The organism is Klebsiella sp. D-Nf1 (genome assembly GCF_002810515.1).
Taxonomy (GTDB): domain Bacteria; phylum Pseudomonadota; class Gammaproteobacteria; order Enterobacterales; family Enterobacteriaceae; genus Klebsiella; species Klebsiella variicola.
The window spans coordinates 226,175-340,768 of sequence record NZ_PIOK01000003.1; the positions used below are offsets into that span (position 1 = coordinate 226,175).

Annotated in this window: 112 protein-coding genes, 1 tRNA gene, 6 pseudogenes and 1 other annotated feature (2 of these 120 only partly in view); of the genes and pseudogenes, 77 read left to right on the top strand and 42 right to left on the bottom strand. The window is 54.3% G+C overall.

What is annotated here, in order from left to right:
* Nucleotides 1-1,361 carry the 3' portion of a PLP-dependent aminotransferase family protein gene (locus CWM54_RS14810; RefSeq protein WP_100697590.1) on the top strand. 97 nt of this gene lie to the left of the window's left edge, so the window shows 1,361 of its 1,458 coding nt (coding positions 98-1,458); its start codon lies off the left edge, out of view; it ends in the stop codon at nt 1,359-1,361.
* Here CWM54_RS14810 and CWM54_RS14815 read toward each other — a convergent pair.
* A complete protein-coding gene (locus tag CWM54_RS14815) occupies nt 1,330-1,800 on the bottom strand; it encodes a YlaC family protein (protein ID WP_061155526.1) in 471 nt (156 codons plus the stop codon). The genes CWM54_RS14810 and CWM54_RS14815 overlap by 32 nt on opposite strands.
* A gap of 33 nt (nt 1,801-1,833) precedes the next feature.
* On the opposite strand from CWM54_RS14815, the pseudogene CWM54_RS28665 reads away from it, so the two are divergent.
* Nucleotides 1,834-1,965 (top strand): annotated as a pseudogene (locus CWM54_RS28665) (hypothetical protein).
* Here CWM54_RS28665 and maa read toward each other — a convergent pair.
* The 5 genes from maa to acrA all read right to left on the bottom strand — a co-directional run bounded on the left by maa (nt 1,937) and on the right by acrA (nt 8,126).
* Nucleotides 1,937-2,503, bottom strand: a complete 567-nt coding sequence (gene maa, locus CWM54_RS14820; protein ID WP_061155525.1) for a maltose O-acetyltransferase — start codon at nt 2,501-2,503, stop codon at nt 1,937-1,939. The pseudogene CWM54_RS28665 and the gene maa sit on opposite strands and share 29 nt — an antisense overlap.
* 158 nt (nt 2,504-2,661) lie before the next feature.
* A complete protein-coding gene (locus CWM54_RS14825; protein WP_002892050.1) occupies nt 2,662-2,880 on the bottom strand; it encodes an HHA domain-containing protein in 219 nt (72 codons plus the stop codon).
* Nucleotides 2,881-2,906: 26 nt separating this feature from the next.
* Nucleotides 2,907-3,281 carry an Hha toxicity modulator TomB gene (gene tomB / locus CWM54_RS14830; protein WP_061155524.1) on the bottom strand — a complete coding sequence of 125 codons (375 nt, stop codon included), beginning with the start codon at nt 3,279-3,281 and terminating at the stop codon, nt 2,907-2,909.
* A gap of 482 nt (nt 3,282-3,763) precedes the next feature.
* Nucleotides 3,764-6,910 (bottom strand): multidrug efflux RND transporter permease subunit AcrB, encoded by a 3,147-nt coding sequence (acrB, locus tag CWM54_RS14835; RefSeq protein ID WP_100697592.1) that lies wholly within the window; start codon nt 6,908-6,910, stop codon nt 3,764-3,766.
* A 22-nt stretch (nt 6,911-6,932) separates the two neighbouring features.
* Nucleotides 6,933-8,126 (bottom strand): multidrug efflux RND transporter periplasmic adaptor subunit AcrA, encoded by a 1,194-nt coding sequence (gene acrA / locus CWM54_RS14840; RefSeq protein WP_100697594.1) that lies wholly within the window; start codon nt 8,124-8,126, stop codon nt 6,933-6,935.
* Nucleotides 8,127-8,268: 142 nt separating this feature from the next.
* Between acrA and acrR the strand changes: the two genes are divergently transcribed.
* Nucleotides 8,269-8,919, top strand: coding sequence for a multidrug efflux transporter transcriptional repressor AcrR (gene acrR / locus CWM54_RS14845; protein WP_100697596.1), 651 nt, complete (start codon nt 8,269-8,271; stop codon nt 8,917-8,919).
* A gap of 127 nt (nt 8,920-9,046) precedes the next feature.
* The gene (gene mscK / locus CWM54_RS14850; protein ID WP_100697598.1) at nt 9,047-12,394 is read left to right on the top strand and encodes a mechanosensitive channel MscK; all 3,348 of its coding nucleotides are present in this window, start codon (nt 9,047-9,049) and stop codon (nt 12,392-12,394) included.
* A 35-nt stretch (nt 12,395-12,429) separates the two neighbouring features.
* Here the strand turns inward: mscK and CWM54_RS14855 are convergent, their stop codons facing one another.
* The 3 genes from CWM54_RS14855 to priC form a co-directional block, all read right to left on the bottom strand.
* Nucleotides 12,430-13,329 (bottom strand): Rpn family recombination-promoting nuclease/putative transposase, encoded by a 900-nt coding sequence (locus CWM54_RS14855; RefSeq protein ID WP_061155519.1) that lies wholly within the window; start codon nt 13,327-13,329, stop codon nt 12,430-12,432.
* A 67-nt stretch (nt 13,330-13,396) separates the two neighbouring features.
* Complete coding sequence (gene rsmS, locus CWM54_RS14860; protein WP_008805442.1) at nt 13,397-13,570, bottom strand: pleiotropic regulatory protein RsmS; 174 nt, start codon at nt 13,568-13,570, stop codon at nt 13,397-13,399.
* A 12-nt stretch (nt 13,571-13,582) separates the two neighbouring features.
* Nucleotides 13,583-14,110, bottom strand: a complete 528-nt coding sequence (gene priC, locus CWM54_RS14865) for a primosomal replication protein N'' (RefSeq protein WP_061155518.1) — start codon at nt 14,108-14,110, stop codon at nt 13,583-13,585.
* A 69-nt stretch (nt 14,111-14,179) separates the two neighbouring features.
* On the opposite strand from priC, the gene CWM54_RS14870 reads away from it, so the two are divergent.
* The 9 genes from CWM54_RS14870 to CWM54_RS14910 all read left to right on the top strand — a co-directional run bounded on the left by CWM54_RS14870 (nt 14,180) and on the right by CWM54_RS14910 (nt 23,567).
* Complete coding sequence (locus tag CWM54_RS14870; RefSeq protein ID WP_008805444.1) at nt 14,180-14,557, top strand: DUF454 family protein; 378 nt, start codon at nt 14,180-14,182, stop codon at nt 14,555-14,557.
* Nucleotides 14,558-14,707: 150 nt separating this feature from the next.
* Nucleotides 14,708-15,259, top strand: a complete 552-nt coding sequence (apt, locus tag CWM54_RS14875; RefSeq protein WP_012542663.1) for an adenine phosphoribosyltransferase — start codon at nt 14,708-14,710, stop codon at nt 15,257-15,259.
* A 92-nt stretch (nt 15,260-15,351) separates the two neighbouring features.
* Nucleotides 15,352-17,259: a DNA polymerase III subunit gamma/tau gene (gene dnaX / locus CWM54_RS14880; protein WP_100697600.1), complete on the top strand. Its 1,908-nt coding sequence runs from the start codon at nt 15,352-15,354 to the stop codon at nt 17,257-17,259.
* Nucleotides 16,592-16,656, top strand: a sequence feature (DnaX frameshifting element). It overlaps the preceding gene by 65 nt.
* A 57-nt stretch (nt 17,260-17,316) precedes the next feature.
* On the top strand, nt 17,317-17,649 hold the full coding sequence (locus CWM54_RS14885) for a YbaB/EbfC family nucleoid-associated protein (protein WP_061155516.1): 333 nt from the start codon (nt 17,317-17,319) through the stop codon (nt 17,647-17,649).
* Entirely contained in the window at nt 17,649-18,254 is a 606-nt protein-coding gene (gene recR, locus CWM54_RS14890; protein WP_008805449.1) for a recombination mediator RecR, read from the top strand. Before CWM54_RS14885 ends, recR begins: the two co-directional genes overlap by 1 nt.
* Nucleotides 18,255-18,366: 112 nt before the next feature.
* The gene (gene htpG / locus CWM54_RS14895; RefSeq protein WP_012542661.1) at nt 18,367-20,241 is read left to right on the top strand and encodes a molecular chaperone HtpG; all 1,875 of its coding nucleotides are present in this window, start codon (nt 18,367-18,369) and stop codon (nt 20,239-20,241) included.
* Nucleotides 20,242-20,463: 222 nt separating this feature from the next.
* A complete protein-coding gene (adk, locus tag CWM54_RS14900) occupies nt 20,464-21,108 on the top strand; it encodes an adenylate kinase (RefSeq protein WP_100697602.1) in 645 nt (214 codons plus the stop codon).
* Between the two features lie 128 nt (nt 21,109-21,236).
* Nucleotides 21,237-22,199, top strand: coding sequence for a ferrochelatase (hemH, locus tag CWM54_RS14905; RefSeq protein WP_100631440.1), 963 nt, complete (start codon nt 21,237-21,239; stop codon nt 22,197-22,199).
* Between the two features lie 63 nt (nt 22,200-22,262).
* Nucleotides 22,263-23,567 (top strand): inosine/guanosine kinase, encoded by a 1,305-nt coding sequence (locus CWM54_RS14910; RefSeq protein ID WP_100697604.1) that lies wholly within the window; start codon nt 22,263-22,265, stop codon nt 23,565-23,567.
* 34 nt (nt 23,568-23,601) lie between these two features.
* On the opposite strand, the gene ybaL is transcribed toward CWM54_RS14910, so the two are convergent.
* The gene (ybaL, locus tag CWM54_RS14915) at nt 23,602-25,278 is read right to left on the bottom strand and encodes a YbaL family putative K(+) efflux transporter (protein ID WP_008805453.1); all 1,677 of its coding nucleotides are present in this window, start codon (nt 25,276-25,278) and stop codon (nt 23,602-23,604) included.
* Between the two features lie 225 nt (nt 25,279-25,503).
* Nucleotides 25,504-26,724, bottom strand: a complete 1,221-nt coding sequence (locus CWM54_RS14920; protein ID WP_061155512.1) for an MFS transporter — start codon at nt 26,722-26,724, stop codon at nt 25,504-25,506.
* 295 nt (nt 26,725-27,019) lie between these two features.
* Here CWM54_RS14920 and ushA point away from each other — a divergent pair, with 295 nt between their 5' ends.
* Nucleotides 27,020-28,672 (top strand): bifunctional UDP-sugar hydrolase/5'-nucleotidase UshA, encoded by a 1,653-nt coding sequence (ushA, locus tag CWM54_RS14925; RefSeq protein ID WP_100697606.1) that lies wholly within the window; start codon nt 27,020-27,022, stop codon nt 28,670-28,672.
* Nucleotides 28,673-28,777: 105 nt separating this feature from the next.
* Here ushA and ybaK read toward each other — a convergent pair whose 3' ends face one another.
* The 3 genes from ybaK to copA form a co-directional block, all read right to left on the bottom strand.
* Nucleotides 28,778-29,257, bottom strand: coding sequence for a Cys-tRNA(Pro)/Cys-tRNA(Cys) deacylase YbaK (gene ybaK, locus CWM54_RS14930; protein WP_061155510.1), 480 nt, complete (start codon nt 29,255-29,257; stop codon nt 28,778-28,780).
* A 201-nt stretch (nt 29,258-29,458) separates the two neighbouring features.
* On the bottom strand, nt 29,459-30,253 hold the full coding sequence (locus CWM54_RS14935) for a TraB/GumN family protein (RefSeq protein ID WP_100697608.1): 795 nt from the start codon (nt 30,251-30,253) through the stop codon (nt 29,459-29,461).
* Nucleotides 30,254-30,374: 121 nt separating this feature from the next.
* The gene (copA, locus tag CWM54_RS14940; RefSeq protein WP_100697610.1) at nt 30,375-32,876 is read right to left on the bottom strand and encodes a copper-exporting P-type ATPase CopA; all 2,502 of its coding nucleotides are present in this window, start codon (nt 32,874-32,876) and stop codon (nt 30,375-30,377) included.
* 107 nt (nt 32,877-32,983) lie between these two features.
* Between copA and cueR the strand changes: the two genes are divergently transcribed.
* Nucleotides 32,984-33,394 carry a Cu(I)-responsive transcriptional regulator gene (cueR, locus tag CWM54_RS14945; RefSeq protein ID WP_002892208.1) on the top strand — a complete coding sequence of 137 codons (411 nt, stop codon included), beginning with the start codon at nt 32,984-32,986 and terminating at the stop codon, nt 33,392-33,394.
* On the opposite strand, the gene CWM54_RS14950 is transcribed toward cueR, so the two are convergent.
* Together CWM54_RS14950 and CWM54_RS14955 are read right to left on the bottom strand one after the other, a co-directional pair.
* A complete protein-coding gene (locus tag CWM54_RS14950) occupies nt 33,391-33,849 on the bottom strand; it encodes an NfeD family protein (RefSeq protein ID WP_061155507.1) in 459 nt (152 codons plus the stop codon). The genes cueR and CWM54_RS14950 overlap by 4 nt on opposite strands.
* Nucleotides 33,846-34,763, bottom strand: coding sequence for an SPFH domain-containing protein (locus tag CWM54_RS14955; RefSeq protein WP_061155506.1), 918 nt, complete (start codon nt 34,761-34,763; stop codon nt 33,846-33,848). The genes CWM54_RS14950 and CWM54_RS14955 overlap by 4 nt, the downstream gene beginning before the upstream one ends.
* 140 nt (nt 34,764-34,903) lie before the next feature.
* Between CWM54_RS14955 and fetA the strand changes: the two genes are divergently transcribed.
* A complete protein-coding gene (gene fetA, locus CWM54_RS14960) occupies nt 34,904-35,581 on the top strand; it encodes an iron efflux ABC transporter ATP-binding subunit FetA (RefSeq protein ID WP_061155505.1) in 678 nt (225 codons plus the stop codon).
* Nucleotides 35,568-36,350, top strand: a complete 783-nt coding sequence (gene fetB, locus CWM54_RS14965) for an iron efflux ABC transporter permease subunit FetB (RefSeq protein ID WP_012968803.1) — start codon at nt 35,568-35,570, stop codon at nt 36,348-36,350. Before fetA ends, fetB begins: the two co-directional genes overlap by 14 nt.
* Nucleotides 36,351-36,446: 96 nt before the next feature.
* Here fetB and CWM54_RS14970 read toward each other — a convergent pair whose 3' ends face one another.
* From CWM54_RS14970 to tesA, 3 genes are read right to left on the bottom strand one after another with little or no spacing between them, the layout of a single operon-like run.
* Complete coding sequence (locus CWM54_RS14970) at nt 36,447-37,301, bottom strand: co-chaperone YbbN (RefSeq protein WP_074386703.1); 855 nt, start codon at nt 37,299-37,301, stop codon at nt 36,447-36,449.
* A 58-nt stretch (nt 37,302-37,359) separates the two neighbouring features.
* A complete protein-coding gene (locus CWM54_RS14975; RefSeq protein ID WP_165785932.1) occupies nt 37,360-38,169 on the bottom strand; it encodes an SDR family oxidoreductase in 810 nt (269 codons plus the stop codon).
* Nucleotides 38,159-38,782 carry a multifunctional acyl-CoA thioesterase I/protease I/lysophospholipase L1 gene (gene tesA, locus CWM54_RS14980; protein WP_032739210.1) on the bottom strand — a complete coding sequence of 208 codons (624 nt, stop codon included), beginning with the start codon at nt 38,780-38,782 and terminating at the stop codon, nt 38,159-38,161. Before tesA ends, CWM54_RS14975 begins: the two co-directional genes overlap by 11 nt.
* Between tesA and ybbA the strand changes: the two genes are divergently transcribed.
* The gene (ybbA, locus tag CWM54_RS14985; RefSeq protein ID WP_100697612.1) at nt 38,753-39,439 is read left to right on the top strand and encodes a putative ABC transporter ATP-binding protein YbbA; all 687 of its coding nucleotides are present in this window, start codon (nt 38,753-38,755) and stop codon (nt 39,437-39,439) included. The genes tesA and ybbA overlap by 30 nt on opposite strands.
* A complete protein-coding gene (gene ybbP / locus CWM54_RS14990; RefSeq protein ID WP_100697614.1) occupies nt 39,436-41,850 on the top strand; it encodes a putative ABC transporter permease subunit YbbP in 2,415 nt (804 codons plus the stop codon). The genes ybbA and ybbP overlap by 4 nt, the downstream gene beginning before the upstream one ends.
* Here the strand turns inward: ybbP and CWM54_RS28675 are convergent.
* Nucleotides 41,812-41,913, bottom strand: coding sequence for a hypothetical protein (locus CWM54_RS28675; RefSeq protein WP_227520718.1), 102 nt, complete (start codon nt 41,911-41,913; stop codon nt 41,812-41,814). The genes ybbP and CWM54_RS28675 overlap by 39 nt on opposite strands.
* Nucleotides 41,914-42,031: 118 nt before the next feature.
* Here CWM54_RS28675 and CWM54_RS14995 point away from each other — a divergent pair, with 118 nt between their 5' ends.
* Nucleotides 42,032-43,177: a porin gene (locus CWM54_RS14995; RefSeq protein ID WP_100697616.1), complete on the top strand. Its 1,146-nt coding sequence runs from the start codon at nt 42,032-42,034 to the stop codon at nt 43,175-43,177.
* A 107-nt stretch (nt 43,178-43,284) separates the two neighbouring features.
* Here the strand turns inward: CWM54_RS14995 and mnmH are convergent, their stop codons facing one another.
* From mnmH to ppiB, 6 genes and pseudogenes are all read right to left on the bottom strand, one after another.
* Complete coding sequence (gene mnmH / locus CWM54_RS15000; protein WP_100697618.1) at nt 43,285-44,361, bottom strand: tRNA 2-selenouridine(34) synthase MnmH; 1,077 nt, start codon at nt 44,359-44,361, stop codon at nt 43,285-43,287.
* Between the two features lie 111 nt (nt 44,362-44,472).
* Nucleotides 44,473-45,540, bottom strand: a complete 1,068-nt coding sequence (purK, locus tag CWM54_RS15005; RefSeq protein WP_008805468.1) for a 5-(carboxyamino)imidazole ribonucleotide synthase — start codon at nt 45,538-45,540, stop codon at nt 44,473-44,475.
* On the bottom strand, nt 45,537-46,046 hold the full coding sequence (gene purE, locus CWM54_RS15010; protein WP_004151322.1) for a 5-(carboxyamino)imidazole ribonucleotide mutase: 510 nt from the start codon (nt 46,044-46,046) through the stop codon (nt 45,537-45,539). The genes purK and purE overlap by 4 nt, the downstream gene beginning before the upstream one ends.
* 96 nt (nt 46,047-46,142) lie before the next feature.
* A pseudogene (locus CWM54_RS15020) lies at nt 46,143-46,482 on the bottom strand (hypothetical protein).
* Between the two features lie 107 nt (nt 46,483-46,589).
* A complete protein-coding gene (gene lpxH, locus CWM54_RS15025; protein WP_061155485.1) occupies nt 46,590-47,312 on the bottom strand; it encodes a UDP-2,3-diacylglucosamine diphosphatase in 723 nt (240 codons plus the stop codon).
* A gap of 3 nt (nt 47,313-47,315) precedes the next feature.
* The gene (ppiB, locus tag CWM54_RS15030; RefSeq protein ID WP_008805471.1) at nt 47,316-47,810 is read right to left on the bottom strand and encodes a peptidylprolyl isomerase B; all 495 of its coding nucleotides are present in this window, start codon (nt 47,808-47,810) and stop codon (nt 47,316-47,318) included.
* Nucleotides 47,811-47,985: 175 nt separating this feature from the next.
* On the opposite strand from ppiB, the gene cysS reads away from it, so the two are divergent.
* Entirely contained in the window at nt 47,986-49,371 is a 1,386-nt protein-coding gene (gene cysS / locus CWM54_RS15035) for a cysteine--tRNA ligase (RefSeq protein WP_100697620.1), read from the top strand.
* Nucleotides 49,372-49,416: 45 nt separating this feature from the next.
* Here the strand turns inward: cysS and ybcJ are convergent, their stop codons facing one another.
* Nucleotides 49,417-49,629, bottom strand: coding sequence for a ribosome-associated protein YbcJ (gene ybcJ / locus CWM54_RS15040; protein WP_048267531.1), 213 nt, complete (start codon nt 49,627-49,629; stop codon nt 49,417-49,419).
* A 1-nt stretch (nt 49,630) separates the two neighbouring features.
* Nucleotides 49,631-50,497, bottom strand: a complete 867-nt coding sequence (folD, locus tag CWM54_RS15045; RefSeq protein WP_004143017.1) for a bifunctional methylenetetrahydrofolate dehydrogenase/methenyltetrahydrofolate cyclohydrolase FolD — start codon at nt 50,495-50,497, stop codon at nt 49,631-49,633.
* 339 nt (nt 50,498-50,836) lie between these two features.
* Between folD and CWM54_RS15055 the strand changes: the two genes are divergently transcribed.
* The 14 genes and pseudogenes from CWM54_RS15055 to CWM54_RS29290 all read left to right on the top strand — a co-directional run bounded on the left by CWM54_RS15055 (nt 50,837) and on the right by CWM54_RS29290 (nt 60,856).
* Nucleotides 50,837-50,913, top strand: a tRNA-Arg gene (locus CWM54_RS15055).
* Between the two features lie 165 nt (nt 50,914-51,078).
* Nucleotides 51,079-52,293, top strand: coding sequence for a tyrosine-type recombinase/integrase (locus CWM54_RS15060; protein ID WP_100697624.1), 1,215 nt, complete (start codon nt 51,079-51,081; stop codon nt 52,291-52,293).
* Between the two features lie 141 nt (nt 52,294-52,434).
* Nucleotides 52,435-53,427, top strand: coding sequence for a hypothetical protein (locus CWM54_RS15065; RefSeq protein ID WP_100697626.1), 993 nt, complete (start codon nt 52,435-52,437; stop codon nt 53,425-53,427).
* Between the two features lie 103 nt (nt 53,428-53,530).
* Nucleotides 53,531-53,728, top strand: a complete 198-nt coding sequence (locus CWM54_RS15070; RefSeq protein ID WP_100697628.1) for a helix-turn-helix transcriptional regulator — start codon at nt 53,531-53,533, stop codon at nt 53,726-53,728.
* Complete coding sequence (locus CWM54_RS15075; protein WP_100697630.1) at nt 53,728-54,162, top strand: hypothetical protein; 435 nt, start codon at nt 53,728-53,730, stop codon at nt 54,160-54,162. The genes CWM54_RS15070 and CWM54_RS15075 overlap by 1 nt, the downstream gene beginning before the upstream one ends.
* Before the next feature lie 13 nt (nt 54,163-54,175).
* Nucleotides 54,176-55,018, top strand: a complete 843-nt coding sequence (locus CWM54_RS15080) for an antA/AntB antirepressor family protein (RefSeq protein WP_100697632.1) — start codon at nt 54,176-54,178, stop codon at nt 55,016-55,018.
* The gene (locus tag CWM54_RS15085; RefSeq protein ID WP_100697854.1) at nt 55,011-55,190 is read left to right on the top strand and encodes a DUF4222 domain-containing protein; all 180 of its coding nucleotides are present in this window, start codon (nt 55,011-55,013) and stop codon (nt 55,188-55,190) included. The genes CWM54_RS15080 and CWM54_RS15085 overlap by 8 nt, the downstream gene beginning before the upstream one ends.
* A complete protein-coding gene (locus CWM54_RS15090; protein ID WP_227521628.1) occupies nt 55,187-56,026 on the top strand; it encodes a host cell division inhibitor Icd-like protein in 840 nt (279 codons plus the stop codon). The genes CWM54_RS15085 and CWM54_RS15090 overlap by 4 nt, the downstream gene beginning before the upstream one ends.
* Nucleotides 56,023-56,334, top strand: coding sequence for a ubiquinol-cytochrome C reductase (locus tag CWM54_RS15095; protein ID WP_100697634.1), 312 nt, complete (start codon nt 56,023-56,025; stop codon nt 56,332-56,334). Before CWM54_RS15090 ends, CWM54_RS15095 begins: the two co-directional genes overlap by 4 nt.
* Nucleotides 56,331-56,555, top strand: coding sequence for a hypothetical protein (locus CWM54_RS15100; protein WP_226323919.1), 225 nt, complete (start codon nt 56,331-56,333; stop codon nt 56,553-56,555). The genes CWM54_RS15095 and CWM54_RS15100 overlap by 4 nt, the downstream gene beginning before the upstream one ends.
* Complete coding sequence (locus CWM54_RS15105) at nt 56,548-57,192, top strand: hypothetical protein (RefSeq protein ID WP_100697636.1); 645 nt, start codon at nt 56,548-56,550, stop codon at nt 57,190-57,192. Before CWM54_RS15100 ends, CWM54_RS15105 begins: the two co-directional genes overlap by 8 nt.
* 10 nt (nt 57,193-57,202) lie before the next feature.
* Nucleotides 57,203-57,553, top strand: a complete 351-nt coding sequence (locus tag CWM54_RS15110; protein ID WP_100697638.1) for a hypothetical protein — start codon at nt 57,203-57,205, stop codon at nt 57,551-57,553.
* The gene (locus CWM54_RS15115) at nt 57,546-60,302 is read left to right on the top strand and encodes a TOPRIM and DUF927 domain-containing protein (protein WP_100697640.1); all 2,757 of its coding nucleotides are present in this window, start codon (nt 57,546-57,548) and stop codon (nt 60,300-60,302) included. Before CWM54_RS15110 ends, CWM54_RS15115 begins: the two co-directional genes overlap by 8 nt.
* 181 nt (nt 60,303-60,483) lie before the next feature.
* Nucleotides 60,484-60,856 (top strand): annotated as a pseudogene (locus tag CWM54_RS29290) (single-stranded DNA-binding protein).
* Between the two features lie 496 nt (nt 60,857-61,352).
* On the opposite strand, the gene CWM54_RS29295 reads toward CWM54_RS29290, so the two are convergent.
* Both CWM54_RS29295 and CWM54_RS29300 read right to left on the bottom strand, forming a co-directional pair.
* On the bottom strand, nt 61,353-62,357 hold the full coding sequence (locus CWM54_RS29295; RefSeq protein ID WP_227521629.1) for a hypothetical protein: 1,005 nt from the start codon (nt 62,355-62,357) through the stop codon (nt 61,353-61,355).
* Between the two features lie 556 nt (nt 62,358-62,913).
* Nucleotides 62,914-63,114: pseudogene (locus tag CWM54_RS29300) on the bottom strand (hypothetical protein); the annotation flags it as partial.
* Between the two features lie 189 nt (nt 63,115-63,303).
* On the opposite strand from CWM54_RS29300, the pseudogene CWM54_RS29440 reads away from it, so the two are divergent.
* The 11 genes and pseudogenes from CWM54_RS29440 to CWM54_RS15195 form a co-directional block, all read left to right on the top strand.
* Nucleotides 63,304-63,534 (top strand): annotated as a pseudogene (locus tag CWM54_RS29440) (IS5/IS1182 family transposase); the annotation flags it as partial.
* A gap of 187 nt (nt 63,535-63,721) precedes the next feature.
* On the top strand, nt 63,722-63,997 hold the full coding sequence (locus tag CWM54_RS15155) for an excisionase (protein WP_100697646.1): 276 nt from the start codon (nt 63,722-63,724) through the stop codon (nt 63,995-63,997).
* 485 nt (nt 63,998-64,482) lie between these two features.
* Nucleotides 64,483-64,728 carry a hypothetical protein gene (locus tag CWM54_RS28080; RefSeq protein ID WP_100751546.1) on the top strand — a complete coding sequence of 82 codons (246 nt, stop codon included), beginning with the start codon at nt 64,483-64,485 and terminating at the stop codon, nt 64,726-64,728.
* Nucleotides 64,729-64,872: 144 nt separating this feature from the next.
* Nucleotides 64,873-65,508: a hypothetical protein gene (locus tag CWM54_RS15160; protein WP_133123748.1), complete on the top strand. Its 636-nt coding sequence runs from the start codon at nt 64,873-64,875 to the stop codon at nt 65,506-65,508.
* 145 nt (nt 65,509-65,653) lie between these two features.
* Nucleotides 65,654-67,918, top strand: coding sequence for a hypothetical protein (locus CWM54_RS15165; protein WP_100697650.1), 2,265 nt, complete (start codon nt 65,654-65,656; stop codon nt 67,916-67,918).
* Nucleotides 67,919-68,356 carry a hypothetical protein gene (locus CWM54_RS15170; protein WP_100697652.1) on the top strand — a complete coding sequence of 146 codons (438 nt, stop codon included), beginning with the start codon at nt 67,919-67,921 and terminating at the stop codon, nt 68,354-68,356.
* Nucleotides 68,357-68,361: 5 nt separating this feature from the next.
* A complete protein-coding gene (locus CWM54_RS15175; protein ID WP_100697654.1) occupies nt 68,362-68,541 on the top strand; it encodes a hypothetical protein in 180 nt (59 codons plus the stop codon).
* A 213-nt stretch (nt 68,542-68,754) separates the two neighbouring features.
* Nucleotides 68,755-69,126: a hypothetical protein gene (locus tag CWM54_RS15180; RefSeq protein WP_100697656.1), complete on the top strand. Its 372-nt coding sequence runs from the start codon at nt 68,755-68,757 to the stop codon at nt 69,124-69,126.
* Between the two features lie 697 nt (nt 69,127-69,823).
* Nucleotides 69,824-70,426: a hypothetical protein gene (locus tag CWM54_RS15185; RefSeq protein ID WP_100697658.1), complete on the top strand. Its 603-nt coding sequence runs from the start codon at nt 69,824-69,826 to the stop codon at nt 70,424-70,426.
* Nucleotides 70,427-70,790: 364 nt separating this feature from the next.
* A complete protein-coding gene (locus CWM54_RS15190) occupies nt 70,791-71,174 on the top strand; it encodes an HGGxSTG domain-containing protein (RefSeq protein WP_133123749.1) in 384 nt (127 codons plus the stop codon).
* Between the two features lie 216 nt (nt 71,175-71,390).
* Nucleotides 71,391-71,582: a hypothetical protein gene (locus CWM54_RS15195; protein ID WP_100697862.1), complete on the top strand. Its 192-nt coding sequence runs from the start codon at nt 71,391-71,393 to the stop codon at nt 71,580-71,582.
* Nucleotides 71,583-71,595: 13 nt separating this feature from the next.
* Here CWM54_RS15195 and CWM54_RS15200 read toward each other — a convergent pair whose 3' ends face one another.
* The 6 genes and pseudogenes from CWM54_RS15200 to CWM54_RS15225 all read right to left on the bottom strand — a co-directional run bounded on the left by CWM54_RS15200 (nt 71,596) and on the right by CWM54_RS15225 (nt 74,497).
* Entirely contained in the window at nt 71,596-72,021 is a 426-nt protein-coding gene (locus CWM54_RS15200; RefSeq protein ID WP_100697662.1) for a hypothetical protein, read from the bottom strand.
* A gap of 811 nt (nt 72,022-72,832) precedes the next feature.
* Nucleotides 72,833-72,985, bottom strand: a complete 153-nt coding sequence (locus tag CWM54_RS29445) for a hypothetical protein (protein WP_004221292.1) — start codon at nt 72,983-72,985, stop codon at nt 72,833-72,835.
* Between the two features lie 89 nt (nt 72,986-73,074).
* Nucleotides 73,075-73,473, bottom strand: a complete 399-nt coding sequence (locus CWM54_RS15210) for a hypothetical protein (RefSeq protein ID WP_100697664.1) — start codon at nt 73,471-73,473, stop codon at nt 73,075-73,077.
* A 4-nt stretch (nt 73,474-73,477) separates the two neighbouring features.
* Complete coding sequence (locus tag CWM54_RS15215; protein WP_227520779.1) at nt 73,478-73,690, bottom strand: hypothetical protein; 213 nt, start codon at nt 73,688-73,690, stop codon at nt 73,478-73,480.
* Nucleotides 73,691-73,851: 161 nt separating this feature from the next.
* A pseudogene (locus CWM54_RS15220) lies at nt 73,852-74,223 on the bottom strand (anti-repressor protein); the annotation flags it as partial.
* 25 nt (nt 74,224-74,248) lie between these two features.
* On the bottom strand, nt 74,249-74,497 hold the full coding sequence (locus tag CWM54_RS15225; protein ID WP_074187330.1) for a helix-turn-helix transcriptional regulator: 249 nt from the start codon (nt 74,495-74,497) through the stop codon (nt 74,249-74,251).
* Between the two features lie 275 nt (nt 74,498-74,772).
* On the opposite strand from CWM54_RS15225, the gene CWM54_RS15230 reads away from it, so the two are divergent.
* The 12 genes from CWM54_RS15230 (at nt 74,773) to uraH (ending at nt 85,823) form a co-directional block, all read left to right on the top strand.
* Nucleotides 74,773-75,993, top strand: a complete 1,221-nt coding sequence (locus tag CWM54_RS15230; protein ID WP_413773795.1) for a glycoside hydrolase family 28 protein — start codon at nt 74,773-74,775, stop codon at nt 75,991-75,993.
* A 308-nt stretch (nt 75,994-76,301) separates the two neighbouring features.
* The gene (locus tag CWM54_RS15235; RefSeq protein WP_100697666.1) at nt 76,302-76,730 is read left to right on the top strand and encodes a TOBE domain-containing protein; all 429 of its coding nucleotides are present in this window, start codon (nt 76,302-76,304) and stop codon (nt 76,728-76,730) included.
* Nucleotides 76,731-76,964: 234 nt separating this feature from the next.
* Nucleotides 76,965-77,330, top strand: coding sequence for a hypothetical protein (locus CWM54_RS28085; RefSeq protein ID WP_133123750.1), 366 nt, complete (start codon nt 76,965-76,967; stop codon nt 77,328-77,330).
* A gap of 495 nt (nt 77,331-77,825) precedes the next feature.
* Nucleotides 77,826-78,119, top strand: a complete 294-nt coding sequence (locus CWM54_RS15245) for a hypothetical protein (protein ID WP_032739929.1) — start codon at nt 77,826-77,828, stop codon at nt 78,117-78,119.
* Between the two features lie 888 nt (nt 78,120-79,007).
* Complete coding sequence (locus tag CWM54_RS15255; RefSeq protein WP_100697672.1) at nt 79,008-80,120, top strand: ShlB/FhaC/HecB family hemolysin secretion/activation protein; 1,113 nt, start codon at nt 79,008-79,010, stop codon at nt 80,118-80,120.
* Nucleotides 80,110-80,355: a hypothetical protein gene (locus tag CWM54_RS15260; protein WP_063266827.1), complete on the top strand. Its 246-nt coding sequence runs from the start codon at nt 80,110-80,112 to the stop codon at nt 80,353-80,355. Before CWM54_RS15255 ends, CWM54_RS15260 begins: the two co-directional genes overlap by 11 nt.
* A 26-nt stretch (nt 80,356-80,381) precedes the next feature.
* A complete protein-coding gene (locus CWM54_RS15265) occupies nt 80,382-81,053 on the top strand; it encodes a hypothetical protein (protein ID WP_227521631.1) in 672 nt (223 codons plus the stop codon).
* Nucleotides 81,050-81,373 carry a hypothetical protein gene (locus CWM54_RS15270; RefSeq protein WP_100697674.1) on the top strand — a complete coding sequence of 108 codons (324 nt, stop codon included), beginning with the start codon at nt 81,050-81,052 and terminating at the stop codon, nt 81,371-81,373. The genes CWM54_RS15265 and CWM54_RS15270 overlap by 4 nt, the downstream gene beginning before the upstream one ends.
* A gap of 141 nt (nt 81,374-81,514) precedes the next feature.
* Nucleotides 81,515-83,275, top strand: coding sequence for a VENN motif pre-toxin domain-containing protein (locus tag CWM54_RS15275; protein WP_276308476.1), 1,761 nt, complete (start codon nt 81,515-81,517; stop codon nt 83,273-83,275).
* Between the two features lie 889 nt (nt 83,276-84,164).
* On the top strand, nt 84,165-84,629 hold the full coding sequence (locus tag CWM54_RS15285) for a glycine zipper 2TM domain-containing protein (RefSeq protein ID WP_071839111.1): 465 nt from the start codon (nt 84,165-84,167) through the stop codon (nt 84,627-84,629).
* A 90-nt stretch (nt 84,630-84,719) separates the two neighbouring features.
* Nucleotides 84,720-85,094, top strand: coding sequence for a hypothetical protein (locus CWM54_RS15290; protein ID WP_133123751.1), 375 nt, complete (start codon nt 84,720-84,722; stop codon nt 85,092-85,094).
* A 327-nt stretch (nt 85,095-85,421) separates the two neighbouring features.
* The gene (gene uraH / locus CWM54_RS15295) at nt 85,422-85,823 is read left to right on the top strand and encodes a hydroxyisourate hydrolase (RefSeq protein WP_100697680.1); all 402 of its coding nucleotides are present in this window, start codon (nt 85,422-85,424) and stop codon (nt 85,821-85,823) included.
* A gap of 78 nt (nt 85,824-85,901) precedes the next feature.
* On the opposite strand, the gene CWM54_RS15300 is transcribed toward uraH, so the two are convergent.
* Nucleotides 85,902-86,072 (bottom strand): ATP-NAD kinase, encoded by a 171-nt coding sequence (locus CWM54_RS15300; protein WP_100697682.1) that lies wholly within the window; start codon nt 86,070-86,072, stop codon nt 85,902-85,904.
* Between the two features lie 325 nt (nt 86,073-86,397).
* Between CWM54_RS15300 and CWM54_RS28685 the strand changes: the two genes are divergently transcribed.
* Together CWM54_RS28685 and CWM54_RS15305 are read left to right on the top strand one after the other, a co-directional pair.
* Nucleotides 86,398-86,538, top strand: coding sequence for a hypothetical protein (locus CWM54_RS28685; RefSeq protein WP_162677911.1), 141 nt, complete (start codon nt 86,398-86,400; stop codon nt 86,536-86,538).
* Between the two features lie 45 nt (nt 86,539-86,583).
* Nucleotides 86,584-87,888: a citrate synthase gene (locus CWM54_RS15305; RefSeq protein ID WP_100697684.1), complete on the top strand. Its 1,305-nt coding sequence runs from the start codon at nt 86,584-86,586 to the stop codon at nt 87,886-87,888.
* A 51-nt stretch (nt 87,889-87,939) separates the two neighbouring features.
* On the opposite strand, the gene CWM54_RS15310 is transcribed toward CWM54_RS15305, so the two are convergent.
* Nucleotides 87,940-88,245: a hypothetical protein gene (locus CWM54_RS15310; protein ID WP_070611853.1), complete on the bottom strand. Its 306-nt coding sequence runs from the start codon at nt 88,243-88,245 to the stop codon at nt 87,940-87,942.
* Nucleotides 88,223-88,885, bottom strand: coding sequence for a LuxR C-terminal-related transcriptional regulator (locus CWM54_RS15315; RefSeq protein ID WP_074386675.1), 663 nt, complete (start codon nt 88,883-88,885; stop codon nt 88,223-88,225). Before CWM54_RS15315 ends, CWM54_RS15310 begins: the two co-directional genes overlap by 23 nt.
* A 470-nt stretch (nt 88,886-89,355) precedes the next feature.
* Here CWM54_RS15315 and CWM54_RS15320 point away from each other — a divergent pair, with 470 nt between their 5' ends.
* Genes CWM54_RS15320 through CWM54_RS15335 form a run of 4 tightly spaced genes read left to right on the top strand, consistent with a single transcriptional unit; the run spans nt 89,356 to nt 94,143 of the window.
* Nucleotides 89,356-89,916 carry a fimbrial protein gene (locus tag CWM54_RS15320; RefSeq protein ID WP_012542568.1) on the top strand — a complete coding sequence of 187 codons (561 nt, stop codon included), beginning with the start codon at nt 89,356-89,358 and terminating at the stop codon, nt 89,914-89,916.
* Between the two features lie 58 nt (nt 89,917-89,974).
* Complete coding sequence (locus tag CWM54_RS15325; RefSeq protein ID WP_008805478.1) at nt 89,975-90,670, top strand: molecular chaperone; 696 nt, start codon at nt 89,975-89,977, stop codon at nt 90,668-90,670.
* Nucleotides 90,671-90,680: 10 nt separating this feature from the next.
* Complete coding sequence (locus CWM54_RS15330) at nt 90,681-93,116, top strand: fimbria/pilus outer membrane usher protein (RefSeq protein WP_100697686.1); 2,436 nt, start codon at nt 90,681-90,683, stop codon at nt 93,114-93,116.
* 1 nt (nt 93,117) lies between these two features.
* Nucleotides 93,118-94,143 carry a fimbrial protein gene (locus tag CWM54_RS15335; RefSeq protein WP_100681954.1) on the top strand — a complete coding sequence of 342 codons (1,026 nt, stop codon included), beginning with the start codon at nt 93,118-93,120 and terminating at the stop codon, nt 94,141-94,143.
* A 22-nt stretch (nt 94,144-94,165) separates the two neighbouring features.
* Here the strand turns inward: CWM54_RS15335 and CWM54_RS15340 are convergent, their stop codons facing one another.
* Entirely contained in the window at nt 94,166-95,032 is an 867-nt protein-coding gene (locus CWM54_RS15340; RefSeq protein WP_100681955.1) for a GNAT family N-acetyltransferase, read from the bottom strand.
* A gap of 510 nt (nt 95,033-95,542) precedes the next feature.
* On the opposite strand from CWM54_RS15340, the gene CWM54_RS15350 reads away from it, so the two are divergent.
* From CWM54_RS15350 to lysS, 7 genes are all read left to right on the top strand, one after another.
* Nucleotides 95,543-96,463: a Kdo(2)-lipid IV(A) acyltransferase gene (locus tag CWM54_RS15350; RefSeq protein ID WP_100681957.1), complete on the top strand. Its 921-nt coding sequence runs from the start codon at nt 95,543-95,545 to the stop codon at nt 96,461-96,463.
* A 100-nt stretch (nt 96,464-96,563) separates the two neighbouring features.
* On the top strand, nt 96,564-96,836 hold the full coding sequence (locus CWM54_RS15355) for a DUF1471 domain-containing protein (protein ID WP_002892402.1): 273 nt from the start codon (nt 96,564-96,566) through the stop codon (nt 96,834-96,836).
* A 292-nt stretch (nt 96,837-97,128) separates the two neighbouring features.
* Nucleotides 97,129-98,691, top strand: a complete 1,563-nt coding sequence (gene cadC / locus CWM54_RS15360) for a lysine decarboxylation/transport transcriptional activator CadC (RefSeq protein ID WP_100697688.1) — start codon at nt 97,129-97,131, stop codon at nt 98,689-98,691.
* Nucleotides 98,692-99,056: 365 nt separating this feature from the next.
* The gene (gene cadB, locus CWM54_RS15370) at nt 99,057-100,394 is read left to right on the top strand and encodes a cadaverine/lysine antiporter (protein WP_061155472.1); all 1,338 of its coding nucleotides are present in this window, start codon (nt 99,057-99,059) and stop codon (nt 100,392-100,394) included.
* An 82-nt stretch (nt 100,395-100,476) separates the two neighbouring features.
* The gene (gene cadA, locus CWM54_RS15375; protein ID WP_061155471.1) at nt 100,477-102,624 is read left to right on the top strand and encodes a lysine decarboxylase CadA; all 2,148 of its coding nucleotides are present in this window, start codon (nt 100,477-100,479) and stop codon (nt 102,622-102,624) included.
* A gap of 61 nt (nt 102,625-102,685) precedes the next feature.
* Complete coding sequence (gene dtpD / locus CWM54_RS15380; protein ID WP_012542563.1) at nt 102,686-104,161, top strand: dipeptide permease DtpD; 1,476 nt, start codon at nt 102,686-102,688, stop codon at nt 104,159-104,161.
* 331 nt (nt 104,162-104,492) lie between these two features.
* A complete protein-coding gene (gene lysS / locus CWM54_RS15385; RefSeq protein WP_004202393.1) occupies nt 104,493-106,010 on the top strand; it encodes a lysine--tRNA ligase in 1,518 nt (505 codons plus the stop codon).
* 93 nt (nt 106,011-106,103) lie between these two features.
* On the opposite strand, the gene CWM54_RS15390 is transcribed toward lysS, so the two are convergent.
* A complete protein-coding gene (locus CWM54_RS15390; RefSeq protein ID WP_061155469.1) occupies nt 106,104-106,529 on the bottom strand; it encodes a hypothetical protein in 426 nt (141 codons plus the stop codon).
* A 572-nt stretch (nt 106,530-107,101) separates the two neighbouring features.
* On the opposite strand from CWM54_RS15390, the gene iolE reads away from it, so the two are divergent.
* From iolE to CWM54_RS15405, 3 genes are read left to right on the top strand one after another with little or no spacing between them, the layout of a single operon-like run.
* A complete protein-coding gene (iolE, locus tag CWM54_RS15395; RefSeq protein ID WP_100697690.1) occupies nt 107,102-108,022 on the top strand; it encodes a myo-inosose-2 dehydratase in 921 nt (306 codons plus the stop codon).
* Complete coding sequence (locus CWM54_RS15400; protein ID WP_086519398.1) at nt 108,019-109,191, top strand: Gfo/Idh/MocA family protein; 1,173 nt, start codon at nt 108,019-108,021, stop codon at nt 109,189-109,191. The genes iolE and CWM54_RS15400 overlap by 4 nt, the downstream gene beginning before the upstream one ends.
* Before the next feature lie 9 nt (nt 109,192-109,200).
* Nucleotides 109,201-110,232 (top strand): Gfo/Idh/MocA family protein, encoded by a 1,032-nt coding sequence (locus CWM54_RS15405; RefSeq protein WP_100697692.1) that lies wholly within the window; start codon nt 109,201-109,203, stop codon nt 110,230-110,232.
* Nucleotides 110,233-110,615: 383 nt separating this feature from the next.
* Here CWM54_RS15405 and CWM54_RS15415 read toward each other — a convergent pair whose 3' ends face one another.
* Nucleotides 110,616-111,623 (bottom strand): Gfo/Idh/MocA family oxidoreductase, encoded by a 1,008-nt coding sequence (locus CWM54_RS15415; RefSeq protein ID WP_100697696.1) that lies wholly within the window; start codon nt 111,621-111,623, stop codon nt 110,616-110,618.
* Between the two features lie 101 nt (nt 111,624-111,724).
* Between CWM54_RS15415 and CWM54_RS15420 the strand changes: the two genes are divergently transcribed.
* The 3 genes from CWM54_RS15420 to CWM54_RS15430 all read left to right on the top strand — a co-directional run.
* Nucleotides 111,725-112,744: a LacI family DNA-binding transcriptional regulator gene (locus CWM54_RS15420; protein WP_100697698.1), complete on the top strand. Its 1,020-nt coding sequence runs from the start codon at nt 111,725-111,727 to the stop codon at nt 112,742-112,744.
* 430 nt (nt 112,745-113,174) lie between these two features.
* Entirely contained in the window at nt 113,175-114,098 is a 924-nt protein-coding gene (locus CWM54_RS15425; RefSeq protein WP_002892597.1) for a sugar ABC transporter substrate-binding protein, read from the top strand.
* A gap of 32 nt (nt 114,099-114,130) precedes the next feature.
* On the top strand, nt 114,131-114,594 hold the beginning of the coding sequence (locus CWM54_RS15430) for a sugar ABC transporter ATP-binding protein (protein WP_004202401.1). 1,021 nt of this gene lie beyond the right edge of the window; only the first 464 of its 1,485 coding nucleotides appear in the window; its start codon is at nt 114,131-114,133; the stop codon falls past the right edge of the window.

Here is a 114,594-nt window from a genome sequence, read left to right on the forward strand (position 1 = left end):
GCCATGCCATCCTGCAGGGAACCCTGGCGGCCAGCTGCCGTTTGCCCGGATCGCGAGTGATTGCCGGACGGCTGCAGCTGTCGCGGAATACGGTCAATGCTGCACTGGAGCAGCTGGCGCTGGAGGGGTACCTGACGCGGAGCCGTCAGGGGACGCAGGTGGTACCGCTCGCCGCCTGCCGCGAAGAGGCTGTGAAGGTGCCGCCCGTTGTGCTGCCTGAGCGGCTGCAAGGGCTGCCAGCCGCGATGCGTCGCGACTCTCCGGCGCTGCTGTTTACCCCTGGCATGCCGGCGGTGAACTATTTTCCGTTGCCGCTGTGGCGGCGGCTGATGGATAACGTCTTACGTGACGAGGGCAGCGCGCTGCTGGGCTATGGTGAGGCGGCAGGCGACTCTCTGCTGCGTGAGGCTATCGCTCGCCATCTGGCGCTGTCCCGGGGGATCCGTTGCGATATTCGGCAGATTGTCATTACCGAGGGGGCGCTGGAAGGGGTGAACTTATGCGCTTCGCTACTGACGGATCCTGGCGACAGCGTGTGGGTGGAAGAGCCGGGTTACCTGGGGGCCAGGAGCAGCTTCCAGCGGGCAGGGCTGCGGGTCAGCGGGATGGCGGTCGATGATGAAGGGATGGGTATCGCCAACGGCGTCGCGGAGCCGCCCCGGCTTATCTTCACCTCTCCCTCTCATCAGTATCCCCTCGGGAGCGTCATGAGCGCTGCGCGACGTCTGGCGCTGGTGGAGTATGCCCGCCTGCACGGGGCGTGGATTGTGGAGGATGACTACGACAGCGAGTTTCGCCATAGCGGAGAGCCGATCCCGGCGATGCTGGGAATGGTGCCTGATGCCCCGGTGGTGTATCTCGGTACCTTCAGCAAAACGCTCTTTCCGGCGCTGCGTATTGGCTTCATGGTGATGCCGCCTGCGCTGGCGGATGCCGCGCAGGGTGCGATTGGCACGTTGCTGCGTGGGGGACACCGCACTGAACAGCGGGCGCTGGCCAGGTTTATTGAGAAGGGGCACTATGCTCGCCATCTGGCGGCCATGCGTCGCCTGTACCGCAAGCGTCAACAACAGCTGCGTGAGGCACTGGCGCAAGAGATAACCGTGCCATGCGACGTCCTTGGCGGGGAAGGGGGGCTCCATCTGACGGTGGCAATGGAAGGGATTGATGACCAGGCGATTGCACAGCAGGCGCGTCAGTTTCAACTGGCGCCTGCCGCGTTAAGTCATTTCTATCTCGACCCGCAGCGAGCGCGGAGCGGGCTGGTGCTGGGATATGGTAATACTTCTGCTTCCCGCTATCCGTTGGCGCTGCGGACGCTAAATCGTCTTATTGTGCAGCACCGGCGCGGGTCAGTGTAAAGACGTCGTAGAAGGAGAGCTCGCCTTTGGTGGCGACCATCTTTTTGAGCTGCGCCTTCTGCTCGCCATCGACATCCGGCGACTGAAGAATACGCTCGATCAGCTGCCGGGGAACAAAGCGGGTGTTGTACCATTCCCCGTTGTAGCACACCCGAAAGTCGAGGACATCGATATCTTCATAACGATAGCGTGGATAGACGTCAAAGAAGAAAAAAGCGTTGAACAGGATGAACAGCACCACCAGTAACCAGACCGAGTCTACCAGCGTTTCAGAGCGCAACATGACCACCAGCGTCGCCAGAAACGCGGCATACATGGCAACAAACAGCCCCGGATGGTTGCGAATAAAACTGATGCTAAAACGCGGGCGATTATCGCGTTTTTCCTGAACGTTGAGTTCGTCAATAGTGTGAGTTAGCAGGCGTTGTATTTCTGTCATCTTGGTCCCCGAATTCTGCAATGAGCCAACCGCGTGCGCCCGGCGGACCAGGCGTAGCAGGCTCAGCCTGAAGGCTATTTTATGTTGCAATATTCCGAGGCGAAAGTAACAGATCAGTTACAGAAAAGCATAACAGTTACGGATTTGGTACCGGAAGGCGCTTGATGATCTGCGCCGGGTTGCCGCCGACGACAGCCCAGGCCGGGACATCTTTGGTCACTACCGCTCCAGATGCAATGACCGCATTATCGCCAATGGTCACCCCGGGATTGATCACCGCCCGGCCGCCAATCCACACATTGTGGCCAATGGTCACCGGTTTGCCATATTCCTGGCCGCTGTTACGCGCCTCAGCATCCAGCGGATGGGTGGCGGTATAAATATGGACACCCGGCGCCAGCATGCAATTATCGCCAATATGAATAGGGCAGACGTCCAGCATCACGCAGTCAAAATTGGCGTAAAAAGCGTTGCCGAGAAAGATATTGTAGCCGTAGTCGCAGCGAAAGCTTGGCTCGATATACGCATCGCCGGCGCGACCGAACAGCTCGGCCAGAATATGCTGACGCTCTTCCTGCGCATCCGGGGAGGAATGATTATAACGATGCAACAACTGTCTGGCGCGCAGGCGATCGGCGCGAAGCGTTGGGTCGCCAGATAAATAGAGCTCACCGGCGATCATTTTACGTTTTTCTTCACTCATGGGTCTTCCTTATACCTGACTTTAGATGGCCGTAGCAGTATAAAAAAGAAACCGGTTACAGGGTTGCTGTTAGCTGAATGATGTGATGACTATCACAAAGATACCCTGCGGCGGCTGACGCGTATCGTCCGGTCAGCAGACCACGTTGTGCGCGTCGATTAGCGGATAAACTTCCAGACTGATGTGGGGATCTTATCGTACAGCTTATTCATGGTCAGTTCAGCCAGACGATGGTCAGCGGCTGAGTAAAATACCGCCAGCTCATTATCAGACAGTTCATATTTATTTTTTTCAATGACGCGCTCCAGCGTGTCAATTGTCTGGCAACGACGTAAGCGCATCAAATAGTCTGTTTTAGTTAATGGCTTATCAGACATAATTCCACCTTTTGATTGTAATAATTCTAACACGAGAGACTGGCCGGGTTTTCCCGACTGGCGTTGACAAAGCAACGAAATAGCCGATTACCGGATTTTTTCCACTTTTGCAAATCCGATGAGTTAATGCCGTAGTTACTGAACAAAGTAAAAGTATCGTCCAGATATTCGTCAACCTGGGCGACCAGCTTATTATCCTCAGTGTACTTAATTTTATAATTAAGCGCGAACGTGGCAATGTGCTCGATCAATTCATTTAACTGAAGATTGACAGCCGAAGTCGGGTCGTTGACCCAGCCATGGTTGCTCTCTTCCAGGTTTGCAAGGCAGTCATGATACAGCGTTTCGCAGAGAAAGCGTAGCTGTGCAATATCATGTCTTTTTGGCGAGTATTCGTCCATAACGCATCCCCTTTTGAGTGGTTTAAACGACGACTAACAAACACCGTTGTGGGATGAACACGACTAACCGACCTGACACTAACTGAGTAATCCTGCTGATTTAACTATAATCCACTCTCCAACAGATTTCATCGTGCTATTACGAAAAATTACAATTATCAGAGAGAAATTATCTTAAAAATAGACAAATTAATTTCTTTGGCCCTGGCGCACAGCCTGAGAAATAGAGAAGTCTTATCAATCATTGGCTTAAGGCAGGCAGCAGTCGCGTTCAGAAACCGCCGGCCGAGGGCACTGGTATTAGGATTATTCCTGGTCAATGAGTGTGTAAAGATCATGAGCGCAAGGCAATGTGAAAAAATAGCCAGGGCCATATCAATATATATTAAATGCAGCACGAAAAATAAACAATGGCAATATGTGCCCTGCGGCGAGGGACAAAAAAAGGGCCGCGAATGCGGCCCTTTGTTCAGGTGTAACGATTAATGATGCTCAACCTGATGGCTGTGCTCAATATCTTCCGTTTTCTTGCTAAAGCGGCGGCGAACCACCACGAAGAACACCGGCACGAAGAAGATCGCCAGAATCGTCGCCGTCACCATCCCGCCCATTACGCCAGTACCTACGGCGTTCTGTGCGCCGGAGCCGGCACCCGAGCTGATAACCAGCGGCATAACGCCGAGGATAAACGCCAGGGAGGTCATCAGGATCGGACGCAGACGCATACGTACTGCTTCAAGCGTCGCCTCAATCAGCCCTTTGCCCTCTTTCTCCATCAGATCTTTGGCGAATTCAACGATCAATATGGCGTTCTTCGCCGACAGGCCGATGGTGGTCAACAGACCCACCTGGAAGTAAACGTCGTTGGTTAAACCGCGGAAGGTGGCGGCTAACAGCGCACCGACCACACCCAACGGGACGACCAGCATGACCGAGAACGGTATCGACCAGCTCTCATACAGCGCCGCCAGACACAGGAAGACGACAATCAGGGAGATGGCGTACAGGGCAGGGGCTTGGTTGCCGGACAGTCGTTCCTGATAAGACATCCCGGTCCAGTCGTAGCCGATACCAGAAGGCAGTTTACCCGCCAGCTCTTCCATCAGGCTCATCGCCTCACCCGTACTCTTGCCTGGCGCTGCCTGGCCGAGAATTTCCAGCGACGGCAGACCGTTGTAGCGTTCCAGACGCGGTGAACCGTATTCCCAGCGCGAGGTAGAGAAGGCGGAGAATGGCACCATCTGACCATCGCTGCCGCGAACATACCACTTGCCAATGTCTTCCGGCAGCATACGGTATTTCGCTTCAGACATGATGTACACTTTCTTCACGCGGCCACGGTCAATAAAGTCGTTGACATAGCTCCCGCCCCAGGCTGCGCCCAGCGTGGTGTTAATGTCGCTGATGGAGACGCCCAGCGCCTGGGCTTTTTCCTGATCGATATCGACTTTGAACTGCGGTGTATCTTCCAGACCGTTAGGACGCACGCCGGTTAACACGTCAGGATGCTGCGCCACCATGCCAAACAGCTGATTTCGCGCTTGCGTCAGTTTTTCGTGTCCCAGACCGCCCTGGTCAATGAGCTGGAAGTCAAAGCCGGTCGCGGTACCCAGTTCAACGATAGCTGGCAGGTTAAAGGCGAACACCATCGCATCTTTAATCTGCGAGAAGTAGCCCATCGCCCGGCCGGTGATCGCTTCAACTTTGTTTTCCTCACCCGGACGCTGGCTCCAGTCTTTCAGCGAGACGAACGCGATGCCGGTGTTCTGGCCACGACCGGCGAAACCGAAGCCGTTAACCGCAAACACGGATTCCACGTTGTTCTTCTCTTTGGTGAGATAGTAGTCCGTCATCTCATCCAGCACTTTCTGCGTACGCTCCTGGGTGGCGCCGGCAGGCAGCTGCGCCATGCTCAGGAATACCCCCTGGTCCTCGTCCGGCAGGAAGGAGCTCGGCAGACGGACGAACAGCCACGCCATGCCCACCACGATGATCAGATACAGCACCAGATAACGACCGGTGCTGCGCAGAATGTTGCCTACGCTGTCGGTGTAGTGGTGAGTGCTCTTATCGAACATGCGGTTAAACCAGCCGAAGAAACCGGTGGTCGCGCCATGGCTGCCTTTCTGAATAGGCTTCAGCATCGTGGCGCACAGCGCTGGCGTCAGGATCAACGCCACCAGTACCGACAGCGCCATCGCAGAAACGATAGTGATGGAGAACTGGCGATAGATGGCCCCGGTTGAACCGCCGAAGAACGCCATCGGGATAAATACCGCCGACAGCACCATGGCGATACCGACCAGCGCGCCCTGGATCTGTCCCATCGATTTACGCGTCGCTTCTTTCGGCGGCAGACCCTCTTCCGCCATTACGCGCTCGACGTTCTCGACCACCACGATGGCGTCATCCACCAACAGGCCGATGGCGAGCACCATCCCGAACATCGTCAGGGTGTTTATCGAGAAGCCAAACGCTGCCAGTACCGCGAAGGTGCCTAACAGGACCACCGGTACGGCGATGGTCGGGATCAGCGTGGCGCGGAAGTTCTGTAGGAACAGATACATGACCAGGAACACCAGGATGATCGCTTCAACCAGCGTTTTAACCACTTCGTGAATAGAGATTTTCACGAACGGGGTGGTGTCATACGGGTAAACGATCTTCATCCCCGACGGGAAAAACGGCTCCATCTTCGCCAGTTCAGCGCGAATAGCGTTGGCGGTATCCAGCGCGTTCGCGCCGGTAGCCAGTTTAATACCCAGACCGGATGCCGGCTGGCCGTTAAACTTCGCCACCACGTCATAGCTTTCGCCACCCAGTTCAATTTTGGCGACATCGCGCAGACGAACCTGGGAACCGTCCTGGTTCACCTTCAGCAGAATGTTGCCAAACTCTTCGGTATTGGTCAGACGGGTTTGCGCGATGATAGAGGCGTTAAGCTGCTGGCCTTTCACCGGCGGCGTACCGCCTAACTGACCTGCGGCCACCTGGGCGTTCTGTGCTTTCAGGGCGCTGATCACATCCACCGGAGTAAGCTGGAAGTTGTTCAGTTTGTTCGGATCCATCCAGATACGCATCGCGTACTGGGAACCGAACAGCTGAACGTCACCGACGCCGCTGGTACGGCTGATCGGGTCCTTCATGTTGGCCGCCACGTAGTCCGAAATATCGTCCTGGTTCATGGTGCCGTTAGTGTTAATGACGCCGACAACCATCAGGAAGCTGCTGGACGCTTTCTCAACGCTAATCCCTTGCTGCTGTACTTCTTGTGGCAGCAGGGGCGTCGCCAGCGCCAGCTTGTTCTGTACCTGGACCTGGGCGATATCCGGATCGGTGCCGGATTCGAAGGTCAGGGTGATGGTCGCCGTACCGGTGGAGTCGCCATTGGAGGACATGTACATCAGGTGGTCGATACCGTTCATATTCTGTTCGATAACCTGAGTCACGGTGTTCTGCACGGTTTCGGCGTCAGCACCGGGGTACATGGCGGTAATGGAAATTGCTGGCGGCGCAATCGTCGGATATTGCGCTACCGGCAATTTGAGGATCGATAATCCCCCAGCCAGCATGATGATGATGGCGATCACCCATGCAAATATGGGGCGATCGATAAAGAAATTAGGCATGTCTTAACGGCTCCTGTTTAAGTTAAGACTTGGTTTGTTCTGATGGCGCGTTGCCTGCGGCTTGCTGTTTATCATCAGAAGCTACTTCCTGCGCTTTTACCTGTACGCCTGGTTTGATTTTTTGCAGGCCAGTGACGATAACGCGATCGCCCGTTTTCAGACCGTCAGTGACCAGCCATTTATCGCCAATCGCCTGAGAAGCAGTGACCTGGCGGACTTCGACTTTATCGCCTTCACCGACCACCATGACGCTGGCGTCGCCGCGCGGCGTACGGGTAACGCCTTGTTGCGGTACCAGCAGGGCGTCAGGGTTGACCCCTTCTTCCAGACGCGCACGGACGAACATCCCTGGTAACAGGCTGTGATCCGGGTTCGGGAAAATCGCGCGCAGCGTGATAGAGCCGGTGGTCTGATCGACTGTCACATCCGAGAATTCCAGCGTACCGGACTGCGGATACTTAAGACCGTCATTGGTGACCAGCTCTACTTTCGCTTTGCCATTTTCCTGTTTCAGGCGGCCATCGGCCAGCTCCTGTTTCAGGCGCAGGAAATCATTGCTCGACTGGGTGACGTCAACATAGATCGGATCCAGCTGCTGAACAGTTGCCAGCGCGGTCGTTTGACCATTCTGCACCAGCGCCCCTTCGGTCACGGCGGATTTGCCAATCCGGCCGCTGATCGGCGAGGTGACTTTGGTGTAGGCCAGATTGATGCGCGCGGTTTCAACGGCCGCTTTCGCTGCGACCACGGCCGCATTGCTCTGCTGTGCCGTCGCGACGGCGGTATCGTAGTCTTGTTGACTGATATATTTAGTGCCTAACAGTTTCTGATAACGCTTGACCGTCAGTTGATCCATGTTCGCCGCCGCCTGGGCTTTTGCCAGGTCGCCTTTGGCGCTGTCATAGCTGGCCTGATAGGTGGCGGGATCGATCTGATACAGGGAGACGCCGGCCTGGATGTCGCTACCTTCCACGAAGTTACGTTTTAAAATAATGCCACTGACCTGAGGACGGACTTCCGCAATGCGATAGGCGCTGGTGCGGCCTGGCAGTTCGGTGGTTATTTGTAGAGGTGCGGATTTGAGCGTCACAATACCGACTTCCGGCATGTGCTGGGCTCCTTGTTGAGCCGGTTTATCGTCACATCCTGTTAGCGCTAAGCTGCCTGAGAGCATCAGAACGACCGCCAGAGGCGTTAACCCTCTGTTTTTGTTCATATGTAAACCTCGAGTGTCCAATTTCAAAATGTTCAGTGGCTCAAACAACCACAAACCCACTACAGTCTTTCTATTATGGTCATGCTATGGTACATACATTCACAAATGTATGTAAACGTAACCTCTGTAAAGTCATTAACCTATGGCACGAAAAACCAAACAACAGGCACGTGAAACCCGGCAACTGATTCTGGATGTTGCTCTGCGTCTGTTTTCGCAGCAAGGCGTATCATCTACCTCGTTGGCAACAATTGCAAAAGCTGCGGGTGTAACGAGGGGGGCTATCTACTGGCATTTCAAGAATAAATCAGATTTATTCAACGAAATTTGGGAGCTGTCAGACGCCAGTATTAGCGATCTCGAAATTGAGTATCGGGCAAAATTCCCCAACGATCCACTCTCAGTTATCAGGGAGATATTAGTCTATGTTCTTGAAGCGACAGTGACAGAGGAACGTCGACGATTAATGATGGAGATTATCTACCACAAGTGTGAGTTTGTCGGTGAGATGACCGTGGTGCAGCAGGCTCAGCGTCAGCTCTCCCTGGCGAGCTACGAGCGTATCGAGCAGACCTTAAAAGAGTGCATCGCCGCGAAGCTATTGCCCGCCGATTTACTCACCCGGCGGGCGGCCGTGTTAATGCGCAGCTACCTTTCCGGACTGATGGAAAACTGGCTGTTTGCCCCTGATTCATTCGACCTGCATGCGGAAGCGCGAGACTACGTCGCCATCCTGCTGGAGATGTATCAGTTCTGTCCCACGCTACGCGGCCCGGAGAGCCTGACAGCTTAACGTAGCGCGCGGATGAACGTGAATTTTTAGCGCCGTCCGCCGCTATTCGCCAGCGAAGAGAAGTGCTATTCTGCGCGCTTGCGACGACCCCCGGTATTCTCCGGCATTTGCAATCATTCATATTACTATGCTGCACACGATCTCCAGGCAACGCGCCACGTTTATCTTTTTTATTACGCTGCTCTGCTTTATTGGCCTTTTCAGCCCAGTCCAGGGCCGCGCCGCGGATCTCCCTGACCGGGCAGAGGTGCAGAGCCAGCTCAACACGTTAAACAAGCAAAAAGAACTGACTCCGCAGGACAAACTGGTCCAGCAGGATTTGACCCAGACGCTGGAAACGCTGGATAAAATCGAGCGTATCAAAAGCGAGACGACGCAGCTCCGCCAGCAGGTCGAGCAAGCCCCGGCGAAGCTGCGCCAGGCGGTGGATAGTCTCAACAACCTGAGCGACGTCCCCGACGACGCCGCCACCCGCAAAACGCTCAGTACACTCTCTCTGCGTCAACTGGAGTCACGCGTCACCCAGACGCTGGACGACCTGCAGAATGCGCAAAACGATCTGGCAACTTACAACAGCCAGCTGGTTTCCCTGCAAACGCAGCCGGAACGTGTGCAGAACGCCATGTATAACGCCTCCCAGCAGCTGCAGCAGATCCGCAATCGGCTGAATGGCACTTCGGTGGGCGACGAGACCCTGCGACCGACCCAGCAGGTGCTGTTGCAAGCGCAACAGGCATTGCTCAACGCGCAGATCGAGCAGCAGCGCAAGAGCCTCGAAGGCAACACCGTCCTGCAGGATACCCTGCAGAAGCAGCGTGACTACGTCACCGCCTGGAGCAACCGCCTGGAGCATCAGCTGCAGCTGCTGCAGGAGGCGGTGAACAGCAAGCGGCTGACGCTGACGGAGAAAACCGCCCAGGAGGCGGTCACCCCGGATGAAACCACGCGAATTCAGGCCAATCCGCTGGTCAAACAAGAGCTGGATATCAACCACCAGCTGAGCGAGAAGCTGATCCAGGCGACGGAGAACGGCAACCAGCTGGTACAGCGCAATATCCAGGTGAAGAACTGGCTCGACCGCGCTCTGCAGTCTGAGCGGGATATAAAAGAGCAAATTTCCGTGCTCAGAGGCAGCCTGCTGCTGTCGCGCATTCTTTATCAGCAACAGCAGACGCTGCCGTCGGCGGACGAACTGCAGGATATGACCAACCGCATCGCCGACCTGCGGCTCGAACAGTTTGAGGTGAACCAGCAGCGCGACGCGCTGTTCCAGAGCGACGCTTTTGTCGCCAAACTGGAAGAGGGACACAGCAGCGAAGTGAACGATGAAGTGCACGCCGCGCTGCTGGAAGTGATCGACATGCGCCGCGAGCTGCTTGACCAGTTTAATAAACAGCTGGGGAACCAGCTGATGATGGCCATCAACCTGCAGATCAACCAGCAGCAGTTGATGAGCGTCTCGAGCAGTCTGAAGGAAATTCTGACCCAGCAAATTTTCTGGGTGAACAGCAATAAACCGATGGACTGGGAGTGGATTAAGGCCTTCCCGGAAGCGCTGAAAGGGCAGTTTAAGGCGATGAAAATCACCGTGAACTGGGAAAAAGCGTGGCCCGCGGTGTTTATCGCTTTCCTGGCCGGTTTACCATTGCTGCTGATTGCCGGCCTGATCCGCTGGCGTCTGCAGTGGCTGAAGGATTATCAGGCTAAGCTTGCTTCCCAGGTGGGGCAGCTGCGCAACGATACCCAGCTGCATACGCCAAAGGCGATCCTGATCGACCTGATTCGTGCCTTGCCGGTGGTGCTGGTAATTTTGGCGATTGGCCTGATCTTACTCACCATGCAGCTTAATATCAGCGGACTGCTGTGGGCGTACAGTAAAAAGCTGGCCATGTTCTGGCTGGTCTTTGGCCTGTGCTGGAAAGTGCTGGAAAAGAATGGCGTGGCGGTCAGCCACTTCAATATGCCCGCACAGTTGACCAGCCACTGGCGGCGACAAATTGTTCGCGTCAGCCTCGCGCTGCTGCCGCTGAATTTCTGGTCGGTGATTTCCGAGCTGTCGCCACTGAACCTGATGGACGACGTGCTGGGGCAGTTTGTGATTTTCTTCAATCTGCTGCTGATTGCCGTGCTGGTCTGGCCGATGTGCCGGGAAAGCTGGCGCGATAAAGAGTCGCACAGCCTGCGCCTGCTGACGATCACCGTGCTGTCTATTGTCCCGGTAGCCCTGATGGTGCTGACGGCGACCGGTTACTTCTACACCACGCTGCGCCTGGCGGGACGCTGGATCGAGACCGTGTATCTGGTGATGATCTGGAACCTGCTGTACCAGACCGTGCTGCGCGGTCTGAGTGTGGCGGCGCGGCGTATCGCCTGGCGTCGCGCACTGGCGCGCCGTCAGCATCTGGTGAAGGAGGGCGCGGAAGGCGCCGAGCCACAGGAAGAGCCGGCCATTGCTCTTGAGCAGGTCAACCAGCAGACGCTGCGTATCACCATGTTAGTGATGATCGCGCTTTTTGCCGTCATGTTCTGGGCGATTTGGTCTGATCTGATCACCGTTTTCGCCTATCTCGACAGCATTACCCTCTGGCACTACAACGGTACCGAAGCGGGGGCCAGCGTGGTGCGCAGCGTTACGATGGGCAGTCTGCTGTTTGCCATTGTGGCGTCGATGGTCGCCTGGGCGCTAATACGCAACCTGCCGGGTCTGCTGGAGGTGCTGGTTCTCTCGCGTCTCAATATGCGTCAGGGAACCTCCTACGCCATCACCACCATTCTTAACTATGCGATTATCGCCATCGGTGCGATGACGGTGTTCGGGTCGCTGGGCGTCTCATGGGATAAACTACAATGGCTGGCGGCCGCGCTGTCGGTTGGTTTAGGTTTTGGCCTGCAGGAGATCTTCGGTAACTTCGTCTCCGGCCTGATCATTCTGTTCGAGCGTCCGGTGCGCATTGGGGATACGGTAACCATCGGCACTTTCTCCGGTACGGTAAGCAAAATCCGTATCCGCGCCACCACCATCACCGACTTCGATCGCAAAGAGGTGATTATCCCGAACAAGGCGTTCGTTACCGAGCGCTTGATCAACTGGTCGCTCTCCGACACCGTGACTCGCGTGGTGATCCGCCTCGGCGTTGCCTATGGTTCAGACCTGGATAAAGTGAAAGAGGTGCTGCTGAAGGCCGCGCACGATCATCCGAAAGTAATGCAGGAGCCGGCGCCGTCGGTCTTCTTCACCACCTTCGGGGCCAGTACGCTGGATCATGAACTGCGTCTGTATGTTCGTGAACTGCGCGATCGCAGCTACACGGTGGATGAGCTCAACCGCGCCATCGACCGCCTGTGCCGGGAGAATGACATCAACATTGCCTTTAACCAGCTGGAAGTTCATCTGCGCAATGAAAAAGGCGATGAAGTCACCGAAGTGAAGCGGGACGGGAAGGGGGACGATCTGGCGCCCACCACCGCGTCCTGATCAAAGAGGGGCGGCGCAAAGCCGCCCCTGCTGCATCAAGGCACCAGCGCGGCGAGTTCTTCATCGCTGAGCCCGGTGAGTTCCTGCACGGTTTGACGTTCGAGGCCGCGCGCCAGCATTCTGGCGGCGATGCTGCGAGTGGCTTCCTGCTCACCCTCTTGCTGTCCCTGTTTACGGCCTTTTTCTTCCAGCCATTCGGCAATGGTCATCATCAGCTCCTTATGCCTGGGCGACTGCGCCGCCAGCGTGCGGATCAGCGCCCCCGGATGTTCCGTAGTTCCCGCCTGCAACATATAGCGCAGCAGCGTATTCAGCTGCGCTTCGGTCAGATAGCCTTGCGTCATCAGCGCAATCAGCGGCACCTGCAGCTCGGCCAGATCGCGATGGCGGATATGCTTTTGCAGCAGCTCCAGCATGGCCATCCGCCGATGACGGGCGATCTGATTATCTGGCATAACGGTGAGGTCCACCAGCGGAAAATCATTGCTATAGAGCGTCTTCGCCAGCGCCGGATCGGCGAATAGCTGTTGCCAGTTACGGGCCCAGGGCCAGGGGCTAACTTTGCCGTGATAAAAGAGAATGGGCACCACCAGCGGCAGCGTGTCGTGGCCGGCGTCCAGATGACGCTGCATGGCGGCCAGCGCATAGCGCAGCAGGCGAAACGCCATCAGCTTGTCCGGGGTACTCTGGTGCTCAATCAGCGCGTAAACATAGCCGGGTCCGTGACGCGTGCGCAGTGAGTAAAGGATATCGGAATAGCTGGCGCGCAGGTCCTCTTCAACAAAGCTACCGGAGACCAGCTGCAGCGAATCCAGTTCGCAGATCGCCAGAAACGGCGCGGGGAGGTACAACTGCAAAAAATCCTTCGCGACCGCCTGATGCATGAGCATCTGACGAAACACCGCGTCGTGTGGGGTTTGACTGACTTTCTCCATGAATATTGTCTCCAGTGGCATCATGCGCAGAGGACCAGACTGCCAGCATACTGCCGGAGACAACATCCTACTTCTCTGGGTTTTGCGACCCGCTTTCCGCGTTTTTTAACTTGTTTGCATAATCCCGCCGGACAATTTCCAGCGCGCCCAGCACGGTTTGCGCCGGGATCTGATGCGATTCCAGCAACATGATTAAATCGACGGCCAGTTTGACCTCATCGGATGCATTTTCCAGTGACAATGGGCTCTCCTGTTAGCGCGTCAGCCGCGCCAGTACGTTTTCAATTTTGTCCAGTGCCTGCCTGCAGCGGGCCAGCCGGCCGCTGTAGGCCTCAACTTCTCTGGCCAGTCGCTGCTGTTCGTCAAGGCTGGTCGCCTGCGTCAGCTGGCGCTGGCGTTGGTCGCGCATCGCCAGCAGGCGGCGCTCATACTCCTGATGCTGCAGGCGACGGCGCTGCCAGCGGCTCAGCGCCGGAGAGGCGTGGTCCCAACTGCGCAACGACCAGGTCGCGGTTTCACGACGTAGCGCGGCGATTTGCGCCGCCAGACGCTCGGCAATCCAGACCACCTGCGGCAGCTGCTGGCGCTCGACGGCCTGGCTCAGTTGGGTAAAATTTTGCTGGGCTTCCGCCAGATAGGCCTGCATCAGCGTGCTGCGGGTGTGAAAGAGCTGACGGTCAAAGCGCGGGCTCAGGGTCGCGTGTTCCGCCAGCGGCGCCACCAGCGCGGCCAGCTCGCTGAGCTGATCGTTCAGCGTTTGTAAAAGTTGAGCTGTTTTCACCAAACCCCTCCATTCCCTTTCAGCCAACTGTGCTACAGTAGCCTCATCTGTTTGATAACGATTCGCATTATGCCACCTGTTATTCTAACCATTATCGGCTGGCTGGCGGTAGCGCTGGGTACGCTGGGCATCTTCTTACCGTTGCTGCCGACGACGCCGTTTATTCTGCTCGCCGCCTGGTGCTTTGCTCGCTCATCGCCGCGCTTTCACCAATGGCTGCTGTATCGCTCCTGGTTTGGCGGCTATCTTCGCCACTGGCAGCAGTACCGTGCGATGCCTCGCGGCGCCAAACCGCGCGCCATTGCGATGATCGTGGTGACTTTTGCTATTTCGCTGTGGCTGGTTAAGCTTACGTGGGTGCGCATCATGCTGTTGGTCATTCTGGCCTGTCTGCTGATCTTTATGTGGCGCATTCCGGTGGTTGACGCAAAGCAACAAAAGCACTGATGCGCAATAATGCCTGTTGCAATTGTTGCTGACAGCCAGTAAATTCTGGCGTTTTCGAGCGCGGGTAAGCCTGGTCAAAGGTTAAACAAATGTTTCTTTGGCCCCTTTTGCACGCCCGTGGGTAACACCGTTTCAATCAGGCATACACTTATGACCGCAACTGCACAGCAGCTTGAATATCTGAAGAACAGCATCCAGAGTATCGAGGATTATCCAAAACCTGGCATTCTTTTCCGCGATGTCACCAGCTTACTGGAAGACCCGAAGGCCTACGCGCTTAGCATTGAACTGCTGACCGAGCGCTACAAAGACGCGGGTATTACCAAAGTGGTAGGGACCGAAGCGCGTGGCTTCCTGTTCGGCGCCCCGGTCGCGCTGGCGCTGGGCGTGGGCTTTGTTCCGGTTCGCAAGCCGCGTAAGTTGCCGCGTGAAACCATTGCCGAGAGCTATGAGCTGGAGTATGGCACCGATCAGCTGGAGATCCACGTTGACGCAATCAAACCGGGTGACAAAGTGCTGGTGGTTGACGATCTGCTGGCGACCGGCGGCACCATCGACGCGACGGTCAAACTGATCCGCCGTCTCGGTGGCGAAGTGCACGATGCCGCTTTCATTATCAACCTGTTCGATCTGGGCGGCGAACAGCGCCTGGAGAAGCTGGGGATCCACTGCTACAGCCTGGTGCCGTTCCCGGGCCACTAAGCAAATCCCGCCACATAGCCTCGCCGATCGGGCGGGGCTGTGATAGCATGACCCCTTCGTGATTTCACCTTCCAGCGTTTCAGAGCCAGCCCATGAGTTATCAGGTCTTAGCCCGTAAATGGCGCCCACAAACCTTTGCTGACGTCGTCGGCCAGGAACATGTGCTGACCGCACTGGCGAACGGCTTGTCGTTAGGGCGCATTCATCACGCTTATCTCTTTTCCGGTACCCGCGGGGTCGGTAAGACCTCTATCGCCCGCCTGCTGGCGAAAGGGTTAAACTGTGAAACCGGCATCACCGCCACCCCCTGCGGCGTGTGCGATAACTGCCGGGAAATTGAACAGGGGCGTTTTGTCGATCTGATTGAGATTGACGCCGCCTCGCGAACCAAAGTCGAAGATACCCGCGACCTGCTGGATAACGTCCAGTATGCGCCGGCCCGCGGCCGCTTTAAGGTCTATCTCATCGACGAAGTCCATATGTTGTCGCGCCACAGCTTCAACGCGTTATTAAAAACGCTGGAGGAGCCGCCGGCGCACGTCAAATTCCTGCTGGCGACGACGGATCCGCAGAAGCTGCCGGTGACGATCTTATCCCGCTGCCTGCAGTTCCATCTCAAAGCCCTGGATGTTGAACAGATCCGCCATCAGCTGGAGCATATTCTTGGCGAAGAGCAGATTGCCTTTGAGCCCCGCGCGCTGCAGCTGCTGTCGCGGGCAGCCGACGGCAGCCTGCGCGATGCTTTAAGCCTGACCGATCAGGCGATTGCCAGTGGAGAAGGGCAACTGACGGCCGCATCGGTGAGCACTATGCTCGGCACCCTTGATGACGATCAGGCGCTGTCGCTGATTGAAGCGCTGGTCGCTGCCGACGGCGAGCGGGTCATGGAGGGTGTCAATGATGCCGCCGCACGCGGTGTCGAGTGGGAGGCACTGCTGGTCGAGATGCAGAGCCTGCTGCACCGCATCGCCATGGTTCAGTTGTCGCCTTCGGCGCTGGGCGCCGATATGGCCACGGTCGAAGTGCGGATGCGCGAACTGGCGCGAACCGTACCGCCGGGCGACGTTCAGCTTTACTACCAAACGTTGCTGATGGGCCGCAAAGAGCTGCCTTATGCGCCGGACCGGCGGATGGGCGTCGAAATGACGCTGCTGCGCGCGCTGGCGTTTCATCCGCGTAAGCCGCTGCCAGAGCCGGAAGTGCAGCCGGCACAGACCGCCGCACCCGCGCCGCGTCAGCCCGTTGCTCCCGCTGCGCCACCGCAACAGCCGCCGCAGAGTTTGCCGCCGACCACCAGCCAGGTGCTGGCGGCCCGCAGCCATCTGCAGCGCAGCCAGGGAGCAACTACCCCAAAAAAGAGTGAACCGGCAGCCGCTTCCCGCGCGCGGCCGGTGAATAACGCTGCGCTGGAACGACTGAGTTCAATTAGCGAGCGTGTACAGGCTCGTCCGGCGGCGGCTGTGCTTGAGCAGGCCCCGGCGAAGAAAGAGGCCTATCGCTGGAAGGCGACGACAGTGGTTGAAGAGACCAAAGTCGAAGTCGCCACGCCAAAAGCGCTGAAAAAGGCACTGGAGCATGAGAAGACGCCGGAGCTGGCGGCCAAGCTCGCCGAAGAAGCGGTCGAGCGCGACAGCTGGGCGGCGGAAGTGAGCCAGCTGGCGGTGCCTAAGCTGGTTGAGCAGGTGGCGCTCAACGCGTGGAAAGAGCAGGAGGGCAGTCGCATCTGTCTGCATCTGCGCCCCAGCCAGCGTCACCTCAATTCCGCCGGCGCGCAGCAAAAGCTGGCTGAAGCGCTGGGGGTGTTGTACGGTACGCCGGTTGAATTGACCATCGTGGAAGACGATAATCCCGCGATGCGTACGCCGCTGGAGTGGCGGCAGGCAATTTATGAAGAGAAGCTCGCGCAGGCGCGCGAAGCTATTATTGCGGATAATAACATTCAGACCCTGCGTCGTTTCTTCGACGCCGATCTGGATGAAGAGAGTATCCGCCCCATTTGAACGCCAGTCTGACTGGCATTCAGTACCTTTAACGATGACTGACTGAGAGAGAAGCCTATGTTTGGTGGAAAAGGCGGCCTGGGTAACCTGATGAAACAGGCCCAGCAGATGCAAGACAAAATGCAGAAGATGCAGGAAGAGATCGCTCAGCTGGAAGTGACCGGCGAATCCGGCGCGGGTCTGGTGAAAGTGACCATTAACGGCGCGCACAACTGCCGCCGTGTGGAAATCGACCCAAGCCTGCTGGAAGACGACAAAGACATGCTGGAAGATCTGGTGGCTGCCGCGTTTAACGACGCCGCGCGCCGCATTGAAGAGACCCAGAAAGAGAAGATGGCTTCCGTTTCTGCCGGTATGCAGCTGCCGCCAGGCTTCAAGATGCCGTTCTGATGCAAACCAGCCCGCTGTTAACTCAGCTTATGGAAGCGCTGCGCTGTCTGCCGGGCGTTGGCCCGAAGTCGGCGCAGCGCATGGCGTTTACCCTGCTGCAGCGCGATCGCAGCGGTGGTATGCGCCTGGCGCAGGCGCTGACGCGCGCGATGTCGGAAATCGGCCACTGCGCCGATTGCCGCACCTTCACCGAGCAGGAGGTGTGCAATATCTGCAGCAACCCGCGTCGCCAGGAAAACGGCCAGATCTGCGTGGTGGAGAGTCCGGCGGACATCCATGCCATTGAGCAGACCGGGCAGTATTCCGGCCGCTACTTCGTGCTGATGGGGCACCTGTCGCCGCTCGACGGCATCGGGCCAGATGACATCGGGCTCGATCGCCTTGAACAACGGCTGGAAGCGGAGTCGATCACCGAGGTGATCCTTGCCACCAACCCGACCGTTGAGGGCGAGGCGACGGCCAACTACATCGCGGAGCTGTGCGCGCAGTATGGCGTTGATGCCAGCCGAATCGCCCACGGCGTGCCGGTGGGTGGTGAGCTGGAGATGGTTGACGGCACCACGCTGTCCCACTCGCTGGCCGGTCGTCACAAGATTACTTTCTGAACAAATGGAGGCGGCCAGCGCCGTCTCCGCTTGAAAAATTTCCCCACAGTCCCCATCTCCCACTCAACGGTTTTTTACCCCATTTAAAATGGCATTGTTGAGGTTGAATCAGATGAAAGGACAAGAAACTCGTGGTTTTCAGTCAGAGGTAAAGCAACTTCTGCACCTGATGATCCATTCCCTCTATTCCAACAAAGAAATCTTTCTGCGTGAGCTGATTTCCAACGCCTCTGATGCGGCCGATAAGCTGCGTTTCCGCGCGCTGTCGCAGCCGGATTTGTATGAGGGCGATGGCGAGCTGCGTGTACGGGTTTCGTTTGATAAAGACAACCGCACCCTGACCATTGCCGATAACGGTATCGGCATGAACCGGGAAGAGGTTATCGACCATCTCGGCACCATCGCTAAATCCGGTACCAAAGCGTTTCTGGAATCGATGGGTTCCGACCAGGCGAAAGACAGCCAGCTGATCGGCCAGTTCGGCGTCGGCTTCTACTCTGCTTTCATCGTGGCGGATAAAGTGACCGTGCGTACCCGTGCGGCGGGCGATAAACCTGAGAACGGCGTGTTCTGGGAATCCGCCGGCGAAGGGGAATATACCGTTGCTGATATCACCAAAGCCGATCGCGGCACCGAAATCACCCTGCATCTGCGTGAAGGCGAAGACGATTTCCTCAACGACTGGCGCGTGCGCTCCATCATCAGCAAGTATTCCGACCATATCGCGCTGCCGGTTGAGATTGAAAAGCAGGAAGAAAAAGACGGCGAAACCGTGATTTCGTGGGAAAAAATCAACAAGGCGCAGGCCCTGTGGACCCGCAGCAAGTCCGAAGTTAACGACGACGAATACAAAGAGTTTTACAAGCATATCGCTCACGACTACAGCGACCCGCTGACCTGGAGCCACAACCGCGTGGAAGGTAAGCAGGAGTACACCAGCCTGCTGTATATCCCGTCGCAGGCGCCGTGGGATATGTGGAACCGCGATCATAAACACGGCCTGAAGCTGTACGTGCAGCGTGTGTTCATTATGGACGACGCCGAGCAGTTTATGCCGAACTACCTGCGCTTCGTGCGCGGCCTGATAGATTCCAACGATCTGCCGCTGAACGTCTCACGTGAAATCTTGCAGGACAGCAGCGTGACCCGCAACCTGCGCACCGCGCTGACCAAACGCGCGCTGCAGATGCTGGATAAGCTGGCGAAAGATGACGCTGAAAAATATCAAACCTTCTGGAAACAGTTCGGCCTGGTGCTGAAAGAGGGCCCGGCGGAAGATCCGAGCAACCAGGAAGCGATCGCCAAACTGCTGCGCTTCGCGACGACGCATACCGACTCCTCCGCACAGACCGTGTCGCTGGAAGAGTATGTCTCGCGCATGAAAGAAGGCCAGGAGAAGATCTACTATATCACTGCCGACAGCTATGCGGCGGCGAAGAGCAGTCCGCACCTCGAACTGCTGCGTAAGAAAGGGATTGAAGTTCTGCTGCTCTCCGATCGCATCGACGAGTGGATGATGAGCTACCTGACCGAGTTTGACGGCAAAGCGTTCCAGTCGGTGGCGAAAGCCGACGAGTCGCTGGATAAGCTGGCGGATGAAGTGGACGAGTCCACCAAAGAAGCTGAAAAAGCGCTGGAGCCGTTCGTTGAGCGTGTGAAAAACCTGCTTGGCGACCGGGTGAAAGAGGTGCGTCTGACCCATCGTCTGACCGACACCCCGGCGATTGTCACTACCGATGCCGACGAGATGAGCACGCAGATGGCGAAGCTGTTCGCGGCAGCGGGCCAGGCGGCACCGGAAGTGAAATACATCTTCGAACTGAACCCGGCGCATCAGCTGGTGAAACGTGCCGCCGATACCCAGGATGACGCGCAGTTCGGTGAATGGGTGGAGCTGCTGCTGGATCAGGCGCTGCTGGCCGAGCGTGGCACGCTGGAAGATCCGAACCAGTTTATCCGCCGTATGAACCAGCTGCTGGCTTCCTGACGCGAACCTGAACGAGTAGCCCGGCCGAGCGACGCGACGCCGGGAACGGGATAAATGCCCCGCCTGAGCAATTTGCTCCGGCGGGGCATTTCACATTGGATTGCATAAAATATCTCACCATTAACCGTTTCAGCCGCACCGCCTTCCTTGAGCCATCGCCGTTCTGGTGGTATGGTTTAGCGTTTTTGAAAAATTGAATCGACTTTTGAGGGGATTTTCGTAATGCGTATTATTCTGCTTGGCGCTCCGGGCGCGGGTAAAGGAACTCAGGCTCAGTTCATCATGGAGAAATACGGTATTCCGCAAATCTCCACCGGCGATATGCTGCGCGCGGCGGTAAAATCCGGCTCTGAGCTCGGTAAGCAAGCGAAAGACATTATGGACGCCGGCAAGCTGGTGACCGATGAGCTGGTCATCGCGCTGGTGAAAGAGCGTATCGCCCAGGAAGATTGCCGTAACGGCTTCCTGCTGGACGGCTTCCCGCGCACCATTCCGCAGGCTGACGCCATGAAAGAAGCGGGTATTACCGTTGATTACGTGCTGGAATTCGACGTGCCGGACGAACTGATCGTCGACCGCATCGTTGGCCGTCGCGTTCATGCGGCATCCGGTCGCGTATACCACATCAAATTCAATCCGCCGAAGGTGGAAGGCAAAGACGACGTGACCGGCGAAGAGCTGAGCACCCGTAAAGACGACCAGGAAGAGACCGTGCGTAAGCGCCTGGTGGAATACCATCAGATGACAGCGCCGCTGATCGGCTACTACACCAAAGAAGCGCAGGCGGGCAACACCAAATACGCCAAAGTCGACGGCACCAAAGCGGTGGCTGACGTGCGCGCCGAACTGGAAAAAATCCTCGGCTGATAAAGCCTTTTCTCATCCTGCTGAGGCAGGATGAGAACTCCTCTCATTTCTACCTTTTGCTATGATTGGTTCCGTTTAGCGCCATTTCAGCTACAATTGGCTGCGATTCAAATGGTTAAGAGGCGGTAATGCATCAGACGAAAACAGGTATCTTGCTGGCCAATTTAGGCACTCCCGATGCGCCCACCCCCGGTGCGGTGAAGCGCTATCTGCGACAATTCCTCAGCGACAAACGGGTGGTGGATACGTCTCGTCTGCTATGGTGGCCGCTGCTGCGTGGCGTCATACTGCCGATTCGCTCCCCGCGCGTGGCGAAGCTCTATCAGTCCGTATGGATGGATGAGGGATCGCCGCTGATGGTATATAGCCGTCGCCAGCAGCAGGCGCTGGCCGCCAGGCTGCCGGATACGCCGGTGGCGCTGGGTATGAGCTATGGTTCGCCGTCGCTGGCCAGCGCGGTGGATGATTTACTGGCGCAGGGGGTGGGGCACATTGTAGTGCTGCCGCTGTACCCACAGTATTCCTGCTCGACGGTGGCTGCCGTCTGGGATGAGCTGGCGCGGATCCTTGCGAAAAAGCGCGCCATTCCCGGTATCTCGTTTATTCGCGACTATGCCGAACATCCGGACTATATCCATGCGCTGGCGGCCAGCGTGCGCGCCTCCTTCGCCGTGCACGGTGAACCCGATCTGCTGCTGCTCTCCTATCATGGGATCCCGCAGCGCTATGCCAATCAGGGGGACGATTATCCCCAGCGCTGTCGCGATACCACGCGGGAACTGGTCTCCGCGCTGGGGTTGCCGCCGGAGCAGGTGATGATGACCTTCCAGTCGCGCTTTGGCCGCGAGCCCTGGCTGACGCCCTACACCGATGAAACGCTGAAAATGCTTGGCGAGAAGGGGACGAAGCATATTCAGGTACTGTGCCCGGGTTTTTCCGCCGACTGTCTCGAGACGCTGGAAGAGATTGCCGTTCAGAACCGGGAAGTTTTCCTCGAAGCGGGTGGCGAGCAGTATGAATATATTCCGGCGCTAAACGCGGATGTGGCGCATATTGAGATGATGGTCAACCTGACGGCACCTTATCGCTGATCGCGCGCAGGGCGGGGAATATGCTACTATTTCCCGCTTGTTCCCTGTTATTTAAGCGCCACTATGAAATTTCCCGGTAAACGCAAATCCAAACACTATTTTCCCGTTAACGCCCGCGACCCGCTGCTCCAGCAAATACAGCCGGAGAATGAATCCAGCGTCTCCTGGGTGGTGGGTATCGACCAGACGCTGGTGGATATCGAAGCGAAAGTGGATGAAGCGTTTATCGTGCGCTATGGCCTGAGTGCAGGCCACTCTCTGGTGATTGAAGATGATGTCGCCGAGGCGCTGTACCAGGAGCTGGTACGCAACAATCTCATTACCCATCAGTTTGCCGGCGGCACCATCGGCAATACCATGCACAACTACTCGGTGCTGGCGGACGATCGCTCGGTGCTGCTTGGCGTGATGTGCAGCAATATCGAAATCGGCGGCTATGCCTATCGCTACCTGTGCAATACCTCCAGCCGCACCGATCTGAACTATCTGCAGGGCGTCGACGGTGCCATTGGCCGCTGTTTTACCCTGATCAGCGACAGCGGCGAGCGCACCTTCGCCATCAGCCCGGGCCATATGAACAAGCTGCGCCCGGAAAGCATTCCGGAAGCGGTGATCGCCGGCTCCTCGGCGCTGGTGCTGACCTCTTACCTGGTACGCTGCAAGCCGGGCGAGCCAATGCCGGACGCCACGATGAAAGCCATCGAGTACGCCAAAAAGCACGATGTGCCGGTGGTGTTAACTCTCGGGACCAAATACGTGATTGCCGATAACCCGGCGTGGTGGCAGCAGTTCCTGCAGGAGCATGTATCGATTCTGGCGATGAATGAAGAGGAAGGGGAAGCGCTGACCGGCTTTGCCGATCCACTGTCGGCGGCGGATAAAGCGCTGGACTGGGTCGACCTGGTGCTGTGCACCGCCGGGCCGGCGGGCCTGTATATGGCGGGCTTTACCGAAGAAGAAGCAAAGCGTAAAACCCAGCATCCGCTGCTGCCGGGGGCGATCCCGGAGTTTAACCAGTTTGAATTCAGCCGCGCGATGCGCCACCAGGATTGCGTTAATCCGCTGCGTATCTATTCCCATATCGCCCCGTATATGGGCGGACCTGAAAAAATCATGAATACCAACGGCGCAGGCGACGGCGCGCTGGCGGCGCTGCTACATGACATCACCGCCAATAACTACCATCGTAATAATGTGCCCAACTCCAGCAAGCACAAATGCAAATGGCTGACCTACTCGTCGCTGGCGCAGGTGTGTAAATATGCCAACCGCGTGAGCTATCAGGTGCTGAACCAGCACTCGCCGCGTTTAACCCGCGGCCTGCCGGAACGTGAGGACAGCCTGGAAGAGGCATACTGGGAGCGTTAAGCGAGCCCCTCTCCCGATGGGAGAGGGGAGTATATCAGCCGGTGACCACTTCACCGGCCGGTGGCGTTTCCAGAAGCTGTAGCATGGCGCGGGCAATTTCCCGCTCGCCCATCACCACCTGATTGGCCCCGCGATCGATAATGTAGTCCACTTCATCATCGTAATGGGCGCGGGCGATGATCTCGATATTCGGGCATTTTTCCCGTGCGGAAGCGACAATCTCTCCGGCCTCGTAGCCGTTGGGGATAGTCAGCAGCAGCCAGCGGGCGCAGTCGAGATGCGCCAGTTCCATGATCTCTTCATTGGCGGCATTACCCAGCACCGCGCTGATCCCGCGCTCGCGTAACTCATCCACGCGGGTACGCGAGGTTTCAACCACCACCAGCGGGATCCCCTGGGCCATCAGCTTCTCGCCCAGCAGACTGCCGACGCGGCCGAAGCCAACCAGCAACGCGTGGTTACAGATATCGACTGGCACCTGTTTCTCATCTTCCAGCACCTCTTCCAGCGTCTGCTCGTCGAGGGTTTCGGTTTTATCGAGATATTTTTCCAGCAGGGTAAACAGCACCGGGTTGAGCATAATCGAGATGATCGCCCCGGCCAGCACCAGGTTTTGCCCAGCCTGCGGCAGCAGGTTAAGCGCCATCCCCAGGCCGGCGAGAATAAAGGCAAACTCACCAATCTGCGCCAGGCTGGCGGCAATGGTCAATGCGGTACGCGGCGAATGACCAAACATACGCACGAGGAAAAAGGCGGCGGCGGATTTACCAAAGATAATAATCGCCAGTGTCGCCAGCACCGCCAGCGGCTGCTGCACCAGCACCATCGGGTCAAACAGCATGCCGACGGAGACAAAGAACAGCACCGCGAAGGCGTCGCGCAGCGGCAGGGTGTCATGGGCGGCGCGGTGGCTCAGCTCAGATTCGTTAAGCACCATGCCGGCGAAGAAGGCGCCAAGGGCGAAGGAAACATCAAACAGCTCCACGGCGCCGAAGGCGATGCCCAGCGCCAGAGCCAGAACTGACAGGGTGAACAGCTCGCGTGAGCCGGTGGCGGCGCTGCGCGACATGATCCACGGTACCAGCCGGCGACCGACCAGCATCATGATGGCGATAAAGGCCACCACTTTACCAATGGTGATCCCGAGGTCGAGGGCCAGAGAGGCGAAGCCGACGTCACCTTTCTCCGTCATCCCGGCAATCGCTGGCAGCAGGACCAGCGTCAGGACCATCACCAGGTCTTCCACAATCAGCCAGCCGATGGCAATCTGCCCGCGCTGACTGTCAATCAGCTGTCGCTCCTCCAGCGCGCGCAGTAGCACCACGGTACTGGCGGTGGAGAGACACAGGCCAAAGACGATGCCGGTCATCAGCGACCAGCCAAGGGCGGCGGAGAGTGCCATACCCAACAGCGTCGCCACGGCTATCTGGGCGATAGCCCCGGGAATGGCGATCGACTTTACCGCCATCAGGTCTTTAAGCGAAAAATGCAGCCCGACGCCGAACATCAGCAGGATCACGCCGAGTTCTGCCAGTTCAGGAGCCAGTTTGGTGTCAGCAACAAAGCCAGGGGTGAAAGGTCCGGCCAGCACGCCCGCTAAGAGATATCCCACCAGAGGAGAAATACGTAGCTTGTTGGCAATCATGCCGAGAATAAAGGCGAGCACGAGGCCGCCGACAATGGTGGTGATAAGCGGTGTTGCGTGGTGCATTCCGTCTCCTTTCCAGTGGTGTATCGGTCCATTTTGCTACCCTATCCGGGTAATAGTTTATGACAAAAACGTTCACTTTGTTTATGAATAATTCTTGAATTGTGCAAAAAAATGGAATTAGCCAACTAAAAGGCACAGAAGGGAAAATCGCGGGGGCTATGTGCGCACCAGGCTGATGGCGCAAGGGATAACGGCGGCCAGCGTTGCACTTTGGCCGCCGGATAATCAAACTTTTTGCCGGTTATCAGGAAGAAATATCGTCAGGAAACCCAGCAGCGGCAGGAAGGCGCAGATTTTATACACCAGATCGATGCTGGTATGGTCCGCCAACAGGCCCAGCACCGCGGCGCCAAGGCCCCCCATGCCAAAGGCGAAGCCGAAGAACAGGCCAGAAACCATGCCGATTCGGCCCGGCAGCAGCTCCTGCGCATAGACCAGGATAGCGGAAAAGGCCGAGGCGAGGATAAAACCAATAATCACCGTCAAAATCCCCGTCCATTCAAGGCTGGCGTAGGGTAAAACGAGGGTAAACGGTGCTACGCCGAGGATAGAGCCCCAAATCACATATTTACGTCCAATTTTATCGCCAACCGGCCCGCCGATCACCGTCCCGGCGGCAACCGCGAACAGGAAGGCAAACAGATGAAGCTGGGCATTTTGCACCGATAATCCGAACTTATGCATCAGATAAAAGGTGTAATAGCTACTGATGCTCGCCATATAGAAATATTTCGAGAAAATCAGCATCAGCAGAATGCTTACCGCCAGAATGACCTTATTGCGCGGCAGCGGATTGACGATGACCGGCTTCGGTTTGCCCTTATTCATCCGGTGCTGCGCGGCATACCAGCGGCTGATTTGCGATAGCACCACAATAGCCAGCAGGGCGGCCAGCACGAACCAGGCGACATTGCCTTTGCCATAGGGGGCGATAATCACCGCCGCCAGCAATGGGCCAAGCGAGCTGCCGAAGTTACCGCCGACCTGGAACAGCGACTGGGCCAGGCCGTGACGGCCGCCGGAGGCCATCCGCGCCACGCGGGACGATTCCGGATGGAAAACCGAGGAGCCGGTACCCACCAGCGCGGCAGCCAGCAGCACCATGCCGAAACTCCCGGCCAGCGCCAGCAGAATCAAACCGCAGAGGGTGAAGCACATGCCCACCGGCAGGGACCACGGCATCGAGCGCTTATCGGTGATGTAGCCGATCACCGGCTGGAATAGCGATGAGGTCAGCTGGAAGGTGAGAGTGATCATCCCGATCTGCACGAAGGAGAGGGAGAATTCAGCCTGCAGCAGCGGATAGATAGCCAGAATGAGCGACTGGATCATATCGTTAAGCAAATGGGACAGGCTGATCGCGCCTAAGATGCCAAACGAGGTGCGTGCTTTTTGCGGCGGCGCGTCGGTACTGGGTAAGGTCTGAGCGGATTGGTTGGTTGTCATAGGTTCACTTCAGCGAGTTCTATTTGTTGTAGAGAATGCAGGTTGATACCCTAAATAATTCGAGTTGCAGGAAGGCGGCGACGCAGCGAATCCCCAGGAGCTTACTCAAGTAAGTGACTGGGGTGAGCGAGGAAAGCCAACGCACATGCAACTTGAAGTATGACGGGTAGAATTATTATCCAACTAACATACCTGTTGATAAGGTTTGAAGGAAGTCGCAATTCTGAAAACATATTTGTCAACGCGGCTAACTCGCTATACTTTCGGCACTTGGGATTAAGTCAGGGAGTGAAGCATGCATTATTTCAAACACAGCGTGGCGCTGGCGTTATTTGCCGCCTTATCGCTGGGCAGCCTGTCCGCGCAGGCCTATGAACAGGATAAAACCTATAAAATTACCATCCTGCACACCAACGATCACCACGGCCATTTCTGGCGCAATGACTATGGCGAATATGGTCTGGCGGCGCAGAAAACGCTGGTCGATGGCATCCGCAAAGAGGTGGCGGCGGAAGGGGGGAGCGTCCTGCTGTTATCCGGCGGCGATATTAATACCGGCGTGCCAGAATCTGATTTACAGGATGCAGAGCCCGATTTTCGCGGCATGAACCTGATCGGCTACGACGCGATGGCGGTGGGTAACCATGAATTTGATAATCCGCTGAGCGTGCTGCGCCAGCAGGAAAAGTGGGCGAAGTTCCCGTTCCTGTCGGCCAATATTTATCAGAAAAGCACCGGCGAACGGCTGTTCAAACCCTGGGCGCTGTTTAAGCGCGGCGGGCTGAAAATCGCGGTGATTGGCTTAACCACCGACGATACGGCCAAGATCGGCAATCCGGAATATTTCACCGATATCGAATTCCGCAAACCGGCGGAAGAGGCGAAGCTGGTGATCCAGGAGCTGCAGCAGAATGAAAAGCCGGACGTGATCCTGGCCACCACCCATATGGGCCATTACGACAATGGCAACCACGGCTCTAACGCGCCGGGCGACGTTGAAATGGCGCGGAGTTTACCTGCGGGATCGCTGGCGATGATCGTCGGCGGTCACTCGCAGGATCCGGTATGCATGGCGTCGGAAAATAAAAAGCAGGTCGATTATGTGCCAGGCACCCCGTGCGCGCCGGATCGTCAGAATGGCATCTGGATCGTCCAGGCGCATGAGTGGGGCAAATACGTCGGCCGCGCCGATTTTGAGTTCCGCAACGGCGAGATGAAGCTGGTGCACTACCAGCTGATCCCGGTGAACCTGAAGAAAAAAGTGACTTACGATAACGGCCAAAGCGAGCGGGTGCTGTATACGCCGCAGATCGCAGAGAACCCGCAGATGATGTCGCTGCTGACGCCGTTCCAGAACAAAGGCAAAGCGCAACTGCAGGTCAAAATCGGCAGTGTGAATGGTCATCTGGAGGGCGACCGCAGTAAAGTGCGCTTCGTGCAGACCAATATGGGTCACCTGCTGCTGGCGGCGCAAATGGCGCGCAGCAACGCGGATTTCGCGGTGATGAGCGGCGGTGGGATCCGCGACTCCATCGAGGCGGGCGATATCACCTACAAGGATGTGATGAAGGTCCAGCCGTTCGGCAATGTGCTGACCTATGTCGATATGAGCGGCAAGGAGATGGTGGATTATCTGACCGCCGTCGCGCAGATGAAGCCGGATTCCGGCGCCTATCCGCAGTTTGCCAACGTCAGCTTCGTGGCCAAAGATGGCAAGCTGAACGATCTGAAAATCAAAGGCGAACCGGTGGATCCGGCGAAGACCTACCGGATGGCGACGCTGAGCTTTAACGCCACCGGCGGCGATGGTTATCCGAACATCGCCGATAAACTCGGGTATGTGAATACCGGCTTTATCGATGCCGAAGTGCTGAAAGAGTATATCGAGAAGAACTCGCCGCTGGATGCCGCCGCCTATGAGCCGAAAGGCGAGGTGAGCTGGCAGTAAGCCTGGGCTTCAGGTTGGCGATTTCCCCGGTGGCGCTGCGCTTACCGGGGCTACGAGTTGGGTATCCCGGATAAGGCGCGTGCGCCGCTATCCGGGATAGTGCCATCAATCGCGGCGGGCGATATCGGCGAACTTCGCGTCCAGAAGCTGCGCCAGATCGCTGGCCGCCAGCTCAATATCCAGACCGCGTTTGCCGCCGGAAATATAGATGGTGGCAAATTCCTGCGCCGGGGCGTCAATCACTGTCGGCAGGCGCTTCTTCTGCCCCAGCGGGCTGATGCCGCCCACCAGATAGCCGGTGATACGCTGCGCCACCATCGGGTCGGCCATGTCGACTTTCTTAGCGCCCAGCGCTTTAGCCACTTTCTTCAAATCCAGCTGCCCGGCGACCGGGGTGACGGCGACCGCCAGATGCTTCATATCGCCGTTAACGGCGACCAGCAAAGTCTTGTAAACCTGGTCGGCATTGAGGCCGAGCTTGCGCACCACTTCATCACCGAAGTTGGTCTCATTGGGATCGTGATCGTAACTGTGGATGTGAAAGGGGATTTTGTTTTTTTCGAGTAATTTAACGGCGGGAGTCATAGCTATCCTTCTTACCAACCGGTTTTGCGTGACGTCAGAATACGCCCGCAGGTTGTATAAAAAATAGTACCATCTTGCGCAATAGTATTGGCAGTGATGGTCACTTTGAGCGACAATCAGACGATCCGGGATGTATATCCCGGGATAATAATAATGATGAAATTCCTCTTTGACGGGCCAATAGCAATATTGGCCATTTTTTTATGTCAGCATGTCCGGCAGATTCCCTTCGCCATACAGATGCAGCGCGCCGACGGCAACCACGTAGCGCCCCGGCGGCAAGGCCAGCAGCGTCTCGCGCCAGGCGAGATTGCGCTGGTGCATCAGCACATCATATAAAGACTGGCTGAAAGTCGTCGGCAGAGATACCGCACCGCGCGATGGCGGTTGTTCCAGCCACCAGCCGATCATCACCTGTAGCAGGCGGGCATTGGTCCGCCAGTGGCTCAGTGTGTCTTCCAGCAGGGCCATCCCCCCGTCGGGCAGATCGCGCAGCAGCGCGATTTGTCTGTCGGCGCCTTCCAGTTCCATCACCGTTATGTTGCTCTCGCGGGCGGCCATCAGCAACTGATAATCGATGCCGTAATCCGGTCGCAGTCCCAGCTTTTGCGCCTGGGTGGCCTGCAGGACCATCGCCACCTGCCACAGCGGCTGGTTATCGAACAGCCCGACCGACAGGCCCAGCTCGCCGGCTCGTGCCTCTAGCTCGCTCAACTGCGCATCGCTCAGGCGTTCTGCCAGCGGCGGGTAAGAGGGAAGGTTGCTAAACGGGGTTTCATTGCCGCTGATATCGGCCTCGACGATTAACGCATCGGCCTGGCGTATTTTTTTCAGAAGCTTCGCTGGCGGCGGCGCCATGTCGCGGGTACCCATATGGATGCTGCCGACGAGGTGCAAATAACGTTCGCCGGGCAGGACGATATCCATTGCAGGCCAGGAATAAGACGAGCCGACGGCGGCTCGCCACAGCATTTTTATCCGGTTTAACAGGCCCATACGCGCTCCGAAGTGTGAGGACTTCATGCTAGCGCATATGGTGATACACGTCACCCTTCCGGCGGGCTTTTCTTGTCTCAGCAAAAAAACGGGCGCCAAACAACGTCGGCGCCCGTTTCGTTTACTCTTTCGGTTTAAAGCGCAGCAGGCGGTTGGCGTTACTCACCACGGTGATCGACGACAGCGCCATCGCCGCGCCGGCGACCACCGGATTGAGCAGGGTGCCGGTCAGCGGCCAGAGGATCCCGGCGGCAATCGGGATACCCAGCGAGTTGTAGACAAACGCGCCCAGCAGGTTCTGCTTCATATTGCGTAACGTTGCTTTCGAAATTGCCAGCGCATCGGCCACGCCGTTGAGGCTATGGCGCATCAGGGTGATCGCCGCGGTTTCAATGGCGACATCGCTGCCGCCGCCCATGGCGATCCCGACATCGGCCTGGGCCAGCGCCGGAGCGTCGTTAATGCCGTCGCCGACCATCGCGACTTTGTGTCCCTGGCTCTGCAGACGTTTAATGGCATCGGCTTTACCGTCCGGCAGTACGCCAGCGATCACTTCATCAATGCCCGCTTCTTTGGCGATGGCATTCGCTGTAGTGGGGTTATCCCCGGTCAGCATCACCAGACGGTAACCCTGACGATGCAGGCGCGCCAGCGCGTCGACGCTATCCTCACGTAACGGGTCGCGGATGGCGAACAGCGCGGCGGCCTGGCCATCCACCGCCAGCAGCACCGGCGTGGCGCCGCGCGAGGCCTGGGCCGTCATCTCGATTTCTATGTCGGCGGTATTGATATGCTGCTCGTTGAGCAGCGCCTGGTTGCCGAGCAGCAGGCGATGGCCTTCCGCCTCGCCGCTGACGCCGAGACCGCGCAGGGTGCGGAAGCCACTGACTTCCGGCAACGAACTGTCGGCGGCTTTATCAAGGATCGCTCGCGCCAGCGGATGGCTTGAGCCCTGTTCCAGCGCGGCGGCAAGACGCACGACGGTGGATTCATCAAAGGTTGAGAAAGTTTTCACCGCCACCACCTGCGGCTTGCCTTCGGTCAGGGTGCCGGTTTTATCGAACACCAGGGTGTCGAGCTCGCTGGCGCGCTGCAGGGCATCGGCATCGCGCACCAGCACGCCGTATTCCGCCGCCCGGCCAACACCGGAAATAATCGACATCGGCGTCGCCAGGCCTAAGGCACATGGACAGGCGATAATCAGTACCGTGGTGGCAATGACCAGGGTATAGACGATCTGCGGCGCCGGGCCGAAGAAGTACCAGATCGCGGCGCTGATCAGCGCAATGGCGACTACCGCCGGAACAAATACTGCAGAGATTTTATCCGCCAGCTGGCCGATCTCCGGCTTGCTGCTCTGCGCCTGGCGCACCATACGGATAATTCTTGCCAGAGTGGTCTGACTGCCGACGGCGCTGGCGGTGAACAGCACGCTGCCGTCCTGCACCACGGTGCCGGCGTGAATGGCATCGCCATCGCCTTTTTGCTGCGGCACCGGTTCGCCGGTGAGCATCGCTTCATCAAACCAGGCTTCGCCCTGGCTTATCACGCCGTCGACCGGGACGCGGTCGCCGGTGGTCAGGCGCAGGGTCATGCCGGCCTGAACTTCCGCGAGCGGCAGATCCTTTTCCCCCTCAGGGGTCACCACGCGGGCTGAAGGCGGCGTCAGATCGAGCAGTTTCTCCAGCGCTTTCGAGGAGCGCTGGCGAGCGCGGGCCTCCAGCATATGGCCGAGGTTAATCAGGCCGATAATCATCGCGCTGGCTTCGTAATACAGATGCCGGGATTCCATCGGGAACCACTGTGGCCACAGGTTGACGCTCATGGAGTACAGCCAGGCGACGCCGGTGCCGAGCGCCACCAGCGTATCCATGGTGGCGGTGCCGTTTTTCAGGCTTTTCCACGCGCTGCGGTAGAAGTGGCCGCCGGCGAAGACCATGACGGCGAGGGTGACAAGACCGATGGCCAGCCACAGCGAACGGTTGTCGTCGCTGACCATCATGTTATCGCCGATCATCCCCCAGACCATCACCGGCACGCCGACCAGCAGGGCGACAATCGCCTGCCAGCGAAAACGCTTCATCGTAGCGATAGCGGTTTCCTGCTGACGTTCGCGGCGTTCCAGATCGTCTTCGATCGCCTCCGCGCCATAGCCGGCTTTTTCCACCGCCTGCACTAATTCTGCGGCGGACGCACTGCCCATCACCAGCGCCGTGCGTTCCGCCAGGTTAACCCGCGCCTGTGAGACGCCCGGCACCGCGGCAAGCGCGTTTTGTACCCGGGAGACGCAGCTGGCGCAGCTCATGCCGTTGATCAGCAGCTGTTGACTGTCATCTTCGTCATGGGCTGCCGGAAGCTCGGGAGTGGCCGCTGTCAGTGCTTCCGACGGGATTGATGATTCTGCCAGCGGTTTAGCCTTTGGGTGGCTGAGCTCCGCGCCGTATCCGGCTTGTTTCACGGTATCAATCAGCGCTTGCGCGCTGGCGCTACCCGTGACATGGGCTTCAGTGAGGGTCACCTCCGCTTGCTCAACGTCAGGGCGCTGTTCCAGACTCTCTTTCACGCGTTTGACGCAATGCCCACAGGAGAGGCCATCCAGCGTCAGGTCGATAGTGTTAGACATACAAAAACTCCTGAATAATTTTCCGGTCAACGATTGACCAGACCCACTCTTTCATCGAGTATTAAGAAGGTTAAACCTTCCAGCAAGGGGAAGGTCAAGGAGAAAAAATGAATATCAGCGATGTGGCGAAAAAAACCGGTTTAACCAGCAAAGCGATTCGTTTTTACGAAGAGAAGGGGCTGGTGACGCCGCCGTTGCGGAGCGAAAACGGCTACCGCACCTACAGTCAGCAGCATCTCGATGAGCTGACGTTGCTGCGCCAGGCGCGACAGGTGGGGTTTAATCTGGAAGAGTGCCGCGAGCTGGTGGCCTTATTTAACGATCCGTCGCGCCACAGCGCTGATGTGAAAAAACGCACGCTGGAGAAAGTGGCGGATATCGAGAACCATATCCGCGAGCTGCAAAATATGCGCGCGCACCTGCTGGCGCTGGCCGAATCCTGCCCCGGCGATGACAGCGCGGAGTGCCCGATTATCGATAATCTTTCCGGCTGCTGTCATCGCAAGGCGCAGGCTTAACGGACAGCGGGCCTGATCCGTAGTGTAATCCCTTCGACGGCGACCACTTCGACCTTGCTGCCCGCCGCGAGGTCTTCGTCAGCAATTACCGGCCAGGAGCTGTCGCCCACGCGCACGTGGCCACGGCCATTTACCAGCGGGGCATCCAGCGTCAGGCGGCGGCCAACCAGCTGCTGCCCGCGCTGGTTGAGCTGAGCATCGGCCGGGCGCTGCGTTTTGACGCGCTTGCGCAGCCATTTCGACCACAGCCACGCCGCCAGCAGGGTGAGAACGGCGAACAGCGTCCCTTGCCATTCCCAGCTCAGCGGCAGGAGCCAGGTGAGAGCGCCGGTCACCACGCCAGCGACGCCGCTCCACAGCAGGTATCCGCTGCCGCCAAGCATCTCGGCCGCCAGCAGCAGTCCGCCCAGGCTTAGCCAGAACAGATGGGGGTGGGCGAGGATCATGTCGATCATGATTTTTTCCGATCGCCAGCGCCTTCTTTAATCAGCTCGCTGATCCCGGCGATAGATCCCATCAGGCTGCTGGCATCCAGCGGCATCATCACTACTTTGCTGTTGTTAGCGGATCCAATCTGGAGCAGTGCGTCGGTATATTTCTGCGCCACGAAGTAGTTGATCGCCTGAATATCGCCCGAGGCGATCGCCGATGACACCATCTGGGTGGCGCGGGCTTCCGCTTCGGCGGAACGTTCGCGAGCTTCCGCCTGCAGGAACGCGGACTGCCGTTCGCCCTCGGCTTTGAGGATCTGCGACTGTTTTTCCCCTTCTGCTTTCAGAATTTCCGCCTGGCGGATCCCTTCCGCCTCCAGAATATAGGCACGCTTGGTACGTTCGGCTTTCATCTGGGCGTTCATTGAGGCGATAAGCTCCGCCGGTGGGCGAACGTCGCGAATTTCGACGCGGGTGATTTTCACCCCCCACGGGTTGGTTGCGTCATCAACGATATGCAGTAGTCGGGTGTTAATACTGTCGCGCTGGGAGAGCATTTCATCCAGTTCCATCGAGCCGAGCACGGTACGGATGTTGGTCATCGTCAGGTTGACGATCGCCAGCTCAAGATTGCTGACCTCGTAGGCGGCCTTTGGCGCGTCAATCACCTGAATAAAGCAGACCGCGTCGATGGTGACGTTGGCGTTATCCCGGGAGATAACCTCCTGCGAGGGGATGTCGAGCACCTGCTCCATCATGTTCACTTTGCGGCCGATTCGGTCCATAAACGGCACGACTAAGCTTAATCCCGGCTGCAGCGTCTGGGTAAAGCGCCCAAAACGCTCTACCGTCCACTGATAGCCTTGCGGGACAATTTTCACCGACGCGGCCACAATGACCAGCGCGACGAAAATAAGGATAGGAATAAAAATCAGCATCAAAAACCTCCTGTCTTGTTGCCTGGTGGGGCGCTACAAGGAAATAGCGCATGTTTAAACTGAGTATATCTTTCTCCTCATCCTGGAGAAAGGAAAGTGGGGTAAACTAGCGGTGTTTCAGAAAATAATCAGGAAGACTCATGAAGGAAAATAACGCGCTTTTGCGTCTCGAAGGTGTGGGGTTTAAGACCGACGACGCAGTTATTTTACACAATATCACTCTTCAGCTCAGACCCGGAGAATTTAAGCTGATTACCGGGCCTTCCGGCTGCGGGAAAAGCACCTTGCTGAAGATTATCGCCTCGCTGCTCAGCCCAACCTCCGGACGCCTGTTTTTTGACGATGTGGATATCGCGACGCTGTCGCCGGAAACCTATCGTCAGCAGGTGTCTTACTGTGCGCAGACGCCGGCGCTGTTCGGTGATTCAGTCTACGATAACCTGGTTTTTCCGTGGCAGATCCGCAATAAACAACCCGATCCGCAGGCGCTGGTGGCTGACCTGCAGCGCTTTGGCCTTGGCGAAAATATGCTGGAAAAGTCTATTAACGAACTGTCCGGCGGGGAAAAGCAGCGCGTATCGCTGATCCGCAATTTACAATTTCTGCCGCGCGTGCTGCTGCTGGACGAAATTACCAGCGCGCTGGATGAAAGTAATAAACAGAATGTGAATGAAATTATTCATGGCTACGCGACGGAAAAACAGGTCGCTGTTCTGTGGGTCACCCACGATCGCAACGAAATTTCGCATGCCGATGAAGTGATTACGCTGCAACCTGCCGGCGGAAACATGCAGGAGGTACAGCATGAACGGGCATAACATTACGAACGAATCGCTGGCGCTGTCGATGGTGCTGGTGCTGATCGCTATTCTGGTCAGCTATCGGGAAAAACTGGCACTGGAAAAAGATATTATCTGGAGCATTTGCCGGGCGATCGTGCAGCTGATTATCGTCGGCTATGTGCTGAAATATATCTTTAACGTCAATCATGCGGTTCTGACGCTGTTGATGGTGCTGTTTATCTGCTTTAACGCGGCGTGGAATGCGAAGAAGCGCAGTAAATATATCGATAAAGCTTTTGTCTCGTCGTTTATTGCCATCACCACCGGCGCCGGACTAACGTTGGCGGTACTGGTCTTTTCGGGGTCGATCGCCTTTGTGCCGATGCAGGTTATTCCAATTGCCGGGATGGTGGCCGGTAACGCCATGGTGGCGGTGGGGCTGTGCTACAACAATATGGGCCAGCGCTTCAGCAGCGAGCAGCAGCAGATTCAGGAGAAGCTGAGCCTCGGCGCGACGCCGAAGATGGCTGCGGCGCGGCTGATTCGCGAGAGCATTCGCGCGTCATTGATTCCCACCGTCGATTCAGCGAAAACGGTCGGGCTGGTGAGCTTGCCTGGGATGATGTCGGGGCTAATTTTTGCCGGTATTGACCCGGTGAAGGCGATTAAGTACCAGATCATGGTGACCTTTATGCTGCTGTCGACTGCCAGCCTGTCGACGATTATCGCCGGCTATCTGACCTACCGGAAGTTCTTCAATGCCCGCCATCAGCTGGTGGTGACACAGCTGAAAAAGCGCCCGTGAACGATCCCGGGTTGCGGCGTTCACGCCTTACCCGGGCTACCACGGCGTAATCTGTAGCCCGGATAAGCGCAGCGCTATCCGGGTAAGAGCAACGGATTAGTACAGCAGCGAATACAGCTGACGACGATATTTGGCGGCCAGCGCATCGCCAGTACCGAGGGCGGCGAGGATCTCCTGCAGCATCTTGCGCGCCTGGCCATCGCCGGCACCTAAATCCTTCTGCAGATGGCTGAACAGCAGCGCCAGCGCCTCTTCATTACGCCCGACCTGATGCAGCTGCAGCGCCAGCTGGGAGGCCAGTTGCGCATCGTCCGGATTCTGTTCCACCTGCTGCTGCAGTTGCTGGATTTCCGGGGTGTCGGCGGCCTGTTTGAGCAACTCAATCTGCGCCACCAGCCCCTGATAGTGGGTATCCTGATCCTGCAGCGGGATGGTTTTCAGCACGCTTTCCGCTTCATCGGAACGGTGCAGGGCAATCAGCGTTTCCGCCAGCAGCAGACCAATCTGGCTGTCCTGATTCGACAGCTGCCAGGCTTCCTTCAGCAGCGGTAATGCCTCGGCGTATTTTTCTTCCTGCATCAGGGCCAACGCCTGCTGGGCTTTCAGCTCCTCTTCGCGCGGCAGGACTTTATCCAGCAGGGCGCGAATCGCTTCTTCCGGCTGCGGGCCTTCAAAACCGTCCACCGGCTGGCCGTTCTGGAACAGATAAACCGTAGGGATGGCGCGCAGACCAAACTGTGAAGCGAGCATTTGCTCGGCGTCGCAATCGACCTTCGCCAGCGTGAACTGGCCGTTGTACTGGGCGGCCAGTCGCTCGAGTACTGGGGTCAGCTGTTCGCAGTGCTGGCTGCGGGCAGACCAGAAATAAAACAGCACCGGGGCGTTCATGGACTGCTGTAGCGTCTGCTGCAGGTTCGCTTCGCTAATATTGACAATATTCTGTTCGGACATGGGCATTTCTCGTTAGTCGATTTCTGTTTTACATGGGGGCGGCATTCCGCGCTTCAACTCAGCCGTGGATAATTTTGTCCATCGCGCGGGCGGGCAGCAGGCGTTTGAGCAGCGCCACCGCATGGGTGACCAGGGTGACCGGATAGCGCAGCTTTGGCTTATCGCTGATAAAAGCGTGGCGCACTTTTTCCACCACCGCCTCCGGTCCGAGGGTAAAGCGGGCGGCAATGCCCGGATTTTCTACGGGTTTATCGCTTTGCGTCTGGTTGACGTTATCGGTAAAGCGGGTGCGGATCGGGCCCGGTTCAATCAGGCTGACCTGAATACCACTGTGGCGCAGTTCCATGCGTAGCGCATCGGACCACGCCTCGAGGGCGTATTTACTGGCGGCATAGGCACCGCGACCGGGACTGGCAATAAGCCCCATCACCGAGGAGGTCATCACGATGCGCCCTTCGCCGTGTGGCGTCATCGCCGGCAGCAGCAGCATGGTCAGCTGATGCGCGCCGAAAAAGTTGGCGGAAAACTGCTGTTCCATTTGCTGGCGGCTGATGGTGTTCAGCGGGCCATAGACGCCATAACCGGCATTATTGAACAGGCCATAGAGACGATTATCGGTCAGCGCAATCACCTCCGCTGCCGCGCGCTCCACGCTCTGTGGGTCATCCAGATCGAGCAAAATACCGGTTAGCCCCAGCTCCTGCATCCGCGCGACGTCCTCCGCTTTGCGGCAGGCCGCCAGCACGCGAAAGCCCTGGCGGGTTAAATCCAGCGCGCTTTCCAGACCAATTCCGCTGGAACAGCCTGTCACTAAAACCGTTTTTTGCATAACTTTACCTGTCAGCGACCCCTGGCGTTCAGGAGTCATGATTAACTAAGGGAGCCAGCCGGTTCGCCATCCAGTCGGCGATAAACGGCTGCGCGTCGCGATTCGGGTGAATGCCGTCGTCTTGCATCCATTGCGGTTTCAGATACACCTCTTCCATAAAAAAGGGCAGGAGAGGAATATCGAACTCCCTGGCCAGGGCCGGGTAAATCGCGCCGAAGGCTTCATTATAACGGCGGCCATAGTTCGCCGGCAGGTGAATTTGCATCAGCAGCGGCTCGGCGTTGGCCGCTTTGATATCCTTGATAATGGTGCGCAGCGTCTGCTCGGTTTGCTGCGGTGGAAAGCCTCGCAGTCCGTCATTGCCGCCGAGCTCAACCAGCACCCAGCGCGGCTGATGCTGCTTAAGCAGCGCAGGCAGGCGGGCCAGCCCCTGCTGCGAGGTATCGCCGCTGATGCTGGCGTTCACCACCGGCGTTTTCGCCTGCCACTTCTCATTGAGCAGCGCAGGCCAGGCGGCGTTGGCCGCCATTCGATAGCCAGCGCTCAGGCTGTCGCCGAGTATTAGCAGCGTGTCCGCCGCCATCGCGCGGCAGGTAAACAGGAACAAAAACAGGAAAGGCACATGCCAGCGGAAAACATACTTGAAGTTCATCATCTTAAGAAATCCGTCGGTCAGGGAGAGCATCAGCTCTCCATCCTCACCGGAGTTGAGCTGGTTGTCAAACCGCGGCAGACCATCGCCTTGATTGGCGAGTCGGGTTCCGGCAAATCGACCCTGCTGGCGATCCTCGCTGGCCTGGACGATGGCAGCAGCGGGGAAGTCTCAATGCTGGGCAAACCGCTGCACCAAATGGATGAAGAGGCGCGGGCGGCGCTGCGGGCGCAGCACGTTGGCTTTGTTTTTCAGTCGTTTATGCTGATCCCAACGCTCAACGCCATGGAGAACGTCGAGCTGCCGGCGCTGCTGCGCGGCGCCAGCGACAGCGAGAGTCAGGGCGATGCCCGCGCGCTGCTTGAGCAACTGGGGCTTGGCAAACGCCTGCACCACCTGCCGGCGCAACTCTCCGGCGGTGAACAGCAGAGGGTGGCGCTGGCCCGGGCCTTTAACGGTCGCCCGGCCCTCCTGTTCGCCGATGAGCCCACCGGCAACCTCGATCGCCAGACCGGGGACAAAATTGCCGATCTGCTGTTCTCGCTTAATCGCGAACACGGTACCACCCTGATCCTCGTCACTCACGATCCGCTGCTGGCGGCGCGCTGCGACCGCCGTCTGCGCCTGGTGGATGGCCAGCTGCGGGAGGAAGCATGATCGCCCGCTGGTTCTGGCGCGAATGGCGCTCGCCGTCGCTGCTGATCGTCTGGCTGGCGTTAAGTCTCTCTGTGGCCTGCGTGCTGGCTCTGGGGTCGATAAGCGATCGGATGGAGAAAGGCCTTAGCCAGCAAAGCCGGGAGTTTATGGCCGGCGACCGTACGCTGCGCAGTTCCCGCGAGGTACCCGCCGAGTGGATCGCGCAAGCGCGGAAGTCAGGGCTGACCGTCGGCGAGCAGCTGAGCTTCGCCACCATGACGTTCGCCGGTGATACGCCGCAGCTGGCGGACGTTAAGGCGGTGGACAACCGCTATCCGCTGTATGGCACCCTCGAGACGCAGCCGCCGGGGCTGAAGCCGCAGGCGGGGAGCGTGCTGCTGGCGCCAAGGCTGATGGCGCTGCTGAACCTGAAAACCGGCGATACGATTGACGTGGGCGATGCCACGCTGCGTATTGCCGGGGAAGTGATTCAGGAGCCAGACGCGGGGTTTAACCCCTTCCAGATGGCGCCGCGACTGATGATGAATATGGCCGACGTGGCAAAAACCGGGGCCGTGCAGCCCGGCAGTCGCGTCGCATGGCGCTATAAGTTCGCCGGTAACGCGCAACAGCTGGCGGATTATGAACAATGGCTGCTGCCGAAGCTCGGCGCGGAACATCGCTGGACTGGCCTCGAACAGGACGACAGCGCGCTGGGCAAATCCCTCGAACGCTCGCAGCAGTTCCTGCTGTTATCCGCGCTGTTGACGTTGCTGCTGGCCGTTGCCGCGATCGCCGTGGCGATGAGCCACTACTGTCGCAGCCGCTACGATCTGGTCGCGATTTTGAAGACGCTGGGCGCGGGGCGGGCGCAGCTGCGCAAGCTTATCGTCGGTCAGTGGCTGCTGCTGCTGACGCTGTCGGTGATAAGCGGTGGGGTCGTGGGCCTGGCGCTGGAGCGCCTGTTGTTGCTGATGCTCAAACCGGTGCTGCCCGCCGCACTACCCGCTGCCAGCGGTTGGCCGTGGCTGTGGGCTATCGGGGCGACAGGCGTCATTTCCCTGCTGGTGGGCCTGCGGCCGTATCGACTGCTGCTGGCGACCCTGCCGCTGCGGGTGCTGCGTCAGGATGTGGTGGCTAACGTCTGGCCGCTGAAACACTATATTCCTGTGGTCTGCGCGATTGTGGTCGGGGGGCTGGCCTGGCTGATGGGCGGCAGCCCGCTGCTGTGGTCGGTACTGGCCGGGGCAGTGGTACTGGCGCTGCTGTGCGGCCTGGTGGGCTGGGGATTGTTGTGGCTGCTCAAACGCCTGACGCTCAAAGCCTTGCCGCTGCGCCTGGCGGTGAACCGCCTGCTGCGCCAGCCGTGGTCGACCCTCAGCCAGCTGGCGGCGTTTTCCCTGTCGTTTATGCTGCTGGCGCTGCTGCTGGTGCTGCGCGGCGATCTGCTTGACCGCTGGCAGCAGCAGCTGCCCCCGGAAAGCCCGAACTACTTTCTGATCAATATCGCCCCTGAGCAGATAATGCCGGTGAAGACTTTCCTCGCCGAACACCAGACCCGGGCGGCGGAATTTTATCCGATCGTCCGGGCTCGTCTGACGCAGATCAACGGTCACTCCACGGACGGGAACAAAGATGAAGCGCTTAACCGGGAACTCAATCTGACCTGGAGCGCCGATCGTCCGGATCATAATCCGCTGGTGGCCGGCAACTGGCCGCCGAAGCCGGGCGAGGTATCGATTGAAGAGGGACTGGCGCAGCGGCTGGGGGTGAAGATCGGCGATACGGTGACCTTTACCGGCGATACTCAGGACTTCAGCGCGAAGGTCAGCAGCGTGCGCAAAGTTGACTGGGAGAGCCTGCGGCCCAACTTCTTCTTTATTTTCCCCTCCGGGGCGCTGGACGGGCAGCCGCAGAGCTGGCTCACCAGCTTCCGCTGGGATAACGGTCCCGCGATGTTGACCCAGTTGAACCGCGAGTTTCCCACCGTTAGCCTGCTGGACATCGGCGCCATCCTGCGTCAGGTCGGCCAGGTGCTCTCCCAGGTCAGCCGGGCGCTGGAGGTGATGGTGGGCCTGGTCACGGCCTGCGGCATGCTGCTGTTGCTGGCGCAGGTCCAGGTCGGTATGCGCCAGCGGCATCAGGAGCTGGTGGTCTGGCGCACGCTGGGGGCTGGTAAATCACTGCTACGCGCCACGCTGTGGGCGGAGTTTGCCCTGCTGGGGCTGGTTTCCGGACTGGTGGCGGCGATAGGCGCGGAAGTGGCGCTGGCGATGCTGCAGACCCGAGTCTTTGATTTCCCCTGGGCGCCGGACTGGCGCTTGTGGGTGATGCTGCCGCTGACGGGAGCGGTGTTGTTATCCCTGTGCGGTGGCGGGCTGGGGCTGCGTTTGTTAAAAGGGAAAGCGTTGTTCCGCCAGTTTAGCCAGTAAGATTATTGCATTTCGATGATGCGCCGCCGTTTTTGGCGGCGCTTTTATTTTAAGCGCACAAATTGATAACTAGTTGATTTTTAAGCGCACAAAACATTAAAAAACCGACAACACGCTGTGTGGATTCGCGGTTAATATTCAGCTGGTAAATATAAGGTTGCTTATTAATCAAGGAAAAACTATGGCACATAAAATAAAAGCGCTGGCGATCTCGATCGGCGCAGCATTAGCGTTAACGTCATTTGCTTCCCACGCGGAGATCACGCTGCTGAAACAAGATCCGCAGGCGGGCGATCCGTTAAGTCGGCTTAACTTTACCGTCGGCGGGAGTATTCGTCCGCAGTTCAACATGATGAGCGGCGATGGTGATAAAGGATCCTATAAGCGTAACGGTTTCGACGGTGGCACCCGTTTCCGCTTCGCGGCGGATTACTACCTGTTCGATGATATTAGCTGGATCAGCTACTACGAACTGGGGGTGAACATTCCGGCGCTGTTTGACTGGGATAACCACTACGCGGAAGGCGCAAACAATACCACCCGCCGCATGCTGTATACCGGCCTGAAAAGCGATACCTGGGGAACCTTAACCTACGGGCAGCAGAACAGCATTTACTATGATGTGGTCGGCGCGAAAACCGATATTTGGGACTACGATATGATCGGTCAGGCCCCTGGCAACGGTATTAACGGCGATTACGATGGTTCTTATCGTTCACGTAATATGCTGAAATATAAGAAAACCGTGGGTAATGTCGATCTTTACGGCTCTTATCTGTTCGAAGATAGTGAGTATCTGCCTGGCAACGGCCTGCGCTACAAGCGTAAAGGCGGCGGTTCTATTGGTGCGGACTACCACATCATGAAGGACCTGACCTGGGGTACTGCGTGGAACTACACTCGCGCCGAAATGCGCGACCCGTCAAGTTCCGACAACAAAACCTATGACCAGAACATCGTCGGTACCGCGCTGAGCTGGACCCCGGATAACTGGACCTTCTCCTTTGGCGGCGGCTGGTATCAGAACTTCCTCACCACCAAAAAAACCGATGTGCATAACTACTTCGCCGGCGACGCCTGGGGGATTGAATATTTTGCGGGCTATAAATTCCCGATCAATCAATACGCTGTTAAATCTATTCAGCCGTACTTTATGGGCGACCGCCTGCAGTACGTGAATGGCCGCAACTACCAGCGTATCGATAACGGTCTGGGGATCAGCTTCCAGCTGGATTACGGTTTCCGCGTTGACTACGAACACGTGTTTACCTCCAGCACCGACAACCTGGGGGATATGAACCTGGTGCGCCTGCGCTACGACTTCTAAGCGGTCACAACTCCCCGGTCGCGCTGCGCTATCGGGGCTATAAATCGCGCCGACCAGTAGCCCGGCTAAGGCGTTTACGCCGCAAGCCGGGACAATAGAGCATGTGGTTACTTCGCCAGCCAGGCGGCGACCTCCTGCCAGTTGCCACGAAAAATAATCTTCCCGGCTTTTTTCCCTAACTGATAGCGATACATTGGATCGTAATATTCTTCCAGCAGCGGCACCAGCCAGGCGAAGTGCGCCTCGGTGCTGGCGGTGCGCTGCTGCTGCGCCAGCGCCTCATCGAGCCGTTCAGTCAGCTGAGCAAAACGCTGCAGCCCCAGGCGACGGCGGATGGCAAACAGACCGTGATGGAGGTACTCGCCGTATGCCTGCCAGCCTTTCTCTTCGCCATACGCGGCGATGAAGTCGCGATACATGCGATCGAAGTACTCTTCGCGCAGCCGTTCGAGGCGAACATCAAACGGATCTTCCACCACCGCCAGCGGCGATTGCGCCATGCGCAGGCGCAGGCACTCCGGCAGATGGTTGGCGCCGATCATATGGCCTTCATCTTCCAGCACCCAGCGGGTCTGCTGTTCGGCTTTTTTAAGCAGGCTGACCGCCAGATGGTTTTCAAAGGTGGCCTGCGGGTGCTGATCCTGCAGGGTTCGACCGAATGATGAACCGCGGTGATGGGCAAGCCCTTCCAGATCGATACCATCCGGGCGCGAGCAAACCAGCTGAGTTTTGCCATTGCCGGTGCAGCCGCCAATCAGCACAATCGGGCGCTGCACCAGTTCGTCGGTGGCCTGGATCGCCGCCTGGCGTAGCGCTTTATAGCCGCCGACGATCAGGGGGTAATCCACGCCAGCGTCTTTCAGCCATTGCTGGACGATATGCGATCGCTGGCCGCCGCGGGCGCAGCACAGGTAACCGAGCGGGTAACGGGCACAGGCTTCCAGCCACGCCTGGATCCGGCTGGCGCGCAGGTCGCCATCAACCAGCTTATGGCCGAGAGCCAGCGCCGCTTCCGGCCCCTGGCGTTTGTAGCAAGTGCCGACCGCGGCGCGTTCTTCATCATTCATCAGCGGCAGGTTGATCGCCGCCGGCATCGCGCTTTGGCTAAACTCCACCGGGGCGCGTACGTCAATCAGTGGCGTATCGCTGGCGAGAATGGCGCGATAATCCGTCCCATTGGTCATGGGGTATCCTCTGAAGTCAAAACAGAAATGGGCTTTACAGCAAGGGGGGGATTGTACGCGCCTCAAGGTGTGCCGGGGAAGGGGATAGATCAAATCCCCGGCACGAAGGGCTTAGCTGAGCTGCGATTGCGCCCAGAACAGGCCGCTGGTGTACTCCGGCGGCAGCAGTGGCTTGATCGCTTCCAGCGTCGCGCTCAGGCGATCGGTATCGCTGTCGGTGAGGTTCAGGTGGCCGACTTTGCGACCCGGACGCACCTCTTTATCGTACCAGTGCAGGTGCACCAGCGGCAGCTTCAGCCAGTCGTAGTTGAGATCGGTGCCGATCAGGTTGATCATCACCGACGGGCTGTTGACCACCGGCGGCGGCAGCGGCAGGTCGGTAATCGCTCGCAGATGCAGTTCAAACTGGCTGATGGAGGCGCCATTTTGCGTCCAGTGGCCGCTGTTATGCACGCGCGGTGCCAGCTCGTTGATCAGCAGCCCCTCGGCGGTGACGAAGCACTCCATCGCCATCACGCCGACGTAGTTCAGCTCGTTCATGATCGCCGTCAGCATGCTTTCCGCTTGTTCCTGCTGGCGGGCATTGGCCTGCGGGAAGGCCACGCTGGCGCGCAGAATACCGTCCTGATGCAGGTTGCGGGTCAGCGGGTAGAAGACGGTGCTACCGTCATGAGCGCGGGCGCCCACCAGCGACACTTCGCCGGAGAAGTTAATCCCTTGCTCGACGATGCACTCGCCGTAGTTATCCTCCGGGAGTTGCGCGGTTTCGTCAGCGCGCAGACGCCACTGGCCGCGGCCATCGTAGCCGCCGACACGACGCTTAACGATCGCCAGCTCGCCGAGACGGGCAAACACCGCCGGCCATTCGCTTTTATCCGCCAGCAGCTGCCACGGGGCAGTGGCCAGGCCAAGCTTGTCGAACAGCTGCTTTTGCGTCAGGCGGTCGGCGATAATCGGGAAAACATCGCGGTTGACGAACGCCGGGTGGCGGGCCAGCTCACGGGTGAGGGCGGTTTCCGGCCAGCGTTCAATTTCGGCCGTGATGACGCTCTGCTGGAACGGCACAGCTTCCGGGTCGGCTTCCAGCCCCACCGGCCAGACGGCGATGCCCAGCGGCTCACCGGCCTGGCGCAGCATGCGACCTAACTGACCGTTACCGAGCACGCATACCTGTTTCATGCCGCACCCCGCGGATCCGGGTTATCCAGCACTTCATCGGTTTGCGCCTGACGCCAGGCGCTCAGGCGCTGGTGAAGTTCGGCATCATGCTGAGCGAGGATCTGCGCGGCGAGCAGGCCGGCGTTAGCGGCCCCGGCTTTGCCGATGGCCAGCGTACCGACCGGAATGCCGCGCGGCATTTGCACAATGGAGTAGAGGCTGTCGACACCGCTTAAGGCTGCGCTCTGAACCGGTACGCCGAGCACCGGCACCAGGGTTTTCGCCGCAATCATGCCCGGCAGATGCGCCGCGCCGCCTGCCCCTGCAATAATCACCTGATAACCGTGGCTCTCGGCGCTTTCAGCAAAGCTGAACAGCTTATCGGGCGTGCGATGGGCGGAGACCACCTCGACATGGTACGGAACGTTCAGGGCATCAAGGATTTCTGCGGTAAATTGCATGGTAGCCCAGTCGCTTTTGGACCCCATCACGATGGCGATACGCGCCGAATTATTGCGGGAAGACATGCGTCTTAAAACTCCTGTGGGTGTGTTTCACACTGCTTTAGAGGCCACAGAGAATAGCATGAACTGCCAGCAAGGAAAACGGTTGCGTGCGCATGGTTAGCCGTCTTTTGTCTCGTTCAGTGATGACGTCGATCGCGGCTTACTGGCCTTTATCTCATTCATGATACAGGTGATAAGCAGCACTAACCCCCCACGGGAGCATCAGGGTGCCCATAATCAGTAAATAGATTTGTACCAGCCGGCTATCGTGAGGGCGGGTACAGAGCAAATAAATGGCATAGAAATAGATGGCCCACGCCAGCATTGCACACCAGACAAACGTCAGCGTGTTGCCGATAGCGACGCCGATTAAGGCGATATAACTAACCCCTAACGGATTGAGGATCGCGATGATCATTCCCCACATCAGCGGCTGACTCCACTTTTTCCTGTTCATGCTCATTCCTTGAGAGTGATGTCGTGGGAGACTAGCATGCAGGACGCGGGGAAGCGCGCACCTTCGCCCAGGCAAAAGGCGCTTTCGGAATTGTGCTCGCGCAGGAACTAGAACGGGAAGTGGATGAGTTTGACGTCGTCCGGCGTCACCTTGACCATCGAACCTTCGCTGTGCCAGGCGCCAAGTACCACGCGCCATGCGGGTTGGCCGTTGGCCTGCAGTTCATGGACCGCCGGGCGATGGGTATGGCCGTGGATCAGCCACTGCACGTGATGCCGCTCCATCGCGTCAACCACCGCCTGTGGATTCACATCCATAATGTCCATTGATTTGCTGCTGTTGGCGGCTTTGCTGTCGGCGCGCATGCGAGCGGCGATGCGGCGGCGGATAAACAGCGGCAGGGCGAGGAACAGACGCTGGATCCACGGGGTGTGGACTTTGGCGCGAAACGCCAGATAGCCTGGGTCATCGGTGCACAATGTGTCGCCATGCATAATCAACACTTCACGGCCATAGAGGTCCAGTCGCTCTTCTTCGGCGAGCAGGAGCATCCCGCTCTGGCGGGCAAAGCGCTGGCCGACGAGAAAATCGCGGTTGCCGTGGATGAAGTAGCAGGGCACGCCGGCGTCGACGACGGCTTTGATTGCCGCGGCAATCTGCTGGTGCAACGGGTTGGGATCGTCATCGCCGATCCACGCTTCAAACAGATCGCCAAGGATATACAGGGCGTCCGCCTGGCGGGCTTCGCCCTGTAAAAAACGCAGAAAACCGGCGGTGATCGCCGGTTCTTCTGTTTGCAGGTGCAAATCTGCAATAAAAAGTGTCGCCACGAATTACTCGCTGACGGTGACGCTTTTGATGATCACATCATCTTTCGGCACATCCTGGTGCATGCCGCTGCGGCCGGTGGCAACCGCTTTGATTTTGTCTACCACGTCCATGCCTTCAACCACTTCAGCGAAAACGCAGTAGCCCCAACCCTGCAGGCTTTCGCCAGAGAAGTTCAGGAAGTCGTTGTCGGCCACGTTGATGAAGAACTGGGCAGTGGCGGAGTGCGGCGCCTGAGTACGGGCCATTGCCAGCGTACCACGGGTGTTTTTCAGGCCGTTGTTCGCTTCGTTCTGAATCGGAGATTTGGTCTCTTTTTGTTTCATGCCCGGTTCGAAACCGCCGCCCTGAATCATAAAGCCGTTGATAACACGGTGGAAAATGGTGTTGTCGTAGAAACCTTCGCGGCAGTAGTCCAGGAAGTTTTTAACTGTTTCCGGCGCTTTGTCGTCAAACGTTTTGATTACGATATCGCCATGATTGGTGTGGAAAGTAACCATTTTTGCATCCTGTTCCGATGAGTGTGGTGCCAGCACCCGATGTCGGGTGAGATATAGGGGGGTGTTATAGCATAACCGCGGGGGTCGATGCACCTTGCAATGTGTGCTGCGTCCGGTCTGAATTATGGGTATTATAGAGACTTCATTACCCACACACGTCTACACGGAATCTTCGATGTTAAAAATTTTTAATACACTGACGCGCCAGAAAGAGGAATTTAAACCTATCCATGCCGGGGAAGTCGGCATGTACGTGTGTGGTATTACCGTTTACGATCTCTGTCATATCGGCCATGGCCGTACCTTCGTCTCCTTTGACGTCGTGGCGCGCTATCTGCGTTTTCTTGGCTATAAGCTGAAGTACGTGCGCAATATCACCGATATCGACGACAAAATCATTAAGCGCGCTAATGAAAACGGCGAAAGCTTTGTCGCGCTGGTCGATCGCATGATTGCCGAAATGCACAAAGATTTTGACGCGCTGAATATTCTGCGTCCCGACAGCGAGCCGCGTGCGACGCACCATATCGCGGAGATCATTGAGATCACCGAACAGCTGATCGCCAAAGGCCATGCCTATGTGGCGGATAACGGCGACGTGATGTTTGACGTGCCGACGGACCCGAACTACGGTTTGCTGTCACGTCAGGATCTCGATCAGCTGCAGGCGGGGGCGCGCGTTGACGTGGTTGACGTCAAGCGTAACCCGATGGACTTCGTCCTGTGGAAGATGTCGAAAGAGGGCGAGCCAAGCTGGCCGTCGCCGTGGGGCGCGGGCCGTCCGGGCTGGCATATCGAGTGCTCGGCGATGAACTGCAAGCAGCTTGGCAACCACTTCGATATTCACGGCGGCGGTTCGGATCTGATGTTCCCGCATCATGAAAACGAAATCGCCCAGTCCACCTGCGCCCATGACGGCGAGTACGTTAACTACTGGATGCACTCCGGCATGGTGATGGTTGACCGCGAGAAGATGTCGAAATCGCTGGGTAACTTCTTTACCGTCCGCGACGTGCTGAAGTATTACGATGCGGAGACGATTCGCTACTTCCTGATGTCCGGCCACTATCGCAGCCAGTTGAACTACAGCGAAGAGAACCTCAAGCAGGCGCGTTCGGCGCTGGAGCGTCTGTACACCGCGCTGCGCGGGACGGACAAATCCGTCGACGCGGCGGGTGGCGAAGCCTTCGAAGCACGCTTTATCGAGGCGATGGACGACGACTTCAACACCCCGGAAGCCTACTCGGTGCTGTTCGATATGGCGCGTGAAGTGAACCGCCTGAAAACCGAGGACGCGGCCGCGGCGAACGCCATGGCGGCCCACCTGCGTAAGCTTGCTGCGGTGCTGGGTCTGCTGGAGCAGGAGCCGGACGCGTTCCTGCAGAGCGGCGCGCAGGCCGACGACGCGGAAGTGGCGGAGATCGAATCGCTCATCCAGCAGCGTCTGAACGCGCGTAAAGCGAAAGACTGGGCGGCGGCGGATGCGGCGCGCGACCGTCTCAACGAGATGGGTATTGTGCTGGAAGATGGCCCGCAGGGCACCACCTGGCGCCGGAAGTAAGCCATAAAAAAACGCCCGCTAAAGCGGGCGTTTTTCTTTTCGCTGTCAGGCCGTGACGGTGACGCTCTGGCCTTCAAAGCTCACCGTCTGACCGGCGACGATTTTGCAGCGTTTGCGGGTTTCCACCGCGCCGTCAACTTTCACCAGCCCGTCAGCGATAGCGAGCTTCGCCTGGGCGCCGCTTTCGCTCCAGCCTTCCAGCTTCAGCAGATCGCACAGCTCTACGTGCGGGTGTTTACCTAAGGAAAATGTCGCCATCTCAGGCCTCCTCAACGTCGTGATACTCTTCGCACGCCTGCAGCGTGTTCTGAATCAGGGTGGCGACGGTCATCGGGCCAACGCCGCCGGGAACCGGGGTGATGTAGGATGCGCGTTCGGCGGCGTCTTCATACACCACGTCACCGACCACTTTGCCGCTTTCCAGACGGTTAATGCCGACATCGACCACAATCGCCCCTTCTTTAATCCACTCGCCAGGAATAAAGCCCGGTTTACCTACTGCGACGATCAGCAGGTCGGCGTTTTCGACGTGATGGCGCAGGTTTTTAGTAAAACGGTGGGTCACAGTGGTGGTGCAGCCGGCCAGCAGCAGCTCCATGCTCATCGGGCGACCGACGATATTGGACGCGCCAATGACCACCGCATTAAGGCCGTAGGTGTCGATATTGTAGCGTTCCAGCAAGGTCACGATACCGCGCGGGGTGCACGGACGCAGGCGCGGCGCCCGTTGGCACAGGCGGCCAACGTTGTAGGGATGGAAACCGTCGACGTCTTTATCCGGCGCGATGCGCTCGAGCACTTTGACGTTGTCGATCCCTGCGGGGAGGGGCAGCTGAACCAGAATACCGTCGATGGTCTTATCGGCATTCAGGGTGTCGATAAGCTCCAGCAGCTCGGCTTCGCTGGTGGTTTCCGGGAGATCGTAAGAGCGGGAGACGAAGCCCACTTCTTCACATGCTTTGCGCTTGCTGCCGACATAAATCTGCGAGGCCGGGTTGCTGCCGACCAGCACGACGGCCAGCCCAGGGGCGCGTTTTCCGGCCGCAACGCGAGCCTTCACTTTTTCCGCAACCTCAGAGCGTACCTGCTGCGCAATCGTTTTACCGTCAATAATTTTTGCTGCCATCAGAGAGAGGATTCCATCTGTATCTTTACGAAAGGGGGATGGGGATATTTTGTCAGAAGCCGGCCTCGCTGTCAGTCCTCGTTTGCGGTTTTATCCTGTCTGGGGCGAATTTAGCCTGTTTTGACCCTGTTCAGTTCAGGGGTATTGGTGTGTTGCGTCTGGCCACTAAGTCGATTTACGCGCGTAAGCGCCCCGGTGGTATGCTTCTTGTACAGTTGCTGAGGGATATTTCGCCAGCATCGTATAAGCCCCGCAGTTTCCTGGCAAAATGGATTGACTCAACGGATGTGGACCGTATAATTCCAGGCGTTTCACTCCGCGAAGCACTCGCTTCTCAGGGCGCCCTTAGCTCAGCTGGATAGAGCAACGGCCTTCTAAGCCGTAGGTCACAGGTTCGAATCCTGTAGGGCGTGCCATACTCACTTCTCTTAACGTCTCCTGAAGTCTACTCAACCCAGCATTTACGCGGCATTCCCCAATATTTCATTATCTCAACGTCTACTATGGTCTATTGAAATCCACATTCATGTGGGGGTACATTTGGGGGTAGATTCCTGTTCAATGAAAAGAGATACCCCCAAGTGAAGCTCACAGCCCGCCAGGTCGATACATCTAAAGCTAAGGACAAACCCTATAAACTGTCTGATGGCGGTGGCCTTTACCTGTTGGTGAACCCCAACGGCGCTCGATACTGGCGGCTGAAGTACCGGGTCGCCGGTAAAGAAAAGTCGTTGGCTTTAGGTGTATACCCTGATGTCTCGCTGGCCGATGCACGTCAAAAACGAGCAGAGGCTAAAAAAGTACTGGCTGCTGGTGGTGACCCGGGGCAGGAAAAGCAGGAAAAAAAACATGCCAGGGCGATGGCCGTATCAAACAGCTTTGAGAGACTGGCGCTGGAATGGCATGAACATAAATCGATGAACTGGTCAGCAGGCTATGCCAGCGACATCCTGGAGTATCTGAGAAAAGATATTTTTCCTTATATTGGCTCCCGGTCGATCATTGATATTAAGCCCGTTGATATGTTGGCTGTTCTTCGCAAGATGGAACAACGTGGAGTACTTGATAAGCTCAAAAAGACACGTCAAGCCTGCCGACAGATCTTCACCTATGCTGTCATCACCGGCAGAGCAGAACATAATCCCGTGGTCGATCTCGCCAGTACTCTAAAAGCACCGAAGCAAAAACACTTCCCTCATTTATCGGTTGAACAAATACCTGACTTTCTGCGAGCTCTGAACGACTATAGCGGCAGCGTGGTGACTCGAAATGCTACCCGCCTGCTTATGCTTACTGGGCTCAGGACAATTGAGCTCCGTGCTTCTGAATGGGCTGATATCGACTTTGACAAAGGCGTTTGGAATATCCCCGCAGAGCGAATGAAGATGCGGCGCCCACATCTCGTTCCTCTCTCGAGCCAGGTTCGCGAGTTGCTGGAAGAGATCCACCAGCTTACCGGGCGAGGGAAGTATGTTTTCCCTGGAAGGAATGATGCTGGTAAGTCAATGAGCGAGGCCAGCATTAATCAGGTGATTAAGCGTATTGGCTATGATGGTAAAGCGACCGGGCACGGCTTCAGGCACACCATGAGTACCATACTCCACGAACAGGGCTTTAACACCGCCTGGATTGAAACGCAGTTGGCCCACGTCGATAAGAACTCAATCCGCGGGACATACAACCACGCTCAGTATCTGGACGGCCGGCGGGAAATGCTCCAGTGGTATGCCAACTATATGCAGGCGCTGGAGAATGGCGAAAATGTGGTGCATGACTCGTTCGGGAAACGTACCTGACTGGATGCATAGACAGTATATAAAGACGATAGTAGACTTAGATAGACAATCAAATAGTGAGCTATGTCTGGTTCTATCGCTGAAAACCCGCATACCTCTATGGGACGGTATAGTCGATACTTTAGGATTCTGGGAGGTGGTATGATTCAAAGTAAGTTATTGAAAGTAAAAAAATGGATTGATTTGAATGAAGCAGCCCAGAGACTCTCTATTGCTCTTGACGAGACAGTCAGTGCTATGGATTTGCTTGAGCTTTCCCTTGATGGTCAATTAATTTTATCGGTAAAACTCCCAATTGATAAGAAATTTTTAGTAAAGAAAATTACTGAAAAACACACTCCGATGATTAACGCCTTAAAAAAATCATTTGACTTTGAAAACCTGTTCTTTGGAGACAATCACCCAAAGGATGGTGAGGAATATTTAAAGGCAGAAAATGATTATATTATGAAGTCATATAATTTATTTCTGAAAAGTACTTCGGGTAATGAATTGTCAGAGGCGCAGAAAAGCTTTGAATATTACTGTAACTCCGTATGTAGAGTTGAGTGGGAGTATGGGGACATAGAATATCTTGAAGGTAATGTTTTTGAGTTGTCAATGTTAGGATCTGAATACATAGATGTTATGTGGTTAATTCAGAAAAACAAGAGCATAGAAATGGAAGAGTTAACTAATCTTAACGGTGTAATTTTAAGAGGAAGTGATGGTGTATTGTATAATTTACAAGAGAAATTTGATGATGAGTGCCTTAAAATTTTAAAGGCAAGCGAAAGCAAAGAAGAAGAAAAAGAAACGAGTCTAATTCATAAACTGAATAAACGAATTAAAATAGAATCCTCGCATTATTTCCCGGCGGGAGCCCTGCCTGCTGGTTGTGAGTTAGGAATGTCGCCAGAAAATTTATCCAGGTTTGAATTGAAGTTATCGGAAAGTGATTCTGTTTATTCGACAGGTCAGCTTATGATGACTTTAGGTGCGTTACTCAACATAGTTACATCTTCTGGGGCAAAGAAGTGGACTCAGGGCGATATATCTTCTCTCATTGGTGATAAGAAGCTGAAAAACCTTAGCGAGAGAATGGTAAATGGTATTTTTTCAGAGGCTAATAAATGTTATAAATCAATTGGTTAATTTTGCATGCAAGTATTTTATTTTGCGTGCAATGACTAATTTACCCCGTGAGGATTTAATCCCCCTTGTCAATTGAGGTCTATCTACGGATACGGGGGCTTACATGTCAAAAACTTTAATTCGCATGCCTGAAGCTATTCGCCGAACTGGCTATGGTAAGGCATGGTTATATAAACTCATCTCCCAAGGGCGCTTCCCGCAGCCTGTGAAAATAGGTTCGCGATCTATTGCCTTCGTCGAAGGTGAAGTTGACGAGTGGATTAATCAGCGCATTGCTGAGTCTCGCGGTGAGGTGGCCTGATGAAAAAAGAAAACCGCCCCGGAAAGCAGGCGGCTAACACAGATACTCGCGGATCTGATGTTACGCCAGCCAACAGTTACAAACAAGCCCCACGACGCACACCGAAGAAGCACCGCGCCCGCGTTTATATGCTGCGTACCGGCGTAGAGGGATGGACAGAGAACGATATTCTGCGTTACTGCCGCCTTTCGTCAGGACGTAACTACGCTACCGAGTTAATCCGCGTACTGGATATTAATCTTGAGCGTATCAACGAAAAGAATCCTGACGGCATCGGATCTCACCTGCGCTACTGTTTTTGTTGCCGTGGTGATGTTTTAAAAGTCATTCAGTACGTAAACCATATGGCGGCCATTAATCGGCACCAGGGACTTTCTAAACAGGATATCGCCGACATTCTGAATCTCTACCCGGAAAACTTCGCAGCAGCATAACGGAGCCTGACAAATGAAAATCGAAAAAAGCAGATTCAATTCTGAGGCCGCCCCTCAACCTAACGTTAGACAGGGCGTAATTAACGGTAATGACTTTGCCTCTATTGTCCCGATTATTACCGGGCAGATTGGCGGCCGCGAAACGAATATGGTCAGCGCAAAAGCGTTACATAAAGCAATGGGTGTGGGTCGTGATTACTCTACTTGGCTCGCTGAACGCATCAAAGAGTACGGGTTTGAGCCGGGTGTCGATTACGTGCATTTTGATTCCCCGAAATGGGGGAATCAAAGCACGGAAAATGACCAGTACGGCGGGGGAGTGGTCACAAAGCGCGGTGGCGACCGTCGCAGTAAGGATTCCGGCCTGTCTCTTGGCATGGCTAAAGAAATGGCAATGGTCGAGCGCAATGAGCAGGGCCGGGCCGTCCGCCGTTACTTCATTCAGTGTGAAGCGGAACTTCAGCGCAGCGTGCCGGAGATTGCTGCTCAGTATCGACGCCAGCTTAAAGCCCGCATCGGTGCTGCCACTCGTTTCGCGGCAATGTGTGAAGCTTTGGATCAGGCCCGTTTAGAGCAAGGTAAAACCACTCAACGCCATCACTACGCTAACGAGAGCAATATGCTCTCTCGCATTGTCCTTGGCGGCATGACCGCAAAACAATGGGCTCAGGCTAATGGTGTTGAGGGGGAACCACGAGACCATATGAATGCGGAACAGTTGGAGCACCTTAGCTATCTGGAAGATACCAACATTACGCTGATAGATCTGGGTATGGAGTATGAACTGCGTAAAGCGGAGTTGATGCGCCTTTCTCAGCGCTGGATGGCTAAACGTATCGGAGGCAATGATGAGTAAGACACTTAGCACGCCATTACCAAATCACACCTATCGTGATGCTGGTGGGGAAGTTGTGAGCGTCGTCTCTGTGGCGCATAACCGTGTGACATTTTACCGTGAGGGTTACCAGTTTCCGTGCGTACATCCTATTGAGCGCTTCATGAAGGAGTTCACGGAGGTGAAGCAATGATTATCGCCGTCCAGGGTAAAAGCCTCTCTCTGGCTGGCCTGATGCCTCCATACTCAGCCTTTAAAGACATAGCAAAACTTAGCTGTCAGTCATGTGATAAGGGGGATGATTTTTCACATTTCCATGGTGTTATGAATTGTATTGCCACTTCTGACAGCTACGCTGCTTTGGGTTTTGAGACAAGTACGCGAGATTTTAATGACACGATAGCGAATTGCCGTACCGACACACACGAATTTTCGGACATGTTAGCGGCGAGTTTCGCGACCAGTACGCGCGAACTTCATCACACCTGCAGTAATGAGTTTTTAGAGTCCATAAAAAAGGGCTTGATGTTCGACTACAACCCGGTCTATGGTTATAAGGCACCAGCAAAATCTGGTGCCGGGATTGGCGTCCTGGAAATGTACAAGGCGACACATGACGCGCCTAGCGTCTTTTTTTGTGTCCTTACATTCGCTCACCCTTTTTTCAGCGTTACGGTTATAATCCGTGCCGCTTGCAGAGTTATGGTGAGTTGGATGGGGGCGGAGAAATCCGCGCCGGTTACCTTGTACGCCGGTTACGCCAACCCTGTTCAGCTCACCACCAGTGAAATTGGCGTTTCCGGTGGTGGGATTAAATCCCAGTACAAGGAGGCTGCCATTATGGCTACTACCCCTACCCAAAAACCGCAATTCATCTGGCTTATCGGCGCTGTGCGCCGCGATTGCCCGACAGTTATCGCAAAAATCCATCACGTCGCCGCAGATTCCGAGCATGAAGCCCGCCGTAGTCTGGTACGGGATCATGTTTGTTTCTTCGCCGGCCGTATCTGCATGGGGGTATCAGCATGAGCCTCTATAACGACCTGAGCAACGCTGCGCTTAATACTGATAGCATCACCAAAGACGAGGCGTATCGTGTTCAACAAAGAGCAGATGAAGCTGCCAGTAATATCTTGGTTGGCATTTCAGCTATTGGCTCGTTGATGTATTGGGCTTCCGATAGCGAAGAGTATTCACCCGAACAATCCAAAGATGACATGAAAGCCATTGGCTTAATGCTACAAACGGTTAGTGAAGTTACTCGTGCTCTCACTGATACAGTCAACAACGCTATGCATGCTCGCTACACAGATAATAAAAAAGGCGGTAAATCATGAGCAGCATGAATATTAGTGATGCGCAATGCCATGTAGAGCAAGCACAAGCGGTACTGTCTGTGTGGTTAGAAGTCGCAAGTGCGTCAGGCGATGACAGGCAATTCAAAATGATTAGCTCTTTAATGTCTTTACTGGAAGGTGTGCCCGAAACTATCCAAGATGCCGAGGGTGTGCTTCACGATATGGCGATGAAAAATTATAAGGCTGGAAAGAATGAATAACACTGTTAAGTACCCAAAAGCTCCAGAAAAAATCATCGTTGATAACGTCATTGAAGCCACGCCAGATGGCATTAATTTTATGCGTAAAAATGATGATGGACTTTACAGTCATAACCGCATGATTGGTTACTCATCGGCAATTAAACAACTTGATGAAGGTTTTTTTGATGCGCCGCTGAGTGATGGTTTTAATATCATCGCTGAAATTGAAACTGCGCACATTAATGGTTGGTTTGTTCCAGATGTCTATCAGCAGATTAACATCTGGAAATGGGTAGTGGCGGCCACGTTTTTTGTCGATCAAATATCAAAGGGGCATTTTATTGATGTCCATGATGAAGGCGGAAGTGTTATCACCACCCCTGCATATGTCAGTGAGCTAGGGAAAATTCCTGTATTTCTGGTTACAGAGCGTATGGCCCTGTCAAACAATATTGAGGGCACCGCATTCAAGCATTACTCGCCTGATGTTGCGCCGGGCATGGCACTAGCTATCTATAAAAGCATGGTTGTAATAGATGCCAAGGGCATGGGCGTTGAATTATCAGATTTCGGACGTGAGTCATTGAATACTCTCCATGAGGAGTTTTTGATTTTTTTATCCTCTGGTGAAGCAGAGCAGCGCGTAATTCACTGAGGAGCTATAGATGATTACTAAAAACTTCAGGCTTAATGCGTTGGCGAACCAGTACGCTGCGGCGCTGTATGACCATATCGCCGCTATCAGCGGCGGTGACTATTTCATGATTGATGTGGGTGGCGAACCAGTTCGTGTGGCGATTCTCGGGGGCGTTAAAGGTGTTCGTGACCTTATCGACGGCTACGCGCTGGAGGCGCTGAAACAGTTTTACCCACAATGGGAAACGGTCGGGATCGAGCTTCTTAGCCACTGCGTCACCTCAGCCGGTCTGACCGGTTGCGGTCGTGATATATGGCAAAGCATGGTTAACGATATGAGCGCAACCATGGCAGGTAATCACGGGGGTAAGAATGCGTAATATCGACCTTATCCGAGAGGTAACTCACGCAGCAGCCGACCGCTGGCCTACGGTGTTGGCAGGGTTGCATATTGGTGTACCAGACTCGCCACGAAAACATGCTCCATGCCCGGCATGTGGCGGCGTGGATCGCTTCCGGTTTGATGATAACGGGCGCGGCAGCTTTATCTGCAGCCAGTGCGGAGCCGGTGATGGTTTGGATTTAATCAAGCAGGTTAACAACTGCGACACCACAGAGGCAGCACGAATGGCGGCTGATGTGCTGGGTATTGATTACCGGACAGTGAAACAGGACGAAGCGACAGCTAGCCAGAGGCGGGAACAAATGAAAACCGAAAGCCAGCAGCGCGAGCAGGAACGCCAACGGCGCAAGTTGGCTGAAATAGAACAGCGCCGCGGTTTATTTGTGAGCCACTGGCAGGGGCTTGCAGAAACAGCTTTCGAGGGTGAAAGCGAATACCTCATGAACAAGGGTTTGGTTGGGTTTACCTTCCCTGTTCTGCCTGATGGTTCGCTTTTGTTAGGGCTGGTTAATGAATCTGGCACAGTAACAGCTGCGCAGACCATTACACAGCAGGGTGAAAAACGTCTTCTGGCCGGCTCTGCGAAGCGAGGTGCATACCATGCTGTAAACGCAGCAGACGCACCGCAGAGTGTTTTAATTGCTGAAGGGCTGGCAACAGCCTTATCTGTCCATCTGATACGCCAGGAAGCACTGACGGTATGTGCCATAGATGCAGGCAACCTGCAGCCCGTCGCCCAGGCCATGCATCAGCGTTACCCGAATGCGCAGATCATCATTGCTGCCGACAACGATATTAAGCCCGGAGAGCCAAATATAGGCAAAGACGCTGCGGAGAAAGCTGCAAAGTCTGTCTCTGGCTGGGTGGCTTTACCACCAACAGTGAAAAAGGCCGACTGGAACGACTACCACCAGCAGCATGGCCTGGAAGCCGCTACAACGGCGTTTAAGAATTCGATGTATCAACCGCAGGAGCCTGAAGTGTCCGCGAGACTGCAAGTGATCAACGGAGGGAAGAAAGGCGCATCAAAACCTGAATCTCTGCGACCTCATGTCGAAAGCCGTGCTGACGGTATTTTTTGGGTTGAGCCAAAATCAGACAAAGATACCGGGGAAATAACTACCCGTGAAAGCTGGCTGTGTTCTTCTCTGGAGGTCATAGGTACTGGCATAGATGACAGTAAAACCCGGTATCTGATCCTGCGCTGGCGCCCATTCGGTTCGAAGGGGGATACTGTCCAGGCAATACCATTTGCTGATATCGGTGAACGCGAAGGCTGGCGAACGCTCAAGGCTGGTGGGGTGAACGTCACAACCAAAAGTGGTTTACGTGCAACGTTGGCCGACTGGCTGCAGAGCTGTGCCAATGGTGAGGTATGGCGCATTGCGCATGCTACGGGCTGGCAGTGTGGCGCCTACATCATGCCTGATGGCGAGATCATTGGTACTCCAGATCAACCGGTGCTGTTTAACGGACGAAGTTCTGCCGCATCCGGTTATACCACCAGCGGTACTGTTGAAAGCTGGCGAGAGAGCGTTGGACGTCTGGCCTTTGGCAACTACTCGATGATGACTGGTGTGGCCGCAGCTCTGGCCGCCCCGCTGATTGGCCTTGCTGGTGCGGATGGATTCGGCATCCACCTCTACGAACAGTCGAGCGCGGGTAAGACTACCACTGCTAATGTGGCCGCCAGTCTTTACGGCAATCCAGATGTACTGCGTCTAACCTGGTACGGTACAGCGCTGGGGCTGGCGAATGAAGCTGCCGCACACAACGACGCGCTCATGCCGCTAGACGAAATCGGCCAGGGCGCTGATCCGGTGGAGGTCTACAAATCTGCCTACGCGCTTTTTAATGGTACGGGTAAGCTGCAGGGGGCGAAGGAGGGAGGGAACCGTGATCTGAAGCGCTGGCGTACTGTGGCCATCAGTACCGGTGAGATGGATCTGGAAACATTCATCGCCAGTGCCGGCCGTAAGGCTAAAGCGGGCCAGCTGGTTCGCCTGCTTAACATTCCAATGCGTCGGGCAGTGCGTTTTCATGAGCATGCCAATGGTAAATACCATGCCGATGCTCTGAAGGATGCATACCAGCATCACCACGGAGTGGCCGGGCGTGAGTGGGTTAAGTGGCTGGCTGACCACCAGCACGAGTCAGTAAGCGCTGTCAGAGCAGCGGAAGAACGCTGGCGTAGCTTGATCCCGTCGGATTATGGGGAGCAGGTCCATCGCGTCAGCGCCCGGTTCGCGATTCTGGAAGCCGCACTGCTGTTGGGTAAGGTGATCACTGGTTGGGATGAGCAAACGTGTCGGGATGCTATCCAATACAGCTATAACGCCTGGTTGCGCGAATTTGGTACTGGCAACAAAGAGCATCAGCAGATTATCGAGCAAGCCGAAGATTTCCTGAACAGATTCGGACTTAGTCGGTTTGCACCGTTGCCATATGAACCAAGAGATCTGCCTATTCCTAATCTGGCAGGGTTCCGTTCCAAAGGGAATCATGATACAGACCTGATTGTTTTCTATGCTTTTCCGGCAACATTCAATGATGAAATCGCGCGAGGGTTCAACAAAGGACAATTTGCTGAAGTCCTGAAGAAAGCTGGAATGCTCACACCACCCAGTAACGGTCGCGGGTACCAAAAAAAGGGGCCCCGTATAGAAGGGCGGCAGCCATGGTTTTATGTCCTGCAGTATCTGCCGGATGACGACCAGCCAGAGTAAAAGCATTCTTTCATGTGTGTAGTTTAGGTGTTGGTTCAGTTGGTTTAGTTGCCTCAGTGGTTATATGTATATGTTTAATAAGGTTTCATGTTTGAAAAATGAACCAACAATGAGGCAACAAACTACCATTTTGAACCAACACTGAATCAGGTACAGGGCATCAGAAGAGAAGAGCACAGCGATGACAGCTCAAATTTCAGCGTATGGCCGCCAGGTGTCCGCCTCTCAAATCAGAACCACGAACAAGCGGTACTTGCATGGCTATGGACCACCTATACAATGCGGTGGTCAAACACCGTAAAGGCGACCTGGTCAGTGTGGCGGGTAATATGTAGCTCAACCAGTGGACTGGTCAGGATGGCGGTACACAGCAAGGTTATCAGGTCATTGCGGACAGTGTACTCAGCGCCAGAACGGTGCGACCTGGAGGTAAAGCGGGGGAACAAGGACAGTCTACTGATGCCATACGCCGGACTCATGAGCAGCAACCGCTCACTACCGGGTATGAAGGATTCGACCATACCCCACCGTATGACGATGATTTCAAAAATTAATAGTAAAAAGGATCCAGTTCAGCCAGAGGAGAGGCGCTTTTCACTTAAGGAGAAGTAACATTACTCGGATTCTTTATTCACTTTATCGAAGATATCGTTGTTCAATCTCTGTAATTCTATGAAATTTATGATGAAATATATCGAGGAGTATATCATTAGCAGGCAAAGAAAAATAGAGGCGCTAATCTTCAAATCAAACTTACCTGCGATAGACACAACATACTCATATATTGCAATGTATTGATTTAAAACATAATAAATTGTAGTTAATCCAAAATGTACAAGGAATGAATTTCGGACCTTCGAAATGTTTTTGCGAATCGCAGCAAGGTAAGCTCTGTTCTTAACGCCACTAGGATTGAACGTCACAATCAAGCCTAGACCAATTGAAAACATGATCCCAGCCACGGTAAAAACTGTGGACGCAAAAAAACTGTCCGGACGTATGTTCCAGACAGAGCTAGCGACAACGGTCAACGCTAGTATGAATAGGGTACTAACTAGTAGCTTTAGCATTGCTCAATTCTAACAGAAACTTGCTCATCTCTTGTAGTAATTGGTGCTCGACAAGCTTTCCTGACTGAGTTGTTTCAATGTCAACCGCTTTAGTTAAAAGTAAATCTTTGCCCTTGATCTCAGTTTTGTTATCTTTTCGTTTGAAAGACACGTTGTCTAAATCGCTGACTGGTTTTAAGTATGCGCCAAGAACTCTTTCATACTCGTCATCTGTCATTTTTCTAGGTTTTTTGAACTTAATCAGTAACTCAGCAGAAATCATCTGACTTAAAGCAATATCATTAAGTTGCTCTGTATCTGACATTGAGTTTCTAATAATATCTATAACCTTTTTTGAAAGGCTGATGGACTTCTGGCTTTGAATGTCCTCAGGTGTTTTGCTTGAATTGTGCCCTGATAGGGATTCGCTACTAATTGGTTCAGGGTCTTTTACTACTATTGCTTTCAGGTCACTTAACTTGGTCTTCCCTTTTGCCGAAATCATCGGAGTAAACTCCAGCAATTCGTTGTTAGTAAACCAACTTAGGTAAGTTTGTAAGCGGATCACAGTTTTGTTTAAAGGCAGATTTGTGACTAAAAAGTCATCATTCATTGAAAAGTAATAGTGCTGTTTACAGATGGCAGAAGCATCAATATGGGAAGTTTCTATGTCATCAATGGTGAAAACATCTTTCTCAAAAAGGGTTTCAGTTATGTGCTGGACGTCCTTGTCTGATGTGATTCTCAACATTGTACAAAAAATAGACTTGCTAACCGATGACTCTTTAAAATAAGATAACACATCCCTCTCTTTATTTGGGTCATCTGTACTTAGCAACATACACCTTTCTTTCGCTGTTTTTATTTCATTGAGCTTTGCTAACAATTGTGATTTTGCATCACTTGATGCTTTTGAAAGACTGTCATTTTTAATTTGAAAAGCCCGAAGAGTGACCTTTTTAGTTTTGCTTGGTGGGGCTACATCTTCATTATTATCTTCTGTCATCTTTCATCCTTTTCTTACTGTATATAGGGTATAGAATATTTTTAGGATGAATCTTAGATCAGAAAAATGAATAGGTATACCTGGATATTTATCAGGGTTCCCGGCAATCAACCGAACTCCTCTGCTACTTTTCAGTTTTTCCATTATGCTCCTACTAAAAAAGTGGGGTAGCAGTCCCCACTCTATGGAGCAGCTTTTCGATCAGCCTATAATTTGAAGAAACCAAACCAGAGGAGATCTCCGTGATAAAGGACTACCTGATCGTAGCCTATCTTACAGCTATTGCAGCCTGGCCAGCCACACTGGCGTTACTTGGTCTCTCTGCAGGAGTAGCATTCTATATGAGGCGTAGGGTGCTGGGGGTAGTCCTCGTCGTTCTGTTCATGCTGGTGGCAATCGCTGCGTGGCAGTTTGAACGCTACATGTAAAACCATACCGCCCCATGAAAATGCCCATATCTTATTTATAGGCAGAAACGGTGTGTTCTGCCTATAGATAGGCAGGTTTGACGTGTTCTGGATATGTATAGGCACATAAGGGTTGATAACTCTTAGAGTTAACTTGCTGCGCTGGGAGGGATTGGGTATCTCAGGTCGATTTGTGGCGCATCGCTTAGAAGCCGGCCAGATTTTGCCATAAGGTATCCGGCGATTTCTTCAGGCGTCAAATCAACATGAATCATGTCTTAATCCTGGAACCATTCATTAGGCCAGTAGATAAGGTCGGACGGATTGGCATCAAAGTTTTTCTGCAGCAATTATTGTCTGGAATAAAATCTTGTTGGGATAGGCTTTTAGTCTCATTAGTAACTTTTCTTAGATAAGTTACTAATGGGACTAACGCATCATTAGTAACTTTTTCCAAAAAAATTACTAATGAGTTCACTACGCTCCCTATCCCTTCATTAGTAACTTTTTCATAAATAGTTACTTATGTATAAGGGTAACTAAAGCGCAGTTTGATGACAGATGCCAACGGGCTTCCTCTGTCGCTGGTCGCCGCCGCAGCGAACACGCATGACATCAAACTGGTTGCGGATACATTCAAAACCCTCCGGACGGGTCATACAGGACAAAAACTCAGACGCTGCCCGGAAAAAGATTACGAAGCAGACCGGTTGAGTCGCCGCGTCGAGCCGCATATACAGTCCAGTAATGAGGGACACAAGGGTTTCAAAGCCTATCATTAGGTCGTCGATAGGACTAATATTTAGAGAAGACAAAATACCCACCAGCCCACGGCGATGATTTCGGTCATCCGTAGTGATGTAATCATATAGGAAAAACTACCCTGTCCTTAAGGTGCCATACATTGGCTGTATTTTTCTGCACATTCATTTTCTTGCGACATATAGGAGTTCGGTAGTGGCAAAGCTTCTCACACTCGAAGAGTGGGCTTCTAGAACATATGAAACCCCTCCGTCATTATCATCACTTCGCCGCTGGGCTAGAGAAGGTAGGATTTACCCAGCGCCAGAACTTCATGGAAAAACTTACAGAGTTCACCCTGATGCTGTATACGTCGACATAAGCAAAAAGGATGTAGTACCTAACAGGTCGATAGATACCATAACGTCAAAAGGAACCTTGGTAGAGAGAGTTCGCGCAATGGAGCAAAAACAAGCAAAGAAGAGGCGGTAAACTCTAGCAAGTAAAGAGAGTCAATGCGCCCGCATCTTCTTACCCATAGGTACATGTGTCTTGTTTGGCTATGAACTGGCCGATGCCAAATAATTTGCCGATAGGGGCATGTAGTCTATTTCTGCGTCCATAGAGGATAATCGTCGGTTTCCCATAGGGGGGTATGATCGTGTAGCGATGCAAACTGATTGCTGTGAGATCTAAAGGGGCATAAGCGTCATAAGGTACTTAAAAGCCTAGAGACATGCGGATAGCTCTTAGGTTCGATGAAAAATGTGTAAATCAGAATCGATCGTATTTTCAAAACCACCAAAAGACGTTTAATCTTGGTATCAATCGGTTTGGGCTCGTTGACCTACTATGACATCACAGTGGCGCTTGAAATGAGGTGGGGCTACCTCATCGTTATCGGCAATGTCTTGATCAAGGCGCCCACTCTAAACTCAGTGAACGGATGGCAACATTTATATAGATGAGGTGAAGCCATGATTATTGGCTACCTGTTTATGACTTATGTTGCGGTCGTTTCCTGTTGGCCAGTATCCTTGATTCTGCTTCTGGCTTTAGCAGCAATACTGCTACATGTTGATCGCCGGATTTTGCGTGTGAGTATCATTGCTTTTGTCGGTTTTCTAGCCTTCGCAATTTGGCAGTTTGGAACGAGAGCGCATGATACATCTACTTTGCTATCTGATGGTGTTGCATGGCTGTCTGAGCAGATCTCTGAATAAGGCGTATCCAGTGATGGTATATGATTAAAAATCAATATGTTTCTTTACTATGTCGTTCAGCAGGGGCGCAATCCAATATCTTTGACAAAGAGTTATGACCAATTAATCAAGTAGATACATTTTGTTCGGCATTTGGCAAGTGCTATGATTCTTGTATCAGCAATTACAAAACTGCCACCTATGAAAAAAATCTTACTCGCCTGCTCCTTTTTTCTATCCTTCATGTGCTTTGCAGAGGATGAAATACTTTTCGACTATGTTCCTGATAACCTCCCGCCAGTCTCGGAGAATGTTTATGTCACGGCCCCACAAAGCCAGCAGGAGGGGAGCATAGGGACGGAAGATCCATACGGTGAAAAGTTTGATGCTTTTATCTTTCAAAAATATCCTGAAATCAAAAAGCAAAAATTTGTTCCTGGCAGCGCGATGAATGGCGACGAAGAGGTGCTAAATATCTACAAAACTGGGTTTTACAGAGCGATGTACTTCTCTAAACTGGTTAAGCTGGCTAATGGCAATACTCTTTATGACTTCATTACCAAGTGCGCCAAATTGAACAGGACCGTTACACAGGCTGACCGAGAAAGGGGAGACGCTAATGAATTTAACCTCCAATATTATTTACAACTAAAACGGATGGATACTGGAGAAGTGGTTGGTGAAAGCCTTTACCTGAAAAGGCATGGTAATAAATTCTCAGCCACGCGGAATCCATTTTCTTTCTTTGCGCTTTCAGATAATGACTTTATGAAAACATATGGTCTAAAGTGCTTTAACTAGGCAGTCGATGACACCCACACCCGGCCATGAGCCGGGTTTTTTATTTTCCCGTTATAACCCTCATTCCTTCCCTAAATTAACGATTGTAATTATAATAACTGTATAAATAACCATTCCATGCTACTGTGCGGCAGACGGGGTAAAAATGGAAAGTACATATGGTGTGTTTGTTAAATTTGCAGCTGAAGATAAGTTAACTCGCACCCTTAATGATCTAATTAAGAAGACTCGCCAGCTTGATGATGGGCTTAAAAATATCCCTAAAACTCTCCGACTGGTCATATCAGCGTCTCAGCAATTGAATAATGAGTTAGGGAAGACGGGAAAAGGAACCGGTATCGCATCCCTGGTAACAAAACTCAAAGAATCTGACAAGTTACTAGGTGCTAACGCTACCTCGGCAACTAAATTAGGCGAGGCGATGAAGCTTGCTGATTCTCGTGGCGGGATGTCTCAGGCGAACAAAGGCCTGGCGGAATATCAGCAATTATTGGCGAGTACTAAGGGGGGGCTGGAGTCTGTTATTAGACTTCAAAGAGAGGCGCAGCGTGGCTTAAAAATTCCCGCCACTAAAATCCCCGCCTCCGCTCCTGCTTCTTCCTCCAGTTCTGGCGGCGGTAGATACTCATGGCACGAAGCTGGAATGAATAACCTTATGACGTCCTACGCTGGGTTTGATTTTCTCAGTAAATCCTATGATGTGGGTATTGATTATGCTCGAGATCAGGCCAGATTGAGGCAGATGGGCCTTAATCAATCTCAAATGGCCCAGGCAGTTAGTTTTGTGACAAACATGAAAATGCCATATGCGTCACAGGTAGACATGATGCGTATCTTTACGGATGCGCAAGGTTCATTTCGCCAATCAGGGATGAACGGTAGCAAAGCGCTTGAAGCTGCTATGACAATGGCCCCTTTACTTGCCAATTATGAAGTGGCAATGGGCGCGTTGAGTGGTGACTCAAAGGCTGCGGCATCGTTCAACATGCGAAACCTCAATAAGATAGTTGAAATTATGGGGGGAACTAACCCTGGGCAACAGGAAAAAGCAAAAGCTATTGTTGATGCTGTATTTAAGGCTTCTCAGGCATCAGGGCGGTTAGTTGATGAGGCGCAGCTCAAGCATTTTGTTTCCTACGGGAGTTCGGCAACCAACCAGCAATCTATTAAAGCAATTTTTGCAGGGCTGGAGCCTATTATTGCCGAGATGGGCGGTAGTACTACAGCGGTCGGGTTGCGTACAGCCTACACCCGAATGAACGGTATGATGTCTATGCCGCCAAAGCTTCTTCAGAAAGAGATGAAGCGTTTAGGCATTGCAGATAAAACAGGGATTAAACAAAAGGAAAGTCTTTATCAGCTTCAGGCGGTCAATGCTATTGGATATGCTCAAAAGTTGATGGAAATTTATAAGCTACATGGGATTACCAAGACCACTGATATTGAGAGGGAAAACGCCATCCTGTTAGGGACGAATGGTGCGAAAATATATAATCGGCTGATGGCCCAAATGCCGACAATCATAGAGTCAGAGCATTCTTATGAGGTATCACAAGGCCCGACACAGACGATTAGAAGCCCATTTAATAAATCAATTATGGGTCGGCAGGCGTTAGCGGCTAAATGGAGTGGGTTTCAATTGGCCCTTGCTCAGGATGGCGGCGTCCTGGATATGGCAACAAAAGGTATTGATAAACTCACCGGTGGTCTTAATCGCCTTACCGCCTGGATGCGGGCAAATCCAAATGCCACAAAATACATAACGGAAGTCGGTACCGGTATTATTGGGCTTGCGGGTGCTGGTGGTGCGATGTGGTTACTCAGTGGTTCAGTAAAAGGGCTTATAAGTCCGTTCCGTCTGCTTTATAAGCCACTATCAATGCTTGTTGACTGTGCGCCACTTGCGGCAAGCGGGATGAAGACTCTTTATTCTAAAGTTGCGCTATTAAGTGCGGCGGATGGTATTCCTCTTGCTATTTCTCGTCTGGGGTTGTTTGGTGCGGCTATTGGTGCTGCTGGATTAGCTGGCTATGCGGTATATGAGTTGTATAAGCGCGTGAAATTTACCGAGCCTGCAGTGGCTCAATGGAACGAAGCCAGTAAAGGTTCGGCAAGATTCAACGTCACTAACCCGAATGCTTTGGATGAATACCGACACCTGCTTAATCCGAATAAATACCCTGATCCTAAAGGCTCATCAGGAGCACGCTCCATCTTCCCTGATGTACCTAGTTATAAACCAAACATATCTCTTGAAGTAAAAAACTACATCGATAACAAAGAGGTTTCCAGTCACGTTATCAAAACAGTAGTGAAAGAAGCTTCGCGCCCACCATCAGGCGTTTCCGGCGTGGATGGAACAATGAGTCTCCTTCCTCCAGGAATGGGAAGCTATGGGTTTAGAGGGTAGATGATGAATCTAGAAGAGTTTGCCAGGGCGATGACCATTGCTGTAGATGCCGCACCTAAGGCCATAAATGGGGTTGTTAAGCACTTGGCCGATGAGACAGCCAGGATTGCCAGAGAAGAGATTGGCACCTATCAGGAGTCTGTGGGACCGTTTCCTGCATGGGCTAGCCTTGCGGAGTCCACCGAACAGGATAAAGCCAGAAATGGCTATCCCCTGAACTCGCCTCTTGAGAGGACTGGTGAGATGAGGGATAGCATCAAATCGGAGGAGTTCGGTGATGTTGTCTTTGCCGGTTCAGGAGATGAAAAGCTTTACTGGCATGAGAACGGCACGCCGAAAATGCCACCACGTCCTGTTATGGGGCCAGCAGCGATAAGGGCGACGGAGAATGTCGAAGCGGTAGTAAGCAAAGCGCTTAAAACAGTTTTTAAGAGGTGAACGCAATGAAAAACAGCTATCCGGTGTTGTTGACCGCCAGCCAGATTGAGAGGCTCAAACAGATTCAGGCGCAGGAGCAAAAGCGGTCTTTTACCGGCCATACGCCGACAATTCACGCCGTTGCTCGGCAGGTGTTCGAGCTGGCTATTAATTCCTTCCTGGATGCCGCTGAATCGGCTCGCTGATAATTTGAGGTAATAACAATGGGCATTGGTCCAGATTTTCCGATTAAGCCGGAAATCGTTGGTAAAAATGGCCGATGTTCGTGTTACCGGGGATAAAAACACCAATGCGGCAATCATCAAAAGCATTATCACGTCTGAGATTGATGATTTGGCGCGTAATGGTCGTTGGTAGATACAGCATCATAGAAATAACAAACTAAGAGGTAGCTTAATGTGTCACAAATCACCGTCAAAGACGCGCCGCAGAGCGTGCGGCCAGCAACCGAAGAAAGCAATGTCGTCGTTGATGCGAAAGGGCGTCGTATCGTCATTCGCGAGCTGGATATGCTTGAAGAGTCTCGCCTGATTTTCGCAATCGGCTCTGATCGCGCTTCAAACCCGGTATATGTTCAGGCATATGCTCTGCCGGCGGCTTGTGCTGCCGAGATTGATGGAGAGAAGTTTTCTGTACCTGCAAACATCTCTCAACTTGAAGGCCGAATGGCAATTCTTGGCCGGGAAGGCATGAATGCTATCGCCAACAAACTGTACAACCTCAACAGTGACGGTGACGACTCAGCGGAGAAAGAAGCGGTAAAAAACTAGCAACGAACCCCGATTTTCGCAGCAACTGCTGGCTAGTGAAGAGCGGGGTTCCTTTCGCAATGGTTTTTTCCGTAACGGAGCTAATGAGACACGAGAAACTTGCAATGTCTATCGTATTCTCGGAGTTCGAAGGCGGCAAGTTTGACTGGCATTTGTGGGCGTGGGAGAAGAACGAATGAAAGAGTTATGGAGGATTTTAATTTTAAAGATGGGATTTCCCATCTTTAATGAGGATTGAAAAATGAATCGATGATGCGCCCATCCCTGATGAAACTGGCTTAATTTTGGAATGATTTGGAAGGATGGTGATTTATGGTTGACCTGAAATCCACATCAGTAGCCCGATTAGTGTAATTGCGCTATATGAGTCGTCCAAATTTTAAGTACGCAAAGCAGAGGTACGCAAGCAGGTACGCACCGAAATGGCTGTAAATTTTGTACTGTTCTTGACGGATTTAAACCCATCACAGTGCTAAATCCGCGACTGGCGCTGGATGGAAGCCGGAATGTGATATAGGTCGTCAAAAAAATATTCCGGTTCGCGCTAATGGTTCGCAGTTATGGTTAACGTGGCATAGTGCGCCGCGCCTGAGTTTGCTGACTGATGAACATAAAACCATGAGCATTCGCACATAAGCAACGCTTAGTATTTCGTATTCAAATTTCGTGAAATGCGCAAATACCGGAGGGGGGGCCAGTGAGAAACAGAACGCGAAACTATACCCGGCAATTACCACAACTGACATTGGCAGACTTTAAAGCAATGCGCTCAATGTTCGCCAATGGCGCTACGGTGCTTAAAAAGTCCACCAGCAAAGGCGCGGTTATTTTTACTCTAGCTGGCGAGCACATTAAGGCAGAGATAGGTGGTAACGCCGTCGATTTAAGGGCCATTACGACTAAGGCCGGGTATGGTTCCCGCTTCTGGTATTGCTGCCCGCACTGCGGAAGTCGAAGGGCTTCTCTGTTTGTTGGTAGGAGTGATATTGCTTGCCGTGATTGTTGGGGGCTTCATTATGCCAGCCAGAGCGAGGGGCAGTTAGACAGAATGCGCCGCGCAATATGGAAGAAAAGGGCGGAAATCTGGCCCAATTACGAACCTGCAATGAGTCTGTTCAATACCTGTTATCAATTCCCCAAACCTAAAGGGATGAGATGGGAAACGTTTAAACTCAAACGTTCAGAGGCGGCCGCGCTTGAGTCTGCGTACTTTCAGGCATTTAAGCCGATAGTGGACAGACTAACCGGTGTTATTGAAAGAACGGTAAATAAGGCGCTAACGAACCTCGGAAGTAAATAAAGATAGATACGGAATTTTCCCGTATCTAAGCGGTGACTAAAACGTTTGATGCCAGAGGACAAAAAAGTCCTCTGGAACAAAATCAGATGTTTAAAGTAACCAGCCTGGCTATAAGGTTCTGGAGGTGTAAAATTCATGCAATTGCGAATCATAACATCACGAATCCTAACGCTTTTAAGGGAAATGTGAATGCTACTAAACTTAAATTACTATATTAATCATCATGTTACGAGAGGTGATGATGCCTATAACACTGCGTAGAAAACTGCGAATGCGCAGAAATAAGAGTGTTGAAATTGCGCATAAATGCCCTACCCCATGCACTGTTAAGAAAAGTTGATGTTGTGAGGATATGGAGATGGAGATGGATAACAAAGAAAAGGTGCGCATTCTCAGGCTGCGTGATGCTATGTGGCGCAGTCACAATGCCTTGCTGCTGAGTTATATTGAGCGGCGTGATGAAATGACTACCAGTAATATCTTGGCATCACTACTTCACAGGAAGAAACCCACGCTTGAATTACCGGCTAAACCAGTCGAACCTGATTACCCTGATACAAATGGTTTTACGTGTGGGGCTACCACAAGAGCAGGGACGCCATGCAAACGGAAGGACATCTATTTAAATGGCCGATGCAAATATCACGGCGGGAAAAGTACCGGGGCAAGGACGGCAGAAGGTAAGGCCAGGCAGTTAGAGGGCTATCGCCGATGGCAGGAGAGAAAAAAAGTAATTAGCCCGTGCTAACAGGATTTCACAGAGCGCAATTTTGAGCTTTGCTATAAAAACAATACATTACATATCATGTTTTTTAGATGCTGTTTTATCTGATTTCACTTTTGCTACTATGGTAGAATGGTGTTGAGTAAAAACAGTCACAGTGACAGTATTAATCAATAACAGTCCCTTATAGAGCGTCAAGCTACGAAATTTTCGTAGATGGCCGCGCGGGAGGTTTATTTCATGCTGGATCGTCAAACACTAGAATTAACACTTTTGGCTATGGCGCGTAAAAAAGGAGAGCCATTAGACCGCCACACGCTTTTTTCAGTTAGAAATGATGTGCGCAATGCTTTGGCGGCGAAGGAGCGTTTTAAACAACGGATCACCGCGAAGCCCTATCAGTGGAAGAAGCCCGCTCCCCCTCGCGGGTAAAGCAGAATCGCGGCTATATCGCCGCCGTTAACTTATCGGCATGATTCCGATTACGCTTCCATGCACTGTAAATGTCCTTATCCCACGCCTTGCCTGCTTTGGTCTGATAACCGGCCTCATTGAGCCGCTCAGCGATAATGCGGCCATTATCTAACCCTTCCCGGATAGTATCAGCAACAATCCCTATTACAGCCGTTTCATTGTACGGAATCGGAGGTATTCCTTGCTTACCTCCGGCCAAAGCAGCCGCTGCCACTTCCATTCGCTCCACCAGATCAAGCATGCGTAGCTGTGGGTTGCTTTCTGGCTGGTTCAGTTTGCTACGTAGGGCATCGAGAAGCCATGCTGTTTTGTCACCGCCTGATGCCGCTACAGCCTGATTAAATGCGTCCTGCAACTCTGCCGGAACGCGGAAAGCTACCAGATTTGATTTGCTCATTAGGGGCCACCATATCAGTGTTTTCGGTCTATATAGTATAACAGTGTTATACGGTTGAGGTTGCGTATAACTTACTGTTTTCTCCATCCATCCTCACTTTTGTTGTGCGGCGCTGGTGGTCATAAATTTTGGAATGCTTTGGAAATTTGAGAGATGCCACGGGCTGAAGGAACTGCGCTGGCGATAGTCTGAAATTGAAATGCTTGCTTGGGGCATCCAAAAAAGATGCTTGTTAATTTGTACTGTTTGATACGGATTTGGATTGCGCTGATTGGCAAACGTGCGTCGTAGTTGGTGCTGCATACTATAGTGGCGATCGGGCGTATTAAATTTCCGGGCACGTACATACGGGAATATCCCGAATGTAAAGCTGGCTCTTTAGCTTCGCGAGATGTTATCCAAGCGCAAGGTATCCAGGCTGGTATCCACCGAAACGGCTACCAATGAGCGGATACTGATTAAGCTTGATTATAGCGGATCGCGAGAATTGGCCTTGATGGCGACATATACGCGCGATAGTCAAAAGGCGCAATCGCTACGCTCCAAAATTTTGAAAGGGTCGCATCTCAAATTCCAACCTTCCATGTTACGCCTAGCTTGTATTCAAAATCAGACCTGCAATTACCTTTATTTACCTTTACACTTTTAAACTACCATGCCAACAAAGTCGCTCATATTGAAGGGCTTAATGTGAAATGCCAATCAGGCTGCAACGCGATTTTACACCACTTTACACAACATGATGTTAATTAGTATTGAAGAATAAAAATAGCGTGACATGTCACGCAGGCCGCGAAAGCGGCCTGAATTATCATTGACCACCGGGGCGGGAGTCAGCAGAACGGCCGCCACAGCGTGAGCCGTCAGCTGCGGTATCATCAGGATGCTGGCAGTTACCAGCGAAAGCCTGTGCGGAAGAACCCAGAGACAACAGAACAAACAGCACTGCGAATGCTTTTTTCATTTTCACTTACCATGTGTAGACCACTGAACGTGGCTTCATGAGTTTAGCGCTGCGCTTAGATTTCATCCATAAAAATCAAGTACAGTTAGTTACTCAGCACTAGCCTCATCTTTTCCCTTGGCTTTACCAATATAAAAACCACCAAGTCCACCAATGATAAGCGGGACAACATACTTCATTAGCTCAATAACTATATCTTTAGCATCATTTTTTATGGCAAAACCAATGAAGATCAAAACGAAAAGAAATGCCAAAAGAAACCCGCCAACGCGGATTAGAATATTGGTTGTTTCTCTACGTCCTAGAGATACCTGGACTTTTTCCTGGGCCTCAATAGATCTGAGGCCAATTCTTTCATTGGCCTCAATTTCCTTAGATTTTGTTTCTACTTCTGCTCGCCTGACCTCAATATCAAGTCTTTGATTCTCGATAAGTTGCTCTAGTACTTCAGCCTGATGCCTTTGCACTCCATTGTTATGGTCGGCCATTTACTTACTGAGCCTCATAATGTCTGGTTTTCATTCTGACTCTGAAGTAACCAAAACCTTTACCACCAATTTTTGGTGGTTCAAATTTTACAGACTCGATCTCGTTCCTGCTCTTGTTGGCTATGCTCAGGAAGGATGCGGCATCTGCAGTCACAACATTGTCTGTCATGATACCTTCCAGCATCATGGCTTTTCTGCCTGATTTTCTGATACGCATACTGCCTCCTACACTCAACAAAAGGTTGAATTACCTTTGGGCTAAATATACTCACAGGTATTGTTGGTTGCAAGATGAGCAAAGCAATAAAAACGCGATATCAATAGATATGAATAGGTTACGCATCATGCTTTTTAAGGCGCTTCCCTGCGCCAGCAACCTCAGTAACCTTTGGCCTTAGCCATCACGTACTGAGCATGCGTCTCTATTTCGCGCAGTACGGCGCCGATACCAACAATGTAGCTGAGCATGGCCGTGACCTCTGCGGCGGCGCCGGACACATCATGCCCGTCAGCATCGAGTTCGCGGAGCAGCTTCATCACCATTGAGCTTTTCGCCAGTTCACGCAGTCCATCAGGTGAATGGATGTGATCCTGATAGCGTCGGTTAAGAGGGAAGGTGTAGTGCTTCTGCTCGACCTGCAATGCATCCATGATCGCCGGCAACATGCTGCTTGTCATCTCCTGCGCCAGCATGCGGGCTTTATCAGCCTGGGAGAGTTCTTCCCGAACGTAGCGGCCAGTCTTGCGGATCTAAGATAGGACTTCTCCAATTGCATCACGTTGCCTTACTTACCGGGCGAGAAACTCTCTTGTTAACAGGTGGCTTTTTTCCACCAAAAATACCAGTGTTTGCGGCCTTTCTTTCGTCAAGCCACTGTTCGACCTCATCTCCATCCCAGGCACAGCGTCCGTCTGTAATATAAAAGCGTTTTGGGAACCGGCCTTTGTGTTCAAGGCGGTCGATAGTACTCATCGATAACGGCACCACCAGCAACAACTCTTTCCTACCAAAAGCTTTTTTCATTAATTAATTCAACCGTATGTATTAAAAAATGGTGGGGTTTTTAGCAAGTGTCGTATCAGAAATGCAGAGGATTACTCCTGGTTATGTGCCGATGTAGATTCAATCGTGCAGATATCATCCACTTGTTGTTCAATGATTGAAGACTGGCGTAAGACTATCATTGATCTAAGTGATAACGGTTGTCTGGACAATATAGGGGCTAATCTAGGTCAGCCCATATTTCGCCACTAAAAAAGAGGGCAAAAGTGAAAAATAGATTTACTAGGCAAATCCACATGCTCGGGGGATTTATAGTTTTTATCGCCTTCATGAACTTCGCTCAGGGCGGGGATATCCGCAATGTCAGCCAGCCAGAGATTCCTCTAAGTTGCAAAGTTCTCAAGGCTGATAAGTCAGTCGATTCAACCAGGGCTATCCAGAACGCTTTGGATAGTTGTGCCAGGGGAAGAGCGGTTCTCCTTAGCATCTCTGAAAAGTATAGGATTTTCTACAGTGGGCCATTGAATCTCCCATCTGGTGTAAATCTGTGGGTGGACAAAGGAGCCACTCTTGCGGCGATTGCTAATCCCTCTTTATTCGATACAGGTGGAATGACCTGTGGAAAACTGGACCATTCAGGTAAAGGTTGCCATCCGTTTATTCAAGTGAAAAACGCCTCTGACAGCGGTATTTACGGGCTAGGTACTATTGACGGTCAGGGGAATAGCATCATGTACGGACAAAACCAGACTTGGTGGCAATTGGCAAATGAAGCTAAAAATAGTTCGATGAGACAGAATGCTCCACGACTGATCCAAATTGATAATTCAAAGAATATCACCCTTTTCCAGATAACCCTGAAGAACTCACCTAATTTCCATGTGGTCGGTAACAACACCGTTGGGTTGACGCTATGGGGGATCAAAATTGATACGCCAGCGAGTGCACGCAATACAGATGGTTTTGACCCCATAGGGTCTAAGAATGTCACATTGGCCCACAGTTCTATCAGCACTGGCGATGACAATGTGGCGATCAAAGCAGGTAATCGGGAATCGTCCCACATTTCGATACTGGATAACCACTTTGGATCAGGTCACGGAATGTCCATTGGTAGTGAGGTAAACAAAGGGGTTAGTGATGTTACAGTAAACGGGTTGATCTTTAATAGCACGACTAACGGCCTGCGTATTAAAAGCGACCGTTCACGCGGCGGACTTGTGGCAGGTGTAACGTATAAGAATATTTGTATGCAAAATGTGAAAAACCCCATCTCGCTAGATACCCATTATAACATCAACGCTGGTGGACAACTCATTCCTGAGTTCAGGAATATTCTATTCAGTAACATTATGGTTCTGAGTGCCGGGAATTTTGTATTTGATGGTTACAGCAATACAAGGCCTGCAAGGGTCACATTACGTGACGTTCATATCACAGATGGTTCTTCCTGGAGGGCTAAAAATGCAATTATTCAAGGGAAGGTTACAAAGGATGCTGCTGGAACTTGTGAATGAATAATACTCCGGCCTACTTAGGCGCCGCTGTTAAGACGACAAGATACGAGACATAATCGGCGGGGTATTATCCATCCGACTCATCGTACCATCCTTCTTGAAAAATGACTTCCTGTAGATAGCTTGGTCTTGGTAGATGCGGCGGCCAGTACATCAATCATACCGACTATCTTTTTAACTTCCTAAGCACGACCACTGCTAATGTGGTCTGGCTAACCTATACAGAAAAACCATGATAAGAAAATGGTTATGGATAAGAAGATAAGGAGTTGCTATAACAAATTCCTTCCCATTCCCCTGGAGGTAACATGGCCATTTCAGCTCGTAATCAGCTTGTCGGAATAGTGAGTTCAACAGAACACGGTTCCGTTAACGATGAAGTCGAATTAACTCTGGCAGGCGGTGCGAAGCTGATTGCTATCGTCACCTCTGGCAGCAAGAATGCGCAAGGGCTGGTGCCGGGCAAAGAGGCTATCGCGCTGATCAAGGCTCCTTGGGTTACGTTGGCGACCGAAGATTGTGGCCTTAAATTCTCTGCCCGGAATCAGTTCGCAGGTGAGGTGAGCAAAGTAACGGAAGGTGCGGTAAATGCGACCGTTCACGTAAAAGCTGATGCCGGTTTTGAAATCGTGGCAGTGATCACCAATGAAAGCTGCGAAGTGTTACAGTTGGCTGAGGGAGTTCGCGTGTTAGCACTGATCAAAGCCTCTTCCGTTCTTATTGCTACGCTCGCATAGCAACACTAAGAGCGAAACGTCTCCATATCCCCACTCCGGATACAATCGGGAAGCAGTAAATGGGACAGGCTATAGAAGCTTAATGGTGGCAATAGCAGGATAATGACGACTCAAGTACATGGGACGGATCATTACATAATTATATGTTTAATAAAGAAAATATTTCTATTGATGAATTTCAAAAGGAGGGTACCCTGCTGCAGGGTAAATCAACCATTTATTCAGAGGTGAGTTATGACCATAAACTATGCAGGGATGATAGAGGAAACTAGTGGGGACTATTTCTCGGTGGCATTAAAAATAGCACCCGATAAGAGAGTGATTACTCTGGAAGATTTCGCTGGTGGTAGTGCTGAATTGACGGACGGTCGGTCGGGAGTTGATGCGTTGTATAAAATATCATGTATTGATTCAGGTCGAGGATTACATTTAACAGAGGGTACTTGGGGTCCATTGGAGTTGTATGGTGTCTCTGAAAAAAAAGCTGAATCAGCTGAGTGGGTATCTGCACCATTACAGATTGGACAGACATTGATGTTGGTAACTCCAGGTCATCCAGAAAAAAATATCAAATTAAAGCTTACGTCGCTAATTATATAGTTTTTGTTATTAATACAAGGCTGGCATTACAACAGACATTTGCTGAGTGCCAGTCATAACATTTTACCTGAAAACCTTTCTGTGTTGTGAATAGTTTTGCATAATGGTGACTCATTTACTAATGAGGGGGCATGACTATGCATAATTGACTGGATGACTTTTAATGCTGAAAGTATGAAGAACTACGGAATGACGGCCGATATTCTGGAGCAGGCCGCTAAAGAGGTTGGCGGAATGTACACCAGCCGGCTGAACGTGGAGACTGCAGTCAAAAGCATCAGTAAGGCTTAGGCCAGGGCAGCAGGGCTCAACCCACAAGAAGCCGCAGACGCCTACAAAAAGATGGTGAGTTGAATATGGATGATTTTAACTAAGATTCAGCCACCAGCCTGACCTACCTTTTCTCGCAGGATGGCATGTAGTTGCGAAAGATCAATGTTGGCTAACTTTTCAACGAATACCTTGGATGTTCATCTACAGCCCGGAGAGAGCCAAATGAACATCAAGTTAGTCACTATTTCCGTACTTGCTGCTGCTTTCGTCTTTGTGTCAGATATGGCCATCGCCAAATCGAACCAGTTAACTGATGACCAGGTTAAGCAAAGAATTATCGACGATTCCATAGCATCATATCCCGGCACTTGCGCTTGTCCATTCAACACAGCGCGGAACGGCAGTTCGTGTGGTCGCCGCAGCGCCTGGAGCAAAGCTGGTGGTTATTCACCAATTTGCTACAAAAAGGAAGTCTCGAAGGAGAAGGTCAAAGAGTGGCGCCAGCAGAATCAATAAAGAGAATTAGCTACCGACTATGTGATTTTGATGTTTGAAACACAGCCAATGTTGGTTCAACCCGGTAAATGTTGGTTCAAAATCGGGCAGTGTTGGTTCGGTTTTTTGATAAATATCCAAATAAAACAATGGTCTTTACGTTTTGAGGCGACTGAACCAACCGAACCAACACTTTCTGTGTGTATTATAGAGAAATTCGTTGATGTGAATTTCTCCACTGGATGTAGTCACCTAGTAGCCAACGTGAAGAACGGCCAAATTTTATCGGCGGTGGCAGCTTACCCAGTTTGATTTGTTTATAAAAATATCTGTCGGTAAAACCAGAGTCATTGGTCATGTAGGCCATGTCGATTAAGGAGGTTGGAGTAAGATCTCTTCTCATCTTTCTGCCTTTGTTAGAACCGCGTGGGTGTGTATGTCAATTGTAACTTTGCTCGAAAGACAGATTACAGCAGAACTCATGGTTAACGGTTGAATTCTAGCCTTACAGGAACTGCAAAAAGAGATTTGGGGGTATTTTTGGGGGTATGTATAATTTTATAAACAAATTTAGTTAAATTAAATCAGTGCTTTACAGTTTTATATTGAATCCTGTAGGGCCATTTAATATCAGCTTCTTATCCTCTTGCTGCTTTTTCGTACCGGACACCATTTTCCCTATCCTGTAACCTGGCTGTGCTATTGCGGTTGAAAAACATATATCAAATACGTGTTAATACATTCGTTATTTTCCCCTGCCGTCTATTTTTCTGTGCAAAAGTCATTATCCTAAAAACGATCCTCGTTCATTATTTCATGTTCACATACCGTAAGTTTCATGCTTAAATCCACGCAATATATAATGGAATATGTTTTTGCACTGCACGTTAAGTAATAACGAGAACACGGATGAAATCTCTGTATTTGGCTCTGGGACTAATGACGCTGAGTCTGACCACCCACGCCGCTTTTTTATCGCCAGCCGATCGCGACAGCGTTGAGCAACAGCAGCAACAATTACTGCGTCAGAACCAGCAGCAACGTGAATCGCTGGAGCGCGCCACGCCGAGCCCTCACGCGGCGATGCCTGCGCAGCCTGAAACCTCTGATGGCCCCTGTTTTTCTATCCATCGCATCGCGTTAGATGGCGCGACGCTTATTGATCCGCGTCAGCAGCAAAAAATAGTCCGGCCCTGGCTTGGGCAGTGCATGGATATTGCGCGTATTACTAAACTCGTAAATATTATTTCCGACTGGTATATCAGTCGGGGTTATATTACCAGCCGCGCTTTTCTGACCGAGCAGGATTTACGTTCCGGGGTATTACATCTGACTATTCTTGAAGGAAAGCTCGAAAAAATCACCATGGAAGGCACGGCTAAACGTGAGTTAACAATGGCGTTTCCAGGGCTGGAAGGCCATATTCTTAACCTGCGTGATATCGAACAGGGGATGGAGCAGATTAACCGCGCGCGCGCGACGCCTGTGCAAATTGAAATCCAGCCGGGCGAAAAACCTGGCGGCTCCATCGTTAACCTGACGGCGACAGCGGAGCGCCCACTTTTGTTGTCGATGAGCGTCGACAACAGCGGCCAGAAGAGTACAGGTAACTCTTTTGTTGCTGGCTGGATAAACGTTGCAAGCATAGGGAATGGCTTATGGGGAACAGTGGGCTGGAATGCAGCCGGTGGCGCGCTAACCAATCAGATCAACGGTGACAATCCTTTAACAGGAGCAATTACTAATGGTCTGGGTTCTGCTGGCGGTTACTGGGGAGGCAAACTAATCTCTTCAGGCACAAATGCGGCTGGTAAATGGCTAACCGGCGGCTGGGATCCTAAGTTTAATCCTGACCTGCTGAAATATACCGAAATTAAAGGTCAACTGGGGATCTCTAAGGAGATGTTGCCTGGTAAGCTTCCAGGCAATATGGGTAATATTGGAGCTTCAGTAATATCAGAGGGAGGCGGTAAAGGAGCTGAACAGGTAATAAAAAAAATAGGAGATAAAAATGAAAAATGATCTCCGAGTTAGATGTGTTCAGTCTCTATTTCTCTTAGTTGCTACGATTTTATTCATGATCGCATTATCTGTATGCGGAAAGATTTTTTTTTCGTTGTTACTGTGGCTGCTTGGCGATGGTTTTAATACAACTTGGCAGGATGTTTTGCACGGAGCGAAATTAGGACTTTATGGTGGAAGCATTGGAGGCATTGGACTCGCATTATTCCGCCTTTTTAAAGTAAAGGGATTTTAATCTATGTCGAAAAGATCCCAGCCTTTGTGGTTGGGATTGTTGTTGAGACTAACTCGCTGAGTCTGCCAAAAGGGATGACGGAAACCGGACAGGCAGCCACATCCTGGGTGAAGTATGCGCAGGACAACAATCTTTCGCCGGAGCAGGTACAGGCCGGGTTAAAGGATATCGTGCGCGGCGACTTGCCGGAAAGCGCGGATATTATCAAAGCCATTCTGAGTAATAGCCCGGGCTCGGATACGGTAATGGCGTTGCTGACAGCGGAAGAGGCGAAGGATTATGCGCTGGCTCTGCTGACGTCAATCCCGGCAGAAAAAGAGTTATCGTTAGCGGGTAAAGCAGCCGGTATTATTGATAACACAATACTGATTAGAGCAGCGGAGAAGATCTCGACGGCTAAGTCGGGTAAAAAATTTACAGCGCCGAGGGATTTGAATGAGCAAACGTTCTGGAAACAGGTCGAATCAAATCCTTCACAAGGTGGAAAGTTGCCGGATATGAATAATGATCCCAGATTTCCTACTTCTGCTGGATTCCAGAAAATGGAGGCGACGCATTATCTGCCTGATGGATCATCAATATCAGGACATTATCAGTACAATTTTAATACTGGTAAAGCATACGATATGAAAATTGTTACTCCACAGCGGAATCCACTGCAGCCAGGTCCTTCAATAACTGATGGGGTAAAAAAATGAAGATAAGAGATCATAGAGATCCCTTAGGTAGGGTTGTTGATGTTTTTAGTGTTTATTGGTTTGGTGACGAAACTTATTTTTTGGGTTTTTTAAAGGGGTACGGTGGGCTGCTGGCATATAGATCAACTCAAGCATCTGTAATTAATCAAGAAATAAGTTTTGAGGCAATATACTTTGAGAATAATGCGAGAGGTATCCACCACTGGGCCTTAATTAAAGAAAAGTTACTGGACGATCTTCTTGAACTGGATGAAACGGCCTATAAACGCTTCCTTGAAATCGTGAAAGCTGAAGGTCTGGTTGATCCCGATTTTTATTAACTGCAAAAGATCCCGACTTCAGCGCCGGGATCTTTTTTACCCGTCAATTACGACAGCACGCAGAGCAGCCTCAGCGGTGGCCTGGGCTACACCTTCGGCGCCGGGTCGTGGTCAGGGAGCCTGAATACCAGTCGCGACAAAATGACCAGTGACTGGTCCTCGGTGCAGGAGCAGAGCGGGATATTTGCCGGTCAGGGTGGCTTTGATGTCACTGTGGGCAGCCACACGCAGCTGAATGGCGGGGTCATAGCTTCCACAGGAAGCGCAGATAAAAACAGCCTCGATACTGGCACGCTGGGTTTCAGCGATATCCACAACCAGGCGGATTATAAGACGCAGCATCAGGGCGGCGGTATCAGCACTGGGGGCAGCATCGGCTCTCAGTTCGCCGGGAACATGACCAGCGCCCTGCTGGCGGGTGGCGGCAGCAAAGGCCATGCGGAAGGTACGACGCAGTCGGCGGTATCCGAGGGGACTATCATCATCCGTGACCAGGCCAGCCAGAAGCAGGACGTGGCTGACCTGAGTCGCGATGCGGAACACGCCAGCGGCAGTATCGGGCCGATATTTGACAAGGAGAAGGAGCAGCTGCGCCTGCAGGAAGTGCAGCTGACAGGGGAGATTGGCCGCCAGGCGGCAGATATTGCGCGCGCGCAGGGCGAGATAGCAAAACAGAAGGCGATAAAAGACCCTGCAGCCCTGACGGCAGCGGAAGCGAAGCTGAAGGCAGAGGGTAACAGCAGTCCGACGGCAGAACAGATTGCGGACCAGGCGGGTCGTACCGCGATGGCTGCATACGGAACCGGCAGTGACCTGCAGCGGGGTATCCAGGCAGCGACTGCAGCGCTGCAGGGACTGGCGGGCGGTGATATCGCCGGGGCGCTGGCGGGGGCATCGGCGCCGGAGCTGGCGAATCTTATCGGTCACGGTTCAGGGCTGAGTGACGGTGCCGCAGTGGTGGCGCACGCCATCCTGGGCGGTGCGGTGGCGGCGCTGCAGGGCAACAGTGCCGCGGCGGGCGCAGCGGGCGCAGCGGGCGCGGCAGCAGGTGAACTGGCCGCGAGGGCGATTGCTGGTATGCTGTATCCGTGCGTGACGGACTTGTCCACGCTGACGGAAGCACAGAAGCAGATGGTCAGTACGCTGGCCACTGTTTCAGCGGGAATGGCAGGCGGTCTGGCCGGCGACAGTACGGCGTTAGCGGTGGCGGGCGCGCAGGGCGGGAAGAACGCGGTGGAGAATAATTTACTTGGCGGAAATGAGGACGCTCAGGCTGCGTGGATACGACAGCATGGGATTGACATGGCGAGTTGTTCCGATAACCCTGGCGGGGCTGCATGTCAGAAAGCGATAAATGAGCGTGATGCAGTGGGGATGGCGCTGGCGTCTGGTGGAGTAGCTTTACTTCCTGGAACCGCACAGGCGATGTGGGCGCTTGGCACAGGCGCAAATGCCGGGATCAGTTATCTCGCGGATGGCTCGGTTGACCCTTCCAGCGCGGTAATTGCTGGCTGGGTAAACGTATTCAGTATGGGAAATGGTCTGGCCGGTACTGTGGGATGGAATGCCGCAGGAGGCGCATTCAGTAACTGGATAGATGGGAAAGATCCCGTGTCAGGCGCGTTGATTAATGGTGCAGGTTCTGCTGTGGGCTATGGTGTTGGCAAAGGGATTTCGTGGGGAGTTAATACTGGCACAAATTGGTGGAAAGGCGGTTGGGATCCGAAATTTAACCCTGACTTGCAGAAATACACTGAAATTAAAGGTGATTTTGGTATTTCGAAGGAAATGACACCAAGCAATTTCCCCAGCTCGATTGGTGATATTGGAGGGAGCATCACTTCAGAATTAGGAGGTAAGTATACAGAGCAAAAAATGAAACAAGAGGAAAATAAGAAATGAGGTTACTTAACTCAGTATTGCTTCTTGTTTTCTTTGTTTTGATTAGTGTGGTGTCTATCTTCCTAACTGGATTTGTTTTATATGTATGTGGAGAATTTTTCTTCCTTTTTTATAAACAAATTCCAGTATCTTTTACTACATATAACCTTTTGCTCATATGCAAAATCAGTGTTTATGTTGGTAGCTTTGTTGGGATAGTTATGTGGGCTGCCAGGCTACTGAGATTAAAGGGTTTTTAGTTATTGTTGAGAATGATTTACTTGGTGGTAGTGAAGATGCGCAGGCGGCATGCTTGCGATGTAAGCATCCCGGCAATCGCACCTGGATCTTCTTTTTAGCCGTCAGCACCTGACCGGCTCGATCACAGCTGTTCCTGTTCCACGCTGACCATCACCGGTGTGTCAGTGCTGAATCCCGCTTCTGCCAGCCAGTTACAGCACGACCTGTGTGAAGCGGACCCCACCCAGAGCCAGAGTGCTTCCACGACGGGAAGTACAGGCGACAGCGTGGTGATTGATCCCGGCTACAATAGCCGGAATAACATGATCATTATCACCGCCCATTAGATCTGGCCTGCGACAGAAATATCAAAACAAATACGCGGTTATGAAAAGACGGGATTGAGGTCATTAAAATAGTTGGTTGTGACCCGGAACCCGGCAGCGGTGGGGTAGACGTTGCATGACATGCCCAATTATCAGAGCGCAGTAGATTATTGCTGGCGTCAAATGGGGCTGGTGAGCGCTTGCCCTTCATCTTCAATTTTTTTCAGGATGACGTAATAATTAAAGCCTATAATACATATTATACCAGTAAACTTTTATCGTTATTGTCCAGCTGATTATTTATGAAATGATGACGTTAATATGCAGCAAATGGAGAGGTTAACATGCTTAAAAAAATGTGTTTAATTGCTTTTACATTAGTTATTGCTGGATGTACCAATACCAGTCATCTTTCAGGTGATGTCCATTCTTCAGCCACGGCTGGACGCATACAACAAGTTTTTTATGGCCAGCTGGTGTCAGTCAGAGCGGTGCAAATTCAGGCGGGTGATAACAGCAATGCGCTTGGCGCTGTCGCCGGAGGCGTCATTGGTGGTGTGGCGGGAAGTGCCGTCGGTGGCGGTTCAGGCCAAAGACTGGCGACGGCGACTGGCGCTGTTGCGGGAGGTTTAGCAGGTCAGGCGGTTCAGGCAAGAATGAATCTTGTTCAAGGGGTCGAGCTTGAAATACGCTTAGATGATGGAAGAACGTTCATGGTCGTACAACGTCAGGGGCCAACGCGATTCTCGGTAGGGCAACGTGTTGCCATTTCATCCGTAGGCGGGCAAACGACAGTATCCCCACGCTAATTTTAATAGTTAATAACATAAATACCTAATGCCAGCTACGCTTTAAGGCTGGCATGGTAAAAATGGAATATCTCAAAATTAGGGTGTTTTATGAAAAAACCATCTTATTTTTTAAAGGTAATTTGCCTCTTTTTTTCAGGAACACTTATCGCTGGTTGCTCTGTGTTTATGACGAGTATTGGAAACTCGCAAACGATGAATGTCAATTTTGTTTCAAACCCGCAGACAACCGTTCGATGCCTTAAAACCGGTGCGAAAATTAACGGTTTTATTCTTGATGATAGTCAGTTAACTGATGAGGGTAAGCTTTTCTTAACGAAACAAGATATGAACTCAGCCATTTCGATTATGGTCACGGAAAGTTTAAACGGTACAGACTTACGCGTTCGTTTTGATAACAGAGATAGCATCTTGATCGATGGCTGGAATAAAACAATCCGATACTGCAGAAGCACGATACCCTAATAACAATGATGTCTTTTAAAAGCGGGAATATATCAGGCGTCAACTCGCTCACCATTCTTATCAGTTTCAGGAATAGTGGTGAGCTTGAGCGTAACAGGCTAATCATACTGCATGAAAATAAGTAGGCAACGTAGTCAGAAACACGACCCTGGGCTGTGAGGCGTGCGATAGAGCCAGGCTCTGGTCGCAAATCTTTTGCTTGCGGATAGCCGTCTCAGCAGACATATCCTCTATATGTCTATATTTTGATAACAAAAAGTTTAATTTTTTTCCCCGCCGCGCTGACTATAGTTAGGGCACTTTCACTTGCCCAATAAGGTCACGATTATGAAATTAGTTATCGCCTCCGTTATTTCCCTGCTCAGCTTCAGCGCGCTGGCGGCGCCAGAGGGGACGCTCAGCGTTCACATTCTTAATCAGCAAACCGGGCTCCCTTCACCGGGGGTGCAGATTGAGCTGGATAAACAGCAGGGGGAGAGCTGGCAGCATATCGCCACCGGTAAAACGGATGCCGATGGGCGGATTAAATCGCTCTACCCGCAGGCGGGGAATATGGAGCCGGGGGTTTATAAAGTGACGTTTAAAACCGGTGACTATTTTAAAAGCCAAAACATGAATACGTTCTTCCCGGTGGTCCCGGTTATTTTCAATGTCACAAAGCAAAATCAAAAACTGCATATCCCGCTGCTGCTCAGTCAGTACGGATACTCTACCTACCGCGGCAGTTGATGACGCAAGCCGCTATCAAGCCAACGCCTGCGCGTCTCCCGCAGGCGTCACGCTTTCCTCGCACCACGACCTCCACGCCTAACGCTCGGTCTCTTTCTCTTTAAAGTGTTTAACAGCTTCGTCGTACATCGCCAGCAGACCGGAAATATCGCCCTCATATTGCGGCACGCGCTGGGCGCGAACGAGCTCAATCAGCAGCGCATAGGCTGCTGCTTCCGGGGCTGCATGCGGATTGATCAGTCCAGACATATTACCTCCTTAACAGTGGGCCTTTAGCCTACCCCTCGGCGGGAAACCGCAACAGCCTGATATGCAACCAGTACTTCTTGTATGGCTCTTGTGAAACCTCAGAGGCGAAGACCACGGCGGAAGTCAACTGAAGGAGGGGGTTATCCAGGCCACTGGCGTGGCGGTTAGCGGTACGTCTACACCGGCAGCTGGCTCATCATCAACCAGGCGATGGTAATGCAGATGAGGGTCATCGACAGCACAAAATTCATGGTAGCTCTTCTTCATCCTATCTTTACTCAGCGTAAATTCTGACAGCGATGATCGCCTTTATCCTTGGCGATTTGTGCCGCTATCCGGCGGTGGGGTGGGGAAAGACGGCCTGTTTCCCCGTGAAGGCCAGCAAAATATCCTCTTTGTCAGGGTTATAGTGATGACATCAATGAATAAGCTGCATCACATTGGTTATGTTGGTCTTTCCGCCTGAAGAATGACTTCAGGTCGCTGATAAGCTTGCTGGGGGACTAACAGGATGAGCACTACACCGTTAACGCTTTCTTTTGCCGGGCAACAACCGCCCATCGCCCTGCCGCAGGTGCCGGGAACGCGGGGGCCGGTGGGAGTCGACATGCGCGGGCTAAATCAGTCCGGATTCTGCAGCTATGACCCCGGCTTCGCCAATACCGCCGGATGCCAGTCGGCGATCTCGTGGATCGATACGGAAAACAGCGTGCTGCTGCACCGCGGCTATCCCGTCGATCAGCTGGCTCGCCAGTGCGATTTTCTCGAAGTGGCCTACATCATGCTGAACGGTGACGCGCCGGATGAGGCCAGCTATCAAACCTTTCGCGAGACCATCACCCGCCATACTCTGGTCCACGAGCAGATAGCCCGCATGTGCAGCGGCTTTCGACGTGACTCGCACCCCATGGCGCTGATGTGCGCTCTGGTGGGGGCGCTGGCGGCGTTTTATCATGATGTCCTGGATGTGGAAAATCCGCAGCACCGGGCGTTGGCCGCCACCCGGTTACTGTCGAAAATGCCCACCATCGCCGCCATGAGCTACAAGTACACCATTGAGCAACCCGCCGCGTATCCGCGCAACGATCTCTCCTATGCCGGAAATTTCCTGCAGATGCTGTTTGCTATCCCGGCGGAAAAATACGTCCTCAATCCGGTTATTGAGCAAGCGATGAACCAGATCCTGGTGCTCCAGGCCGATCACGGGCAGTGCGCCTCGACCACCACGGTGCGTGCGGCGGGCTCCTCCGGGGCAAACTTATTCGCCTGCATCGCCGCCGGGCTGGCGTCGCTGTGGGGGCCAATGCATGGTGGCGCCAATGAATCGAGCATGCGAATGCTGGAGGAGATTGAAAGCGTTGATCAGGTTCCGGCGTTTCTGCGCCAGGCGAAGCGCGATCCGCAGGCATTTCGCCGGCTGGGTTTTGGCAACTCGCGCTACCGTCACCGCGATCCGCGCGCCGGGATCCTGCGTGAAACCAGCCATCGGGTACTGGCGGAGGTAGGCATGTCCGACCGTCTGCTGCAGGTGGCGATGGCCCTTGAGGACGTGGCGCTGACAGACCCCTACTTTGTGGAAAATGGCCTGTCGCCGAGCGTGGATTTTTATACCGCGGTGATCCTCAAGGCGATGAATCTGCCTTCGTCGATGTTTGCGGTGGTCACCGCGGTCGGTCGGACGGTCGGCTGGGTGGCGCACTGGAACGAGATGCACCAGGCGCCGCTGACCATCTACCGCCCACGGCAAATTTACGTTGGCGAGGGCTATCGGGATTACGTCTCCCGACGCGACGAGCAGCCTGCTGGCCCAAGGTAATGCGTACGGGCAGGAGGCGCGCGGCGTCTTCCTGCCCAGGCGGGTTGCTACTTAGAGATGCCGGGAGAGCAGATAGTGCTCGACGGCGGTATATTCGGTTAACCGGGTATACAGCGCCAACAGGGCGCTGAGAAAAGCGCCTACCTCACAGGCCTGCGGCCCGGGCGTGGCGAGTAATGGCTGTAGCGTAGCTCTCAGTTGATCAAGGTCAGGCTTCAGCACATACGGTATATGCAGGGTGCTGAGGATGGCTTCAGTCTGCTGGAAATCGTGACGAGATGGCAACGCCTCGTCTGCGCTTAGCCAGCTCAGGATAATCAACATGAGGCGATTTTTAGCGTAGAGATACGATTTCATGGCCTGTCTCCTGTCGGTAGTGGCGCAACACCATCCCCTGAACTTTGTTCATCAGTTCCACGTTATTTTTCACCGCCAGCTTGCTAAGGACGCGTGAACGGTAGTAGTAGACCCGTTTGATCGTGAGCTGCATGGTGCTGGCCACGTGACACAACGGCATTCCCCCCATCAGCAGGCTGATTAAAAAAGTTTCCTTACGGGTCAGGTTATAGCTGTCAGGTATGGCGATATAGAGCTTGTCGGCGGGGGGCGACGTCCAGCGCGGTCCGCGGGCAAGGGCCGTACTGAGCCCGGCAAAACTGGTGATGAACTCTGCGCCGAGCACAATAGCGAGGCTGCTTTCGAGCTCGCTCAACGGGTAGCCTGATTTGGCAAAAATAAAGATCCGGATCAGGGGATTAAACGATTTTAAACTGAGCGCGACCTGCAGTACTTCGATGTTAGCGCTGCTGTAATCAATAAGGATAGTGCTTAACCGGGCTCCAGCATCGGTCGCAAAAAAAGTATAGAACATCTCACTCTGTCCGCTAAACGGGTAACAGAGCATTTCTTTAATATCCAGAGGCTTGCTGTTTGGTTCATTAATATACGCCTTCAGCGCAATATTAAAATATTCTGAATCCGCAATGCAGATCAACATAATGACCTCCTGGCATAAATACGCTGTGCATGCTGTCCTGCCTGATTCGACAATTTACTGTAGAGAATACCCGCCTTAAATAACATACTCCCTGCGCTTTGAATCCAGGGGGGAGAACGTGGGAGGAGGAAGTTAATAATGAGGGTGAGATATTTAGATCGCATTTTTCGAATGTCTTTTAGAAAATAAAAAATAAAAATTATTATTTATTTACAATGAGTTATGTTTTTAATGTGGGTTTCTTTTATTTCTTTTTGAGAGTGGCGTTAAGATTTTTCTATAAAAATAAGGAATGGTCCTGGTAGCGAATTTGAATAATAAACAATGAAGTGAGTAGGATGTCAGTGCAGGGAAGGGATTAAAAGATAACAGGCTAATCCAATGGACTGAGCATTAATAAATTGTACGTATAAAGTACGCCAGGGTATTTCCTGAACGATTCTCCATAAGCGTGGTGATGAGGAGTAAATATGAAAAAATACAGCAGAGGAATGGCATCTTTCGTGGTGATGATGATGCTTTCTCCGGTAGCGGCACAGGCTGCTGATGGCAAAGTCACCTTTAATGGTGAAGTCATCGAAAATACTTGTACGGTAGTGAATAAAGACAAGACGGTGACCCTGCCGACGGTCCAGCGTTCAGCGCTCAGCAGCGCGGGTGAGACGGCGGGCGTGGTTCCCTTCACTATCGATCTGACGAGCTGCACCCCAGGGGCTGATGTCTCGGTGTACTTCGAGAAAGATCAATATGTTTCCACGGAGGGCCGACTAAAAAATACCCTGTCTGACGGCACGGAAGCAGAAAACGTCGATGTGGAACTGCTGAACACCCGGTTTACGCCGATTAACCTCGCGGAGAGCCCGGCGGTCGCTGCAGACGGCACCATTGCTCGCCCGGATGTGATCCCGGTGGCGGTGGCTGAGCAGGATGGTTCCGCCTCGCTGCCTTTCTATGCCCGCTACTATGCGACCGACGCCGCTACGGCTGGAAAAGTCGCTACCTACGTCAACTTTACGGTGGTCTATCCGTAAACCCTGTCCACGGCCCCGCTCAGGGGCCGTTTATCCACCCGGCAAGGAGGAGGTGAATATGCGGCGTATGGTTCTGGCATGGCTGCTGTCCTGCATTTTACCCTCGGCGGACGCCAGCATGGTTATTGACGGCACACGGATTATTTTTCCCGGCGACAAAAAAGAGATCGCCGTCCGGGCCACCAATATGGGGGAGACCCCCTCTCTGACGCAGGTCTGGGTCGACGATGGCCGCGTGCAAAATCAACCGGAAAAAGATTCGGCGCCGTTTATTGTGCTGCCGCCGATTGTGCGTATCGAGCCGGGAAAGGGCCAAAGCTGGCGCCTGGTGTTCAACGGCAGCCGTCTGCCGCAGGATCGGGAGTCGCTGTTCTGGTTTAATCTGCTGGACATCCCGCCTGAGCCGAAAAACGGCACGGCAATCAATTACCTCCAGCTCGCGATACGGTCGCGTATCAAGCTGTTTTACCGTCCGGCAGGCGTGGCGGCGGAAAAAATGGCGCCGGAGAATGCCCTGCGCTGGGCGCTGGCTCCCACGGGCAATGGGCTGCGGGTGAGCAATGCCTCATCGCGCTATATCACCATCGACAGCATCACCCTTAACGGACAAAAACAGTCCGCTGGCATGGTCGCCCCTTTTTCCTCGCTGGAGATCGCGCTTAAAGGGGTCGCGCTGCGTACGCTGCCGGAGAAATTCAGCTTCACCACCATCAATGATTACGGCGCGGTAGTGAATCATAATTATCCTCAGTAAGGACATTATTATGAAACTCAGGGAGATCAAGTTTGGGTTGATGCTGCTCCTTCCCTGGCAGGAGGCATGGGCGGCAGAGGCGTTTAGTTTTAACGGCGCCCATTTGCACGGCGCCGCGCAGGTTGATCTCCAGAAATATCAATACGGTAATCCGCTGCACGCCGGACAGTATCGCAGCACGCTCTCGGTGAATGGCCGGGACCTGGCGGAAGAAACGTTTGTCATCCAGGAACACGATGGCCAGCTTGAGCCCTGCATCTCGCCCTCGCTGTTCGACGCCCTGCAGCTGAAGGACGCCCAGTGGCCGGCGGCGGCCACCTGCCTGCGCTTCTCGCAGATCGATAAGGCGATCGGCTGGGAGTATGACAGCGGGGAAAACGTCCTGCGGGTAAATATGCCCCAGGCGCTGCTGCAACCCCATTATCGGGGGGCGGTGAACCTGAAGAAGGTGGATAGCGGCGTGCCCGCCGCAGTGCTGCGCTATCAGGCCAACAGCTATCAGAGCATCGTCGACGGGGATACCAGCAGCAATCATTATCTCGGGCTGGATGCCAGCCTGCGTGCCTTTGGCTGGCGGTTACATCACCAGTCCAGCTACCAGGCTCAGGAGGGGAGCACGCACTGGGATAGCATCGCCACCTGGGCTGAGAGAAGTGTCGTGAACTGGGCGTCCACGTTACGGCTGGGTCAGGGGTGGACCGATGGGACCTTCTTTGACAGCGTCAGTTTTATCGGCGGCAGGTTGGCCACCGATGTTCGCATGCTGCCGGGCTCCCGCCGCGGCTTTGCACCGTCGGTTAGCGGCGTGGCGCGCACCAATGCCCGCGTGACGGTCACCCAGAACGGAGCCCTGTTGTACGAGGCCACGGTTCCACCGGGCAAATTCACCTTTGACGATCTCTATCCCACCAACGCCGGCGGCGATTTACAGGTAACGATCCATGAGGCGGACGGCAGTCAGGAGACCTTTACCGTGCCGTACGCCGCGCTGCCTGGCCTGGTGCGGGCAGGCGCGGTCTACTATGACCTGTCGCTGGGCTATCTGGATGAGGACGAGATCGCCGGGCGGCCGGGATTTGGCGAAGCCACAGTGCAGTACGGCTTCAATGACTATGTCAGCGGCTATACCGGCGCCAACGCGACGACGGATTATTACTCGACGCTGGTCGGCAGCGCCTTCAATACCTACTGGGGGGCGCTGGCGGTCGATCTTTCCCGTTCTGCGGCGAAGGGTAGGGAACGCGGCTGGCAGGAGGGGTATCGCTGGCGGGTATCCGCATCAAAATCCTTCGCGTCCGATACGCGGATGCTGGTCTCGATGAGCCACAGCAACGACGGCAACTATCGTTCCATTCGCGACGCCGTCCGGGAGCACGACCGTTACCCCAACGACTGGCGGGAGATGACCCGCTACAGCGCGACGTTGTCTCAGCAGGCCAGCAGCGGTAGCCTGTCATTTAACGGAATCTGGAGTGAGGATGTCCGCCACCACCGCTGGCGCTCCTATCAGCTGGGGTACGCCAACCGCTATGGTCAGCTCAATTACTACCTGTACGCCCAGCAGAGTCAGGATATTCATCACCGCAATAATCAGGTGGTGGGCGTCTCCTTTTCGCTGCCGTTCGGGCAGGCGGGCAGCCTGACTACCCGCTTTAACCATGATAAGAGCTACGGCAGCCAGCTGCAGTCCAGCTATACCGGCAGCGCTGGCGAGAAAAATGCCTTTAGCTATGGCCTGACCGCCAGCTACGACATGCCGCGGGAGAACCCGCACGAGGCCAGCGTTGGGGGCAACGGTAGCCTGCGTACGGATTATGCGTACCTGAATGCCAGCGCCAGCGCCGGTCGCCACCAGCAGCAGTACTCGCTGGGGGCATCGGGCGCCCTGGTGGCGCATCAGGGCGGAATGACCGCCACCCCCGAACTGGGGGAAACCTTCGCCATTGTGGAAGCGCCCGGCGCGGCGGGCGCTCGGGTGGCAAACCGCCTCGGACAGCCGATAAACCGCCAGGGTTTTACGATCATCCCTTACCTCGATCCCTTTACCCATAACTGGCTGGATCTCGATCCGCAGGGTCTGAACGACCACGTGGAGATTGTCTCCAGTAGTACGACGGTGGTGCCCGATTCGGGCGCGGCGGTGAAGGTCAAATTTATCACGCGTACCGGCTATCCCTGGTTTGCCCATGTCACGCTGCCGGATGGCGCGGCGCCCCCGCTGGGCGCGGAGGTGTTTGACGAGAGCGGTCGGGCGGTTGGCGCCGTCGGTCAGGGCGGGCTGCTGTATGCCCGGGTGCCGCAGGCCCACGGCAGCGTCTCGGTAGTATGGGGCGAACGCAGCGGGCAACACTGCCGGTTGGCCTATGCCATCCGCGGCGACGCGGCGCAGCAGGTTAGCCGCGGTACGCCGCATCAGGTCTGCTGGCCGGAAATAAAGGAGAAGTAATATGAAAAAAATCATCGCATCAGGGGTACCGCTTCTGCTGGCCGGCGGATACTGCGCCTCGCTGTCGGCAGCGTGCCAGATGGTCAGTGGCAAAACTATCGAGTATTCAGTGAACGTCAGCCAGGCCAGTATCAACCTTGACGTCAGCAATCGCCCCATCGGCTCCCTGCTATACAGCTACGGAGGGATGATTATCACTAATAACGAACGCTGGGAGATCGCCTGCAGCGGCAGCGAGCCCGGCGGGTTTCAGAGCATCGGCGGCTCACGGGTCGGCCCGGCGGGAGACGGCAAGCCCGGGGATATCTACAGCATCGACCGCCTGCCGGGCATTGGCTACAGCTTCCAGATGGGGGAACAGGATGGCATTAATTTCGATCCCCTGTTCACGGCCTGGCCCTCAGCGCCGGTATTTTCCGGCCAGCGCGCATTTCAGGCGGAAAATAAAAAACCGACCATCTATTTCTGGCGGATTGCCGATAACGGCGGTCTACCGCCGCCGGGCGAGTATTGCCTTAACGATTACCTTGGCGATATTTATCTTGGCGGAGTACAGGCGATGCGCTTTAGCGTCAGTGGGCTCTGTATTCAGGTCAAATCACCCACCTGCAAGATTACTGACGACAGTAAAAACATTAACGTCTTCCTCGGGCGGCATAACAAAACCGCGTTTACCGGGCTCAACAGCACCACCGCCCCGGTTCCTTTTAACATCAACCTGACGAACTGTGAAAATGTCGGCAGCGTGTTTATGCAGTTTAACGCGACGGTGGACAGCACTGTCGCCGCCAACGAGGTGATTAAAATCGATGACCAACCTGAAGGCGCATCCGGACTTGGCGTGCAAATCCTCAGTGCCGGCGGCGCGCTGGTGCCGCTAAACCAGGTGAGCCAGATCTGGTCCGGGAATAAAGGCAGTCAGACGAACTACCGTTTATCCTATCAGGCCCGCTATATCCAGACGCAGCCCGCAGTGACAGCGGGCGAGGCGAACGCCAGCGCGACCTTCGTGGTGACTTATCACTGATTGGCCTGACGGCGTAGCGTCGTCAGGCATGAGCCAATAAAGGAAACATCAACTTCCTGTCTTTAAACAGATTTTCCTTCTGGTCATAGACGAAGAGGATATCTTCTCCCTCAATCTTCTCGTACTCGCCGAGCCGGTCTTCACTGGGGGTAAAACCGAGTATGGCCTGGTAAACATGGTCATCGGCCAGTTCGTTGACCAGCGTCGACAGGCTCTTACCCTCCTCGCAGAAGAGGTCAAAGCAGATCAGCACCGGACCGTTTTGCATGGCGATAACCACCGCCTCATTTTTTGCCGAGTAATAGACGAAATGCTTCATAAAGGCTGAGCAGTAAAACATCAGCAGGCCAAAATTATGCTCCACCCGCAGCGGTGAGAACGGGTTGGATTTTTCGTAGTAATGGCGGAGCAGGGCAACATCGTCTGCGCTGTCCATATTCAGTTTGCGAAAATCACCGGCTCGCGGGGAGACCGGCATAATATATTGATGCTCTTCGCTGCGGGTGAAGCCAAATTTGGGATAAAAATCCACTGTAGTGGGATTGGCGAATAAAAAGAAGGCGTCCGCCTCCTGCTGCCAGTCCTGCAGGATGTGATGGATAAGCTGGCCGGCTAATCCCTTATTACGGTGGTCCGGTTCGGTCATCACGGTGCCAATCTGAATATAACGCCGGGGCTCGCCCTGCCAGCGCAGGTCGATGATATTGGCCGAAGCGTTAGCGATAACTTTATTGCGTTCGACAAAGGCGTAGGGGATATAGGCGTCGGTCCAGTAACCTTGCTGATACCACTCTTCAAAAGACAGATCAAAAGTCTTAACGGCAAGGTCAATGAAGCTTTTTCTTAATGGGCTATTTTCTCTGACTTGCTTCACTAATTGATAATTCATTGTCATAGTTCCTTCTCACTATGGCTTCTGAAAGCGGCGACGTCGGCAAAGGCACTTGCGTCGAATGAGCGCTGTAAACGTAGCATATCTGGGAAAAGGATCAGCAATGTCGATGCTTAACCATTGCCCCAGTCACAAATAACCGCATGCTGGCGTCGCCGGATGAAGCTGAACGTTTCGCTACAGTGTCTGTTATCGCCATGCTGCAGGCCGACGAAGAGGAGCAACAAAACCGGCGCTGAGAAAATTCACTGGTTACTTTGTCGGCAATCGGCCGCGCCGTAGAGGTTAGGTTTATTTATTTCCGTATAAAACAGGAAATCTTACTCGGTGAGTCTAATAATAGGTAAGTGCCAGCGCAATGGCTGAAATGGTTTAAGCGTTAACTTATAATAACGCGTCTGGTGTCTGAGTATTACCGCACGAATTGGAAAAATACAACATGCAGGATCCGCTACTTTATTTCGCGGTTTTTGCTCAGCTATTATTGAGTGAATTAACAGGATTACTATGTCAAATTTACCCAAATTTTCCCGCGCGCTGTTGCACCCGCGTTACTGGCTGTTATGGCTGGGAATTGGCTTTTTATGGCTGCTGGTGCAATTACCGTATCCGGTGATCTACCGTCTGGGGACGGCGCTTGGGCGACTGGCGATGCGGGTGATGAAAAGCCGCGCGCGGATTGCCAGACGTAATCTCGAACTCTGCTTTCCCGAGATGAGCGCCGCCGACCGCGAGGCGTTGCTGGTGAAAAACTTTGAATCGCTGGGTATGGGGCTGATGGAGACCGGCATGGCCTGGTTCTGGCCGACGCACCGGGTGGCGCGCTGGACCGAGACCAGCGGCGTTAACGAGGTGATCGAACTCCTCGAACAAAAACAGGGCATCTTACTGATCGGTATCCATTTTCTGACCCTCGAAATGGGGGCGCGGATGTATGGCATGTTTACCCCAGGCATTGGCGTCTACCGGCCCAATGACAATCCGCTGATTGACTGGCTGCAGACCTGGGGACGCTTACGCTCTAACAAGACCATGCTGGATCGAAAAAATCTGAAAGGGATGGTCAGGGCGCTAAAGGATGGGGAGATCCTCTGGTATGCGCCAGATCACGATTACGGTCCGGCCAGCAGCGTTTTTGCGCCGCTGTTTGCCGTCGAGCAGGCGGCGACCACCACCGGCACCTGGATGCTGGCGAAAATGTCCGGAGCGACAATTGTGCCGTTTGTTCCGCGGCGCAAGCCCAACGGCATGGGGTATGAGCTGATCTCCCTGACGCCGGAGCGCACGCCGCCGCTGGCGAGTGCCGAGGTCACGGCGGCATGGATGAATCAGATCATCGAACAGTGCATCCTGATGGCGCCCGAGCAATATATGTGGCTACACCGGCGTTTTAAGACCCGTCCGGAAGGGGTACCGCCGCGTTACTGAACGCTTCGGCCAAAAAATAAGCGCATCGGTAGCACGCTCAGTAAATCGCCGTCTATACTGAAAGAGCCTGACTGAAGGCTAATTCCAAGGAGATTGCAGGATGAAAAAAGTGATAGTCGCGTTAGCCCTTTCCGCCGTTGCATTTGGCGCGTCCGCCGCGCAGTTGATCACCAAAGAAGAAGTGAAACACTTCAAACTGACCAAGGTCGGACCGATCTCGGTAGGGCCGTCCGGTGGCGAGTTCTCTTCGCCTTCCGATCTGCACGATCAGCTCTCTAAGCTGGCCGATGAGAAAGGCGGAAAATATTACGTGATTACCGCTGCGCGCGAGCATGGTCCTAACTTCGAAGCCACAGCGGAAGTGTATAAATAACCTTTTTTAAAGCGTGCCATCGCGGCGCGCGACAGACTGAGCCTGGAGCGCGTTAAGCCTCCAGGCTTATTTTTTTCCTGCGACGGGAATTTCCACCGGCAATCTCGACAGCGAAAACGCGTTTTTATCGCTATATATAAATTTCATGATCACGATGTTAATGAAATATTGCTTTTCATTGCCGCAAAAGGCGAATTCCGACCTAATGCCTGAGGGAGTGACCCCTGGCAAAAATAGGTAGGACAAATGTGTTATCATCGCGCCTTTCCCTTTTTGTCTGGGGCTTTCTTGTATGCTACAACCTGTTGTTCGCGTCGGTGAATGGCTGGTAACCCCCTCTGTAAACCAAATCAGCAGGAAGGGGCGCCAGCTTACCCTTGAACCGCGTTTAATCGACCTTCTGGTCTTTTTTGCTCGCCATCCGGGGGAAGTGCTTAGCCGGGACGAGCTTATCGAAAACGTCTGGACCCGTAACGTTGTGACCAGCCACGTCGTCACGCAGAGTATTTCCGAACTGCGCAAGTCGCTCAAAGACGGCGATGACGTTAGCCTTGAGTACATCGCGACGGTACCCAAACGGGGGTATAAGCTCACGGTGCCGGTGATCTGGTGCACCGAGGAGGGGGAGGAACTCGCCCCGCAGATGGAGGTGCTGACGTCTTCACCGTCGGCTGACATGCCCATGCCACCGGCGGCGGCTGCGCCGCCCGACATGCCGGAACCCCCTCCGGATCTCGCCGCACCGGCGCCTGCCGTCGCCAGCGCGCCGTCAACCCGCAAACGTCTCACTACCGCTCTGGTGTGGGGGCTGTTTCTGCTGGCGCTGGGCACCTGCGTGGCGCTGGTGGCGCTGTCGAGCATAGAGTCGCGGCCGCCGGTTAACAAGGCGCGCCTGTTGCTTAATCCGCGTGATATCGATATCCACCTGGTCAATGGTAACTCCTGCACCAACTGGTCGTCGCAGCACTCCTACGCGGTCGGCCTGGCCAGCCTGATCACCACCTCGCTAAACACCTTCTCGACCTTTATGGTGCATGACAAAACGGACTACAACATCAATGAGCCGAGCAGTTCCGGGAAAACGCTGACCATTGAGTTCGTCAATCAGCGCCACTACCGGGCACAGCAGTGCTTTATGTCGGTCCAGCTGGTGGATAACGCTGACAGCTCGACGATGCTGGATAAACGCTACTTTGTGACCAATGACAACCAGCTGACCATTCAGAACGATCTGATGAACAGCCTGTCGGATGCCCTGACGCAGCCGTGGCCGGCGCGGATGCAGGCGATGCTCAGGCAGTATCAGCCGTCGCAAAGCGTGGCGTTAACCTACTTCTACCAGTCGCATCAGCTGCTAATGAAGGGCGATGTCGATTCATTAAGTAAGGCCAGCAGTCTGCTGGACGATGTGATTAAGCGGGCGCCGGATTTTATTTACGCCTATGCCGAAAAAACGCTGGTGGATGTATTACGCCATTCGCAGCAGCCGCTGGACGATAAACAGCTGGCTGCCCTCTACAGTGAAGTTGAGCGGGTAGGGGAGATGCCGGGTATTAAAGACATGGCGATTTATTACCAAATAAAAGCGGTGGATATGCTCGGTAAAGGCAAAGTCGACGAAGCGAATACCGCGATTAACAGTGCAATCGATTTAGAAATGTCGTGGCTGAATTATGTGCTGTTAGGCAAAGTCTATGAGATGAAAGGTGAGAACCGGCTGGCTGCCGATTCTTACATCACCGCGTTTAATTTACGCCCCGGCGGAGATACGCTGTACTGGATAGAAAACGGCGTTTTCCAGACGTCGGTTAACCGGGTGGTTCCGTATCTCGATAATTTCCTCTCTTCAGAATAAGTAAACCCTCATCACGCGCAAGGTTTTTGGCGTGATGAGGTTAAATTTATGTTTCTCATGAAGCCTCTGATTGTTATTTATATTTAGCATTCTGGAGGCTTTAAATAACAGTTGAGTAACACACTCACCTTACTCTAACTGCATGTAATACAACGATGTTTATCTTTTTCTGACACCCTGTTGTCATGTTTATATGTTAAGCGAAAAAGCTCAAAATATCATTTGTCTGATGTTTGTTGTTATTTCACTTTATCTTTAGGACTTATCTCGTACAAATCAGTAATCTTGTTGGCAGTTGGTCGGGTCAATTAATGGTTCTGTATCATGATCTGTACCTCCCAAATAAACTTAGGAGAAAAACAACCATGAGTTCTGCCAAGAAGATCGGGCTATTTGCCTGTACCGGCGTCGTCGCCGGTAATATGATGGGGAGCGGTATTGCATTATTACCTGCGAACCTGGCCAGCATCGGTGGTATTGCCATTTGGGGCTGGGTAATTTCAATTATTGGTGCGATGTCTCTGGCTTATGTTTATGCCCGACTGGCCACTAAGAACCCGCAGCAGGGTGGTCCAATTGCCTACGCCGGGGAAATATCTCCCGCATTCGGTTTCCAGACTGGTGTGCTTTATTATCATGCAAACTGGATTGGTAACCTGGCCATCGGGATTACCGCAGTTTCTTATCTCTCTACGTTCTTCCCAATTTTAAATAACCCGGTGCCAGCAGGTATTGCCTGTATTGCCATCGTGTGGATCTTTACTTTCGTTAATATGCTCGGCGGAACCTGGGTCAGCCGTCTGACCACTATTGGTCTGGTACTGGTGCTTATTCCAGTGGTGATGACCGCGGTTGTCGGCTGGCACTGGTTTGACGCAGCGACCTATCAGGCGAACTGGAACACCTCCAGCACCACCGATAGCCACGCGGTCATTAAAAGTATCCTGCTCTGCCTGTGGGCCTTCGTTGGCGTCGAATCCGCCGCCGTCAGTACCGGGATGGTAAAAAACCCGAAACGTACTGTCCCGCTGGCTACCATGCTGGGTACTGCGATGGCCGGTATCGTCTATATCGCCGCGACTCAGGTTATCGCCGGTATGTATCCTGCTTCTCAGATGGCCGCATCCGGTGCGCCGTTCGCGATTAGCGCCTCTACCATTCTCGGCGGCTGGGCTGCTCCGATGGTTTCCGCTTTCACTGCCTTCGCTTGCCTGACGTCTCTGGGCTCGTGGATGATGCTGGTTGGCCAGGCCGGTGTACGTGCCGCCAACGACGGTAACTTCCCGAAAGTGTACGGCGAGCTTGATAGCAACGGTATCCCGAAAAAAGGCCTGCTGCTGGCGGCGGTGAAAATGACCGCGCTGATGGTGCTGATTACCCTGATGAACTCCGCCGGTGGTAAAGCCTCCGACCTGTTCGGCGAACTGACCGGTATCGCAGTACTGCTGACCATGCTGCCTTACTTCTACTCCTGTGTTGACCTGATTCGTTTCGAAGGCATCAACATCCGTAACTTCGTTAGCCTGATTTGTTCGGTACTGGGTTGCGTGTTCTGCTTCATCGCGCTGATGGGCGCAAGCTCCTTCGAACTGGCCGGCACCTTTATCGTTAGCCTGATTATCCTGATGTTCTACGGTCGCAAAATGCACCAGCGCCAGCAGAACAACGCAACGGATAACAACAGCCCCGCTAACGCGCACTAATCAGTAACCCGTTTTCCTGAGGCTCCTTCCATCACCTGTCACAACGCGACGGGAGGGGCTTTCTACATCTGGAGATTTGACTATGAACGTTATTGCAATCATGAATCACATGGGTGTTTACTTCAAAGAAGAACCCATCCGTGAACTGCATCGTGCTCTCGAACGCCTGGACTTCCGTATTGTCTACCCGAACGACCGTGACGACTTATTAAAACTTATCGAAAATAACTCTCGTCTGTGCGGCGTGATCTTCGACTGGGATAAATACAATCTCGAACTGTGCGAAGAAATCAGCAAAATGAATGAGTACATGCCGCTGTACGCGTTCGCTAACACCTACTCCACTCTGGACGTTAGCCTGAACGATCTGCGCATGCAGGTTCGCTTCTTCGAATATGCGCTGGGCGCCGCGGAAGATATCGCGAACAAAATCAAACAGAACACTGACGAATACATCGACACCATTCTGCCGCCGCTGACCAAAGCGCTGTTCAAATATGTCCGTGAAGGTAAATACACCTTCTGTACCCCTGGCCACATGGGCGGTACCGCGTTCCAGAAAAGCCCGGTAGGCAGCATTTTCTATGATTTCTTTGGCCCGAATACCATGAAATCCGATATCTCCATTTCGGTTTCTGAACTGGGTTCTCTGCTGGACCACAGCGGCCCGCACAAAGAGGCGGAAGAGTATATCGCTCGCGTCTTTAACGCTGAACGCAGCTACATGGTGACCAACGGTACTTCTACTGCCAACAAAATCGTCGGCATGTACTCCGCGCCAGCCGGCAGCACCGTGCTGATTGACCGTAACTGTCACAAATCGCTGACTCACCTGATGATGATGAGCGACATTACGCCGATCTACTTCCGCCCGACCCGTAACGCCTACGGTATCCTCGGCGGTATCCCGCAGAGCGAATTCCAGCACGCGACTATCGCCAAGCGTGTGAAAGAGACGCCGAACGCGACCTGGCCGGTACACGCGGTTATCACCAACTCGACCTATGATGGTCTGCTGTATAACACCGACTTCATCAAGAAAACCCTGGATGTGAAATCCATCCACTTTGACTCCGCATGGGTGCCTTACACCAACTTCTCGCCGATCTATGAAGGCAAATGCGGGATGAGCGGCGGCCGTGTCGAAGGGAAAGTCATTTACGAAACCCAGTCCACGCACAAACTGCTGGCGGCATTCTCCCAGGCATCGATGATCCACGTGAAAGGCGACGTTAACGAAGAGACCTTCAACGAAGCCTACATGATGCACACCACCACCTCTCCGCATTATGGGATCGTGGCGTCCACCGAAACCGCGGCGGCGATGATGAAGGGTAACGCCGGTAAGCGTCTGATCGACGGCTCTATCGAACGTTCCATCAAGTTCCGTAAAGAGATCAAACGCCTGAAAGGCGAGTCTGACGGCTGGTTCTTCGACGTCTGGCAGCCGGAGCATATCGATGGCGCTGAATGCTGGCCGCTGCGCTCTGACAGCGCATGGCACGGTTTCAAAAACATCGATAACGAGCACATGTACCTCGACCCGATCAAAGTCACACTGCTGACTCCGGGGATGAAGAAAGACGGCACCATGGATGATTTCGGTATTCCGGCAAGCATCGTGGCGAAATATCTCGACGAACACGGCATCGTGGTTGAGAAAACCGGTCCGTACAACCTGCTGTTCCTGTTCAGCATCGGTATCGACAAAACCAAAGCGCTGAGCCTGCTGCGTGCGCTGACCGACTTCAAACGCGCGTTCGACCTGAACCTGCGGGTGAAAAACATGCTGCCGTCTCTGTACCGTGAAGATCCTGAATTCTATGAAAACATGCGTATTCAGGACCTGGCGCAGAACATTCATAAACTGGTTGAGCATCACAACCTGCCGGACCTGATGTTCCGCGCGTTTGAAGTGCTGCCATCGATGGTGATGACCCCGTATGCCGCGTTCCAGAAAGAGCTGCACGGTCAGACGGAAGAAGTGTACCTCGAAGAGATGGTCGGCCGCGTCAACGCCAACATGATCCTGCCGTATCCTCCGGGAGTACCGCTGGTGATGCCGGGTGAAATGATCACCGAAGAAAGCCGCCCGGTGCTGGAATTCCTGCAGATGCTGTGCGAAATCGGCGCTCACTACCCGGGCTTCGAAACCGATATCCACGGGGCATACCGTCAGGCGGATGGTCGTTACACCGTTAAAGTGCTGAAAGAAGAGAACAACAAGTAATAGACGCACTACAAGGGAAGTGGCTTGCCACTTCCCTTTTTTCACGCTGCAAGGAGAACCTATGAAAACACCCTCACAGCCGCGCGCGATTTACTACATCGTAGCGATCCAGATCTGGGAGTACTTCAGCTTTTACGGCATGCGCGCCTTACTCATCCTTTACCTCACCCACCAGCTTGGCTTTGACGATAGCCACGCCATCAGTCTGTTCAGCGCCTACGCATCTTTAGTTTACGTAACCCCTATTCTCGGCGGCTGGCTTGCCGACCGCCTGCTCGGCAACCGCACGGCGGTGATTGCCGGGGCGCTGTTGATGACCCTCGGCCACGTGGTGCTGGGCGTCGAGTCGACCTCGGCATGGAGCCTGTACGTCGCGCTGGCGATCATTATCTGCGGCTACGGCCTGTTCAAATCCAATATCAGCTGCCTGCTCGGCGAACTGTACGCTCACGACGACCCGCGTCGCGACGGCGGCTTCTCGCTGCTGTACGCCGCCGGCAACGTCGGCTCGATTGCCGCGCCCATCGCCTGTGGACTGGCGGCGCAGTGGTACGGCTGGCATATCGGCTTCGCCCTGGCGGGGATCGGTATGTTCATCGGCCTGATGATTTTCTTAAGCGGCAGCCGCCATTTCCGGCATACCCGCGGCGTCGATAAACCGGCGCTACGGGCGGTGAAATTCGTGCTGCCGACCTGGGGCTGGTTGCTGGTGATGCTGTGCCTGGCGCCGGTGTTCTTCACGCTGCTGCTGCAAAACAACTGGTCCGGCTATCTGCTGGCGATCGTCTGCCTGTTCGCCGCCCAGATGGTGGCGCGGATCATGATCAAAGCCCCGGAGCATCGTCGCGCGCTGTGGCAGATCGTCCTGCTGATGCTCGCCGGGACGCTGTTCTGGGTGCTGGCGCAGCAGGGCGGGAGCTCGATTAGCCTGTTTATCGACCACTTCGTCAATCGTCGCCTGCTGAACTGGGACGTGCCGACCGCGCTGTTCCAGTCGGTCAACGCGGTGGCGGTGATGGCGGCCGGCGTGGTGCTGGCGTGGCTGATGCGCCCGGAAGGCAGTGTGCGTTCGGTGCTGCGCGTCTGGCTGAAATTCGCTTTCGGCCTGCTGCTGATGGGCGGCGGCTTTATGCTGCTGGCGCTCAATGCCCGCCACGGCGCGGCTGACGGCCAGGCCTCGATGGGCATGATGGTTGCCGGGCTGGCGATGATGGGCTTTGCCGAACTGTTTATCGACCCGGTGGCGATGGCGCAAATCACCCGTCTGAACATGCCCGGCGTCACCGGGGTGTTGACCGGGATCTATATGCTGGCCACTGGCGCGGTCGCCAACTGGCTGGCGGGCGTGGTGGCGCAGCAAACCACCGAATCGCAAATTAGCGACACGGCGATTGCTGCCTATCAACATTTCTTCTCGCAGATGGGCGAATGGACCCTCGGCTGCGTGGCGGTGATGGTCGTTATCGCCTTTGCCGCGGCCTGTAGCGTCGGCAAACGCCGTGCGGCTGCCGGTGAAGTTACCGGCGGCGGCGCCTGACGCTCGTCCCGGCTGGTGGCGTAAACGCCTTATCCGGGCCGCGATTCGTAGCCCCGGTAAGCGCAGCGCGACCGGGGGCATTACATCAACAGCGGAGCGCGAAGTCGCTCCTTGCACAGCTTAGTGAACAGGAGGAGGATATTCTGGCATGCGCGGAGGCCAACGATAAAAAATACCGTTACTGAAGCCATAGCTGAGTGAGATCAGCTTGGAGTGAATCCAGGATCGTTAAGATTGTGCTCTGGTGTCTTCCCAGAGACAGGCCGCGCGGAAGGGTGACCTGGTTCAATTTATCGAAGCTAGTTTGAAAGCAAGGTTATGAGGAATCCATATGTCTGAACAACAAGCACAAGGTGCCGATGAGGCCATTGACCTTAATAATGAACTGAAAACTCGTCGCGAAAAACTGGCTGCACTGCGTGAGCAGGGCGTAGCCTTCCCCAACGACTTCCGTCGCGATCATACCTCTGACCAATTGCACGCTGAATTCGATGCGAAGGATAACGATGAACTCGCTTCCCTGAACGTTGAAGTTGCGGTGGCTGGCCGGATGATGACCCGCCGCGTGATGGGCAAAGCCTCCTTCGTCACCCTCCAGGACGTTGGCGGCCGCATTCAGCTGTACGTGGCGCGCGATGACCTGCCGGAAGGCGTCTACAACGAACAGTTTAAAAAATGGGACCTCGGCGACATCATCGCCGCCCGCGGCAAGCTGTTCAAAACGCAAACCGGCGAACTTTCCATCCACTGCACTGAGCTGCGTCTGCTGACCAAAGCCCTGCGCCCGCTGCCGGATAAATTCCACGGCCTGCAGGATCAGGAAGTTCGCTATCGCCAGCGCTATCTGGATCTGATCGCCAACGAAGAGTCGCGTCATACGTTCCGTATCCGCTCGCAGATCCTCGCGACCATGCGCCAGTTCATGGTGGCTCGCGGCTTTATGGAAGTCGAAACGCCGATGATGCAGGTGATCCCTGGCGGGGCGTCCGCCCGTCCGTTCATCACCCATCACAACGCGCTGGATCTGGATATGTACCTGCGCATCGCGCCGGAACTGTATCTGAAACGTCTGGTGGTTGGTGGCTTTGAACGCGTGTTTGAAATCAATCGTAACTTCCGTAACGAAGGGATCTCCGTACGCCATAACCCAGAGTTCACCATGATGGAACTGTATATGGCGTATGCGGACTACAAAGACCTGATCGAACTGACCGAGTCGCTGTTCCGCACCCTGGCGCAGACGGTGCTGGGCAAAACCGAAGTGCCATATGGCGACCAGGTGTTTGATTTCGGTAAGCCGTTTGAAAAACTGACCATGCGCGAAGCGATCAAGAAACACCGTCCGGAAACCAACATGGCGGATCTGGATAACTTCGACGCGGCGAAAGCGCTGGCGGAATCTCTCGGTATTCAGGTAGAGAAAAGCTGGGGTCTGGGACGTATCGTCACCGAAATCTTTGACGAAGTGGCGGAGGCGCATCTGATTCAGCCAACCTTCATCACCGAATACCCGGCGGAAGTTTCCCCGCTGGCGCGCCGTAACGACGTCAACCCGGAAATCACTGACCGCTTTGAATTCTTCATCGGCGGCCGCGAAATCGGTAACGGTTTCAGCGAGCTGAACGATGCCGAAGACCAGGCGCAGCGCTTCCAGGATCAGGTGAACGCCAAAGCGGCGGGCGATGACGAAGCGATGTTCTACGACGAAGACTACGTGACTGCCCTCGAGTACGGCCTGCCGCCGACCGCGGGTCTGGGTATCGGTATCGACCGCATGGTGATGCTGTTTACCAACAGCCATACCATCCGCGACGTGATCCTCTTCCCGGCCATGCGTCCGCAGAAGTAATCCGTTGCACTCCCTCCCGGCCTGCGCCGGGAGGTCCTCCCTGCATTATCCCCATCCTGTCGTTTGCCCTGCCGCATGGCAGGGGCGGAGAGATTACTGCACTTTTTGCAGGGAGCCGCGCTGGCTGCCGTTTGTCCAGACGCCGTTAAAGGCGTCGTTGAGAGTAAACGCTGAGCTTTTCACCCGGAAGGTCAGTTTACCCTGGCTGGCTTTCGCCTCCTCGACCAGATGACCATGGGTTTTCACCGTTTTAGCAGTGACGGTAATCTCATCAATTTTATCGCCATACTCCGTATAAACATACCAGGTGCCCACCCAGGGGCCGAAGCCGCTGCTGGCCTGCTGCGCGGCGGCGGCATTCTCGGCTTTGGTTTTATGAATATCGCAGGTGGTCCCGTCGGTCATCTGCGTGCAACCGGAACGTTCAAGCTGTTCCCGGTATTTCGCGCTAATGGCGTGGGCCGGCGCGGCGGCAACCAGCGCCAGGGTGAGGGTGGTGAAAAGCCAGGTCTTATTCATCTTATTGTTTCTCATCGCGATAGCGGCGCGCATTGTCATAAAGGTTGATACACATTGGTGCATTCTCCCGGTGGCGTCAGAATAAATATAACCGCAGCCATTCCTGATAAATAACTACCAGGAAGGAGATGGGTTATTTAATGGTAAAACATCATTACCCTGAGCTTATTTATCACAGAGCCTTCCCGCTGCTTGTCATATTATTGCAGAGAGAATGTTAAGTAATTGATGTTTTAAAAGTGGCTATTTGTCACTTACGCAAATAACAGCAGGCCAGGCCTGGGCGCAGCACTAAAGCCCGCGCCGGTGCGGTGTTGAGTTTTTTTCATATTGCTATCATCATATTTCGAATGAAAGGGATAACCTCTGAGTCGGGTTATTAAGCCAGTAATTTTTATCCGCAAAATAAGCTGGCGGCAAGCATTATTTCCATTTATTTTTCAGGGTTACCTGAAATAGCGGATATATCGCCAGCGCAATGATGGATTTCCATCATTTCTCCGTTTTCATCGTCGGTCGTCGCCTGCTTATAGTGACGCCAGACAAGACCACAGGGTGAAAAGGAGAACAAGATGGCGACAGAGCATCTGCAGTGGGGCGTGAGCCCCCTGTGCTGGACCAACGATGTGCTGGAGGATTTAGGCGGCGATATCCCCCTGGATACCTGCCTGCGCGAGGCGCGGGAGGCGGGCTATCAGGGCATTGAATTAGGACGGAAATTTCCCCGTCAGGCAGAGACGCTGGGCCCGCTGCTGGCGGCGGCTGACCTGCGCCTGGCGTCCGGCTGGTACAGCGGCTTGCTGGCCGACCGCAGCGTGGAAGCGGAGCTGGAGGCGGTGCGGGAGCACGCGCAACTCCTCCGGCAGCTCGGCGCGAGGGTGATGGTTTACGGCGAGTGCGGGCAACTGCCGGGTGAAACCCCGCTTGATGAGCCTATTTCGCTCTCGCCGCCGTTAAGCCGCGTCAGCCTGACGGCGTATTGCCACAAGCTAAATACCTTTGCCGACCTGCTGCTACGCGACTATGGCCTCCAGCTGGCCTATCACCATCATCTGATGATGCTGGTGGAGCATGATGACGAGCTGGAGCGGTTTCTGTCTCACACCCATGACAACGTCGGGCTGGCGTTTGATACCGGGCACGCCTTTGTCGCCGGGATCGAGATCCCGCGCGTGCTGCAAAAATATGGCCACCGTATCCGCCATCTGCATCTGAAAGACGTGCGTCCGCAGGTGCTGGGGCGTCTGTATCGTGAAAACCTGAGCTTTAACGAGGCGGTGCGCGCCGGGCTGTTTACCATCCCAGGCGACGGCTGCATCGACTATGCGCCGATCCTCGACTTCGTCCGGGACAGCGACTACCGCGGCTGGCTGATTATCGAAGCCGAGCAGGACCCGGCGATGGCGCCGCCGTTGGCCACCGCCCGCCGCGCCTATGCCTGGCTGGCGCACCATTTATCTTCCCCTTCACCGTCAGAGGAGCACGCAGCATGAGCGCGCGGTTAAATATCGGTCTTATCGGCTCGGGTTTTATGGGTCAGGCACACGCCGACGCGTACCGTCGTGCGGCGATGTTCTATCCCGATCTGCCGAAGCGCCCGCATCTCTACGCGCTGGCGGATCAGGATCAGGCGATGGCTGAACGCCATGCGGCGAAACTGGGGGCGGAAAAGGCCTACGGCGACTGGCGCGAGCTGGTAAACGATCCGCAGGTTGATGTGGTGGATATCACCTCGCCGAACCATCTGCACTACACAATGGCGATGGCGGCGATCGCGGCGGGTAAACATGTCTATTGCGAGAAGCCGCTGGCGGTCAACGAGCAGCAGGCGCAGGAGATGGCGCAGGCGGCACGGCGCGCGGGGGTGAAGACCATGGTGGCCTTTAACAACATCAAAACGCCGGCGGCACTGCTGGCAAAGCAGATTATCGCCCGGGGCGATATTGGCGAACCGGTGCGCTTTCGCGGCACCTTTGATCAGGGGTTTTATAACGACCCTAACCTGCCCTGGTCCTGGCGCTGCTCGAAAACCCTCGGCGGCAGCGGGGCGCTTGGCGACCTTGGCGCCCATACCCTGTCGGTCGCCCAGTTTTTGCTGGGCGGGATCCGCGAAGTGACCGCCAGCGCGCAAACCTGCCTGCGCCAGCGTCCGGTGCCGCAGCGCGATGCCGGGTATGCCAGCCGGGTCGCGGCCGATGCCGAGTGGCGGGAAGTAGAAAATGACGATCAGGTTCAGTGCCTGGTCAATTTCGACAGCGGCGCGGCGGGAGTGATTGAGGCCTCGCGCATCGCCGCTGGGCGGATCTTCGGCGTGTTCTGGGAGGTCTCCGGCACCGAAGGCACGCTGTATATGGACGGGGAGCGCTTTAACGAGCTGCAGGTGTATCGCTTCAACGATGACAAACACGACCGCGGCTTTAAGACGCTGTATGCCGGGAGCCAGATCCCGGCCTATGCCGGCTTCTTCGGCTTCGATTTTGGCGGCGGCGGGCTGGGCTATTTTGACGTCAAGGTGATCGAAGTGCATGACCTGGTGCAGGGGATTTGCGGGGACGATGACTGCTATCCCAACTTCGAATTTGGTTTGCAGAATCAGCGCGTGCTGTCGGCGATTGAAGCCTCGATGGCCAGCCGTCGCTGGGTGAACGTGGTTAAAGACTAAGGAGCCGCTATGTTTCCCTCACACTTACCGACCCCGCGCCGCCCGGCGGCGCAGAGCATTCCCTCCCTGCGCTGGGGCATTATCGGTCCTGGCTGGATCGCCGAGCGCTTTGTTCATGCATTGAAAACCTACAGCCGGCAGCAGGTGGTGGCGGTGGCCTCCCGCAGCCAGGCGAAGGCCGAGCGGGTGGCCGCGGAATGGGGGATCCCCCAGGCTTACGGCCAGGTGGAGGAGATGCTGGCGCGCCCGGATATTGATGCGGTGTACATTGCGACGCCGCACAACCATCACTTTCCCGACGGCATGCAGGCGCTGAAGGCGGGTAAACACGTGCTGATTGAGAAGCCCTTCGCGCTCAACCTCGGCGAAGGGCGTGAGCTGCAGGCCGAAGCCGCCCGCCAGGGGAAGCTGGCGCTGGAGGCGATGTGGTGCGATTACGCGCCGAAATATGATGTGATCCGCCAGCTGCTGGAGGATGGGGCGCTCGGCGACCTGCATACCCTGCTGGCCGATCACGGCGAGTATTTCACCCCCGACCACCGCATCTTCAATGCCGACCTTGCCGGCGGGCCGATGATGGACCTCGGCAGCTATTTGACCTCGTTTGCGCTGATGGTGGGCGGCATGCCGCAGGAGATTGTCGCCCGCGGCAGCGCCACGGCGGAGGGGCTTAACGGTCAGACGTCGATGCTGTTCGGCTGGCAGAACGGGATGCAGGGGTTGTTAAACACCACGTTATTCAGCAACACGCCGGGCGGGGCGGTGGTGGCCGGACGCCAGGCGACCCTGACGCTCGACGGTCAATTCTATGCCCCCGGCGGCTTCACGCTCGCCGCCAGCCAGGGCGGACAGGCGCTGCGCTGGGAAGAGCCGCGCAATCGCTACGACCAGCTGTTCTGGCAGGCGGAGCATTTTGCCTGGTGCATCGGGCAGGGGTTGCAGGACTCGCCGCTGCGGCCGCTCAGTCGGGTGCTGCAGAATCTGCAGGTGATGGATGAGGTGCGGCGCCAGGTGGGCGCGGTGTTTAACGAAGAACGCTAAGGGTTGGCCGGGCTTTGGTTTGCAGACAGCGCGAGCGTATCTGCCATTGCCCGGCACCAGGACGCGTACGATGCCTGATGTCTGTTGCCCGGCGGCGCTGCGCTTGCACGGGCCTACGATATCTATGCAACCGTTTGATATTACAGTGTATTAATGCCTGTGTTATGTAGGCCGGGCAAGGCGTCGCCGCCGCCCGGTATAAAAGCGGCTCCGTGCCCGCTGTCCTTGCCCGGCGGCGCTGCGCTTGCGCGGGCCTACGAGGTTTCTGCAACCGTTTGATATTAAAGCGGATTAATGCCTGTGTTATGTGGGCCGGGCAAGGCGTCGCCGCCGCCCGGCATAAAGGCTGGTACAGCGCCTGATAGCGGTTGCCACGCAACCACTCAGCGGCAGTCGTCGACGGCGACAAACTGGCCATGCTGCAGGGACTGAACCGCCGCTTCGGCAATGGCCTGCGCCTGCAGGCCGTCCAGCAGGCCGGGCAGGTCGGCCACGGTTTCACCATTCAGGGTGCGAATAAAGGCGTCAAGATGCTGGTAATAAGATCCCTGTACCCGGCTGAACCAGTCTGGCCACAGGCCCGGCTCTATGCGCTGATTGCCGCGCCACAGGGTAGGGCCCGCCGGCGACTGGCTGCCGGACTCCAGTGCGCCTTTGGCGCCCAGCAGCGTGATCCGTTCATCATACCCGTGGCCGGTGCGGCGGGTGTTGTCCAGCTGCGCCAGCGCGCCGCCGCGCATCTGCATCATCAGGATAGAGGTGTCGACATCGCCAAATTCGGCGATGTCCGGCAGGGCCAGCGCCGCGCCCATCGCCGCCACGGTGCGCACTTCATCGCCAGTGAGAAAGCGCAGGAGATCGAAGAAGTGGATCGCCTGATCGCGCATCTGGCCGCCGGAGCTGCGCAGATAGTCGAGCGGCGGCATGCTGGAGGCGCGGCAGACCATCTGCACCAGCTCGACCCGGCCGATCAGCCCTTGCTCCAGCTGGCGGCGGAGCTGCTGATGGCTGCTGTCGAAGCGCCGGTTAAAGCCGACAGTCACCGGCACGTTCAGGGGGAGCACCCGCTCCACCACCTCGCGGGCGCGCGCCAGGGAGAGGTCGATAGGTTTTTCGCAATAGACCGCCTTGCCCGCCCGGGCGGCGGCTTCCAGCAGTTCGGCATGCGACGGGGTTGAACTGGCGATCAGCACCGCGTCGATGGCGTCGCTATGGATCGCCTCGCTCACTGTCACCGCCCGGGCGCCATAGCGGGCGGCCAGCGCCTGGGCGCGCTCCGGGGCGGCATCGGCCACCATCGTCAGCGCACTTCCTTCATGACGGGCAAGACTGGCGGCATGAACCTGACCGATAAAACCACTGCCTACCAGGGCAAAACGTTTGCAGATCATTTTTTTCTCCAGAATGGCGAGGGGACGTTGCCACCATAATCGGTTTGCTAAACTCACTGACACTGCCGTTTTGATGGATTTCCATCATGAAGAGAGGGGCGATGAAAAATATTTCACTGGCGATGCTGGCCAGACAGATTGGCGTCGGCGTGGCCACCGTTGACCGGGTGCTGAACGAGCGCGGCGGCGTATCGCCGCAGACCACGCGCAAAGTGTTGCAGGCGGCGCGCGAGGCGGGGCTGAAGCGGATCCTGCCGGAGGAGCACCGCTTTCCCTGGCAGGTTGAGGTCTTTCTCAGCAGCAATGACTCGTTCTTCTTTCCACAGCTGGCGCAGGATTTTGCCGCCGTGGCGGATAGCCTTGGCTATCGCCGTCTGACCCTGCACCGCACCTTTGTCCCGGAGTCGCAGCCGACGACGCTGGCCCGGCGCATTGTGCGCAGCTGCCAGCAGCGTCAGGGGATCATCGTCTTCGGCAATGACCATCCCGCGGTGCACGACGCGCTGCGCCGCTGCCGGGAGGCGGGCGTCCCGGCGATCACCCTGGCGACGGACCTGCCCGGCGCCGACCGACTCTGCCACGTGGGGATCAATCAGCTGCAGGCTGGCCGCACGGCGGGGTTAATGCTGGGGAGAATGACGCCGCGGCCCGGCGAGGTGCTGATGGTCAGCGGCCGGCAAGATTACAGCGCGCATCGCCTGCGCATTCAGGGGTTTCGCGAGGTGCTGAGCCAGCGCTTTCCCCACCTGCAGCTCAGCGACGTGCTGGCGGGTGAGGAGCGGCGGGAGCAGATCACTCGCCTCGTGGAGCAAGCCCTGTGCCGCAGCCGGAATATTGTTGGGATCTATAACACCGGGCTTGGCAATACCCAGATTGCCGAGGCGCTGGCCCGCCACCGCCGCGAAGGCGACGTCTGCTGGATCACCCATGAGCGTTACAACACCACCCGGCAGCAGCTGGCGAAGGGGAGTCTGGCGTTAACGCTCGATCAGAACACCCGCCAACACGCCCAGCTGGCGATCAACCTGATGCTGCGCCATCTGGAGTCCGGCTACCAGCCGCAAACCTATGCCGACGGTAAAGTCGACTTTATCCTCTACAGCGCCGAAAACGTCGACTGAGTCGGTCGGCGTATCCCCTCCTGACCGCATGACTATCCCTGGCGGGTAAATACCCGCCTGGCGGGGAAGCGATCGCTTCAAAGCGTTGTCTGCCTCTCATTTTTCGCTCATTTATGCGGCAATGTTAGATGTCTGTCAAAATTCTGTTACTGCATAGTTTTAAAATTTTCGTTTCAGTTATTTACTTATAAAAGTTTCAAATGTCTTGTTAATGAAATAAATGGTCTGAAATCCAGGTTGCGGTGTAAATGGACTGACGTTTCAAAAAAGTGATGATAAAACAGCCGTTATTTGTGATTTAGATCACGAGGGAGTGCGAGAGGATCCGCAGTGCCGTCGACATCGCAGCAGACATTTGCCGCAACGTAACTGAAATTAATTTTTCATTTTGTTTCATTCACCGGCGTACCTACAAAATCAAGGATCAACTATGAATATTAAGAAAACGATTGTTGCCTCTTTGTTAGCCTGCATGCTGCCTGCGGTGGTTATGGCAAAAGACGTCTCTATTGGCGTCTCCATGGCGCTGTTTGACGATAACTTCCTGACGATCCTGCGGACCTCGATGCAAAAAGAGATGAAAAAAGATGGGGTTAAATCGCAGATCGAGGACGCAAAAGGGGATGTCTCCCAGCAGCTGCAGCAGGTGCAAAACTTTATCGGTCAGGGGGTGGACGCCATTATCGTCAACCCGGTGGATACCAATGCGGTGAAACCGATTATGGATCAGGCCACCAAAGCCGGGATCCCGCTGGTGTTTGTGAACCGCCGTCCGCAGGCGGAACTGACCGATAAGATGGCCTATGTGGGGTCGGATTCCATTCTCGCCGGCCGTCTGCAGATGGAAGCGCTGGCGAAAGCGATGAACGGTAAGGGCAATGTGGCGATCCTGCTCGGCGACCTGGCGAATGAGTCCACCCGCGATCGTACCAAAGGGGTGGAAGAGGTGGTGGCGAAATACCCGAACATCAAAATCGTCCAGAAGCAGACCGCGAAATTTACCCGCAATGACGCCGTGGACGTGGTCAGCAACTGGATGACCAGCGGTGAGGATATCCAGGCCATCGCCTCCAACAACGATGAAATGGCGATCGGCGCCCTGCAGGCACTGGGCAAAAACCCGAACCATATTCTCATCGCTGGCGTGGATGGCACCCCGGATGCGCTGCAGATGCTGAAGAGCGGCAAAATGATCGCCACCATCTTCCAGGATGCGAAAGGCCAGGGTGAAGGCGCAGTCGACGCGGCCATCAAGCTGGCGAATGGCGAGAAAGTGGAAAAAATCATCGACGTGCCGTATCAGCTGATCACCAAAGAGAACATGGCTGAATTTACTAACCGTAATCAGAAATAGTCCTGGCCAACCCGTGGTACGGAGGTGGATGTATGAACGCTTTTGCACTTGAAGCCGAAGGTATCAGTAAGTTCTTCCCCGGCGTGAAGGCGCTCGATAATGTCTCATTGCGCGTGCGTCCGGGAACGGTGCATGCCCTGATGGGCGAGAACGGCGCCGGCAAATCCACGCTGATGAAGTGCCTGATCGGTATCTATCGCCCCGATAAAGGATCGATTCGCGTGAAAGGGGAGCCGGTGGAGTTTACCGACACCATGGATGCGCTGCGCTCGGGGATCTCGATGATCCACCAGGAGCTCAATCTGGTGCCGCATATGACGGTGGCGGAGAATATCTGGCTGGGGCGCGAGCCGATGAAGTACGGCTTTGTCGACCACGGCCAGCTGACCCGCCAGACCCAGGCGCTGCTGGATAAGCTCAATATCCGCTTAACCGCCGACCGGCTGGTGGGCGACCTGAGCATCGCCGCTCAGCAGATGGTGGAGATTGCCAAAGC

Coding starts and splice junctions, on each gene's coding strand:
- CWM54_RS15330 (WP_100697686.1), top strand. CDS start 90,681: ATGAAACTCAGGGAGATCAAGTTTGGGTTGATGCTGCTCCTTCCCTGG.
- tomB (WP_061155524.1), bottom strand. CDS start 3,281: ATGGACGAATACTCGCCAAAAAGACATGATATTGCACAGCTACGCTTT.
- CWM54_RS14920 (WP_061155512.1), bottom strand. CDS start 26,724: ATGACAACCAACCAATCCGCTCAGACCTTACCCAGTACCGACGCGCCG.
- htpG (WP_012542661.1), top strand. CDS start 18,367: ATGAAAGGACAAGAAACTCGTGGTTTTCAGTCAGAGGTAAAGCAACTT.
- uraH (WP_100697680.1), top strand. CDS start 85,422: ATGAAATTAGTTATCGCCTCCGTTATTTCCCTGCTCAGCTTCAGCGCG.
- hemH (WP_100631440.1), top strand. CDS start 21,237: ATGCATCAGACGAAAACAGGTATCTTGCTGGCCAATTTAGGCACTCCC.
- fetB (WP_012968803.1), top strand. CDS start 35,568: ATGAACGGGCATAACATTACGAACGAATCGCTGGCGCTGTCGATGGTG.
- CWM54_RS15255 (WP_100697672.1), top strand. CDS start 79,008: ATGAAATCTCTGTATTTGGCTCTGGGACTAATGACGCTGAGTCTGACC.
- CWM54_RS15340 (WP_100681955.1), bottom strand. CDS start 95,032: ATGAATTATCAATTAGTGAAGCAAGTCAGAGAAAATAGCCCATTAAGA.
- CWM54_RS15115 (WP_100697640.1), top strand. CDS start 57,546: ATGCGTAATATCGACCTTATCCGAGAGGTAACTCACGCAGCAGCCGAC.
- CWM54_RS15315 (WP_074386675.1), bottom strand. CDS start 88,885: ATGTTGATCTGCATTGCGGATTCAGAATATTTTAATATTGCGCTGAAG.
- dtpD (WP_012542563.1), top strand. CDS start 102,686: ATGAAAACACCCTCACAGCCGCGCGCGATTTACTACATCGTAGCGATC.
- cadA (WP_061155471.1), top strand. CDS start 100,477: ATGAACGTTATTGCAATCATGAATCACATGGGTGTTTACTTCAAAGAA.
- CWM54_RS15175 (WP_100697654.1), top strand. CDS start 68,362: ATGAAAAACAGCTATCCGGTGTTGTTGACCGCCAGCCAGATTGAGAGG.
- CWM54_RS15425 (WP_002892597.1), top strand. CDS start 113,175: ATGAATATTAAGAAAACGATTGTTGCCTCTTTGTTAGCCTGCATGCTG.
- CWM54_RS14950 (WP_061155507.1), bottom strand. CDS start 33,849: ATGATCGACATGATCCTCGCCCACCCCCATCTGTTCTGGCTAAGCCTG.
- CWM54_RS15095 (WP_100697634.1), top strand. CDS start 56,023: ATGAGCCTCTATAACGACCTGAGCAACGCTGCGCTTAATACTGATAGC.
- CWM54_RS15415 (WP_100697696.1), bottom strand. CDS start 111,623: ATGATCTGCAAACGTTTTGCCCTGGTAGGCAGTGGTTTTATCGGTCAG.
- purE (WP_004151322.1), bottom strand. CDS start 46,046: ATGTCTTCCCGCAATAATTCGGCGCGTATCGCCATCGTGATGGGGTCC.
- CWM54_RS15335 (WP_100681954.1), top strand. CDS start 93,118: ATGAAAAAAATCATCGCATCAGGGGTACCGCTTCTGCTGGCCGGCGGA.
- CWM54_RS15090 (WP_227521628.1), top strand. CDS start 55,187: ATGATTATCGCCGTCCAGGGTAAAAGCCTCTCTCTGGCTGGCCTGATG.
- cadC (WP_100697688.1), top strand. CDS start 97,129: ATGCTACAACCTGTTGTTCGCGTCGGTGAATGGCTGGTAACCCCCTCT.
- fetA (WP_061155505.1), top strand. CDS start 34,904: ATGAAGGAAAATAACGCGCTTTTGCGTCTCGAAGGTGTGGGGTTTAAG.
- CWM54_RS29445 (WP_004221292.1), bottom strand. CDS start 72,985: ATGAAAAAAGCATTCGCAGTGCTGTTTGTTCTGTTGTCTCTGGGTTCT.
- CWM54_RS15310 (WP_070611853.1), bottom strand. CDS start 88,245: ATGAAATCGTATCTCTACGCTAAAAATCGCCTCATGTTGATTATCCTG.
- mscK (WP_100697598.1), top strand. CDS start 9,047: ATGCTGCACACGATCTCCAGGCAACGCGCCACGTTTATCTTTTTTATT.
- CWM54_RS15235 (WP_100697666.1), top strand. CDS start 76,302: ATGGCCATTTCAGCTCGTAATCAGCTTGTCGGAATAGTGAGTTCAACA.
- CWM54_RS15230 (WP_413773795.1), top strand. CDS start 74,773: ATGCTCGGGGGATTTATAGTTTTTATCGCCTTCATGAACTTCGCTCAG.
- CWM54_RS15070 (WP_100697628.1), top strand. CDS start 53,531: ATGTCAAAAACTTTAATTCGCATGCCTGAAGCTATTCGCCGAACTGGC.
- maa (WP_061155525.1), bottom strand. CDS start 2,503: ATGAGTGAAGAAAAACGTAAAATGATCGCCGGTGAGCTCTATTTATCT.
- folD (WP_004143017.1), bottom strand. CDS start 50,497: ATGGCAGCAAAAATTATTGACGGTAAAACGATTGCGCAGCAGGTACGC.
- ybbA (WP_100697612.1), top strand. CDS start 38,753: ATGCCAGCGGAAAACATACTTGAAGTTCATCATCTTAAGAAATCCGTC.
- ybaK (WP_061155510.1), bottom strand. CDS start 29,257: ATGACTCCCGCCGTTAAATTACTCGAAAAAAACAAAATCCCCTTTCAC.
- ybaL (WP_008805453.1), bottom strand. CDS start 25,278: ATGCACCACGCAACACCGCTTATCACCACCATTGTCGGCGGCCTCGTG.
- CWM54_RS15300 (WP_100697682.1), bottom strand. CDS start 86,072: ATGTCTGGACTGATCAATCCGCATGCAGCCCCGGAAGCAGCAGCCTAT.
- CWM54_RS15285 (WP_071839111.1), top strand. CDS start 84,165: ATGCTTAAAAAAATGTGTTTAATTGCTTTTACATTAGTTATTGCTGGA.
- CWM54_RS15290 (WP_133123751.1), top strand. CDS start 84,720: ATGAAAAAACCATCTTATTTTTTAAAGGTAATTTGCCTCTTTTTTTCA.
- CWM54_RS14825 (WP_002892050.1), bottom strand. CDS start 2,880: ATGTCTGATAAGCCATTAACTAAAACAGACTATTTGATGCGCTTACGT.
- CWM54_RS14970 (WP_074386703.1), bottom strand. CDS start 37,301: ATGTCCGAACAGAATATTGTCAATATTAGCGAAGCGAACCTGCAGCAG.
- CWM54_RS15190 (WP_133123749.1), top strand. CDS start 70,791: ATGGATAACAAAGAAAAGGTGCGCATTCTCAGGCTGCGTGATGCTATG.
- ppiB (WP_008805471.1), bottom strand. CDS start 47,810: ATGGTTACTTTCCACACCAATCATGGCGATATCGTAATCAAAACGTTT.
- acrR (WP_100697596.1), top strand. CDS start 8,269: ATGGCACGAAAAACCAAACAACAGGCACGTGAAACCCGGCAACTGATT.
- CWM54_RS15400 (WP_086519398.1), top strand. CDS start 108,019: ATGAGCGCGCGGTTAAATATCGGTCTTATCGGCTCGGGTTTTATGGGT.
- CWM54_RS14935 (WP_100697608.1), bottom strand. CDS start 30,253: ATGGGCCTGTTAAACCGGATAAAAATGCTGTGGCGAGCCGCCGTCGGC.
- CWM54_RS14870 (WP_008805444.1), top strand. CDS start 14,180: ATGCCACCTGTTATTCTAACCATTATCGGCTGGCTGGCGGTAGCGCTG.
- apt (WP_012542663.1), top strand. CDS start 14,708: ATGACCGCAACTGCACAGCAGCTTGAATATCTGAAGAACAGCATCCAG.
- CWM54_RS15080 (WP_100697632.1), top strand. CDS start 54,176: ATGAAAATCGAAAAAAGCAGATTCAATTCTGAGGCCGCCCCTCAACCT.
- CWM54_RS14815 (WP_061155526.1), bottom strand. CDS start 1,800: ATGACAGAAATACAACGCCTGCTAACTCACACTATTGACGAACTCAAC.
- CWM54_RS15075 (WP_100697630.1), top strand. CDS start 53,728: ATGAAAAAAGAAAACCGCCCCGGAAAGCAGGCGGCTAACACAGATACT.
- purK (WP_008805468.1), bottom strand. CDS start 45,540: ATGAAACAGGTATGCGTGCTCGGTAACGGTCAGTTAGGTCGCATGCTG.
- CWM54_RS15275 (WP_276308476.1), top strand. CDS start 81,515: ATGACCAGTGACTGGTCCTCGGTGCAGGAGCAGAGCGGGATATTTGCC.
- CWM54_RS15160 (WP_133123748.1), top strand. CDS start 64,873: ATGATTCTTGTATCAGCAATTACAAAACTGCCACCTATGAAAAAAATC.
- CWM54_RS15170 (WP_100697652.1), top strand. CDS start 67,919: ATGATGAATCTAGAAGAGTTTGCCAGGGCGATGACCATTGCTGTAGAT.
- CWM54_RS15200 (WP_100697662.1), bottom strand. CDS start 72,021: ATGAGCAAATCAAATCTGGTAGCTTTCCGCGTTCCGGCAGAGTTGCAG.
- lysS (WP_004202393.1), top strand. CDS start 104,493: ATGTCTGAACAACAAGCACAAGGTGCCGATGAGGCCATTGACCTTAAT.
- CWM54_RS15110 (WP_100697638.1), top strand. CDS start 57,203: ATGATTACTAAAAACTTCAGGCTTAATGCGTTGGCGAACCAGTACGCT.
- CWM54_RS29295 (WP_227521629.1), bottom strand. CDS start 62,357: ATGACAGAAGATAATAATGAAGATGTAGCCCCACCAAGCAAAACTAAA.
- CWM54_RS14910 (WP_100697604.1), top strand. CDS start 22,263: ATGAAATTTCCCGGTAAACGCAAATCCAAACACTATTTTCCCGTTAAC.
- mnmH (WP_100697618.1), bottom strand. CDS start 44,361: ATGACCAATGGGACGGATTATCGCGCCATTCTCGCCAGCGATACGCCA.
- CWM54_RS15355 (WP_002892402.1), top strand. CDS start 96,564: ATGAAAAAAGTGATAGTCGCGTTAGCCCTTTCCGCCGTTGCATTTGGC.
- CWM54_RS14975 (WP_165785932.1), bottom strand. CDS start 38,169: ATGACTCCTGAACGCCAGGGGTCGCTGACAGGTAAAGTTATGCAAAAA.
- recR (WP_008805449.1), top strand. CDS start 17,649: ATGCAAACCAGCCCGCTGTTAACTCAGCTTATGGAAGCGCTGCGCTGT.
- acrB (WP_100697592.1), bottom strand. CDS start 6,910: ATGCCTAATTTCTTTATCGATCGCCCCATATTTGCATGGGTGATCGCC.
- CWM54_RS15105 (WP_100697636.1), top strand. CDS start 56,548: ATGAATAACACTGTTAAGTACCCAAAAGCTCCAGAAAAAATCATCGTT.
- CWM54_RS15245 (WP_032739929.1), top strand. CDS start 77,826: ATGAACATCAAGTTAGTCACTATTTCCGTACTTGCTGCTGCTTTCGTC.
- CWM54_RS14855 (WP_061155519.1), bottom strand. CDS start 13,329: ATGGAGAAAGTCAGTCAAACCCCACACGACGCGGTGTTTCGTCAGATG.
- acrA (WP_100697594.1), bottom strand. CDS start 8,126: ATGAACAAAAACAGAGGGTTAACGCCTCTGGCGGTCGTTCTGATGCTC.
- dnaX (WP_100697600.1), top strand. CDS start 15,352: ATGAGTTATCAGGTCTTAGCCCGTAAATGGCGCCCACAAACCTTTGCT.
- CWM54_RS15350 (WP_100681957.1), top strand. CDS start 95,543: ATGTCAAATTTACCCAAATTTTCCCGCGCGCTGTTGCACCCGCGTTAC.
- CWM54_RS15215 (WP_227520779.1), bottom strand. CDS start 73,690: ATGCGTATCAGAAAATCAGGCAGAAAAGCCATGATGCTGGAAGGTATC.
- CWM54_RS15165 (WP_100697650.1), top strand. CDS start 65,654: ATGGAAAGTACATATGGTGTGTTTGTTAAATTTGCAGCTGAAGATAAG.
- adk (WP_100697602.1), top strand. CDS start 20,464: ATGCGTATTATTCTGCTTGGCGCTCCGGGCGCGGGTAAAGGAACTCAG.
- tesA (WP_032739210.1), bottom strand. CDS start 38,782: ATGAACTTCAAGTATGTTTTCCGCTGGCATGTGCCTTTCCTGTTTTTG.
- CWM54_RS15195 (WP_100697862.1), top strand. CDS start 71,391: ATGCTGGATCGTCAAACACTAGAATTAACACTTTTGGCTATGGCGCGT.
- CWM54_RS15405 (WP_100697692.1), top strand. CDS start 109,201: ATGTTTCCCTCACACTTACCGACCCCGCGCCGCCCGGCGGCGCAGAGC.
- CWM54_RS15320 (WP_012542568.1), top strand. CDS start 89,356: ATGAAAAAATACAGCAGAGGAATGGCATCTTTCGTGGTGATGATGATG.
- CWM54_RS15390 (WP_061155469.1), bottom strand. CDS start 106,529: ATGAATAAGACCTGGCTTTTCACCACCCTCACCCTGGCGCTGGTTGCC.
- CWM54_RS15270 (WP_100697674.1), top strand. CDS start 81,050: ATGAAGATAAGAGATCATAGAGATCCCTTAGGTAGGGTTGTTGATGTT.
- ybbP (WP_100697614.1), top strand. CDS start 39,436: ATGATCGCCCGCTGGTTCTGGCGCGAATGGCGCTCGCCGTCGCTGCTG.
- CWM54_RS15260 (WP_063266827.1), top strand. CDS start 80,110: ATGAAAAATGATCTCCGAGTTAGATGTGTTCAGTCTCTATTTCTCTTA.
- CWM54_RS15420 (WP_100697698.1), top strand. CDS start 111,725: ATGAAAAATATTTCACTGGCGATGCTGGCCAGACAGATTGGCGTCGGC.
- iolE (WP_100697690.1), top strand. CDS start 107,102: ATGGCGACAGAGCATCTGCAGTGGGGCGTGAGCCCCCTGTGCTGGACC.
- CWM54_RS15225 (WP_074187330.1), bottom strand. CDS start 74,497: ATGAAAAAAGCTTTTGGTAGGAAAGAGTTGTTGCTGGTGGTGCCGTTA.
- CWM54_RS15085 (WP_100697854.1), top strand. CDS start 55,011: ATGAGTAAGACACTTAGCACGCCATTACCAAATCACACCTATCGTGAT.
- CWM54_RS28080 (WP_100751546.1), top strand. CDS start 64,483: ATGATTATTGGCTACCTGTTTATGACTTATGTTGCGGTCGTTTCCTGT.
- CWM54_RS14885 (WP_061155516.1), top strand. CDS start 17,317: ATGTTTGGTGGAAAAGGCGGCCTGGGTAACCTGATGAAACAGGCCCAG.
- copA (WP_100697610.1), bottom strand. CDS start 32,876: ATGTCTAACACTATCGACCTGACGCTGGATGGCCTCTCCTGTGGGCAT.
- CWM54_RS14955 (WP_061155506.1), bottom strand. CDS start 34,763: ATGCTGATTTTTATTCCTATCCTTATTTTCGTCGCGCTGGTCATTGTG.
- CWM54_RS15325 (WP_008805478.1), top strand. CDS start 89,975: ATGCGGCGTATGGTTCTGGCATGGCTGCTGTCCTGCATTTTACCCTCG.
- CWM54_RS15065 (WP_100697626.1), top strand. CDS start 52,435: ATGATTCAAAGTAAGTTATTGAAAGTAAAAAAATGGATTGATTTGAAT.
- CWM54_RS15100 (WP_226323919.1), top strand. CDS start 56,331: ATGAGCAGCATGAATATTAGTGATGCGCAATGCCATGTAGAGCAAGCA.
- cueR (WP_002892208.1), top strand. CDS start 32,984: ATGAATATCAGCGATGTGGCGAAAAAAACCGGTTTAACCAGCAAAGCG.
- ushA (WP_100697606.1), top strand. CDS start 27,020: ATGCATTATTTCAAACACAGCGTGGCGCTGGCGTTATTTGCCGCCTTA.
- ybcJ (WP_048267531.1), bottom strand. CDS start 49,629: ATGGCGACATTTTCCTTAGGTAAACACCCGCACGTAGAGCTGTGCGAT.
- cadB (WP_061155472.1), top strand. CDS start 99,057: ATGAGTTCTGCCAAGAAGATCGGGCTATTTGCCTGTACCGGCGTCGTC.
- CWM54_RS15305 (WP_100697684.1), top strand. CDS start 86,584: ATGAGCACTACACCGTTAACGCTTTCTTTTGCCGGGCAACAACCGCCC.
- cysS (WP_100697620.1), top strand. CDS start 47,986: ATGTTAAAAATTTTTAATACACTGACGCGCCAGAAAGAGGAATTTAAA.
- CWM54_RS14995 (WP_100697616.1), top strand. CDS start 42,032: ATGGCACATAAAATAAAAGCGCTGGCGATCTCGATCGGCGCAGCATTA.
- CWM54_RS15210 (WP_100697664.1), bottom strand. CDS start 73,473: ATGGCCGACCATAACAATGGAGTGCAAAGGCATCAGGCTGAAGTACTA.
- CWM54_RS28085 (WP_133123750.1), top strand. CDS start 76,965: ATGACCATAAACTATGCAGGGATGATAGAGGAAACTAGTGGGGACTAT.